The sequence below is a fragment of the Kitasatospora sp. NPDC017646 genome, from assembly GCF_044329365.1.
In the GTDB taxonomy this organism is placed as follows: domain Bacteria; phylum Actinomycetota; class Actinomycetes; order Streptomycetales; family Streptomycetaceae; genus Kitasatospora.
Window position 1 is genome coordinate 89095 of record NZ_JBIRJC010000015.1, and the last position, 107696, is coordinate 196790.

Annotated in this window: 104 protein-coding genes and 4 pseudogenes; 50 read left to right on the forward strand and 58 right to left on the reverse strand. The window is 73.5% G+C overall.

The window, feature by feature from the left end; genetic code table 11:
- Window positions 1-141: 141 nt before the first annotated feature.
- Both ACH4J0_RS23440 and ACH4J0_RS23445 read right to left on the reverse strand, forming a co-directional pair.
- A complete protein-coding gene (locus ACH4J0_RS23440; protein ID WP_396242466.1) occupies window positions 142-633 on the reverse strand; it encodes an SHOCT domain-containing protein in 492 nt (163 codons plus the stop codon).
- Window positions 634-676: 43 nt separating this feature from the next.
- The gene (locus ACH4J0_RS23445; RefSeq protein ID WP_396242467.1) at window positions 677-1300 is read right to left on the reverse strand and encodes an NUDIX domain-containing protein; all 624 of its coding nucleotides are present in this window, start codon (window positions 1298-1300) and stop codon (window positions 677-679) included.
- 40 nt (window positions 1301-1340) lie between these two features.
- On the opposite strand from ACH4J0_RS23445, the pseudogene ACH4J0_RS23450 reads away from it, so the two are divergent.
- A pseudogene (locus ACH4J0_RS23450) lies at window positions 1341-1884 on the forward strand (RNA-guided endonuclease InsQ/TnpB family protein); the annotation flags it as partial.
- Window positions 1885-2038: 154 nt separating this feature from the next.
- Here ACH4J0_RS23450 and ACH4J0_RS23455 read toward each other — a convergent pair.
- The 4 genes from ACH4J0_RS23455 to ACH4J0_RS23470 all read right to left on the reverse strand — a co-directional run bounded on the left by ACH4J0_RS23455 (window position 2039) and on the right by ACH4J0_RS23470 (window position 6197).
- A complete protein-coding gene (locus ACH4J0_RS23455) occupies window positions 2039-3196 on the reverse strand; it encodes a type III polyketide synthase (RefSeq protein WP_396242468.1) in 1158 nt (385 codons plus the stop codon).
- Window positions 3197-3243: 47 nt separating this feature from the next.
- Window positions 3244-4452 (reverse strand): cytochrome P450, encoded by a 1209-nt coding sequence (locus tag ACH4J0_RS23460; protein ID WP_396242469.1) that lies wholly within the window; start codon window positions 4450-4452, stop codon window positions 3244-3246.
- Between the two features lie 186 nt (window positions 4453-4638).
- Window positions 4639-5340, reverse strand: coding sequence for a response regulator (locus tag ACH4J0_RS23465; protein ID WP_396242576.1), 702 nt, complete (start codon window positions 5338-5340; stop codon window positions 4639-4641).
- Window positions 5341-5363: 23 nt separating this feature from the next.
- Entirely contained in the window at window positions 5364-6197 is an 834-nt protein-coding gene (locus ACH4J0_RS23470) for a sensor histidine kinase (RefSeq protein ID WP_396242470.1), read from the reverse strand.
- 139 nt (window positions 6198-6336) lie between these two features.
- On the opposite strand from ACH4J0_RS23470, the gene ACH4J0_RS23475 reads away from it, so the two are divergent.
- From ACH4J0_RS23475 to ACH4J0_RS23490, 4 genes are all read left to right on the forward strand, one after another.
- Window positions 6337-7062, forward strand: a complete 726-nt coding sequence (locus ACH4J0_RS23475; protein WP_396242471.1) for an ABC transporter ATP-binding protein — start codon at window positions 6337-6339, stop codon at window positions 7060-7062.
- Entirely contained in the window at window positions 7059-9368 is a 2310-nt protein-coding gene (locus ACH4J0_RS23480; RefSeq protein ID WP_396242472.1) for an ABC transporter permease, read from the forward strand. Before ACH4J0_RS23475 ends, ACH4J0_RS23480 begins: the two co-directional genes overlap by 4 nt.
- Window positions 9369-9474: 106 nt before the next feature.
- A complete protein-coding gene (hemC, locus tag ACH4J0_RS23485; RefSeq protein ID WP_396242473.1) occupies window positions 9475-10410 on the forward strand; it encodes a hydroxymethylbilane synthase in 936 nt (311 codons plus the stop codon).
- A 97-nt stretch (window positions 10411-10507) separates the two neighbouring features.
- Window positions 10508-11062 carry a hypothetical protein gene (locus tag ACH4J0_RS23490; protein ID WP_396242474.1) on the forward strand — a complete coding sequence of 185 codons (555 nt, stop codon included), beginning with the start codon at window positions 10508-10510 and terminating at the stop codon, window positions 11060-11062.
- A gap of 46 nt (window positions 11063-11108) precedes the next feature.
- On the opposite strand, the gene ACH4J0_RS23495 is transcribed toward ACH4J0_RS23490, so the two are convergent.
- Window positions 11109-11627, reverse strand: a complete 519-nt coding sequence (locus ACH4J0_RS23495; RefSeq protein WP_396242475.1) for an ArsR/SmtB family transcription factor — start codon at window positions 11625-11627, stop codon at window positions 11109-11111.
- Window positions 11628-11688: 61 nt separating this feature from the next.
- Between ACH4J0_RS23495 and def the strand changes: the two genes are divergently transcribed.
- The 3 genes from def (at window position 11689) to ACH4J0_RS23510 (ending at window position 13569) form a co-directional block, all read left to right on the forward strand.
- Window positions 11689-12273, forward strand: coding sequence for a peptide deformylase (gene def, locus ACH4J0_RS23500; protein WP_396242476.1), 585 nt, complete (start codon window positions 11689-11691; stop codon window positions 12271-12273).
- Between the two features lie 4 nt (window positions 12274-12277).
- Complete coding sequence (locus tag ACH4J0_RS23505) at window positions 12278-12973, forward strand: class I SAM-dependent DNA methyltransferase (protein ID WP_396242477.1); 696 nt, start codon at window positions 12278-12280, stop codon at window positions 12971-12973.
- A 74-nt stretch (window positions 12974-13047) separates the two neighbouring features.
- Complete coding sequence (locus ACH4J0_RS23510) at window positions 13048-13569, forward strand: hypothetical protein (RefSeq protein ID WP_396242478.1); 522 nt, start codon at window positions 13048-13050, stop codon at window positions 13567-13569.
- A 53-nt stretch (window positions 13570-13622) separates the two neighbouring features.
- On the opposite strand, the gene ACH4J0_RS23515 is transcribed toward ACH4J0_RS23510, so the two are convergent.
- The gene (locus ACH4J0_RS23515; RefSeq protein ID WP_396242479.1) at window positions 13623-14642 is read right to left on the reverse strand and encodes a hypothetical protein; all 1020 of its coding nucleotides are present in this window, start codon (window positions 14640-14642) and stop codon (window positions 13623-13625) included.
- A gap of 122 nt (window positions 14643-14764) precedes the next feature.
- Between ACH4J0_RS23515 and ACH4J0_RS23520 the strand changes: the two genes are divergently transcribed.
- Window positions 14765-15352: a TetR/AcrR family transcriptional regulator gene (locus ACH4J0_RS23520; protein WP_396242480.1), complete on the forward strand. Its 588-nt coding sequence runs from the start codon at window positions 14765-14767 to the stop codon at window positions 15350-15352.
- Here the strand turns inward: ACH4J0_RS23520 and ACH4J0_RS23525 are convergent.
- Window positions 15345-15965, reverse strand: a complete 621-nt coding sequence (locus tag ACH4J0_RS23525) for a TetR/AcrR family transcriptional regulator (RefSeq protein ID WP_396242481.1) — start codon at window positions 15963-15965, stop codon at window positions 15345-15347. The two genes, ACH4J0_RS23520 and ACH4J0_RS23525, sit on opposite strands and share 8 nt — an antisense overlap.
- 125 nt (window positions 15966-16090) lie before the next feature.
- Here ACH4J0_RS23525 and ACH4J0_RS23530 point away from each other — a divergent pair, with 125 nt between their 5' ends.
- Together ACH4J0_RS23530 and ACH4J0_RS23535 are read left to right on the forward strand one after the other, a co-directional pair.
- Window positions 16091-16840: an SDR family oxidoreductase gene (locus ACH4J0_RS23530; protein ID WP_396242483.1), complete on the forward strand. Its 750-nt coding sequence runs from the start codon at window positions 16091-16093 to the stop codon at window positions 16838-16840.
- Between the two features lie 234 nt (window positions 16841-17074).
- On the forward strand, window positions 17075-17329 hold the full coding sequence (locus ACH4J0_RS23535) for a hypothetical protein (RefSeq protein ID WP_396242484.1): 255 nt from the start codon (window positions 17075-17077) through the stop codon (window positions 17327-17329).
- A 32-nt stretch (window positions 17330-17361) separates the two neighbouring features.
- Here the strand turns inward: ACH4J0_RS23535 and ACH4J0_RS23540 are convergent, their stop codons facing one another.
- The 3 genes from ACH4J0_RS23540 to ACH4J0_RS23550 form a co-directional block, all read right to left on the reverse strand.
- Window positions 17362-18789 (reverse strand): SDR family oxidoreductase, encoded by a 1428-nt coding sequence (locus tag ACH4J0_RS23540; protein ID WP_396242485.1) that lies wholly within the window; start codon window positions 18787-18789, stop codon window positions 17362-17364.
- A 228-nt stretch (window positions 18790-19017) separates the two neighbouring features.
- The gene (locus ACH4J0_RS23545) at window positions 19018-19959 is read right to left on the reverse strand and encodes a carbohydrate binding domain-containing protein (RefSeq protein WP_396242486.1); all 942 of its coding nucleotides are present in this window, start codon (window positions 19957-19959) and stop codon (window positions 19018-19020) included.
- A 214-nt stretch (window positions 19960-20173) separates the two neighbouring features.
- Window positions 20174-20782 (reverse strand): choice-of-anchor C family protein, encoded by a 609-nt coding sequence (locus ACH4J0_RS23550; RefSeq protein WP_396242487.1) that lies wholly within the window; start codon window positions 20780-20782, stop codon window positions 20174-20176.
- Between the two features lie 439 nt (window positions 20783-21221).
- Here ACH4J0_RS23550 and ACH4J0_RS23555 point away from each other — a divergent pair, with 439 nt between their 5' ends.
- Complete coding sequence (locus ACH4J0_RS23555) at window positions 21222-22181, forward strand: aldo/keto reductase (RefSeq protein ID WP_396242488.1); 960 nt, start codon at window positions 21222-21224, stop codon at window positions 22179-22181.
- On the opposite strand, the gene ACH4J0_RS23560 is transcribed toward ACH4J0_RS23555, so the two are convergent.
- The 4 genes from ACH4J0_RS23560 to ACH4J0_RS23575 all read right to left on the reverse strand — a co-directional run bounded on the left by ACH4J0_RS23560 (window position 22175) and on the right by ACH4J0_RS23575 (window position 26608).
- Window positions 22175-22792, reverse strand: coding sequence for a GNAT family N-acetyltransferase (locus ACH4J0_RS23560; protein WP_396242489.1), 618 nt, complete (start codon window positions 22790-22792; stop codon window positions 22175-22177). The two genes, ACH4J0_RS23555 and ACH4J0_RS23560, sit on opposite strands and share 7 nt — an antisense overlap.
- A 96-nt stretch (window positions 22793-22888) precedes the next feature.
- Complete coding sequence (locus ACH4J0_RS23565) at window positions 22889-23563, reverse strand: nitroreductase family protein (protein WP_396242490.1); 675 nt, start codon at window positions 23561-23563, stop codon at window positions 22889-22891.
- Between the two features lie 84 nt (window positions 23564-23647).
- A complete protein-coding gene (locus ACH4J0_RS23570; RefSeq protein WP_396242492.1) occupies window positions 23648-25285 on the reverse strand; it encodes an ABC-F family ATP-binding cassette domain-containing protein in 1638 nt (545 codons plus the stop codon).
- Between the two features lie 129 nt (window positions 25286-25414).
- The gene (locus tag ACH4J0_RS23575) at window positions 25415-26608 is read right to left on the reverse strand and encodes a trypsin-like serine peptidase (RefSeq protein ID WP_396242494.1); all 1194 of its coding nucleotides are present in this window, start codon (window positions 26606-26608) and stop codon (window positions 25415-25417) included.
- 531 nt (window positions 26609-27139) lie between these two features.
- Here ACH4J0_RS23575 and ACH4J0_RS23580 point away from each other — a divergent pair.
- Window positions 27140-28747, forward strand: a complete 1608-nt coding sequence (locus ACH4J0_RS23580; protein ID WP_396242496.1) for an ABC-F family ATP-binding cassette domain-containing protein — start codon at window positions 27140-27142, stop codon at window positions 28745-28747.
- A gap of 3 nt (window positions 28748-28750) precedes the next feature.
- Here the strand turns inward: ACH4J0_RS23580 and ACH4J0_RS23585 are convergent, their stop codons facing one another.
- Complete coding sequence (locus ACH4J0_RS23585; protein ID WP_396242497.1) at window positions 28751-28876, reverse strand: hypothetical protein; 126 nt, start codon at window positions 28874-28876, stop codon at window positions 28751-28753.
- Window positions 28877-29299: 423 nt separating this feature from the next.
- On the opposite strand from ACH4J0_RS23585, the gene ACH4J0_RS23590 reads away from it, so the two are divergent.
- Window positions 29300-29512 carry a hypothetical protein gene (locus tag ACH4J0_RS23590; protein ID WP_396242499.1) on the forward strand — a complete coding sequence of 71 codons (213 nt, stop codon included), beginning with the start codon at window positions 29300-29302 and terminating at the stop codon, window positions 29510-29512.
- A 34-nt stretch (window positions 29513-29546) separates the two neighbouring features.
- Here the strand turns inward: ACH4J0_RS23590 and ACH4J0_RS23595 are convergent, their stop codons facing one another.
- From ACH4J0_RS23595 to ACH4J0_RS23610, 4 genes are all read right to left on the reverse strand, one after another.
- On the reverse strand, window positions 29547-30230 hold the full coding sequence (locus ACH4J0_RS23595) for a response regulator (protein WP_396242501.1): 684 nt from the start codon (window positions 30228-30230) through the stop codon (window positions 29547-29549).
- On the reverse strand, window positions 30227-31492 hold the full coding sequence (locus ACH4J0_RS23600) for a sensor histidine kinase (protein ID WP_396242502.1): 1266 nt from the start codon (window positions 31490-31492) through the stop codon (window positions 30227-30229). The genes ACH4J0_RS23595 and ACH4J0_RS23600 overlap by 4 nt, the downstream gene beginning before the upstream one ends.
- On the reverse strand, window positions 31411-32451 hold the full coding sequence (locus ACH4J0_RS23605) for a hypothetical protein (RefSeq protein ID WP_396242504.1): 1041 nt from the start codon (window positions 32449-32451) through the stop codon (window positions 31411-31413). The genes ACH4J0_RS23600 and ACH4J0_RS23605 overlap by 82 nt, the downstream gene beginning before the upstream one ends.
- Window positions 32452-32542: 91 nt before the next feature.
- Window positions 32543-33286, reverse strand: a complete 744-nt coding sequence (locus ACH4J0_RS23610; protein ID WP_396242505.1) for a GNAT family N-acetyltransferase — start codon at window positions 33284-33286, stop codon at window positions 32543-32545.
- A 269-nt stretch (window positions 33287-33555) separates the two neighbouring features.
- Between ACH4J0_RS23610 and ACH4J0_RS23615 the strand changes: the two genes are divergently transcribed.
- The 4 genes from ACH4J0_RS23615 to ACH4J0_RS23630 all read left to right on the forward strand — a co-directional run bounded on the left by ACH4J0_RS23615 (window position 33556) and on the right by ACH4J0_RS23630 (window position 39492).
- The gene (locus ACH4J0_RS23615) at window positions 33556-34755 is read left to right on the forward strand and encodes a CaiB/BaiF CoA transferase family protein (protein WP_396242507.1); all 1200 of its coding nucleotides are present in this window, start codon (window positions 33556-33558) and stop codon (window positions 34753-34755) included.
- Between the two features lie 2 nt (window positions 34756-34757).
- The gene (locus ACH4J0_RS23620) at window positions 34758-35900 is read left to right on the forward strand and encodes an acyl-CoA dehydrogenase family protein (protein ID WP_396242508.1); all 1143 of its coding nucleotides are present in this window, start codon (window positions 34758-34760) and stop codon (window positions 35898-35900) included.
- A 137-nt stretch (window positions 35901-36037) separates the two neighbouring features.
- Window positions 36038-37252, forward strand: a complete 1215-nt coding sequence (locus ACH4J0_RS23625; RefSeq protein WP_396242510.1) for an acetyl-CoA C-acetyltransferase — start codon at window positions 36038-36040, stop codon at window positions 37250-37252.
- A 38-nt stretch (window positions 37253-37290) separates the two neighbouring features.
- A complete protein-coding gene (locus ACH4J0_RS23630) occupies window positions 37291-39492 on the forward strand; it encodes a 3-hydroxyacyl-CoA dehydrogenase NAD-binding domain-containing protein (protein ID WP_396242511.1) in 2202 nt (733 codons plus the stop codon).
- Window positions 39493-39593: 101 nt separating this feature from the next.
- Here ACH4J0_RS23630 and ACH4J0_RS23635 read toward each other — a convergent pair whose 3' ends face one another.
- The 4 genes from ACH4J0_RS23635 to ACH4J0_RS23650 all read right to left on the reverse strand — a co-directional run bounded on the left by ACH4J0_RS23635 (window position 39594) and on the right by ACH4J0_RS23650 (window position 44096).
- Entirely contained in the window at window positions 39594-40337 is a 744-nt protein-coding gene (locus tag ACH4J0_RS23635; RefSeq protein ID WP_396242513.1) for a MerR family transcriptional regulator, read from the reverse strand.
- Between the two features lie 285 nt (window positions 40338-40622).
- On the reverse strand, window positions 40623-41669 hold the full coding sequence (locus ACH4J0_RS23640; RefSeq protein ID WP_396242514.1) for an isopenicillin N synthase family dioxygenase: 1047 nt from the start codon (window positions 41667-41669) through the stop codon (window positions 40623-40625).
- 373 nt (window positions 41670-42042) lie between these two features.
- The gene (locus ACH4J0_RS23645; protein ID WP_396242515.1) at window positions 42043-42690 is read right to left on the reverse strand and encodes a response regulator; all 648 of its coding nucleotides are present in this window, start codon (window positions 42688-42690) and stop codon (window positions 42043-42045) included.
- Window positions 42642-44096 (reverse strand): histidine kinase, encoded by a 1455-nt coding sequence (locus ACH4J0_RS23650; RefSeq protein WP_396242516.1) that lies wholly within the window; start codon window positions 44094-44096, stop codon window positions 42642-42644. Before ACH4J0_RS23650 ends, ACH4J0_RS23645 begins: the two co-directional genes overlap by 49 nt.
- Before the next feature lie 269 nt (window positions 44097-44365).
- Here ACH4J0_RS23650 and ACH4J0_RS23655 point away from each other — a divergent pair, with 269 nt between their 5' ends.
- Both ACH4J0_RS23655 and ACH4J0_RS23660 read left to right on the forward strand, forming a co-directional pair.
- Complete coding sequence (locus ACH4J0_RS23655; protein WP_396242517.1) at window positions 44366-45091, forward strand: ABC transporter ATP-binding protein; 726 nt, start codon at window positions 44366-44368, stop codon at window positions 45089-45091.
- Window positions 45088-47478, forward strand: a complete 2391-nt coding sequence (locus ACH4J0_RS23660; protein WP_396242518.1) for an FtsX-like permease family protein — start codon at window positions 45088-45090, stop codon at window positions 47476-47478. The genes ACH4J0_RS23655 and ACH4J0_RS23660 overlap by 4 nt, the downstream gene beginning before the upstream one ends.
- 188 nt (window positions 47479-47666) lie before the next feature.
- On the opposite strand, the gene ACH4J0_RS23665 is transcribed toward ACH4J0_RS23660, so the two are convergent.
- Window positions 47667-48428, reverse strand: a complete 762-nt coding sequence (locus ACH4J0_RS23665; protein ID WP_396242519.1) for a MerR family transcriptional regulator — start codon at window positions 48426-48428, stop codon at window positions 47667-47669.
- Between the two features lie 179 nt (window positions 48429-48607).
- Complete coding sequence (locus tag ACH4J0_RS23670) at window positions 48608-49531, reverse strand: LysR family transcriptional regulator (RefSeq protein ID WP_396242577.1); 924 nt, start codon at window positions 49529-49531, stop codon at window positions 48608-48610.
- Between the two features lie 221 nt (window positions 49532-49752).
- Here ACH4J0_RS23670 and ACH4J0_RS23675 point away from each other — a divergent pair.
- The 4 genes and pseudogenes from ACH4J0_RS23675 to ACH4J0_RS23690 form a co-directional block, all read left to right on the forward strand.
- Window positions 49753-50109, forward strand: a pseudogene (locus ACH4J0_RS23675) (EamA family transporter); the annotation flags it as partial.
- 427 nt (window positions 50110-50536) lie between these two features.
- Window positions 50537-50689 carry an EamA family transporter gene (locus ACH4J0_RS23680; protein WP_396242578.1) on the forward strand — a complete coding sequence of 51 codons (153 nt, stop codon included), beginning with the start codon at window positions 50537-50539 and terminating at the stop codon, window positions 50687-50689.
- Window positions 50690-50865: 176 nt separating this feature from the next.
- Window positions 50866-51441 carry an MFS transporter gene (locus tag ACH4J0_RS23685; RefSeq protein ID WP_396242579.1) on the forward strand — a complete coding sequence of 192 codons (576 nt, stop codon included), beginning with the start codon at window positions 50866-50868 and terminating at the stop codon, window positions 51439-51441.
- Window positions 51324-52025, forward strand: a complete 702-nt coding sequence (locus ACH4J0_RS23690) for an MFS transporter (protein ID WP_396242580.1) — start codon at window positions 51324-51326, stop codon at window positions 52023-52025. Before ACH4J0_RS23685 ends, ACH4J0_RS23690 begins: the two co-directional genes overlap by 118 nt.
- Here the strand turns inward: ACH4J0_RS23690 and ACH4J0_RS23695 are convergent.
- The 6 genes and pseudogenes from ACH4J0_RS23695 to ACH4J0_RS23720 all read right to left on the reverse strand — a co-directional run bounded on the left by ACH4J0_RS23695 (window position 51940) and on the right by ACH4J0_RS23720 (window position 56456).
- The gene (locus tag ACH4J0_RS23695) at window positions 51940-52320 is read right to left on the reverse strand and encodes a hypothetical protein (RefSeq protein WP_396242520.1); all 381 of its coding nucleotides are present in this window, start codon (window positions 52318-52320) and stop codon (window positions 51940-51942) included. The genes ACH4J0_RS23690 and ACH4J0_RS23695 overlap by 86 nt on opposite strands.
- A 167-nt stretch (window positions 52321-52487) precedes the next feature.
- Complete coding sequence (locus ACH4J0_RS23700; protein ID WP_396242521.1) at window positions 52488-53624, reverse strand: SUKH-4 family immunity protein; 1137 nt, start codon at window positions 53622-53624, stop codon at window positions 52488-52490.
- Between the two features lie 242 nt (window positions 53625-53866).
- Window positions 53867-54127: pseudogene (locus ACH4J0_RS23705) on the reverse strand (transposase); the annotation flags it as partial.
- 457 nt (window positions 54128-54584) lie between these two features.
- A complete protein-coding gene (locus tag ACH4J0_RS23710) occupies window positions 54585-55175 on the reverse strand; it encodes a DinB family protein (RefSeq protein ID WP_396242522.1) in 591 nt (196 codons plus the stop codon).
- A gap of 146 nt (window positions 55176-55321) precedes the next feature.
- On the reverse strand, window positions 55322-55894 hold the full coding sequence (locus ACH4J0_RS23715) for a dihydrofolate reductase family protein (protein ID WP_396242523.1): 573 nt from the start codon (window positions 55892-55894) through the stop codon (window positions 55322-55324).
- Window positions 55895-56042: 148 nt separating this feature from the next.
- A complete protein-coding gene (locus ACH4J0_RS23720; protein ID WP_396242524.1) occupies window positions 56043-56456 on the reverse strand; it encodes a hypothetical protein in 414 nt (137 codons plus the stop codon).
- Between the two features lie 340 nt (window positions 56457-56796).
- On the opposite strand from ACH4J0_RS23720, the gene ACH4J0_RS23725 reads away from it, so the two are divergent.
- From ACH4J0_RS23725 to ACH4J0_RS23735, 3 genes are all read left to right on the forward strand, one after another.
- A complete protein-coding gene (locus ACH4J0_RS23725; protein WP_396242525.1) occupies window positions 56797-57534 on the forward strand; it encodes a hypothetical protein in 738 nt (245 codons plus the stop codon).
- Between the two features lie 10 nt (window positions 57535-57544).
- Window positions 57545-59236 (forward strand): DNA polymerase Y family protein, encoded by a 1692-nt coding sequence (locus ACH4J0_RS23730; protein WP_396242526.1) that lies wholly within the window; start codon window positions 57545-57547, stop codon window positions 59234-59236.
- A 100-nt stretch (window positions 59237-59336) separates the two neighbouring features.
- Entirely contained in the window at window positions 59337-62648 is a 3312-nt protein-coding gene (locus ACH4J0_RS23735) for an error-prone DNA polymerase (RefSeq protein ID WP_396242527.1), read from the forward strand.
- A 158-nt stretch (window positions 62649-62806) separates the two neighbouring features.
- On the opposite strand, the gene ACH4J0_RS23740 is transcribed toward ACH4J0_RS23735, so the two are convergent.
- Window positions 62807-63631, reverse strand: coding sequence for a TIGR03084 family metal-binding protein (locus ACH4J0_RS23740; RefSeq protein WP_396242528.1), 825 nt, complete (start codon window positions 63629-63631; stop codon window positions 62807-62809).
- A gap of 148 nt (window positions 63632-63779) precedes the next feature.
- Between ACH4J0_RS23740 and ACH4J0_RS23745 the strand changes: the two genes are divergently transcribed.
- Entirely contained in the window at window positions 63780-64592 is an 813-nt protein-coding gene (locus ACH4J0_RS23745) for a LuxR C-terminal-related transcriptional regulator (RefSeq protein WP_396242529.1), read from the forward strand.
- Here the strand turns inward: ACH4J0_RS23745 and ACH4J0_RS23750 are convergent.
- From ACH4J0_RS23750 to ACH4J0_RS23760, 3 genes are read right to left on the reverse strand one after another with little or no spacing between them, the layout of a single operon-like run.
- Window positions 64585-66120 carry an AMP-binding protein gene (locus ACH4J0_RS23750; RefSeq protein WP_396242530.1) on the reverse strand — a complete coding sequence of 512 codons (1536 nt, stop codon included), beginning with the start codon at window positions 66118-66120 and terminating at the stop codon, window positions 64585-64587. The genes ACH4J0_RS23745 and ACH4J0_RS23750 overlap by 8 nt on opposite strands.
- A gap of 51 nt (window positions 66121-66171) precedes the next feature.
- Window positions 66172-66546: a MerR family transcriptional regulator gene (locus ACH4J0_RS23755; protein ID WP_396242531.1), complete on the reverse strand. Its 375-nt coding sequence runs from the start codon at window positions 66544-66546 to the stop codon at window positions 66172-66174.
- A 22-nt stretch (window positions 66547-66568) separates the two neighbouring features.
- Window positions 66569-67333, reverse strand: coding sequence for an SDR family NAD(P)-dependent oxidoreductase (locus ACH4J0_RS23760; protein WP_396242532.1), 765 nt, complete (start codon window positions 67331-67333; stop codon window positions 66569-66571).
- Between the two features lie 124 nt (window positions 67334-67457).
- Between ACH4J0_RS23760 and ACH4J0_RS23765 the strand changes: the two genes are divergently transcribed.
- From ACH4J0_RS23765 to ACH4J0_RS23775, 3 genes are all read left to right on the forward strand, one after another.
- Window positions 67458-68018 (forward strand): GNAT family N-acetyltransferase, encoded by a 561-nt coding sequence (locus ACH4J0_RS23765; protein WP_396242533.1) that lies wholly within the window; start codon window positions 67458-67460, stop codon window positions 68016-68018.
- 4 nt (window positions 68019-68022) lie between these two features.
- Window positions 68023-68409 (forward strand): VOC family protein, encoded by a 387-nt coding sequence (locus ACH4J0_RS23770; protein WP_396242534.1) that lies wholly within the window; start codon window positions 68023-68025, stop codon window positions 68407-68409.
- Window positions 68410-68620: 211 nt separating this feature from the next.
- A complete protein-coding gene (locus tag ACH4J0_RS23775; RefSeq protein ID WP_396242535.1) occupies window positions 68621-69268 on the forward strand; it encodes an NAD(P)-dependent oxidoreductase in 648 nt (215 codons plus the stop codon).
- Between the two features lie 5 nt (window positions 69269-69273).
- Here ACH4J0_RS23775 and ACH4J0_RS23780 read toward each other — a convergent pair whose 3' ends face one another.
- Window positions 69274-70056 carry a dioxygenase gene (locus ACH4J0_RS23780; RefSeq protein ID WP_396242536.1) on the reverse strand — a complete coding sequence of 261 codons (783 nt, stop codon included), beginning with the start codon at window positions 70054-70056 and terminating at the stop codon, window positions 69274-69276.
- A gap of 126 nt (window positions 70057-70182) precedes the next feature.
- Here ACH4J0_RS23780 and ACH4J0_RS23785 point away from each other — a divergent pair, with 126 nt between their 5' ends.
- Window positions 70183-70650, forward strand: a complete 468-nt coding sequence (locus ACH4J0_RS23785) for a MarR family winged helix-turn-helix transcriptional regulator (protein ID WP_396242581.1) — start codon at window positions 70183-70185, stop codon at window positions 70648-70650.
- 142 nt (window positions 70651-70792) lie between these two features.
- Here the strand turns inward: ACH4J0_RS23785 and ACH4J0_RS23790 are convergent, their stop codons facing one another.
- Window positions 70793-71236, reverse strand: a complete 444-nt coding sequence (locus ACH4J0_RS23790) for a PucR family transcriptional regulator (RefSeq protein ID WP_396242537.1) — start codon at window positions 71234-71236, stop codon at window positions 70793-70795.
- Between the two features lie 506 nt (window positions 71237-71742).
- Here ACH4J0_RS23790 and ACH4J0_RS23795 point away from each other — a divergent pair.
- Window positions 71743-72261, forward strand: a complete 519-nt coding sequence (locus ACH4J0_RS23795) for a GNAT family N-acetyltransferase (protein ID WP_396242538.1) — start codon at window positions 71743-71745, stop codon at window positions 72259-72261.
- Window positions 72262-72491: 230 nt separating this feature from the next.
- Window positions 72492-73529: an endonuclease/exonuclease/phosphatase family protein gene (locus ACH4J0_RS23800; protein WP_396242539.1), complete on the forward strand. Its 1038-nt coding sequence runs from the start codon at window positions 72492-72494 to the stop codon at window positions 73527-73529.
- 56 nt (window positions 73530-73585) lie between these two features.
- Here the strand turns inward: ACH4J0_RS23800 and ACH4J0_RS23805 are convergent, their stop codons facing one another.
- Entirely contained in the window at window positions 73586-74611 is a 1026-nt protein-coding gene (locus ACH4J0_RS23805; protein WP_396242540.1) for a LacI family DNA-binding transcriptional regulator, read from the reverse strand.
- A gap of 156 nt (window positions 74612-74767) precedes the next feature.
- Between ACH4J0_RS23805 and ACH4J0_RS23810 the strand changes: the two genes are divergently transcribed.
- Entirely contained in the window at window positions 74768-75553 is a 786-nt protein-coding gene (locus tag ACH4J0_RS23810; RefSeq protein ID WP_396242541.1) for a DUF4436 family protein, read from the forward strand.
- On the opposite strand, the gene ACH4J0_RS23815 is transcribed toward ACH4J0_RS23810, so the two are convergent.
- The 4 genes from ACH4J0_RS23815 to ACH4J0_RS23830 form a co-directional block, all read right to left on the reverse strand.
- Window positions 75550-76305: a GNAT family N-acetyltransferase gene (locus ACH4J0_RS23815; RefSeq protein ID WP_396242542.1), complete on the reverse strand. Its 756-nt coding sequence runs from the start codon at window positions 76303-76305 to the stop codon at window positions 75550-75552. The two genes, ACH4J0_RS23810 and ACH4J0_RS23815, sit on opposite strands and share 4 nt — an antisense overlap.
- 103 nt (window positions 76306-76408) lie before the next feature.
- Window positions 76409-77503, reverse strand: a complete 1095-nt coding sequence (locus ACH4J0_RS23820) for a WD40/YVTN/BNR-like repeat-containing protein (RefSeq protein ID WP_396242543.1) — start codon at window positions 77501-77503, stop codon at window positions 76409-76411.
- 154 nt (window positions 77504-77657) lie between these two features.
- On the reverse strand, window positions 77658-79121 hold the full coding sequence (locus ACH4J0_RS23825; RefSeq protein WP_396242544.1) for a dihydrolipoyl dehydrogenase family protein: 1464 nt from the start codon (window positions 79119-79121) through the stop codon (window positions 77658-77660).
- 139 nt (window positions 79122-79260) lie between these two features.
- Entirely contained in the window at window positions 79261-79995 is a 735-nt protein-coding gene (locus tag ACH4J0_RS23830) for an alpha/beta fold hydrolase (RefSeq protein WP_396242545.1), read from the reverse strand.
- A gap of 103 nt (window positions 79996-80098) precedes the next feature.
- Between ACH4J0_RS23830 and ACH4J0_RS23835 the strand changes: the two genes are divergently transcribed.
- The gene (locus ACH4J0_RS23835; protein ID WP_396242546.1) at window positions 80099-81061 is read left to right on the forward strand and encodes a helix-turn-helix transcriptional regulator; all 963 of its coding nucleotides are present in this window, start codon (window positions 80099-80101) and stop codon (window positions 81059-81061) included.
- A gap of 69 nt (window positions 81062-81130) precedes the next feature.
- Here the strand turns inward: ACH4J0_RS23835 and ACH4J0_RS23840 are convergent, their stop codons facing one another.
- Window positions 81131-81529, reverse strand: coding sequence for a thioredoxin family protein (locus tag ACH4J0_RS23840; protein ID WP_396242582.1), 399 nt, complete (start codon window positions 81527-81529; stop codon window positions 81131-81133).
- A gap of 154 nt (window positions 81530-81683) precedes the next feature.
- On the opposite strand from ACH4J0_RS23840, the gene ACH4J0_RS23845 reads away from it, so the two are divergent.
- The 3 genes from ACH4J0_RS23845 to ACH4J0_RS23855 all read left to right on the forward strand — a co-directional run bounded on the left by ACH4J0_RS23845 (window position 81684) and on the right by ACH4J0_RS23855 (window position 83508).
- A complete protein-coding gene (locus ACH4J0_RS23845; RefSeq protein WP_396242547.1) occupies window positions 81684-82142 on the forward strand; it encodes a hypothetical protein in 459 nt (152 codons plus the stop codon).
- Window positions 82143-82204: 62 nt separating this feature from the next.
- A complete protein-coding gene (locus ACH4J0_RS23850; protein WP_396242548.1) occupies window positions 82205-82771 on the forward strand; it encodes a sigma-70 family RNA polymerase sigma factor in 567 nt (188 codons plus the stop codon).
- A complete protein-coding gene (locus ACH4J0_RS23855; RefSeq protein WP_396242549.1) occupies window positions 82768-83508 on the forward strand; it encodes a zf-HC2 domain-containing protein in 741 nt (246 codons plus the stop codon). The genes ACH4J0_RS23850 and ACH4J0_RS23855 overlap by 4 nt, the downstream gene beginning before the upstream one ends.
- A gap of 149 nt (window positions 83509-83657) precedes the next feature.
- Here the strand turns inward: ACH4J0_RS23855 and ACH4J0_RS23860 are convergent, their stop codons facing one another.
- From ACH4J0_RS23860 to ACH4J0_RS23870, 3 genes are all read right to left on the reverse strand, one after another.
- On the reverse strand, window positions 83658-83858 hold the full coding sequence (locus tag ACH4J0_RS23860) for a hypothetical protein (protein WP_396242550.1): 201 nt from the start codon (window positions 83856-83858) through the stop codon (window positions 83658-83660).
- An 82-nt stretch (window positions 83859-83940) separates the two neighbouring features.
- A complete protein-coding gene (locus ACH4J0_RS23865) occupies window positions 83941-84531 on the reverse strand; it encodes a DUF1990 family protein (RefSeq protein WP_396242551.1) in 591 nt (196 codons plus the stop codon).
- Complete coding sequence (locus tag ACH4J0_RS23870; protein WP_396242552.1) at window positions 84528-85367, reverse strand: YndJ family protein; 840 nt, start codon at window positions 85365-85367, stop codon at window positions 84528-84530. The genes ACH4J0_RS23865 and ACH4J0_RS23870 overlap by 4 nt, the downstream gene beginning before the upstream one ends.
- 154 nt (window positions 85368-85521) lie before the next feature.
- Between ACH4J0_RS23870 and ACH4J0_RS23875 the strand changes: the two genes are divergently transcribed.
- A complete protein-coding gene (locus ACH4J0_RS23875) occupies window positions 85522-85791 on the forward strand; it encodes a DUF1876 domain-containing protein (protein WP_396242553.1) in 270 nt (89 codons plus the stop codon).
- Window positions 85788-85991: a hypothetical protein gene (locus tag ACH4J0_RS23880; protein WP_396242554.1), complete on the forward strand. Its 204-nt coding sequence runs from the start codon at window positions 85788-85790 to the stop codon at window positions 85989-85991. Before ACH4J0_RS23875 ends, ACH4J0_RS23880 begins: the two co-directional genes overlap by 4 nt.
- Window positions 85992-86194: 203 nt before the next feature.
- Here ACH4J0_RS23880 and ACH4J0_RS23885 read toward each other — a convergent pair whose 3' ends face one another.
- The 4 genes from ACH4J0_RS23885 to ACH4J0_RS23900 form a co-directional block, all read right to left on the reverse strand.
- A complete protein-coding gene (locus ACH4J0_RS23885) occupies window positions 86195-86635 on the reverse strand; it encodes a PPOX class F420-dependent oxidoreductase (RefSeq protein ID WP_396242555.1) in 441 nt (146 codons plus the stop codon).
- Window positions 86636-86662: 27 nt separating this feature from the next.
- Window positions 86663-88276, reverse strand: a complete 1614-nt coding sequence (locus ACH4J0_RS23890) for a cytochrome bc complex cytochrome b subunit (protein ID WP_396242556.1) — start codon at window positions 88274-88276, stop codon at window positions 86663-86665.
- A 274-nt stretch (window positions 88277-88550) separates the two neighbouring features.
- Complete coding sequence (locus ACH4J0_RS23895; RefSeq protein WP_396242557.1) at window positions 88551-90086, reverse strand: MFS transporter; 1536 nt, start codon at window positions 90084-90086, stop codon at window positions 88551-88553.
- A 146-nt stretch (window positions 90087-90232) separates the two neighbouring features.
- Entirely contained in the window at window positions 90233-90913 is a 681-nt protein-coding gene (locus ACH4J0_RS23900; protein WP_396242558.1) for a TetR/AcrR family transcriptional regulator, read from the reverse strand.
- Between the two features lie 185 nt (window positions 90914-91098).
- Between ACH4J0_RS23900 and ACH4J0_RS23905 the strand changes: the two are divergent.
- Together ACH4J0_RS23905 and ACH4J0_RS23910 are read left to right on the forward strand one after the other, a co-directional pair.
- A pseudogene (locus ACH4J0_RS23905) lies at window positions 91099-91512 on the forward strand (Uma2 family endonuclease); the annotation flags it as partial.
- 118 nt (window positions 91513-91630) lie between these two features.
- Window positions 91631-92419 (forward strand): VOC family protein, encoded by a 789-nt coding sequence (locus ACH4J0_RS23910; protein ID WP_396242559.1) that lies wholly within the window; start codon window positions 91631-91633, stop codon window positions 92417-92419.
- A gap of 115 nt (window positions 92420-92534) precedes the next feature.
- Here the strand turns inward: ACH4J0_RS23910 and ACH4J0_RS23915 are convergent, their stop codons facing one another.
- Window positions 92535-92996, reverse strand: a complete 462-nt coding sequence (locus ACH4J0_RS23915) for a hemerythrin domain-containing protein (protein WP_396242560.1) — start codon at window positions 92994-92996, stop codon at window positions 92535-92537.
- Between the two features lie 107 nt (window positions 92997-93103).
- Window positions 93104-93697, reverse strand: a complete 594-nt coding sequence (locus ACH4J0_RS23920) for a TIGR03086 family metal-binding protein (protein WP_396242561.1) — start codon at window positions 93695-93697, stop codon at window positions 93104-93106.
- Window positions 93698-93889: 192 nt separating this feature from the next.
- On the opposite strand from ACH4J0_RS23920, the gene ACH4J0_RS23925 reads away from it, so the two are divergent.
- The gene (locus ACH4J0_RS23925) at window positions 93890-94459 is read left to right on the forward strand and encodes a DoxX family protein (RefSeq protein ID WP_396242562.1); all 570 of its coding nucleotides are present in this window, start codon (window positions 93890-93892) and stop codon (window positions 94457-94459) included.
- 116 nt (window positions 94460-94575) lie between these two features.
- Here ACH4J0_RS23925 and ACH4J0_RS23930 read toward each other — a convergent pair whose 3' ends face one another.
- Complete coding sequence (locus ACH4J0_RS23930) at window positions 94576-95337, reverse strand: PP2C family protein-serine/threonine phosphatase (RefSeq protein ID WP_396242563.1); 762 nt, start codon at window positions 95335-95337, stop codon at window positions 94576-94578.
- A 214-nt stretch (window positions 95338-95551) separates the two neighbouring features.
- Here ACH4J0_RS23930 and ACH4J0_RS23935 point away from each other — a divergent pair, with 214 nt between their 5' ends.
- The 4 genes from ACH4J0_RS23935 (at window position 95552) to ACH4J0_RS23950 (ending at window position 99411) form a co-directional block, all read left to right on the forward strand.
- Window positions 95552-96697 carry an LLM class flavin-dependent oxidoreductase gene (locus ACH4J0_RS23935; RefSeq protein ID WP_396242564.1) on the forward strand — a complete coding sequence of 382 codons (1146 nt, stop codon included), beginning with the start codon at window positions 95552-95554 and terminating at the stop codon, window positions 96695-96697.
- The gene (locus tag ACH4J0_RS23940) at window positions 96694-97320 is read left to right on the forward strand and encodes an FMN reductase (protein ID WP_396242565.1); all 627 of its coding nucleotides are present in this window, start codon (window positions 96694-96696) and stop codon (window positions 97318-97320) included. The genes ACH4J0_RS23935 and ACH4J0_RS23940 overlap by 4 nt, the downstream gene beginning before the upstream one ends.
- 211 nt (window positions 97321-97531) lie before the next feature.
- Window positions 97532-98587, forward strand: coding sequence for a Dyp-type peroxidase (locus ACH4J0_RS23945; protein WP_396242566.1), 1056 nt, complete (start codon window positions 97532-97534; stop codon window positions 98585-98587).
- A 26-nt stretch (window positions 98588-98613) separates the two neighbouring features.
- Window positions 98614-99411, forward strand: coding sequence for a family 1 encapsulin nanocompartment shell protein (locus ACH4J0_RS23950; RefSeq protein WP_396242567.1), 798 nt, complete (start codon window positions 98614-98616; stop codon window positions 99409-99411).
- 174 nt (window positions 99412-99585) lie between these two features.
- Here ACH4J0_RS23950 and ACH4J0_RS23955 read toward each other — a convergent pair whose 3' ends face one another.
- Window positions 99586-102630, reverse strand: coding sequence for a BTAD domain-containing putative transcriptional regulator (locus ACH4J0_RS23955; RefSeq protein ID WP_396242568.1), 3045 nt, complete (start codon window positions 102628-102630; stop codon window positions 99586-99588).
- Between the two features lie 263 nt (window positions 102631-102893).
- Here ACH4J0_RS23955 and ACH4J0_RS23960 point away from each other — a divergent pair, with 263 nt between their 5' ends.
- Window positions 102894-105056 carry an ATP-binding protein gene (locus ACH4J0_RS23960; RefSeq protein ID WP_396242569.1) on the forward strand — a complete coding sequence of 721 codons (2163 nt, stop codon included), beginning with the start codon at window positions 102894-102896 and terminating at the stop codon, window positions 105054-105056.
- Here ACH4J0_RS23960 and ACH4J0_RS23965 read toward each other — a convergent pair.
- Together ACH4J0_RS23965 and ACH4J0_RS23970 are read right to left on the reverse strand one after the other, a co-directional pair.
- Window positions 105025-105657: a hypothetical protein gene (locus ACH4J0_RS23965; RefSeq protein WP_396242570.1), complete on the reverse strand. Its 633-nt coding sequence runs from the start codon at window positions 105655-105657 to the stop codon at window positions 105025-105027. The genes ACH4J0_RS23960 and ACH4J0_RS23965 overlap by 32 nt on opposite strands.
- Complete coding sequence (locus ACH4J0_RS23970; RefSeq protein ID WP_396242571.1) at window positions 105654-106964, reverse strand: hypothetical protein; 1311 nt, start codon at window positions 106962-106964, stop codon at window positions 105654-105656. Before ACH4J0_RS23970 ends, ACH4J0_RS23965 begins: the two co-directional genes overlap by 4 nt.
- Window positions 106965-107337: 373 nt before the next feature.
- Between ACH4J0_RS23970 and ACH4J0_RS23975 the strand changes: the two genes are divergently transcribed.
- Window positions 107338-107696 (forward strand): electron transfer flavoprotein subunit beta/FixA family protein (locus ACH4J0_RS23975; RefSeq protein WP_396242572.1); only part of this gene is annotated, 359 nt, incomplete at its 3' end.

A 107696-nucleotide genomic window follows, 5' to 3' on the forward strand; every position in this document is an offset into this window, starting at 1 on the left:
GTGGGTGGGGGGGGGTGGCTGGGGTGGGTTGGGGGGGGGGCCCGGGCGCTGTGGGGGGGCCGCGCGGGGGGGGGGGCCCCCCCGGGGGGGGGGGGGGGGGGGGGGGCCGCCCCCCCCCCCCCCCCCGGCCGTTCTGTCCGGTCACATCAGCAGCTTGTCCTTGGCCCTCCGGTACTCCTCGTCGGAGATGGCGCCCCGGTCCCGCAGGTCCGCCAGTCTCGCCAGGTCCTCGACGTGGCTGCGGCCGCCGCCTGCCGCGGGCGGGGCTGTGGCTGCGGCCGGCGTTCCGGCCTGTGTCCCGGCCGCGCCCGCGGCAGGCGTTACGGCCTGCGTCCCGGCCGCGTCCCGGATGTAGGCCCGGACCGCCGCGTCGGCCTGCTGGGCCTGTTCGATGTCCCGCATCCCCATGCTCTGGCCGCGAGCGATGAGGTAGACGAGGATGCCGATCAGCGGCAGGAAGATCACCAGGATCAGCCAGCCGGCCTTGCCCCAGCCGCTCAGGTCGTGACTACGGAAGATGTCCGAAATGATCTTGAACAGGAGGAAGAACCAGAGGATCCAGAGGAACAGCTCCAGCATCGTCCAGAAGATGTTGAGGACCGGGTAGTCCACGGCCAGTAGCTTGGTATCCATAATTACGTGTTACCACCATAAAACGGACACCGCTCTTCGGGGCTCAGCCGTTCAGGTGGCCTTCTGGCGGACTGGGAATGTTCCAGCCCCGCCCGGTCCGCCGCCGCAGCTCCACCGCCAGCCCGATCAGCTCGCCCCACCAGGCGTCATGCCCGGTGAGCAGCAGCCGCTGCGCCTCGGCGGCCGGGACGGCCCGGACCTCGACCACCTGCTCGCCGTCCGCCGGGTTGGTCGGCGTCGAGTCCAGCTCGACCTCGCCCCAGCCCCACAGCCAGGCCTTGTCCGGGTGCGGCTGCCACGGCCGGTACGGCACCGGGTCCTCGGTGTGGCAGCGGTGCGCGCCCAGCCAGCCGGGCTCGCCGAGCAGCCGGGCACCGGCCTCCTCGCGCAGCTCGCGTTCCAGGCAGTCCGCGACGGATTCGTCCCGCTCCCGGGTGCCGCCGGGCAGGAACCAGTGGTCCCGGTCGTCGCGGCACAGCACCACGTTGCCGTCCGCGAATCCGATCAGGTGGATGTTGGTGACCAGCTCGTCCGGTGGCAGTTCGGTGGAGAACTGGGCGTCGTAACGGCCCCAGGCCCAGTACTGCGGCGCGTGCAACGCCGGGAAGAGGGCGGTGAATTCGGCGGCTCTGGCGGAGGTGCCGGTGTGGTTCGTGGTGTCGGTCATGATGACTCCTTTCACGATCTGACGATGTGTCCCGTAAATCATGGCGAGCTCCGCTGTGAAGCGGGCCTACAAGTTCCGTTTTCATCCGACCAGTGAGCAGGCGGCTGAGCCGTCGCGCACGTTCGGGTGCGTGCGGAAGGTTTGCAACATGGCGTTGCAAGCGCGTACCGGGGCCCGGTCGCTCCGGGGTGAGCGGATCACCCGCAACGCCGCCTCGGTGATGCTGACGGCGTGGAAGGAGACCGGCGAATCGTCCTACCTGTCTGAGGCCTCGTCCGTGCCGTTGCAGCAGACGCTCGGCATCTCCAAGGGGCCCTCACGAACTTCTTCGCGCGACGGGCGGGACACCCGCGGTTCGAGTCGCCCGGCGGGGGCCTGCGCGCAAGGCCAGGGGTTCGGTCACCCGGGGGAAGGCCCGGCGCGGGGTTGCCCGCGTTCATGCGAGGACCGCCGACCGCCGCCGGGACTTCCTGCACAAGCTCACCGCTCGACTCGTCCGTGAGGACCGAACGGTCGTGAGCGAGGATTCGACGGCCCGCAACATGCTCAGGAGCGGCAAGTTGTCCCGGGCCGTCTCGGACGCCGGCGGTTGCGGCCTGTGGGGACGGTGTGAGACCTCAACGGAGCACTCCGTGCGGGCGGTCGTCGGTGAAGCAGGAAGTCCCGCCGCCGCGCTCACGCGCAGCGGCTCAGCCGCGAGGCTGAGGGGAATCCCCCGTCCTTCGGGAGGGGAGGGAGTCAATCGGTGATCGTAGTGCCGGCCGTGAAACGGCGGTGGACGCCCGGGTGGACGAGGGCGATGTCGGAGGTGGAGATGGCGCGCGGGCGGGAGTGCGCCGGTTCGGTCGTGGCGCCGACCCAACTGCCCAGGGACATCTCGGCGGTGATACCCGGTCCGAAGCCGGCGATCAGGCCCGGGGTGCCCTCGGGGGCGCCACCGTCGGCGAACAGCCGGGCGAGGGCGTCGAAGACGACGGCGCTGGCGATGTTGCCGCGCTCGGTCAGGGTGGCCCGGCTGTAGCGGAACTTCTCCGGCTCAAGGTTGAGGAAGCGGCAGAGGTCGTCCAGGATGCGCGGGCCGCCGGCGTGCACGATGTAGAAACCCAGGCCGGAGACGTCCCAGCCGTGCTGCCCGGCCATGGTGCGCAGCGCGGGGGCGAGCATCTCCATGGTGCCGGGCACCCGTTTGTCCAGCTGGAAGTGGAAGCCGGTGTCCTTGACCCCGTACGAGATCCAGTTCTCGGTGTCCGGGACGAGGTGGGAGCCGTTGCGCTCGATGTGCACCCCGCTGCCGCCGTGCCCGCGCATCACCACGGCGGCGACGGCGTCGCCGAAGAGGCCGTTGGAGAGCAGCGAGCCGACTTCGAGGTCGGTCGGCTGGTAGCAGAGGGAGCAGAACTCGCAGGCCACGATGAGCACGTTGGCGCCCGGGTAGGCGCGGCAGAAGTCGTGGGCGCGGTTGACGGCGGCGCCGCCGGCCGCGCAGCCGAGCTGGGCGATCGGCACCTGGCGGGTGTCGGAGCGGAAGCCCATGCTGTTGATCAGCCAGGCGGTCATCGACGGCATCATGAAGCCGGTGCAGGACACGTAGATGATCAGGTCGATGTCCTGGGAGCCCAGCTCGGCGTGACGGAGGGCGCGTTCGACCACCTCCGGGACGCGGCGCTTGGCCTCCCGCTCGTACACCTGGTTGCGGACGGTGAAGCCCGGGTGGGTGAGGGTCTGCTCGATCGGCTGGACGAGGTGTCGTGTCCGCACCCCGGTGTTCTCGATCAGCCGCAGGGCCAGGCCGAGTTGGGGGTGCCCGGCGTGCAGGGTGCGGGCCAGGTCCAGGGTCTCGTCGAGGGTGATGACGTGCTCGGGCACGGCGATGGCGGGGCGGCAGAGTGTGGCCATGGTGGGGTCTCCCCGGTGCGGGAACGTTGTGTCAAGGGGGAGGAGTGCTACCAGGCGACCGGGAGGGTGCGCGGGAAGCGCCAGATCGAGCCGGAGTTCCAGTCGAGTTCGGACGGGTCGACGGCCAGCCGCAGCCCGGGGAAGCGCCGCAGCAGGGTGCCGATGGCGACCTGGAGCTCCATCAGCGCGAGGTGCGAGCCGAGGCAGCGGTGCTGGCCGTGGCCGAAGGCCATGTTGACGGGCCCGGCGCCGCGGTCGAAGTCCAGCTCGTCGGGGCGCTCGTACACCGCTGGGTCCCGGTTGGCGGTCAGGTAGGAGACGTGCACGGCCTCGCCGGCCCGGATCAGCACCCCGCCCAGTTCGACGTCCTCGGTGGCGACCCGGGCGATGCCGGGGCCCTGGCGGAACGGGATGAAGCGCAGCAGCTCTTCCAGGGCGTGCGGCAGGGTGTCCGGCCGGGCGCGCAGCTCGGCGAGCTGGTCGGGGTGGGTGAGCAGGGTGTAGGTGATGTTGCTGAGCTGGTAGGTGCTGGTGTCGTGGCCGGTGACCAGCAGGACCATCGCCATCACGGCGAGCTCGTCCGCGGCCAGCAGGTCGTCGCCGTCGCGGGCGGCGGCGAGCGCGCTGATCAGGTCCTCGCCGGGGTGGGCGCGGCGCTCGGCGGTGAGCGTGGTGAAGTAGGCGCGCAGCCCGGCCTTGGCCTCCTCCTGGCCTTCGCGGCTGCCGGGGCCCATCCGCATCATCGCGACGGCCCAGCCGCGCAGCCGGTCGCGGTCCTGCGCGGGGATCTCCAGCACCTCGCAGATGGTGGTGAGCGGGAGCCGGGCGGAGAGGAAGTGCGCCAGGTCGGCCGGGGCGCCGTGCTCCTCCATCTCGTCGAAGTAGCCGTCGACGATCCGCTGGGTGGCCGGGCGCATCCGTTCGACCTGGCGGTGGGTGAAGCCCTGGGCGACCAGGCGGCGCAGCCGGTTGTGCTCCGGCGGGTCCATCAGGTTGATCGATTCGGCCTGGGCGATGGTGGCGGGCGTCATCCGGGGCAGGTCGCGGCCGATGCCGGCGGCGCGGCTGAACCGGCGGTCGGTGGTGACCACCTTGACGTCCTCGTAGCGGGTGGCCAGCCAGGCCTCGCCCTCGCCGTGCGGCAGTCGGATTCTGGCGATCGGGGCCTCCGTGAGCAACCGCTTGAGGAGGGGGTCGAACTCCAGGCCGTCGGTGTGGTGGAAGGGGCAGTCCCACACGGGGGCGGTGGTGGTCACGGGCCTGTCCAATGGTCTTCGTCATGCGGGGTGGCGCCGCCCGAATCGGTTCCGGGAGGTTCGGGCGCGGACATCCGGATGCTTCCCCATGAACTGGCAAAGATGTGATTCCCGAGAGTTGTTCCCCCTAACGAGTGAGATAGCCGATTGTCAGCTGAATTCTCGGCAGCGAACGGGAGTTGGGTGTCAGCCGGTCGAGCCAGGTGCGACCAGCCCGGTCTCATAGGCGAGCACCACGGCCTGGGCCCGGTCGCGCAGGTTCAACTTGGCGAAGATCCGGGCCACATGGGTCTTCACCGTCGACTCGCTGAGGGTCAGCTCGACCGCCAACTCGGCGTTGGACAGCCCGCGTCCGAGCAGTCCGAGCACCTCCACCTCGCGCGGGGTGAGCGGCGCGAGGTCGCGGTGCGGCCGCGGCGAGCCGGTGCCGCGGGCCGCCGGGTGCGGGGCGCCGGTCGCGAAGCGCTCGACCAGCCGACGGGTGATCGACGGGGCGAGCAGGGCGTCGCCGGTGTCCACCAACCGCACCGCGGCGGCGAGATGGGCCGAGGTGACGTCCTTGAGCAGGAAGCCGCTGGCCCCCGCGGACAGCGCCGCGTAGACGTAGTGGTCCAGGTCGAAGGTGGTCAGCATGATCACCCGGCAGCCGGGCACCTGGGCCAGGATCCGGCGGGCGGCCTCCAGGCCGTCCATGGTCGGCATCCGGATGTCCAGCAGGGCCACGTCGGGCCGGTGCCGGACGGCGGCGGCCACCGCCTCGGCGCCGTCCGGGGCCTCGGCGACCACGTCGATGCCGCGCGCCGTGAGGATCATCCGGAAGCCGGTGCGGACCAGCTCCTGGTCGTCGGCGATCATCACCCGGGGGCGGCGCGGCTCGTCCTGTTCCATCTGCTCCTCGTCCTCCACCACTGTCACGGCCGGTCCAGCGGGATGCGGGCGCGCACCCGGTAGCCGCCGCCGAGCCGGCGCCGGGCGTCGAAGTCCCCGCCGTACACGGCGACCCGCTCGCGCAGGCCGAGCAGCCCGCGCCCGGCGCCGTCCGCCTCCGGCCTGCCGGTGGGGACGGACCCCCCGGAGAGCACGCTCGGGCCGCTGTTCAGCACCTCCACCCGCAGGGAGTGGTCCGCGTACCGCACCGTCACCTCCGCCGTCACCCCGTCCCCGTGCTTGAGCGCGTTGGTCAGCGCCTCCTGGACGATCCGGTACGCCGTCACGTCGACGCCGCCGGGCAGCGGCCGCGGCTCGCCGGAGACCCGCACCTCCACCGGCAGCCCGGCGAAGGCGAAGCGGTCGACCAGCGAACCCAGCCGGCTCAGGCTCGGCTGGGGGGCGAAGCCCTCCGGCTCCGGCTCCTCGCCGCCGTCCGCCGCCGGGGCCAGCAGGCCCAGCAGGTGCCGCAGTTCGGTCATCGCGTCCCGCCCGGCCGCCTCTACCGCGCCCATCGCGGCCGCCGCCTCCTCCGGCATGGTGGCCAGCACCTCGCGCGCGGCCCCGGCCTGCACCACCATCAGGCTCACGTTGTGGCTCACGATGTCGTGCAACTCCGAGGCGATCCGCGCCCGTTCGGCGTCCACAGCGGCGCTCGCGGCGCTCTGCCGCTCCCGTTCCAGCAGCCAGCCGCGCTCGCCGATGGCCGTCCGGTACAGCCGGCGCGCCCGGACCAGCGCGACGCCCAGCCAGCCGGCGCCCGCGCAGGCCGTGCCCGCCACCGACGCCGCGATCCAGTCCGTCCCTGTTCCCCACACGGCGCCAGCTTCCCAGGTGAGGGCTTGATCGACATCATCCGGGGGTGCCGCCCCCGTACATCCCCGGTACTACGGCGACCTGCGGTTACACCCGGGGTGGGACGACCGGCCCCGGCCGCCGCGCCTACCGTCGTCGACCATGAGCAACGACCACGACGGGACCACCCGGCCCGACGACGCGCCCTTCGTCGTCGAGCTGTCCGGGGTGCACAAGGAGTTCGGCGACGCCAAGGCCCTCGACGGCGTCGACCTGCGGATCAGGGCGGGCGAGGCGGTCGCCGTGATGGGCCCCTCGGGGTGCGGCAAGTCCACCCTGCTGAACATGGTGGCCGGGTTGGACCGGCCCAGCTCCGGCACCGTCCGGGTGCAGGGGCAGGACCTCGGCGGGCTGAACGAGAACGGGCTGGCGCTCTTCCGCCGCCGCAACGTCGGCATGATCTTCCAGTTCTTCAACCTGATCGACGACCTCCCGGCCCTCGACAACGTCGCCCTGGCCGCCCAGCTGACCGGCACCACGGCCAGGCAGGCCCGGCGCCGGGCCCTGGAACTGCTGGACGAACTCGGCGTCGCGCACCGAAAGGACGTCTACCCGGCCGCGCTCAGCGGCGGCGAGCGCCAGCGCGTCGCGGTGGCCCGCGCCCTGATGAACCGCCCGGCGCTGCTGCTCGCCGACGAGCCGACCGGCGCGCTGGACAGCCGCTCGGGCGAGCAGGTGATGGACCTGCTGATCGACCTCAACCAGATCGGGCAGACCCTGCTGATCGTCACCCACGACCCCAACCTGGCCACCCGCTGCGCCAGTCGGCTGGTCGAGGTCGCGGACGGCAAGGTGGCGCGCGAGCGGATGCTGGAGACCACGAAGTGAGTGGAGCTGTCTGGCGGGCCTCGCGGGCGGCGGTGAAGCGCCGCCGGGTGCAGACCATCGTGATCGGCCTGGTGGTTTTCTGCGCCACCACTACCGTGCTGCTCGCCCTCGCGGTGATCAGCGCCGCCCGGGCCCCCTTCGACAAGGCCTTCGAGCAGCAGCACGGCGCCCACGTTGTGGCGGCCTTCGACCCGGCCAAGGCCTCGGCGGAGCAGTTGGCCGCCACCGCCCACCAGCCGGGCGTCGAGGCGGCCGCCGGGCCGTTCGACCAGGCCGTGGTGGAGATCCCCACCGAATGGGTCGGCCGCCCGCCCGGACCGCTGACCCTGGTCGGCCGCTCCGACCCGGCCGGGCCGGTGGACCGGCTGCCGCTGCTGGCGGGCCGCTGGGCCACCAAGCCCGGCGAGGTGGTGATCAACAATCCGTTCGGGGCTGCGTCGGAGCGTTTCCTGAATTCCCCGCTCCCCATCGGCGGCGGCCGGAGTCTCACCATCGTCGGCTTCGTCGACAGCATGAGCCAGACCGCCGGCGGCTGGGTCACCCCCGAGCAGGCGGCCGCCCTGCACCCCGCCGGCCGACAGATGCTCTACCGCTTCGACGACGCCTCCAGCGACCAGGAGCTCACCTCCGCGATGGGCACGGCCACCGAGGGCCTGCCCAAGGACGCGCTCGCCAGCGCCCAGTCGTACCTGACGCTCAAGCAGGCCTTCTCGGCGGGCGCGGACGCCTACACGCCGCTGATGACGGTCTTCGGTGCGCTCGGCCTGATCGTCTCCGCGCTGATCGTCGGCAACGTGGTGAGCGGCGCGGTGGTCTCCGGCTACCGGCACATCGGCGTGCTGAAGTCGATCGGCTTCACCCCGCGCCAGGTGGTCACGGTCTACCTGACCATGGTCTCGGTGCCCGCCGTCGTCGGCACGGTCCTCGGCACGGTGGCCGGCTGGTTCGCTTCCTACCCGATCCTGCTGGGTGCGTTCTCCGGCATCACGACCGGCACCGCGGTGATCGAGCCGGCCGGCTGGCTGCCCGTCGCCACCCTGCTCGGCGTCCCGCTGCTGGTCGCCCTCGCCGCGCTGGTCCCGGCGTCGCGCGCCCACCGGCTCTCCGCCGCACAGGCCATCTCGGCCGGCAGCGCGCCGCGCGACGGACGCGGGCTGCGGGTCCAGCGCTGGCTGAGCGGCACCCGGCTGCCGCGCGCCGTCAGCCTCGGCCTCGGCCAGCCCTTCGCCCGCCCGGGCCGCACCGCGCTGACCATGGCGGCGATCGTGCTCGGCGTGGTCACCGTGACGGTGACGACCGGTCTGAGCAGCACCCTGAGCAAGTCGATGGACCACCGTGACGGCCACACCCACATCGACGTCCTGACCGCCAGCTTCTCGGGCAGCAAGATCGAGCCCAAGCTCACCCCGGCCCAGACCGAGGCGATGCTGCGCGCCACCCCCGGCGCCGAGCGGGTCAGTACGCGCGGGCTGGTCCGGGTCGGGCTGGTCGGCTACACCCAGCCCGTGTTCGCCGACTTCTACGGCGGCGACGACATCGCCAACGTCAAGCGGCTCCAGGCGGTGGAGGGCCGGGTGGCGACCGGACCGAACGAGATCGAGGCCGGGCCGTCGTTCCTCAAGCAGCACGGGCTCAAGGTCGGCGACCGGCTCACCCTGGACCTGGACGGCCGGAAGCTGACCGTCACCATCGTCGGCAAGGAGGACGAGGGCAACGCCCAGGCGTTCGCCTCCAACGACGCCACCAGGGCCGCGCTCACCGACGACCCGCACGTGGTCGAGTACGACGTAAAGCTCGCCAAGGGTGCCGACGCCGCCGCGTACCAGAAGGCGGTCACGGATGCCGATCCGAGCCTCTCGCCCTCGGTGTTCGCGCCCGACACGCCCGGGTCGGTCGTCGCGATCGTCAGCTTCAGCACGACCTTCTCGGTGCTGCTGTCGGTGGTCGCTGCGCTGGGCGTCTTCAACACCCTGCTGCTCACCATCCGCGAGCGCCGCCGCGACCTTGGCATGCTGAAGTCGATCGGGATGACGCCCCGGCAGGTCGTCGCGATGACGGTCACCTCGGTGGCCTGGCAGGGCGTGGTCAGCGCGGTGATCGGCATCCCGGCCGGGGTCCTGGCGCACCGGCTGCTCATCGAGAACGTCGGGACCATCGAGTTCAGGGAGGACAGCATCAACATCTGGAGCGCCCCGCTGCTCACCGGCCTCGCCCTCGCGGGCGTCGTGATCGCCGTCCTCGGCGCGCTCGTCCCGGCCCGCTCGGCGGCCCGGCTGCCGATCGCGGAGGTGCTGCACAACGAGTGAGGTGCTTCGCCATCACGGACGGCCGGGCGGCCTCGCTGCCCGGCCGTCCGGCGCGTTGGGGTGATGCACCATCAACGGCACGTGTGAGAGCCCCTATCATCGCGCCATGGCCACCGCTGAGCTGATCCGAATCGTCTCCCGCTCCTCGCCCATGGCGCTCGCCCAGGTCGACCGGGTCCGCGCCGAACTCGCCGAGCTGCACCTGGGGTTGCGCACCGAGGTGGTGCCGGTCACCACCTCGGGCGACCGCTGGACCGGGGACCTCGCCCAGCTGGGCGGCAAGGGGGCGTTCACCAAGGAGGTCGACGCCGCGCTGCTCGCCGGGGAGGCCGACGTCGCCGTGCACTGCCTCAAGGACGTGCCCGCCGACCGCCCGCTGCCCGCCGGCACCGTCTTCGCCGCCTACCTGCGCCGCGACGACATCCGCGACGCGCTCGTCCACCCCGGCGGCCTGACCCTCGCCGAACTCCCGCCCGGCACCCGGATCGGCACCTCCTCCGTCCGCCGCATCGCCCAACTCGCCGCCTCCCACCCGCACCTGGAGTGCGTCCCGATCCGCGGCAACGCCAACAGCCGGCTCGCCAAGCTGGCAGCCGGGGACGTCGACGCGCTGCTGCTCGCCGTCTCCGGTCTGGAGCGGATCGGCGAGCAGGCCCGGATCACCGAGGTCCTCGGCGTCGAGGCGATGTGCCCGCCGATCGGCGCCGGCATCCTCGTCCTGCAGTGCCGCGAGGACGACGCCGCGACCATCGAGGCCGTCACCGGACTCGGCCACCACGACACCTGGCGCGAGGCGGCGGCCGAGCGGATGTTCCTGCACGTGCTGCAGGGCCACTGCAACAGCCCGATCTCCGGCTACGCCAAGGCCGAGGCGGACGGCCGGCTCTCGCTGCGCGGCCGGGTCTTCACCCCGGACGGCAAGCGGGTGCTGGACGCCCACGAGTGGGCGGGTGCGCTCAGCCCGGAGGACCTCGGCACCTCGGTCGCCCTGGCGCTCAAGCGGCAGGGGGCGCAGGAGCTGATCTCCTCGATCCCGCACTGAGGTCGGGGGCCGGGGTCGGGGGCCGGCCCGGCCTCGGCATCCGGACCGCCCGCACGCCCGCGAGAACCGACCGGGTGTTCGGGGCGTCCGTTGAGGCGTGATCAGTGCGGTGCTCGGCGGGATGCCGAACTTCTGGCCCGGGCTGCTGCTCTCGCTGGTGCCGGCGGCCCTGCTGAACCGGCCGGTGGGGCGGCTGCTGCGGGCCCACTGGGCGGTGGGCTTCCTGCTGCTGCTCGGGCTCGGCGGGGTGGTCGTGGCGACGCTGCTGCCGGAGGCGTTCCGGCCGTCGGTGATCCGGCACGCGGCGGAGGCCGCGCGGCACTGCGCGGTGGCGGGCGCCCGGCCGCGTTCGCCGTACGAGCTGCTGCACGTGCGGCACATCGAACTCAAGCTGGCGACCTACGCCCCGGTGGGCTTCGCGGCCGCGCTGGCCGGGACGCGGCGGCGGGCGGCGGTGGCGCTGCTGGGTACGGCGGTGCTGCCGTTCGCGGTGTCGGCGCTGCAGTACGCGCTGCCCGCGATCGGGCGGGCCTGCGACGTGCAGGACGTCTGGGACGGTGTGCAGGGGGTCGTGCTGGGGGCGGCGCTGGGACTGGTGGTGGGGCCGGTGGCCCGGGCGGTGGCCAGGGGGCGCCTCGTGGGTCCCGGCTGACCAGGTGGAGATCCACAGCACACGGCCTGAGGCCCCGGCGGCCTGACTACTGGTCGAGCAGGGGGAACAGGCGCGTCACGGCGGCGACCGGACGGGTCCCGGCGGGCCGCGCTCCCGGGTCGGTGTCCCGGTCGCGGTAGCGGGCGAGCAACTGCCGCACGGCGTCCGCGACGGCGGTCAGCTCCTCGGGGGTGAGGTGGACCACGGCGCTGAACGCCTCGTCCTGCTGCCACTCGGCCGGGGCATCGGCGCGCCGGGCGAGCCAGCGCCGGTGGCTCTCGTCCTCCAGGCCACGGGCCAGCTCGTCGAACCCGCCGTCGGCCGCGGGCGGCTGGTCCGGGGGCAGTCGCCACGGCCGGGCCCGGCCGTCGGTGGCCGGGGCCTCCTCGATCAGCCCGTACCGGGCGAGCTGCCGCAGGTGGAACGAGCACAGGCCCGAGCTGTACCCGAGCCGGGCGGCGGCCTCGGTGGAGGTGAGGGTGCCGCGTTCGGCGAGCAGCTCCAGCAGTGCGGTGCGGACGGCGTGCTCGGGGAGGGCTCCGGTCCTGACGATGTCTTCGGTCACTTTGCAAAGTCTGCTACTTTGCAAAGTCGACAGCAAGTCCATCGAGAACGAGGGGGCGACAGTGTCCGAGTCGCGCGTACGTCCGGCCGTCCTGCGGATCACCGAGGTGGGGGAGGAGATCCTCCGCCGCACCTGCCGTGCGGCGACCGAGGAGGACTTCGGCAGCGAGCGCCTGGCCCGGCTGATCGACGACATGTTCGCCACCATGTACGTCGCCGACGGCTGCGGACTCGCCGCCAACCAGGTGGACGTGGACCTGCGCCTGTTCGTCTACGACTGCCCCGACGACGACGGCGTCCGGCACGTCGGGCACGTGCTCAACCCGGTGGTCGAGGAGCAGGAGCCCGGCCGCCCCCTGATCGAGGACGTCGAGGGCTGCCTGTCCGTACCCGGCGCCAACACCCGACTCGCCCGCCCGGCGCGCGCAGTGGTGCGCGGTGTCGACCAGCACGGCGGGCCCGTGACGATCGAGGGCACCGGCTACTTCGCCCGCTGCCTCCAGCACGAGGCCGACCACCTGGACGGGGGCCTCTACATCGACCGGCTCTCCGCCCGCGACCGCAAGCGGATGATGAAGCAGACCGCCGACCGCCGCGAGAAGGTGTTCGCCGAGCGCGCCGCCAGGGCCGCGAAGACGGCCGGGTGAGGTGGTGACCGAACCGGCCCGCCCCGCAACAGCCGCCGGCCCTGCCGCCGCCCACCCTGCCGCCGCAGCCGCCCACCTCGCCGCCGTTCGCAGCTCCTACGACACCGTCGCCGCCGACTACGCCCGGCTGGTCGTCCCGCCCGACGGGATGGACCCGCTCTCGCGCGCCGTGCTCGCCGCCTTCGCCGAGCTGGTACGGGAGTCGGGAGGCGGTCCGGTAGCCGATCTCGGCTGTGGCCCGGGCAAGGTGACCGCCCACCTGGCGGCGCTCGGCCTGTCCGCCTTCGGGGTGGACGTGTCGGGGGAGATGGTCGCGCTCGCCCGCCGCGTCCACCCCGGACTCCGGTTCGAGCGCGGCGAGATGGCCGCGCTCGACCTCCCCGACGGCTCCCTCGGCGGCATCCTGGCCTGGTACTCGGTGCACCACACCCCGGCCGCCGAACTGCCCGCGCTGTTCGCCGAGTTCCGCCGGGTGCTCGCCCCGGGCGGACACCTGCTGCTCGGCGGGCACACCGGGGACGGGGAGTCGCGGCCGGGCTCGGCGTACGGGCATCCGGTGTCGTACACCTCGTACCTGGTCCCGGGCGACCGCCTGGTGGAACTGCTGGCCGGGGTCGGGTTCACCGTCACCACCCGGCTGGACCAGGCCCGGCCGGAGCGGCCGGAGCGGGGATACGTCAGCCTGCTGGCGCATGCCTGACTGGCTCTGCCGGGGGAGGCGGTTCGGCCCCGCGGTCGAGGTGGGGGCCGGGTGGCGGCGGCGAGGGTTTACGCATGCTGAAGAACATCACGGTGGGTGACACCGAACGCCCCGTCCCCCGTTGGGCCCTGCGCCTCGCCAGGGCCCTGCCGTTCATCCTCCTGCCGCACTGCCTGTGGCGGCTGCCGTTCGCCTTCGACTTCACGATGGGCACGGTGGAGCCGGGCCGCCCGCCCCTCGCCTGGTGGGCCACCCCGTACGTGTTCGGCCTGAGCCTGGTCACCGAGGGCCTGGCGCTGCTCACCCTCGGGCTGGTCAGCGGCTGGGGTGAGGTGTTCCCCCGCTGGGTGCCGTTCCTGCGGGGGCGCCGGGTGCCGCCGCTCGGGCCGCTCGTCGCGACGCTGCTGGGCGGGCTGGTGCTGTTCGGACTGTTCGGGCTCCAGCCGCTCTCCTGGCTCGGCGTGCTCGACGAGGTCGGGTTCAGCAACGGGTGGTGGGAGGCCCTCTACCGGGTCTGCGTCAGCCCGGCCGTGCTCTGGGGCCCGACCACCATCGCCCTCGGCATCGCGTACTACCGCCGCCGCACCGCCGCCTGAACCCGGCCGCTGCGCGGGAAGGCGGACCGGCCGACTTCCCGCGCCACCGCGCTTCAGTGCGTGCGGTAGTACTCGCCGACCGCGCCGAAGGCCTCCTTCGGGTCCCAGGGGAGGCCGGGGAAGGTGTTCCCCGGGCGGTCCTCGTGGACCTTGACGACGCCGTAGCTGGCCAGGTCGAGGTCCTCGCGCGGGTCGCCGTCCGGGCGGTGGACGAAGTCGTACAGCGCGAAGGTGAACACGAAGGCGGTGTCGATCCCGCCGGTGTCGAAGGCCGTCAGCAGCTCGCGCAGGTAGGCGGCCTGGCCGGGCTCGTCGCGCTCGTAGGCGCCGTCGAGGCGCACCGGGCCGTCGGGGCCGTACTCGACGACCGACAGGCCGAGTGCGCCCCGGTCGCCCGCGCCGCGGTAGGTGGCGGAGCCGAACTCGGTGATGGCGACCGGCTTGCCCTGGGCGGTCAGCTCGCGGACGCCGTCGGCGAAGCGGTCCGCGATCTCGGCGGAGCGGTAGAGGTCGAGGGAGACGATGTCGAAGGGCGTCCAGTCGACCCGCTCCAGCGGGACGGCGGCGTAGCTGAGCCTGCCGTGGAAGTGCTCGCGGACGGTGGCCACCACCTCGCCGAGGAAGGCGTTCACCTTGCCGCTGACCGCGCCGATGTGCTCCCGCACCGCCTCCGGCCGGGCGAGCAGCGCGATCCGATCGTCCGTGGTGTCCCCGGGCAGGAACCCCGGGTTCATCAGGCTGAGTTCGGCGCCGGCCACGAACACCACCTCGGCCCCGCCCAGCCGCAGCCGCTCCGCTCGCCCGGCGCAGTCGGCGAACAGCCGCAGCATCTCCTCGGCGGTCAGCTCCAGCGGGTACGGGGAGAACCAGACCTCCAGCCCCAGCGCGGCGGCGTACCCGGCGGCGAGCTCGATCCGGTCCGGATCGCCGCCCGTGATCCGTATGGCGGTGCAGTGCAGCTCGTCGCGGATGATCCGCAGCTCGCGCTCGACGACCTTGGGGTCGAACAGCTTGCGTGAGTACGAGCCGTTCCTGACGAATCCGGTGTCGTAACTCATTCCCTTGGCGCGCATGGTCTCCTGCCTTCGTGGAGGATCGGAAACTTACGGTACGGCGCGTACCGTACTTGCCGTGACCCAGGGGCGGCAAGTAAGCATGGTGGCGGTACGGGCGGCAGCGAGGGCGGAGCGGGAGCATGGCCGGGCAGACGCGGCGACGCGGAGCGGCGCTGGATGAGGCGATCCTGGCGGCCGCCGTCGCGGAAATCGCCGAATCCGGGTACGCCGGGCTGACCATGGACAAGGTCGCCGCCCGCGCGGGCACCAACAAGAACGCGCTCTACCGGCGCTGGCCGAACCGGCTCGCCCTCGGCATCGCCGCCTACAAGCAGCTCGCCAAGGCCGCCCCGCTCCCAGATACCGGTGAACTGCGCGGTGACGCCCTGGAGTTGCTCCGCCAGGCGAACCGGCACTGGAGTTCGCCGCTCGGCGGCGTGCTGCGTGAACTGCTGGCCGCGGCGGGCGGTGCGACGGAGTTCCTGGCGCAGTTGCAGGACCAGTCCGGCGACGCCGCGGCCGCCCCCTGGCTCACCGTGCTGGGCCGGGCCGTCGCCCGCGGCGAGTCGGCGCCGGAGGTGCTGCACCCGCGGGTGGCGACGGTGGCGGTGGTGCTGCTGCGCAACGAGTTCGTCGTCCGGGGCGTGCCGAGTGCGCCCGACGACGTGCTGGTGGAGATCGTGGACGAGGTGTACCTGCCGCTGGTCCGGCGCCGGGGCCCTAGCTGACCCCGTTCCCCGCGGTCAGGGTGGCGGCGAGGCGCTCGGCGGCGGCCGCGTCCAGCGGGGCGTGACCGAGCAGGAAGCGGTACCAGAACAGCCCGTAGACCTGGTCCACGATCAGGTCCAGGTCGGCGTCGCCGCCCAGTTCGCCGCGTTCCAGGCCCCGGGCGAGCAGTTCGTGCAGCGCGGCCCGTCGGGTGGCGGTGAAGGTCCGCATCAGTTCGGCCAGGTGCGGGTCGCGGGCGGCCTCGCGGACGACGGTGCGCAGCGCGGAGGCGGTGGTGCTGCGCTGGGCGGCGTCGAAGGTGGTCTCGATGAAGGCGCGCAGGTCGGTGCGCAGGGCACCGGTGTCCGGCTGGTCGGAGACGTCCTGGTCGGCGCGGTCGGTGAGGGCGTCCAGCAGGACGGCGCCCTTGGAGGGCCACCAGCGGTAGACGGTCTGCTTGCCGACGCCGGCCGTGCGGGCGATCGCGTCGATGGTGACGGGGGTGCCGTCGGAGTCCGCGAGCAGGTGCAGTGCCGCGTCCAGGATCGCCCGGTGGGCCGCCTCGTTGCGGCGGCGGCCGGTGTGCGGCCGGGTGGAGGGGGCCTGTTCGGCCCGCGGGTCGGTCTCGCTCATCGTGGTCCCTTTCGTCCTGCCCCCGCTTGACAAGACTATCAGTCTCGGCAACCATCATTGCCGGAACGGCCGGTCTCGACAAGCTGGCGGACCGGCCAGTGAACACGCGGGAAGGGCCAGAACCAATGAGCACTGCATCTGCACCGAACGTCTTCGCCGGGCAGCGTGTCGTCGTGATGGGCGGCAGCTCGGGCATCGGCGAGGCGACCGCCGCCGCCTTCGCGGCGGACGGCGCGGAGGTCGTGGTCACCGGCCGCGACCGTGAGAGGCTGGACGCCGCCGTCGCCCGGATCGGCGGCGGGTCCAGCGGCACGCGGCTGGACGCGACCGACCCGGCCGCCCTGGCCGACTTCTTCGCCGGGACCGGCACCGTCGACCACCTCGTCGTCGCGGTCAGCGGTGCGGCCGGCAGCGGCCCGTTCGCCGAACTCGACCTCGCCGACCTCGCGCGCGGCTTCGAGGCCAAGTTCTGGCCGCAGGTCCGCGTCCTCCGGGCGGCCCTGCCGCACCTGCGCGAGGACGGCTCGGTCACCCTGATCACCGCCGCCTCGGCCCGCGCCGCCATCCCCGGCACCGCCGGACTGGCCGCCATCAACGGCGCCCTGGAGGCGATGGTCCCGCCGCTGGCCGTCGAACTCGCCCCGCTGCGGGTCAACGCCGTCTCGCCCGGCGTCATCGACACCCCTTGGTGGGACCGCGTTCCGGCCGAGCAGCGCACCGCCCTCTTCGACGGCCTGGCCGCGACCACCCCGGTCGGCCGGGTCGGCCGCCCCGAGGACGTCGCCCGGGTGATCCACATGTTCGCCGCCAACACCTTCGTCACCGGCGTGGTGCTCGACTGCACCGGCGGGGCCAACCTCCCCACCGGCCGCTGAGGAACGGTACGGCCCGGCCCGGACCCCCTCCCGGGCCGGGCCGTCGTGGCGGCGGCACTGCTCCGCGCGTCAGGACGCCGGCGGTCGCGGCTCGCCACAACGGATATGACCGATCGTCAAAGACTGCCGCCTGCGGCATGGAGCCATCCGAATGAGGGAATGACTTCCTGGCCGAACCGGGCTCGTGGAGCGGCGAGAAGGAGCGGGCCCTCGGCGGCAGAGCGGGAGGCGCACGTGGGAATAGTGCACGCGATCCGGATGCAGAGACTCGTCGCGGATGCCAGGCGCGCGTACGCGCAGGGGGACGACACCTTCGAAGCGTCCATCGACATCGACCCCCGAGGCATGGCCCGGGTCAGGAACCCCATGAAGGCGATCCGCAAGGAAATCGACCTGGTCGTCCGGTCCGTCGAAGCGGTCGGCTGGGAGTGTGTGCACGTCGGCCAGTTCATGTACTCGATCAACATGGAGTTCGTCCGCGCGGGCTGACCGTCAGGAGGCCCGAACGTCCGTCCGAGCCGTCACCACTCCGCGACCCGGTAGTCCTTGAGGAACACCCCCGACACCGGGTGGCCCGCCTCGCCGCGCACGATGGGGTCGTACACCCGGGCGGCGCCGTCCACCACGTCCAGGGGCGTGCGGAAGCCCCGGGAGGCGATCCGGGTCTTCTTGGGCGCCGGGTTCTCGTTGGTGATCCAGCCGGTGCCGACGGCGCACATGTGGACGCCCTGTGGGGCGAGTTCGGCCGCGCTGGTGCGGGTGAGCATGTTGAGTGCGGCCTTGGCCATGTTGGTGTGGGGGTGGCGCGAGGTCTTGTTGCGGACGGCGAACCGGCCCTCCACCGCGGTGACGTTGACGATGTAGCGGGCGGGGTGCGGGGAGGCGAGCAGCAGTGGCAGCAGCCGGTCGCAGAGCAGGGCCGGGGCGAGGGCGTTGACCAGCTGGGTCTCCAGAAGCTCGGCCGGGTCGAGCGAACCGAGCGTGGCGGACCAGGAGTTGGCGGGCGCGAGGTCGGGCAGCAGCCCGGCCTCGTCGGCGAAGTCCAGCGAGCCGCCTGCCCCGGAGGCGAGTTGGGCCGTGTCTGCGAACGGCCGGAATCCGGGCGCCCGGGTGATGGCCCGGCGGTCGGCGGCCGGCAGGGCCGTGGCCTCGCCCGCCGCCAGCAGGGCGTAGGACTCGGGCGGGCGGCGCAGCGTCTGCGCGGCATTGTTGACCAGGATGTCCAGCGGACCGCCGTCGGCGTGCAACTGCTCGGTCAGACCCAGGACCTGGCGCGGGTCCCGGAGGTCGATGCCGACCACGGTCAGCCGCTCCCACCACTGCTCGCTGCCCTCGGCGGCGCGGAAGCGGCGTACGGTGTCCTGTGGGAAGCGGCTGGTGACGATCAGCTCGGCGCCGTCCCGCAGCAGCATCAGGGCGAGCTGGAAGCCGATCTTCACCCGCCCGCCGGTGAGCAGCGCCCGGCGGCCCCGCAGGTCGGTGGAGAGGCCACGACGGGCGGTGTTGTCGGCCGCGCAGTCCGGGCAGAGCATGTGGTAGAAGCCGTCGACCTGGCGGTACGGCTGCTTGCAGACGTAGCACCTGCGCGGCATCCGCAGCTCGCCGACCGGCCCGCGGGCGGGGGTGAGCGGTGCGTCCTCGCGGCGGTGCCGGGCGCCGGTCGCGGTGGCGGCGAGCAGCTCGGCGTCGGCCTGGCGGAGCGCCTCCCTGGCCTCCTGGCGGCGGCGTTTGCGGCTCTCCATCACGAAGGAGCTGAGCTGCCGCTCGGCGTGCAGCCGGGTGCGGTCGTGGGAGGGGAGTGCGCGCAGCCGGCCGAGGGTGCGGCTGAACGCGGCGAGTTCCTCCGGGCCGAGGTGGGCGCCCGGGGCGGCGCCGAGCTCGACCGCGCAGGCGGCGTCGCCATGGGTCGTGCTGGTGATGAGCTGGTCGTGGTCGTCCCGGGCCGTCATGTCCGCCCCCTCGTTCCGTGCAGGTGGGAGGGACTGTAGTTGACGGCCCGGGAGGATGAGATGCCAATTTCCGCCGGCCGCCGGCCCGGTTGCTCAGCCGCAGTCGGGCGTCAGCCAACCGACTCGGCGACCGTCGAGCCGGTGGCGCACGGGGGCTCCCAATCGTTCGGCACCGGGGGGGCGGGACGGGGGAGCGCCTACTGAACGCGTTGGCGCCGTCACCGCACGCTAGTTGATTTCCGGGCGAACGGACGGTGTCGCACGCGGTTTCCGGACAGTGGGGCCGGAGCGCGACGAGGTGCCGGCCGCCCTCCGCGGGCCGTCGGCACCGAAGGACAGCTTGACGTCGCCGCCGGCGGCGCGCAGCGCGTCGACCTGGTCCTTGGCCCAGCCGGTGCGCGGGTCGTAGGCGTTGAACCAGCTGGCCCTTGCAGCCGACGCCGGTGACGAAGCCCATGCTGTAGCCCTTGACGCCGCCCGCCTTGGCCATGTCGGGCATGGACGGGGTGGGCCAGGCGCCCATGTCGATGTAGGGGGCGACCGGGAGCGCGACGTTCGGCGGCGGGGTGGTCGGTCCGCCGGTGGGCGTGCCGGTCGGGGTGCCGGTGGGCGTTCCCGTCGGGCTGCCGCCGCCGGGGCCGGTGAGCGCCACGTCGTCGGCGAGGTAGGCGCCCTGCCCGTACCAGCCGTGCAGGTAGACGGTGACGCTGGTGGTGCTCGGGCCGGTGGTGAAACGCGCGGACAGCTGCTGCCAGTTGGAGCCGCCGGGGTCCACACGGCGGGGTCGGTGACGCCGCTGCCGGTGGCGCCGAGGTAGACGTACCGGCCCTGCACCCAGGCGCTGAGGCTGTACGTGGTGTTGGGCTGGACGCTCACGGTCTGGCCGCACTGTGCGGTGTCGCTCGCGCTCGCGGCCCCCTTGAGTGCGTAGGTCCCGCCGTGGGCGCCGGAGTTGACGACGGTGCCGGTGCCGGCGGAACAGCTCCACGGGTCGAGCAGGCCGCTCTCGAGGCCGCCGTTGGCGAGCAGGTCGGCGTCGGCGGCGCCGGCGTTCCCGGCGAGGGCGGCGAGCCCGCCCGCGGCGAGGACGGTGGCGGCGGCGAGGCTCAGCAGTTCGGTCCGGCCGGCGGGGCGGCGGTGGGTGGGGGCGTGCTGGAGCGCACTGGGCATGGGGGTGCCTCTCGGGACGTGGGCCGCCCGCGCCGCGAAGGGGGAGACGCGGGGCGGGCGGCAGCATGGGGCTGGTCCGGTGCGGGGAGGAGCGCGGTGCTGAGGATCAAACTGGACTAGACCAGCTGTGCACGTCAAGCACTTCCCGGCTTCCGGGAGCCGTCCGGGGGCAGGTTTCGGGGCGGGTTCGAGGACCGCCCTCCCGCGGGGCCTCTCAGCCGCAGCAGGGCTTGCACTCCTTCACCTGCACGTTGTCCAGCACCGGGCCGAACGCGCCGCCCACCGTGCTCTCGAAGGCCAGCGTGGTGCTGGAGTTCTGCGCGACGAAGCTGAACTGGCGTCCGACGTAACCCATCGCGGGCATGGTCCTGCCGGTGACGTCGAAGGAGAAGTCCTGGAAGTCCTGCCCGTCGACGAGCGCCTTGCCGGTCCGGACGGCGGGCCCGCCGCCGGGGTTGCCGGCCAGCGCGTACGTCACCGAGTAGGTGACGCCGGGGACGGTGGTGAAGGTCTGGGCGATGGTGCCGGCGGCGTCGCCGTTGAGGTCGAGCGACTGGTCGCCCTCGGCGGCCTGCCACATGCCCGCCCCGATCAGGTCGACGCTGCCGCTGGTGACCCGCCAGGGGCCGATGCTCTGCCCGGAGGCGAACTCGGTGAAGCCGCCCGCCGGGGCCTTGGGGGACTCGAAGCTGCCGTCGTCGAAGCGGCTGAAGGCGCGGTGGCCGGCCGCCTGGGCCGGGGCGGCGAGCGCCGTGGTGGTCAGGGCGGTGGTGGCGGTGACGGTCAGGGCGAGCGCGGCGGTGCGGGTGCGCGAGAACGACATGGGTTCCTCCCCGAGTCCGTGACTTTTCGGTCACTTCCGTGTGGCCGGGCCGAGTTGATCGGCCGCGAACAGAGCGTCGACCGTCCCGGTGAGCCGTGCCAAGGCCGGACGTGCGGCGCCCGGTGGTGCGGGCTGCCCGGGCGCGGGCTCCCGCGCGCCGGTTTGCCGGGGGTGGACAGTCGGAGCCCGGCGGACCGTGCGGGGACGAATGCCCGGTGCCGACGGCCGGGTGCGGGAGCCCGGTGGTGAAGCCGGAGCCGCGCGCCCCGTTCGCACCTCCACGGTGGGTTGATGACCATATGAACCGACCGGTGGTATCGGGAGGGCAGAGGCTGGAATCAGTCTAACCTCAGTGGCACTTGATCGAACGTCAGACATGATCGATCGTGGAGAGTCGATCAGTCGCAGGTCCAGCCGGAAACCAGACAGGAGCACCGTCATGCGCAACGCCCCGTTCGGCAACAACGGCCCGGAGGTCGGGGTCATCGGCCTCGGCTGCATGGGGATGACCTTCGCCTACGACGTGGGGAACCGGGACGACGACAAGTCCGTCGGGGTGATCCGCCAGGCGCTCGACCTCGGCGTCACGTTGATCGACACCGCCGACATCTACGGCCCGTTCACCAACGAGGAGGTGGTCGGCGCCGCTCTGGAGGGCCCCTACCGCGAGCGCGCCTTCCTGGCCACCAAGGTCGGCATGGTCCCGGGCTCGGTGGGCCAGAACGGTGAGCGCGACGGCAGCCCCGAGCACGTGCGCCGCTCGATCGACGACAGCCTGCGCCGACTGCGTACCGACCACCTCGACCTCTACCAGTTGCACCGGGTCGACCCGGCCGTCCCGATCGAGGAGACCTGGGGTGCGCTCGCCGAGACCGTGCAGGCGGGCAAGGTCCGGCTGATCGGGCTCTCCGAGGTGGGCGTCGAGGAGATCCACCGGGCGCAGGCGGTGCACCCGGTGGCCTCGGTGCAGTCCGAGCTGTCGCTGTGGACCCGGGACGCGCTGGCCGAGGTGCTGCCGTACACCGAGGAGCAGGGCATCGCCTTCATGCCGTACTCGCCGCTCGGCCGCGGGTTCCTGACCGGCGGCATCACCTCCCTCGACGAGCTGCCCGAGGACGACTTCCGCCGCCGGCTGCCGCGCTTCCAGCAGGACGCGCTGCAGGCCAACCTGGAGCTGGTCGGGCGGGTCAGGGCGGTCGCCGAGCGGATCGGCGCCACGCCCGCGCAGATCGCGCTGGCCTGGACGCTGGCGCAGGGCCGGTACGTCTTCCCGATCCCGGGGACCAAGACGCCGCGCTACCTGCTGGACAACGCCGGCGCGGCCGGGATCGAGCTCTCGGCGGCCGACCTGGCCGAGCTGGACGCGCTGCCGGCCGCGGAGGGCGGGCGCTACTACTGAGCCCCGGTCCAGCGCTCCATGACCCACACCAGCTGGCGTCCGGTCTCGCCCGGAGCCCGGGCGGCGGCCTCGGCGACCCGGTCGAGCCGGTAGCCGAGCTTGCGCGGTACGGCCGCGCTGGCGCCGTTCGCCTGGTCGCAGCGGATCTCCACCCGCGTGATGCCCGGCAGCGCCAGCGCGGCCTCGGTCAGCGCCCCGGCCGCGGCGGTGGCGATGCCGCGGCCGACGTACCGGGCGGCGACCCAGTAGCCGATCTCCAGCGCGCCCGGGCCGACCCGCCCGTGCAGCCCGAAGGCTCCGACCACCAGACCGGGTGCGGCGTCCAGACCGGCCAGGTACATGAAGTCCGTGCCGGCCTCCCAGGCGGCGGTGCCGGCCCGGGTCAGCTCGGCGGTCCGGGCCCGGCTGGGTGCCTCGGCCGCCCACTCCATCCAGGGCCGCAGGTGCTCCAGGTTGGCGCGGACGGCCCGGTTCAGCGCGGGGGCGTGGGCGCTGCGACGGCGGTGCAGCCGGAGGCCCCCGGGCAGCCGCAGCAGCTCGGGCGGCCGCCCGGTGGTCGCCTCCGGTGCCGCCCGGGAGGGCCGGCAGGACTGCGGCTGTGCTCGGCTCATGGCCGCGATTATGTCCTTGGCCCGGACCTGCCACATCCGGAAGGGGGGCGCGACCGGAAGCCCCGGCCGGGGTGCGGGCGGTGCGCCCCCGGCGCGTCAGAGCCGGACCAGCACCTCGTCGAGCTCCTTGCGCCGCAGGTCCGGTACGCGCGCCCCCTCTGCCGGGTAGCCGACCGGGATCACGTACGCCGCGCGCTCCTCCGCCGGGCGGTCGCAGACCTCGTTGAGGAAGCGCATCGGGCTCGGCGTGTGGGTCAGCGTCGCCAGCCCGGCCTGGTGCAGCGAGGCCAGCAGCAGCCCGACCGCGATCCCCACCGACTCCTTGGTGTAGTAGGGGCGCGGCGAGTCGGGCCCCTTGTGCACCTCGAAGACCACGATCAGGGCCGGCGCGTCCTCCAGGAAGGGCTTGTGCCAGTCGGTGCCGATCGGCGCCAGCGCGGCCAGCCACTCCTCGGACGCCCGGTGGTCGTAGAACTCGCGCTCCTCGGCCTCGGCCGCCTCGCGCAGCAGCCGCTTGCGCTCCGGGTCGGTGATCACCACGAACCGCCAGGGCTGCACGTGCGCGCCGCTGGGCGCGGTGCTCGCGGTGCGGACCGCCCACTCGATCACCCCGTCCGGGATGGGGCGGGTGTCGTAGTCGCGGACGGTCCGGCGCTGCGCCATCACGTCGTGGAAGGCCTTGCTGCGGGTCTCGGCCTGGTCGGCCGGCACCGTCATGGGGGTGAGCGGGACGGTCGGGTGGGACGTCCCTGCCGCTGCGCTGTCAACCATGGCCGACAGCACAGCACATGACGGCCGCTCCGGGAAGAGGTAGAGACCAATTCCCGGAGCGGCCGACGGTCGTGCCGGGTCCGGCTACAGCTCGTGCACCCGGCCGTCCCGGACCTCGATCCGCCGGTTCACCGCCACGGTGTCCAGCATCCGCCGGTCGTGGGTGACCAGCAGCAGGGTGCCGGTGTACGAGCCGAGCGCCGACTCCAGCTGCTCGATCGCGGGCAGGTCCAGGTGGTTGGTGGGCTCGTCCAGCACCAGCAGGTTGACCCCGCGCGCCTGCAGCAGCGCCAGCGCGGCCCGGGTGCGCTCACCGGGCGAGAGGGTGCCTGCCGGGCGCAGCACGTGCGCCGCCTTGAGGCCGAACTTGGCCAGCACGGTGCGCACCTCCTCCTCGGTGAACTCCGGTACGGCGGCCGCGAAGGCGTCCGCCAGCGGCTCCCCGCCCAGGAACAGGCCGCGCGCCTGGTCCACCTCGCCGACCACCACGCCGGAGCCCAACACTGCGCTGCCGCCGTCGAGTTCGAGCCGGCCGAGCAGGGCCGCCAGCAGGGTGGACTTGCCCGCGCCGTTGGCGCCCGTGATGGCGACCCGGTCGGCCCAGTCGATCTGCAGGTCCACCGGGCCGAAGGCGAAGTCGCCGCGCCGGGCGACGGCCGCGCGCAGGGTGGCGACCACCGAGCCGGAGCGCGGCGCGGTGGCGATCTCCATCCGCAGCTCCCACTCCTTGCGCGGCTCCTCGACCACGTCCAGCCGCTCGATCATCCGCTGGGTCTGCCGGGCCTTGGAGGCCTGCTTCTCGGTGGACTCGGCGCGGGTGGCGCGGGCCTTCTTGTCGTTGTCGCCGCCCTTGCGGCGGGCGTTGCGGACGCCGTGCTCCATCCAGTTGCGCTGCATCTGCCCCCGGGCCTCCAGCGAGGCCTTGGTGTCGGCGTACTCCTCGTACTCCTCGCGGGCGTGCCGGCGGGCCACCGCCCGCTCCTCCAGGTACGCCTCGTAGCCGCCGCCGTACAGGTTGACCTGCTGCTGGTGCAGGTCCAGCTCCAGCACCTTGGTCACCGTGCGGGCCAGGAACTCGCGGTCGTGGCTGATCAGCACGGTGCCGGCGCGCAGGCCCTTGACGAAGGCCTCCAGCCGCTCCAGGCCGTCCAGGTCGAGGTCGTTGGTGGGCTCGTCGAGCAGGAACACGTCGTAGCGGGAGAGCAGCAGCGAGGCCAGGCCCGCCCGGGCGGCCTGGCCGCCGGACAGGGCCGTCATCGGCAGGTCGAGGGAGACCTTCAGGCCGAGCGAGTCGGCCACCTCCTCGGCCCGCTCCTCCAGGTCGGCGCCGCCGAGGTCCAGCCAGCGGTCCAGGCTCACCGCGTACGCGTCGTCGGCGCCCGGACGGCCCTCGACCAGGCCCTCGGTGGCCTCGTCCAACGCGGCCTGGGCGGCCGCGACGCCCGTGCGCCGGGCCAGGAAGTCGCGCACCGACTCGCCCTCCCGCCGCTCCGGCTCCTGCGGGAGGTGGCCGACGTTGGCGCTCGCCGGGCTCAGCCGCAGCGACCCGCCCTCGGGAGCGTCCAGCCCGGCCAGCAGCCGCAGCAGGGTCGACTTGCCGGCGCCGTTCACGCCGACCAGGCCGATCACGTCGCCGGGGGCGACGACCAGGTCCAGGCCGGAGAAGAGGGTGCGTTCGCCGTGGCCGGCGCTGAGGTCCTTGACTACGAGTGTGGCGCTCATGATGGGGCCGATTGTAGGAGGAGCGGGCCCCGAGCCGGAAAAGCCCGGACCGCGGAACGGTCCGGGCCCGGGGGAGCGCCGGGGGCCGCGGCCGTGACGGCCGCGGCCCCCGGACCGGCCCCTAGCGGGTCACTTGGCCTTCTTGGAGAAGTAGTCGAACATGTGCGCCGCGACGTCCTCCAGGTAGGGGCCGGCCTCGTAGGTGTTGGCTCCGTTGCCGACGGAGGTGTCGCTGACCAGGGCCGGCTTGCCGTCCTTGGCGGCGTACCAGCCGCCGCCGCTGCTGCCGCCGGTCATGTTGCAGCCGATCATCAGCATCGCCGGGCGGTCCGGGACGCCGGGCTTCGCGGCCGGCTTGCCGCCGTCGCAGTGCTCCAGCTCGACGCCGTCGAAGGGCTTGCCCTCCGGGAAGCCGTAGTTGGAGACGGAGGCGAGCTGGTCACGCGGGGCGTTGAACCACAGCGGCACCGAGCCGCCGACGGTCTCCTCCAGCGACTTGCCGTTCGGGTCGGGGTTGGCGACCTTGATGATGCCGAAGTCGTACTGGCTCCAGGGACCGCCCTTCTCCGGGTCGGCCTCCTGCGTCCACTGCGGGGAGACCATGCCAGCGGTCGCGCCCCACTCGCCGTACGGCTCGGCGTCCTCCAGCTTGGACTTCTGCTTGTTGCCGTTGCTCAGCACGCCGTTGCTGTTGAAGGCGGGGGCGAAGGTGATGTCGGTGTAGTACTTGTTGCCCTTGCCGCCGTGCAGGCAGTGGCTCGCGGTCCACACCAGGTTGCTCTTGCCCGGGTTGGCCGGGTCGGAGACGACGGTGCCGGAGCACACGTAGTCCTCGTTGCCGTCCTTGAAGAAGATCTTGCCGTTGACGTGCATGTTCTTCGGGAACGGGTGCGCCACCGGCTTCGCCGCGACGACCGCGGGCAGCTGGTCCGGCCCGGTCGGCGGCTGCGCGGCGGTGGGCTGGGCCGGGGCCGCGCTGGTCGGCTGGGCGGTCGGCTGGGCCGGGTCCTGGGGCAGCGGCTTCGGCTTGGCGTCCAGCAGCTTCTGCAGGGTCCAGTAGCCCTTGACCGCCGGGGTGATCACGTTGGCCTGGGCCCACTTGTCCCAGTCCTCCAGCTTCCAGGTCTTCAGCTCCTGGACCGTCGGCAGCTTGAGCGGCGCGGCGCCCGGCTTCCCGGAGGTGGAGGCGGCGACCGTCGGAGCCGTGCTCTGGGCGACGGCCGGGTCACTGTTGTCCGGACCGCAACCGGTGGCGACCACCATGGTCAGCGCGGCGACGGAGGCGCCGAGGACGGCACGGCTCGGCCGGGATATCGGTGACATGAGTTCAAATCCCCCTGTTGACTACCGCCATACGCCCCGTTCCTCGGGTACGGCCCGGGGGCCGCAGGTATGGCAGGTGAGGAGTCTGCCATGCGGATAAGGAAGTCCTTACATCCGGCCCCGGCCGGGAGGGAGCTGTCACGGGATCGGCACGGGATCGGCACCGGGCCTTTGCCGGGGTGGACGAACCGGACCATTGCCGGGGCTGATGGGCCGGGCCTTCGCTCCGGCGGCCGGGCCGGGCCGGGCCTCCGCCGGAGCGGATAAACCGGTTGCACCCGTTCCCCGGCGTGCCTAGCGTGGTTCACGTCATCCGCCAGACAAGGAGAAGGCCGTTGCTCTACTGAGGTCCCGGGACACCGCCCCCGCCACGCAGGCCCGCTGCCGCGTGGTGTGCGAAGGTGCGACCTCAGTCACGGCCCCGCGGCGCCTCCTGGGCGCCGCCCTGTCCTCCGGCCGTTCCGGTTCCGCACCCGCGGTGTCTCCCCGTGTTGCTCATCACCCCTTCAGCAACCACCCGGGAGGCCTTGCATGGCACAACCCACCACCGCCGTCCTCTGCACCGACCTCGCGTTCGAGTGGCCCGACGGCAAGCCCGTCCTGGACGGCTTCCACCTGGCCATCGGCCCCGGCCGCACCGGACTGATCGGCCTCAACGGCGCCGGAAAGTCCACCCTGTTGCGGCTGATCGCCGGCGAACTCACCCCCACCGGCGGCACCGTCCGGATCGCGGGCGACCTCGGCTACCTGCCCCAGGGCCTGACGCTCGACACCGGCCTGCGGGTCGACGAGGTGCTCGGCATCCGAGCTGCCCGCGAGGCCGTGCGCGCCATCGAGTCCGGCGACACCGACCAGCGGCACTTCGACGCCGTCGGTGACGACTGGGACGTCGAGGAGCGCGCCCGCGCCACCCTCGACCGGCTCGGCCTGCACCGCCTCGGCCTCGACCGCACCACCGGCGAACTCTCCGGCGGCGAGGCGGTGCTGTTGCGACTGGCCGCCCTGCTGCTGCGCCGCCCTGACGTACTGCTGCTCGACGAGCCCACCAACAACCTCGACCGGGTCGCCCGCGAGCGGCTCTACGAGACGGTGGCCGGCTGGCACGGCGTCATGGTGATCGTCAGCCACGACCGCGAGCTGCTGCGTCACGTCGACCAGATCGCCGACCTGCGGGACGGCGAAGTCACCTGGTACGGAGGCGACTTCGATGATTACGAGCGCACCCTCGCGGCCCAGCAGGAGACGGCCGAGCGGCAGCTGCGCAACGCCGAGGCCGATGTCCAGCGCCAGAAGCGGGACTTGGTCGAGGCCCGCAGCAGGCTGGAGCGCAGCGCCAGCTACGGCCGGAAGCGCTCCGTCACCCGCAACGATCCACACATCTTCGCCGGGATGCTCAAACGCAAGGGCCAGGAGACGGCGGGCCGGCTCACCGGCATGCACACCGAGCGCCTCGAGGAGGCCAAGGCGCGGCTCACCGCCGCCGAGGAGGCGGTGCGCGACGACGCCGAGATCCGGATCGACCTCCCGCGGACCGCCGTGCCGGCCGGGCGCGGGGTGCTCACCCTGCAGAAGGTCCGGCTGCCCGACGGCGCCACCGTCGACCTCGACCTGCGCGGTCCCGAGCGGATCGCCCTGGTCGGGCGCAACGGCTCCGGCAAGACCACGCTGCTGCGCACCATCGCGGGCGAACTCGCCCCGCTGGACGGCATGGTCACCACCCAGGTGCCGCTGCGCCACCTGCCGCAGCGGCTCGACCTGCTGGACGACGAGCTGACGGTCGCGGAGAACGTCAAGCTGTTCGCCCCCGGCGCCGGGGACAACGCCGTCCGCGCCCGGCTGGCCCGCTTCCTGTTCCGCGGCGGCCGGGCCGACCAGCCGGCCCGCACCCTGTCCGGCGGCGAGCGGTTCCGGGCGACGCTGGCCGCCCTGCTGCTGGCCGACCCGCCACCGCAGCTGCTGCTGCTCGACGAGCCGACCAACAACCTGGACCTCGCCAGCGTCCACCAGCTCACCCAGGCGCTGGCCGCCTACCGGGGTGCGCTGATCGTGGTCAGCCACGACCTGCCGTTCCTGCGCGGCCTGGGGCTGACCAGGTGGCTGGAGCTGGACGGCGGCCTGAGGGCGGTGGATCCGATGTAGCGGCTACTGTCGCCGATCCTGGTCGCCCCGGGCGTTCTGGCCGCCTTGGTCGCCGTGGGCGTCCTGTCCGCTCCGCCCGCCCTGTTCGCCCTCGTCGTGGTGGGCGCCCTCGGCGTTCTCGTCGAGCACCCGGCGGGCCGTGCTTCGGGGCGGAGTCCTTGAGCACGGCCAACTCGTCGGGGGTGAACACCGGAGTGCGGACGTCCGGCGGGATGCCCCGGCCGCCGAAGGTGCTGCCGTCCCGGGTGAGGTACTTCTCGTTCGGCAGGGCGACCAGGAAGTCCGGCGAGAGCATCCTGATCGGCACGTCGGAGAAGACGCCCTGGGTGTTCGCCGCGCTCCCGACGCTACGGGCGCCCACCCCGCCCGGTCGTCGTCCCACGCGCCGCGGCCGTGCCCTCCTGGGGCCCATCCGCGCGCCCGCTCGGTCCGACCCGGGAGGGATGGACGGCGAACCGTTTCGACGGCGGGTGGAAGGAGGGGGTGGAAGGCGGCGGGTGGATATCCGCGGCTCCGCTCCCAACTGCCGTGCGCTGCAGTACCATCGGCGGCATGCCTGCGCTCAACATCGAGTACACGGAGCACGAACTCGCCGCGATCCGCGAGGCCGCCGCCGCGGACGGCAAGAGCGTCAAGGCGTACGTCCACGACCTCAGCGTGCGGGAGCAGCGGCGGCGGGTGTTCGTGGACCACGCGGTGGCGCTCTGGAAGGACCACCGGGCGGAGTTCGACGCCGCGTTCCCCGGGGACGCGCCCGCCGCGTAGCCGGGCGGCGCGGGCGCGTCCACGACGCGTGGGTTCAGCCGGGGAGCACGAACCCCGACTCGTACGCCGCGATCACCGCCTGGGTGCGGTCCCGGGCGCCCAGTTTGGCCAGCACGCTGCCGACGTGCGTCTTCACCGTCTCCTGGCTCACCACCAGCTGCCGCGCGATCTCACCGTTGTTCAGCCCGGTGGCCATCAGCCGCAGCACCTGCCCCTCCCGCTCGGTCAGCCGCCGGATCGGCCCCCGGTCGGCGGCGACCTCCCGTCGGCCGTCCGCGCCGTGCCGCAGGGCGAGTTCGCGCACGGCCGCCGGGAACAGCAGCGAGTCCCCGCGCGCCACCAGGCGCACCGCCTGGACCATCTCCTCCGCCCGCGCCCGCTTCAGCAGGAACCCGGCCGCGCCCGCGCGCAGAGCGTCGTACACGTGGTCGTCGTGCTCGAACGTGGTGACCACGAGGATCCTCGGCGGCTCGGCCATCCCGCCGACCAGCTGCTCGGTGGCCCGGATGCCGTCGATGCCAGGCATCCGGACGTCCATCAGCACCACGTCCGGGCGCAGCTCGCGCACCAGCGGGACGACCTCGGCCCCGTCGGAGGCCTCGCCGACCACGGAGAGGTCGGGCTCGGCGTCGATCACCACCCGCAGACCCATCCGGACCAGCCGCTCGTCGTCCGCGATCACCACGCGGATGCCGGTCCGCCCGTTCTCGGTGTTCATGCCGCAGTCCCTCCCACCGGCAGCCACACGGCCAGCCGCCACGTCGTTCCGTCCTCGCTCGGCCCCACGCTGCTGCCGCCGCGCAGGGCCGTCGCGCGTTCCCCGATCCCGCGCAGCCCGCGTCCGCCGCCGGGGCGGCTCGGGCGGGCCGGACCCAGCGGGTTGGTCAGTTCGATCTCCAGCCGGCCGGCGTCGACCGCGACCCGCAGTCCGGCCGGGGCGGGTCCGGCGTGCCGCAGCACGTTGGTCAGGCCCTCCTGAACGATCCGGTACGCCTCGCGGGAGACCTCGGCCGGCAGCGCGCCCAGCCCGGGTGCCAGCTCGGCGTCCACGGTCACGCCGGTGCGGGCGAGTTGGCGCAGCAGGTCGTCCAGCCCGGCCAGGGTGGGCCCGGCCCGTCCGGCGGCGGCGTCCTCCTCGCGCAACAGTCCGAGCACGGTGTCCAGTTCGGCGACGGCCCCGCGGGCGGTCTCCTCGATCGCCCGCAGTGCCCCGGCGGCGAAGTCCGGGTCGGTGCGCAGCACCCGGGCGGCGGCCGAGGCCTGGATGCCGACCGCGCTGAGCGCGTGCCCGACCGAGTCGTGCAGCTCGCGGGCCAGCCGGTTGCGCTGGGCGAGCACGGTGGCCCGCCGCTCGGCGGCGGCCAGCCGCTCCTCCGGGGTGGGGCCGAGCAGGACGGGCGCCCAGCGGGCCAGCAGTGCGCCGCAGGCGGCGCTGGTCCCCACGACCAGCAGCAGTACGGCCAGGCCCAGCGCCGGGCCGGTGACCATCCAGCCGGGGAAGCGGTCCGTCCAGTACCGGGCGAGTTCCTCGCTCCCGGCGAAGCCGAACAGCAGCACCACCGCGAACGGCACCCCGGCCAGCGTCATCCCGGCGACCACCCCGCCGGAGAACAGGTGCAGCACGAACCAGAGCGCGGTGCGCCGGCGGGCCGCCCAGGACCGGGCTGGCCCGGTGGCCAGCTCCTCCGGCCGGGCCGCCGCGCACAGTGCCCGGGCGGCCGCCCCCTCCAGCCCGCGGACGGTCGGCACCAGGGCGGTGACCGCGGCCATCGGCAGCGAGGTGAACAGCGCGAGGAACTGCAACAGCATTTGGCGCGCGTGCCCCTGATCGGGGTTCAGCGCTCCGAGCGCGACCACCGACAACAGGTAGTACGGCATGAGCAGCGCGCCGCCCAGCACTAGATGCACCCAGCGCAGTCGGGCCCGCCGCCCGAACAGCACCTCTCCCGTCCGCCGCACCCGGCCACCCCCCGTGTCCACCCGGGTGACTCTACGACAGTGCCGCGCGCCGCGGCCGCCCGCTCGGCCAGCGCCACCGCGCCGACGGCCAGCACCAGCACCGCGGTCACCACCTGGGTGGCCTGCACCAGTGCCAGCGGTCCGGTCGTCCCGGCCGCGGTGGCGCCGAAGGCCACCAACTGCCAGGAGCCCCAGCCGAACAGTGACCCGGTGGCCGTCCAGGCCATCAGCAGCGGCGTGCGCAGCGGTCGCCGGGGCCGGACCCGGAACACCAGCACCAGCAGTCCCGCCGAGGCGGCCACCGCCATCACCGCCGTCACCGCGTCCATCACCGCCACGCCCCGGGACCGGTCCTGTGCCAGCGCGACCGGCAGTCCGGCCGTGCCGCCCGCGGCCCAGTACGCCCGGGCCGCCGCGGTACCGAGCCCGAGCAGCGCGGCGGCGCAGGCCAGGCTTCGCTGCACGGTCAGGGTGGGGGAGTGCGGCAGCTCGCCGGTCCTCGCCCGCAGCAGTGCGGTCCAGCGCTGCCGGGCGTACAGGACGAAGGCGGTGATCAGTGCCAACCCCTGGACGGTGAAGCCGCCGTACACCACGGGGAAGACCCAGCCGCCGAGGCCGTCGCCGTTCTCGTGCCCCGTGCTCCGCTCCGGTCCCAGCAGCAGGATGCTCAGCAGGTACAGCGGCAGCGCCACCAGGATGGTGCCGAGCAGCCCGGTCGCCACCCACATCGGGAACAGCACGAGCCCGGCCGGTGTCCGCCGTCCCCACGGCCGGACGAAGGCCAGCGCCAGGGCCACGGCGACGGCGTCCATGCCGACGGTCAGCAGGTTCACCAGCCACAGCTTGTCCATCTGCCCGGGATCGTCCGACCCCACGGGATGTCCGGTCAGCCACAGCGCCTTGAGCGTCAGGTACGGACCCGTCGCCGCCACGGCGGTCCACGCGGCCCAGGCCCGTAGCCGCCCCTCGTCGATCCTCATGCCCCCAACGGTGCCGCCCCGCCCCGGCCCACGGCCTCCGCCATGGGCGCGATCCCCCTCCCCCCGGAGGGGGATCCCGGACTGGTGGCGTTCACGCCATCCGGTGGATCAAGCGGTCCTCGTGGTCCACCCGCCCGTCCGGGTCCGCCACCAGGCCGAGCCGGCCGGCGAGCCGGCGCGAGGGCAGGTTGTCCTCCCGGATCAGTGCCGTCACCGGAATCCCCGGGAACCGCGGCAGCGCCTCCGCCATCGCCGCCCGGCACGCCTCCGCCGCGTACCCCTTGCCCCAGGCGGACGGCCGGAACCGGTAGTACAGGTTGAACACCGGCTCCCCGTCCAGGCTGTGCAGGAACAGCCCGGCGACCCCGATGATCACCTCCGGCTCCTCCCGGGTGGACACCGCGCAGTACCCCACCCCGTCCCGGGGCCAGTCCGCCACGAACCCCGCCAACTGCTCCCGCGCCTGCGCGATGTCCCGCTGCGGTCCGTACGGGTTGTACCGGTTGGTCTCCGGGTCCCCGTGGATCGCGAACATCGCCTCCGCGTCATCCTCCTGCGGCCGCGTCAACACCAGCCGCTCGGAAACGGCGACGATCGTGCGCCCGGTGATGACGGCCTGCTCAGCGGTGGTCATGCTGCTTCCCCCGATGTCGATGTGTAATGGACTGCATGCACGATAGGCCATTACGCCGACAGTCGCCGGGCCCGCCTCGGCGTTGGCGCCGTCGAGGTCGGTGGCGATCTGCCGGGCCGGTGCGGCGGAGGCGGTGAGCTCGTACGGGGTGTCCGGCTGGGTGGTGGGTCTGCCCGGCGGCATCAGGGGGAGGGGCGGCACGGTGTTGCCGTTGTCGGCCGTTCCTCCCGGCCTCGGCAAAGGGTTTGGTGCACCCTCTGCGGCATGGCGACCGTACGGGTCCCCTCCGTCGGGGCACGGACGCGCCCTCCGTCATGCCGTTCGCACCGACTGTGGCCGGGTCGGTCGAGGGTGGGCCGGAGGGGAACGGCGGCGCGGTGCCGGGACCGAGGTCTTGTTACCGGCGGGTCGCTTCCCTATCATCGCGAGTGTTACAGCTTTACTGTCAAACCCCGAAGGGTTCGCGGCCAGTGGGTGACACGAGCAGTCCGGTGGGCGGGGCGGGTGGCCCGGGGCCGTTGGCGGGTGTGCGGGTGGTCGAGCTCGCGGGGATCGGGCCGGGACCGTTCGCGGCGATGCTGCTGGGCGATCTCGGGGCGGACGTGGTGCGGGTGGACCGGCCCGAGCCGTCGCCGCTCGGGACGGATCCCGCGTACGACCTCAGCAACCGGAACAAGCGGTCGGTTCTGGTCGACCTCAAGTCGCCCGAGGGGCCCGGGCTGGTGCTGGACCTGGTCGAGCGGGCCGACCTGCTGATCGAGGGCTACCGGCCGGGCGTGGCGGAGCGGCTCGGGGTGGGGCCCGAGGCGTGTCTGGCGCGCAATCCGGCGCTGGTGTACGGGCGGATGACCGGTTGGGGGCAGCAGGGGCCGCGGTCCGCCACCGCCGGGCACGACCTCGGCTACGCGGCGGTGGCCGGGGTGCTGGGGCTGGTCGCCTCGCCCGGAGGCGCCGACGCGCCGCCGGGGATCCCGGCGAACCTGCTCGGAGACTACGCGGGCGGCTCGCTCTACCTGGTCGTCGGCCTGCTGGCCGGGCTGCACCACGCCCGGGCCACCGGCTCCGGCCAGGTGGTCGACGCGGCGATCGTGGACGGTGCGGCGCACCTCGGCAGCATGCTGTGGGGGCTGCTCGCGGCCGGCCACTGGCAGGACCGCCGCGGCGTCAACCTGCTGGACGGCGGTGCGCCGTTCTACGCGATCTACCGGGCGGCCGACGGCGGACACCTCGCGGTGGGCGCCCTGGAGCGCCGGTTCTACGCGGAGTTCGCCCGTCTGCTGGAGCTGGGCCCGGACGCTCCCGGCCAGTACGAGCTCGCCCGCTGGCCCGAACTGCGCGCCCTGATCGCCGCCCGCTTCGCCACCCGGACCAGGGCCGAGTGGGAGGCCGTCTTCGCCGGCTCGGACGCCTGCGTGGAACCGGTGCTGACGATGCGGCAGGCCGCCGGCGAGTCGCACCTGCTGGCCCGCGGGACGTACGTCGAGGTGGACGGCGTGACCCAACCGGCCCCCGCGCCGCGCTTCTCCGCCACCCCGGGTGCACTGCGCCGCCCGCCGGCCCGGCCGGGCGCCGACACCGCGGAGGTGGCCCGGGACTGGGCCGTTCCGTCCCTCGGCTCCGCGGCGCCCGACGCAGAGCCTTCCGACTCCGCAGCAGAGCAAGGAGAGTAGCGTTGCAGCGCGAGATCTTCACCGAGCAGCACGAGGACTTCCGAGCCACCGTGAAGGCCTTCCTCGCCAAGGAGGTGGTGCCGCACTACGACCGGTGGGAGAAGGCCGGCATCGTCGACCGCTCCGTCTGGCTGGCGGCCGGCCGGCAGGGCCTGCTCGGCATCGCCGTGCCCGAGGAGTACGGCGGTGGCGGCGCGACGGACTTCCGCTACGCCGCCGTGCTGGCCGAGGAATTCGCCCGGGCCGGTGCCTCCGGGCTGGCGATCGGGCTGCACAACGACATCATCGGCCCGTACCTCACCTCGCTCGCCACCGAGGAGCAGAAGCGCCGCTGGCTGCCCGGCTTCTGCAGCGGTGAGCTGGTCACCGCGATCGCGATGACCGAGCCCGGCACCGGCTCCGACCTCCAGGGCATCCGCACCCAGGCGGTCGACCGGGGCGACCACTACCTGCTCAACGGCGCCAAGACCTTCATCTCCAACGGCATCCTGGCTGACCTGGTCATCGTGGTCGCCCGCACCACCCCCGGGGGTGGTGCGCGCGGGCTGAGCCTGCTGGCCGTCGAGCGCGGCGCGCCCGGTTTCGAGCGCGGCCGCAACCTCGACAAGATCGGCCAGAAGGCGCAGGACACCGCGGAGTTGTTCTTCGAGGACGTCCGGGTGCCCAAGGAGAACCTGCTCGGCGAGCTCAACGGCGGCTTCGTTCATCTGATGCAGAACCTCGCCCAGGAGCGGCTCACCATCGCCGCCGCGGCGATCGCCGGTGCCGAGTACCTGGTCGAGATCACCACCGACTACGTCAAGCAGCGCGAGGCCTTCGGCCGTCCGCTGGCCAAGCTCCAGCACGTCCGCTTCGAGATCGCCGAACTGGCCACCGAGTGCGCGATCACCCGGACCTTCGTCGACCGCTGCATCACCGAGCACAACCGCTACGCGCTCACACCGGCCGACGCCTCGATGGCCAAGTGGTGGGCCACCGAACTGCAGAAGCGCACGGCCGACCGTTGCCTCCAACTCCACGGGGGCTACGGGTACATGAGCGAGTTCCCGGTCGCCCGGGCGTTCACCGACGGCCGCATCCAGACGATCTACGGCGGGACCACCGAGATCATGAAGGAGATCGTCGGGCGCTCGATCCTCGACTGAGCCTCCGACCCGACGGCCCTGGCGGCCCTGACGGCCCCAACAGTCCCGACGGTCCCGACGGTTCCGACAGCCCCCTCCGATCCTTCCGGTCTCCCCGGCACCCCTCAGGACCCCCTGCCCCGAAAGGCATTCCCATCGTGACCACCGAAGCGTACGTCTACGACGCGATCCGCACCCCGCGCGGCCGCGGCAAGGCCAACGGCTCGCTGCACGGCACCAAGCCGATCGACCTGGTCGTCGGCCTGATCCACGAAGTCCGCCGCCGCTTCCCGGAGTTGGACCCGGCCGCGATCGACGACATCGTGCTCGGCGTGGTCTCCCCGGTCGGCGACCAGGGGTCCGACATCGCCCGGATCGCCGCCATCGCGGCCGGTCTGCCCGACACGGTGGCCGGCGTCCAGGAGAACCGCTTCTGCGCCTCCGGCCTGGAAGCCGTCAACCTGGCCGCCGCCAAGGTCCGTTCCGGTTGGGAGGACCTCATCCTGGCCGGCGGCGTGGAGTCGATGTCCCGGGTCAAGATGGCCTCCGACGGCGGCGCCTGGTTCGCCGACCCGATGACCGCGTACGAGACCGACTTCGTCCCGCAGGGCATCGGCGCCGACCTCATCGCCACCATCGAGGGCCTCTCCCGCACCGACGTGGACGCCTTCGCCGCCGAGTCCCAGGCCCGCGCCGCCAAGGCCCAGGCGGACGGCCTGTTCGACCGCTCGGTGGTCCCGGTGCGCGACCGCAACGGCCTGGTCGTGCTGGAGCGCGACGAGTTCATCCGCCCCGGCACCACCGTCGACACCCTGGCCGGCCTCAAGCCGTCCTTCGCCGCGATCGGCGAGGCCGGCGGCTTCGACGCCGTCGCCCTGCAGAAGTACCACTGGGTCGAGGCCATCGACCACGTCCACCACGCGGGCAACTCCTCCGGCATCGTGGACGGCGCCGCCCTCGTCGCGATCGGCAACCGCGAGGTCGGCGAGCGGTACGGGCTGCGCCCGCGCGCCCGGATCGTCTCCGCCGCCGTCTCCGGCTCCGAGCCGACCATCATGCTCACCGGCCCCGCCCCGGCCACCCACAAGGCGCTCGCCAAGGCCGGTCTCACCGCCGCCGACATCGACCTGGTCGAGATCAACGAGGCCTTCGCGGCGGTCGCGCTCCGTTTCATCCGTGAACTCGGCTTCCGGCACGACCAGGTGAACGTCAACGGCGGCGCGATCGCCCTCGGCCACCCGCTGGGCGCCACCGGCGCGATGCTGCTCGGCACCGTCGTCGACGAGCTGGAGCGGCGCGACCTGCGCTACGGCCTGATCACCCTGTGCGTGGGCGGCGGCATGGGCGTCGCCACCATCGTCGAGCGCGTCTGACTCCCTCCCTCCCCGGTAGACCTGGAGACCTTGAACTCATGAGCGACACCACCACCATCCGCTGGGAGCAGGACCAGGACGGCGTGGTCACCCTCGTCCTCGACGACCCCACCCAGTCCGTCAACACCATGAACGAGGCGTTCACGGCCGACTTCGAGGGCGCGGTCGAGCGTCTCGCCGGCCTCGGCGACGCGTTGCGCGGCGTGGTGGTCACCTCCGGCAAGAAGACCTTCTTCGCCGGGGGAGACCTGCGGATGCTCTCCGCCGCCCGGCCCGAGGACGCCGAGGCCGTCTTCGAGAAGTCCATGCGGATCAAGCGCTCGCTGCGCAAGCTGGAGACCCTCGGCAAGCCGGTCGTCGCCGCCGTCAACGGCAGCGCGCTCGGCGGCGGCCTGGAGATCGCCCTCGCCTGCCACCACCGGATCGCGCTGGACACCCCCGCCAGCCGGATCGGCCTGCCCGAGGTCACCCTCGGTCTGCTGCCGGGCGGCGGCGGTGTGGTCCGGACGGTCCGGCTGTTCGGCATCACCGACGCCCTGCTGAAGTACCTGCTGCAGGGCCGTCAGTACCGCCCGGCGCAGGCCCTGGAACACGGGCTGGTCCACGAACTGGTCGACACCTCCGAGGAGTTGACCGCCCGGGCGAAGGCCTGGATCGAGGCCAACCCGACCGCCGTCCAGCCCTGGGACGTCAAGGGGTACAAGATCCCCGGCGGCACCCCCGCCACCCCCGCGTTCGCCGCCAACCTGCCCGCCTTCCCGGCGAACCTGCGCAAGCAGCTGAACGGCGCCCCCTACCCGGCGCCGCGCAACGTGCTCGCCGCCGCGGTGGAGAGCGCCCAGGTCGACGTCGACACCGCCATGGTGATCGAGGCCCGCTACTTCACCGAGCTGGCCTGCGGGCAGACCAGCAAGAACATGATCCAGGCGCTGTTCTTCGACATGCAGGCGGTCAACTCCGGCGCCGGGCGCCCCAAGGGCGTCGAGAAGCGGCTGGTCCGCAAGGTCGCGGTGCTCGGCGCCGGGATGATGGGCGCCGGGATCGCCTACGCCTGCGCCAAGGCCGGCATCGACGTCGTGCTCAAGGACGTCAGCGTCGAAGCGGCCGAGCGCGGAAAGGCCTACTCCGAGGGGCTGTTGAACAAGGCCATCGCCCGCGGCCGCTCCACCGAGGCCAAGCGTGACGCCCTGCTCGCCCGGATCACCCCCACCGCCGAGGCCGCCGACCTGGCCGACTGCGACGCGGTGATCGAGGCCGTCTTCGAGAACACCGAGCTCAAGCACAAGGTGTTCCAGGAGATCGAGGGCGTGGTCGCCCCCGACGCTCTGCTCTGCTCCAACACCTCCACCCTGCCGATCGGGGTGCTCGCCGAAGGCGTCCGGCGCACCGGCGACTTCATCGGCCTGCACTTCTTCTCACCGGTCGACAAGATGCGCCTGGTCGAGATCATCCGTGGGCCGCAGACCGGCGACGAGGCGCTCGCCCGCGCCTTCGACCTGGTCCGGCAGATCGACAAGACGCCGATCGTGGTCAACGACTCGCGCGGCTTCTTCACCTCGCGGGTTATCGGGCAGTTCCTCAACGAGGGCGTCGCCATGGTCGGCGAGGGCATCCACCCGTCCTCCGTCGAGCAGGCCGCCGCCCAGGCCGGCTACCCCGCCAAGGTGCTCTCCCTGATGGACGAGCTCACCCTCACCCTGCCGCGCAAGATCCGCGACGAGTACCGGCTCGCGGTCGAGGCCGCCGGCGGCACCTGGACGCCGCACCCGGCGGACGCGGTGGTGGACCGGATGGTCGACGAGTTCGGCCGCCCCGGACGCAGCGGCGGCGCGGGCTTCTACGAGTACGGCGAGGACGGCAAGCGTGGCCGGCTCTGGCCGGGGCTGCTGGAGCACTTCTCCGGGAACGGCGGTGCTGCCGGTGCCGGGAGCGGGGCGGGGGCCGAGGTGCCGTTCGAGGACCTCAAGGAGCGGATGCTGTTCAGCGAGGCGCTCGACTCGGTGCGCTGCCTGGAGGAGGGCGTGCTGACCTCGGTCGCCGACGCCAACGTGGGCTCGATCCTGGGCATCGGCTTCCCGGCCTGGACGGGTGGCGTCCTCCAGTACATCAACGGCTACCAGGGCGGCCCGGCCGGCTTCGCGGCGCGCGCCCGCGAGCTCGCCGCCGCGTACGGCGAGCGGTTCGCGCCGCCGGCGCTGCTGCAGCGGATCGCGGCGGAGGGGCGGACCTTCACCGACTGACCCGGGGGAGCGGGTGAGGCCGTGCCCCGCGCGGCCTCACCCCGTCCGGTTCTTCGTCGTCCGGTTCCGCGTCGTCCGGTTCTTCGTCGTCCGGCTTCTCGTCACCCGCTTCCCCGGCCGAGTTCCTCGCCCAACTCCTCGCGCAACGACCGCTGGTACGCGGTGACCAGTGCCTGCGCGACCATCGGCTGGATGTGGTCGGTCAGCTCCTTCATCCGGGCCAGCTCCGCCGGGTCCGGCTCGCTCTCCCGGTACGGCTTCCACACCGTCTCGCGGAACAGCCGCTGCAACTCCCGCGCCGTCGCCCGGCTGTGCTCCAGGACCACCGCCCGGGCCGTCAGCAGAGTCTCCAACGGGATCGGCACGTCCAGGATCCGTACGCCCAGCGGCAGCAGGCCCGGGTCCGCCCGGAACACCTCCGGGTCGGCCGTCCGCTCCAGCGCGCCCATCGCGACCAGGCGTTCCACCTGCTCCTCCGACAGTCCCCGACCGGCCCGCCGTTCCAGCTGCGCCCGGCCCACCTCTTCGGGCGCCTCCGGCGTCCAGGACGCCACCAGGGCCCGGTGGATCGCCAGGCCCAGCGGTGTGCTGTCCTCCGGCAGCCGCGCCAGGTACCGCTCGATCGCGGCCAGCGTCAGCCCCTGCCGCTGCAACTCCTCGATCAGCCCCAGGCGGTCCAGGTGTGCGGCTCCGTACAGGCCCACCCGCCGTGGCCCCAGCTCCGGTGGTGGCAGCAGGCCCTTCGTCCCGTAGAACCGTACGGTCCGCACCGTCACTCCGGCCCGCGCCGCCAACTCGTCCACCGTCAGCCGCACCTCGCCCACCCCGGCGCCGTGCTCCCCCATCTGCTGCCTCCCGCGCTGGCACACTCCTGCTGTGACAGCAGCAGTGTGACAGTGCGGTGCGGTCAGGTCCATCGGAGGAGGGGCGGTCTGACGGACCCGGCTGGGGGCTGGAACGAACGAACCGGCACGCGATCCCCGGTGGACGGGGGCGTGCCGGTTCGGGCGGCGCGCTACCAGTGGCCGGCAGGCGGCAGGCGGCAGGCGGCAGGCGGCAGGCGGTGGGAGGCGGGCAGCACCCAGGAGTCCGTAGCCGGCGGCTGGCGGCCGCCGGCTACGGGAGGCGGACTACGCGAGGGCGGCGTGGTGGCGGCGGGTGACCTCGGGGTGGGCTCGGGTGTAGCCCTTCCACTCGTTGAAGCCGAAATCGGCGAAGAGCGGGTTGGCCGGGTCCTCGGTGGCACCGGGGGCGTGGTGGGCGAGGGGGAAGTCGAGCGGCTCGATGTGGGCGTCGAGGCGCGGGTTGTAGAAGAACGGGACGGAGTAGCGCTCGCGGGCTCCGGAGGGGCTGACCACGCGGTGGCTGGTGGCCTTGAGGTAGCCGTCGGTGGCCACTTCCAGCAGCTCGCCGAGGTTGACCACGAAGGCGCCGTCGAGCGGGGGGACGTCCAGGAAGGTGCCGTCCGGGCGCTCGACCTGGAGGCCGCCGACGGTGTCCTGGAGGAGCAGGGTGATGAAGCCGTAGTCCTTGTGGGCGCCGACGCCCTGACCCGCGCCGTCCGGGGCGGTGCCGGGGTAGCGGACCAGCTTGAGACGCAGGTGCGGGTGGCCCGCGAAGGCGTCGTCGTAGAAGTCGGGGCGGGCGCCGATCGCGGTGAGGAGTTCGTGCAGCAGGCGGCGGGCGACCGTGCCGAGGTGCTCGATCCAGCCGAGCGCGGCGGTGCGCAGCTCGGGGAGCGCGGTCGGCCACTGGTTGGGGCCCTCCAGCCACCAGTACGGGGGCTCGCCGCTGCCGGGGGCGTGCGGGGGCAGCTCGGCACCGATGTCCAGCTGGTCGCGCCAGTCCTGGCTGCCGCCGGTGCGCTCGTCGCCGGTACGGGTGTAGCCGCGGTAGTGGGGGGAGTTGAGGTTGCTCACGGCGAGCCGGTCGGCCTCGGGGAGGGCGAAGAAGGCGCGCATGGCTCCGGTGAGCGCGGCCGTTTCCTCCGGGGTGACGCCGTGGCCGACGAGCTGGAAGAAGCCGACGCCGGTGGCAGCGGCGCGGAGCTCGTCGTGCAGTCGGCGGCGGTCCTCCGGGGTGCCGTCGGCGAGCGAGAGGTCGATCACCGGGAGGGCCTCGGGGTGTGCCTCCGGCGTGGAGTCGGTTCCGGATATGGGCGTGTGCTGCTGCGTCATGTGTGACATCCGCTGGTCTCGTCCCGGCTGGTCCCGGTGGTCGACCAGGGGTGGCCGGAGCCGCGCCTGATGCGGCGGGTGCTCCGGTAGCCGGGAGGTGGTGGCGGCCGTCCGGGGCCGCCGTGAGGGTGGGCGCGAGGTTCAGCCAGAGCGTCGACAGGACATGCTCGTCACGCGGAGCAGGTCCACGTGGCGGCGGCGAACGAGGATGAGCACCCCCCCAGCCTAAATGACCCGTTCGGCGGCGGGCGAGCCCCCTGCCCCGAGGACCATCCCCCACTGGTCCGGGGACCATCAGCTGTGCAGCATGGGCAGGTGTGGCGTGATCGGCGGCTCCCTTTCATGGGGGTCCAGTTCATCGGGGTCGAGGCGTTCAGGAGTTGTTGAGGTAGGCGAGGACGGCCAGGACGCGTCGGTTGTCGTCATCGGAGGGCTGGAGGTCGAGTCGGACGAAGATCGACGCGGTGTGCTTGGCGACCGCCCGTTCGGTGATCACCAGCTGCTGGGCGATCGCCGCGTTCGAGCGGCCCTCGGCCATCAGCCCCAGCACCTGCCGCTCTCGCGGGGACAGGGTGGAAACCGGACCGGCCGAGGAGTTGTGGGTGAGCAGTCGTGTGATCACCTCCGGATCCATCGCGGTACCGCCCTGGGCGACCCGCCGGACGGCGTCGAGGAACTGCGCGCCGTCCAGGACGCGGTCCTTCAGCAGGTAGCCGATGCCGCCGGAGCTGCCGGCCAACAGCTCGCGGGCGTACAGCTGCTCCACGAACTGCGACAGCACCAGCACCGGCAGGCCCGGGTTGGCCTGCCGGGCCGCCAGCGCCGCGCGCAGCCCCTCGTCCGTGAAGCTCGGCGGCAGCCGCACGTCGACCACGGCGATGTCGGGCCGGTCGGCAGCCACCGCGGCGAGCAGCTGCTCGCCGTTCTCGACCGCCGCGGTGACCTTCATGCCGTTGGCCTCCAGCAACCGGGTCAGCCCGTCCCGGAGGAGGAAGAGGTCTTCGGCGATGACAACGCGCACGGGATCTCCAGGTTCACGATGGTCGGGCCACCGGGCGGGCTGCTGATCGCGAGCACCCCGTCGAAGGCGGCCAGTCGGCGTTCGGTTCCGCTGAGGCCGGTTCCCCGGGACGGTTCGGCGCCTCCGCGCCCGTCGTCGGTGACCGATATCCGCAGCAGCCCGTCACTGTGCCCTATCTCGATCCACACGTGCGAGGCCCCGGAGTGTTTCACCACGTTGGCCAGCAGTTCGCTCACCGCGAAGTAGGCGGCCGACTCCACCGGAGCCGGGGCCCGGCCGGGCAGGCCGCCCGTGAAGGTGACCGGTAGCGGCAGGTCCAGCGCGGTCGCCTCGATCGCGTCGGCCAGGCCGCGGTCGGCCAGCACCGGGGGGTGGATGCCCCGGACCAGGTCCCGCAGTTCGCCCAGCGCCTTCACCGAGGACGTCCGGGCCTCCGCCAGCAACGGCCCGAGGGCGTCCGGGTCGTGCTTCACCTGCTCGGCGACGGTCAGCAGCATGCCCAGCGCCACCAGCCGGGCCTGGGCCCCGTCGTGGAGGTCCCGTTCGATCCGGCGCAGTTCGGCCGCCCCGGCGTCGATGGTGTCCGCCCTGGTCCGCGCCAGGTGGCTGACCTGACGGGCCAGTTCGGCCCGTCGGGAGGGCCCGAGCAGGGACCGGGCGGCCTTCTCGTGAATCCGCAGGACGGGTGGGGCGGCCCACAGCAGGGCGAACGGGGCCGCCCAGAGGCCCATGCCGTAGACGATGACCAGCGGGAAGAGCAGTCCGTTCCGGCCGAAGATCTCCATGGCGATCGGGGTCAACAGCACGATAGCGGCGGTGAACAGCACGGCGAGGCCGGTCAGGAGCGCCCAGGCGAGGTCCCGCCAGGTCGCCGGATCGGTCAGCCAGCCGCCGGAGCGGAGCCGCTGCCAGGGGCTGGAATCGCCGTCCGGACGGCGGTACGGCACCGGCACCGGCCGCCCGCTCCAGCGGTCGACGACCCGCCGGCTCTCGGTCGCGATCCAGCGCGCTCCGAACAGTCCGAGCACCAGCAGCGAGGGCGCCGTCCAGAGCGAGACGGACCGGTCGCCGGGCGCGGCGCCGCCGTACAGGTGGGCCGCCGTCACCGCGAGCGCGCCCGGGGCGAACAGCGCGGCCCCGACCGCCCGGCCACCGCCGCCGGTGGCCCAGCAGAGCGCCCAGAGGGCGACCGGCGCCAACGGCACGAGCAGGATCAGCGGCCCGCCGGGAGAGGAGAACGAGCGGGACTCGTCGGGGCCGAACAGCGCGGAGGCCAGCAGGATCGGCCCGGCCAGCAGCGAGACCAGTCCCGTCACCGCCAGCGTCGCCACGTACCAGGCGCGCACGCCGTCCACACAGGCCCGGCCGACCCGCCGGGCCACCCTGCCGATCGTTCCGGCCCTCATGTCCCACTCCTCCGTCCTGAGCCCCGGCCAGGGGCTCGAAGCCTTGCTCCCGGAGCCCCGCGGCCCCCGGTTCCGATCTTTCGCTTGGTCAGTCTGCCCCGCCCGAAAGCCCGATGCTCTAGGCCTGAACACCCAGTTCGGGGTGTATCTGGATACACCCCCGGGACGCCGCTTAGACGGCTGTCTGCACTCGGTCGCGGATTCGTAGCGTGATGTCCCGTCAGCCGGCCCGGCTCCCCCGGCGCCGGACCCCGAACCATGGAGGGCCCGTGAACGCGCCGATCATCAGGATCCGCGGCGTCAGCAAGACGTACGACCGATCCGACACCGCCCGTCCTGCCCTGGCCGGGCTCGACCTGGAGGTGCGGGCCGGCGAGGCGCTGGCCGTGCTCGGCCGCTCGGGCAGCGGCAAGTCCACCCTGCTGAACCTGATCGCCGGCCTCGACCACCCGAGCGAGGGCGGCGTCGAGGTGGACGGCGTGGCCGTCCACGAGCTCGGCGAGGCCGCGCTGGCCGAGTACCGGCGGACCCGGATCGGCATGGTGTTCCAGTTCTTCAACCTGCTGGACGACCTGAACGTGGAGGACAACGTGCTGCTCCCGGCCCAACTGGCCGGGATGCGGCGGGACCAGGCCGGGGCCCGGGCCGGGGAGCTGCTGGAGCGGCTCGGGGTGGCCCGGCACGCCAAGGCCTTCCCCGGCCGGCTCTCCGGCGGCGAGCGCCAGCGTGTCGCGGTGGCCCGGGCGCTGATGAACCGTCCGCCGCTGCTGCTGGCCGACGAGCCGACCGGGGCGCTGGACACCGCCTCCGCCGCCGATGTCCGCGACCTGCTCCGCGGGCTCAACGCGGAGGGCCAGACGATCCTGTTGGTCACCCACGACACGGCGCTCGCCGAGGCCTGCGCCGACCGGACGATCGAACTGCTCGACGGCAGGCTGGTCCGGGACACGGCGGCCGTGTCGGCGGGCGGGGGCCGGAGCGGGGTGGGCGCATGAGCGCCATGAGCAAGGTGGTTCGGGCCGGAGTCGGCCGCAAGCGGGTGCAGACCCTGGTCATGGTGCTCACCACGATGATGTCGGTGACGGCGTGCATCCTCGCCCTCGGGCTGCTGGTGGCCGCCCGGGGCCCGTACGAGCGCTCCTTCGCCGACCAGCACGGCGCGCATCTCAACGTGGTGTACGACCAGACCAAGGTGAGCCCCGCCCAGCTCGCCGCGGCCGCGCACGCGCCCGGTGTGACGGCCTCGGCCGGCCCCCTTCCGGCCGTGACCGTCCAGCCGCGCTCCGGCCCGGGCACCGAGATCCCGCCGACAGGCAGCCTGCTGCCGCCGATGACGCTGGTCGGCCGTGCCCAGAACGGCCCGATGGACGACCTGCGGATCACCAACGGCCGCTGGATCGCGGGCCCCGGCGAGGTGGTGTTCCTGGACGGGCACTCCCCGCTGGCGGTCGGCGACAGCATGGAGTTCCGCGACCTGCCCGGGCACCCGACGCTCAAGGTCGTCGGCCTGGCCGCCTCGGTCTCCTGGAGCGCGGACGGGTGGGTCTCCCCCGAGCAGGTGGCCGGGCTGACAGCGCCGGGCACGCCGCCCGCCGCCCAGTACCTCTACCGCTTCGCCCACGCCGGCAGCGACGCCGAGATGCAGGCCGACCACGCGGCGATCACCGCCGCGGTGCCGAACGGCGCGATCACCAAGGCGACCACCTACCGGCCCGCCCGGGAGGAGGCCAACCGGACGGCTTCGACCTTCGTCCCGTTCGTCACGGCGTTCGGATTGCTCGGCCTGGCCATGTCGGTGCTGATCGTCGGCGTCGTGGTCAGCGGCGCGGTGAGCGCCGCCACCCGGCGGATCGGCATCCTCAAGTCGCTGGGCTTCACCCCGGCCCAGGTGGCACGCGCCTACGTCGGCCAGGCGCTGATCCCCGCCGGGCTCGGCACCGCACTGGGCGTGTTCGGAGGGAACCTGCTGTCCGTGCCCGTGCTCGGGATGGCTCACAAGGCCCTGCGCGGCGGTCTGCTCGGCATTCCGATCTGGGTGGACGTGGTGGTCGCGGTGGCAGCCCTGGGCGCGGTGGTCGGCACGGCGCTGGTGCCGGCGCTGCGGGCCGGACGGCTGCGCACGGTGGAGGCGCTCGCGGTCGGCCGGACGGCGCCCGGCGCCAAGCGGGCGGCCGCCGGGGGAGTGGCGGGCCGGGGCGGAGCAGCGGGCCTGCTGTCCCGGGTGCAGAACCTGATCAGCCGGCTGCCGGTGCCGCGTGCGCTCAGTCTCGGGCTGGCGTCCCCGCTGAACCGACCGGGCCGCTCGGCCACCACGGCCGCCGCGGTGGTGCTCGGTACGGTCGGGGTCACCCTGTGCGTTGGTCTGACGCTCTCACTGGGCTCCCTCCAGGACGGGCTGACGGCCGACCGCGCGGGCAAGGTCGTGGTCCAGGCGCCGTTCGACGGCTCCAAGCCCGTCGACCACGTCGACGAGGCGGCCGTGGTGAAGGCGATCGAGTCCCGCCCCGGCACCAAGGCCTGGTACAGCAGCGTGCCGGTCCCGGCCACCGTGGCCGGGAACACCGGACGCTCCGAGATGGTCGCATTCGCCGGCGACACCTCCTGGAGCGGCTTCCAACTGGTCTCGGGTCGCTGGTTCCACGGCCCCGGTGAGGTGACGGTCAGCGCGGCCTTCCTGCGCGCCAACCAGAAGGAGGTCGGTGACACCGTCACCCTCACCGACCACGGTCGCGACACTGCGGCGAAGATCATCGGCGAGGTCCTCACCACCGAGGACGTGGTGTTCCTGGACCGGTCCACGCTGGAGCCGCTCGGCGGCGCGATCCATCCCGAGGCGATCTCGTTCCACATCGACCTCACCTCGGGCACCGACGTGAAGGCCTACGCGGACGGGCTGGACGCGGCCGTCTCGCCGATGGGGCTGAGCGCAGACCCGGGCGAGGAGCACATCAACATCGTGGTGCTGGCGATGAACACCCTGGCGGGCACTCTCACGCTGCTGCTCTCCGTGGTGGCAGGGCTCGGGGTGCTCAACACGGTGCTGCTGGACACCAGGGAACGGGTGCACGACCTCGGGGTGCTCAAGGCGCTCGGGATGTCGCCCCGGCAGACCATCGGCATGGTGCTCACCTCGGTCTGCGGAAGCGGACTGGTGGCCGGACTGGTCGGGGTCCCGATCGGGATCGCCGTGCACCACCTGGTGATGCCCGCAATGGCCAGCGCCGCCGGGATCGGAGTGCCGGACGTGGACCTCACGGTGTTCGCCCCGTCGGTGGTGGGGCCGCTGATACTCGGTGGCCTGGTGCTGGCCCTGCTCGGGGCCCTGCTGCCCGCCACCTGGGCCGCCCGCACGCGGACGGTCACGGCGCTACGGACCGAGTGACGGCAGAGACGGCGGGAACAGCAGGGACGGCAGGGAAGAGGCTCCGGTCACCCGGTCGACTGACCACCGGGTGACCGGGTGACCGGGCGGAGGGTGGGTTGCTACCGCGCTACTGCCGGGCCCCTCGCCCCAGCGGAAGCGCCCCCGGGTTCACCCGTTTCCGCGCGCCCCGTCCCCTCCTGCCCGGCTCAGGAGAGCCGCGCATCCGCGTACGCCTCCATGGCGGCGCGCTGGTAGGCGGCCAGCCCCGAGGCAATGGCCTCGTACGCGGCGTTCCACTGCTCGTTCTCCGTGCACGAGCGCGCGATCGCGCGGTACTCCTCCACCGGGACCGCCCGGAGTCCGCTGAGCAGCTGGTACTCCTCGTCGATCATGCGCTGAGTGGGCTCGGCGTCGGCCGGGTGGCCGGCCGCCATCAGCTCAGCCAGGCGGACCATCCGTGCGGTCCGCTCGCGCTGGCCGGCCTCGATCTCGGCCGGGGTCATCGCGGCGGTCACGCGCCGGGCCGCCTCAGCGTGCTCGGGGAAGTCGCGCAGGCTGGCGTCGACGTCGGCGGGCTGGATTCCCTCGAAAAGGTTCTCGGGCCGGTTGATGCTGGTCATGGGCGTGCCATCCTTCCGGGAGCGTTCCAGGTCGGCGATCGTGCGCGAGACGGTGGTGGCCAGGGCGTCGAGCCGATCGCGCTCGGCGACCAGTCGGCGGTGGTGGCCCCGCAGGGACTCCAGTTCGTCCACCTGGTCGCCGATGATCCGGGCGATCTCGGCCAGCCCCACGCCCAGTGCCCGCAGGACGAGGATCTGCTGCAGCTGCAGCAACTGCCGTTCCTCGTAGTAGCGGTGGCCGTTGGAGCCGGTCCAGGCCGGTGACAGCAGCCCGATCTCGTCGTAGTGCCGCAGGGTCCGGGCGGTCACGCCCGACATCCGGGCAACCGCCGCGATCGGCCAGGCCATCGCCGTCTCCTCCCTCGAATCCTTCGCTTCCCGGCGCTCGGTTCCACGTCCATCGGCGTGCACGTTCGTCGGACCGGGGCCGGTTCCTCCGGCCCCTGGTCACGACCGTAGGAGCTGCCGCTGCGGCAGTTTCAAGTCCACCGCAATGCCAAGCCGGTTACGGCACCCCTGGCGTGCCCCTACTCCGCCGCGTCCGCCGCCTCTGCAGCTACCGTTGCCGCGTCCGCTGCCTCCGCCGGCTTCGCCGCCGAGCGCAGCGCCGCAACCATGGCCCCGAGCACTGGTTGCCCCCAGGCCCCCTCCCGCACGGCGGCGTGCAGGGTGCGCACCGGTTCCGGGCCGCGCACCCGGTGCACCGTGACGCCGGGGTGTCGCTGGGCCAGGCCCAGTTCCGGCAGGAGCGACACCCCCAGCCCCGCCGCGACGAAGCCCTGCGCGGTCAGATAGTCCGCGCCGTCCACCGCGACCGTCGGACGGAACCCGGCCGCGTCGCAGGCGTCGTGCACGAGGCTCCGGCAGGGCCCGGGCGGTTCGGCGCCCACCCAGGGCTCGTCGGCCAGCTCGGCCAGGTCCAGGACGCGACGAGCGGCCAGCCGGTGCCCCCGGGGCAGTACGGCGCGGTACGGATCGTCGTGCAGGTGCACCAGCCGCAGGCCGGCCGGGGCCTCGTCGGACCAGAACACCACGGCCAGGTCGGCCCGGCCGTCCCGCACCTCGGTGAGCTGGTCCGTCGGTTCCGTCAGGCCCAGGTCGAGGCGCACGCCCGGGTGCTCCCGGCGGAAGGCGGCGACGGCCGGGGCCACCAGGGTGGCGCCTGCCGTGGCGAAGTAGCGGACGGTCAGGCTGCCGCTGCGCCCGGCTCGCAGGTCGGCCAGCGCCGCACCCGCCTCCGCGACCTGCCGGTCGATGGTCGCCGCGTGCCCGGCGAGCAGCAGCCCGGCGGCGGTCGGCCGCACGCCCCGCCCGATCCGCTCCAGCAAGGCCGTCCCCGTCTCCCGCTCCAACGTCGTCACCTGCTGGCTGACGGCCGACGGGGTGTAGCCGAGCGCGGCGGCGGCCGCGCTCACCGAGCCGTGGTCGACCACAGCTCGCAGCACCTGCATCCGGCGGACGTCGAGCGAGACATTCATACAGCCCAGCTTAAACATCATGAAGGACTCTTCGCTTGTGCTACGTGATCCCTCCACGCGATCGTCGACCGACAACTCGTCCACGACCGGGCCTGTCCACCACCGGGCCTGTCCACCACCGGGCCTGTCCACGACCGGCCCTGTCCACCACCGGACCTCATCCACCATCGACGGAAGGACACCCCGTGCTGCGGATGGCCGTCCTCGCCCTGTTCTGGGGCTCGGGCTTCCTCTGGATAAGGATCGCGCTGCAACACGGGCTCACCCCGGTGCAGATCACCGTGCTGCGCGCCGCCCTCGGCGCCGCCGTCCTGCTGTTGCTCGCCCGCTCCGCCCGGCAACGCCTCCCGCGCGACGGCGCACTCTGGCGGCGGCTCGCCGTGGCCGCGTTCTTCTGCAACGCCCTGCCGTTCCTGCTCACCGCGTACGGCGAGCGCAGCGTCGGCTCCGGCACGGCCGGGGTGCTGCACGCGACCACTCCGCTCTGGTCGTTGCTGATCGGCCTCACCCTCGGCACCGACCGAGCCCCCGGCACCGAACCCGGTGCCACGTACAACCCGCTGCGCCTCGCCGGCCTGCTGCTCGGCTTCGCCGGAGTGCTGCTGATCCTCGCCCCCTGGCGCGAGGGCGGCGGGATCAGCGTCCCCGGGGCGCTCGCCCTGCTCGGCGCGGCCGCGAGCTATGCCGTCGCCTTCGCCTACATGGCCCGGGCGTTCACCGGCACGGGCACCGCCCCGCTCGCCCTCTCCGCCGCCCAGCTCACCGCCGCCGCCGGGCTGAGCACGGTCGCCCTGCCGACGGTCGGCCCGCTGGACCCGTTCAGCGGCGCCGATGCGCTCGGCCTGGCCGCCGTCACCGTCCTCGGCGTCGCCTGCACCGGGCTCACCTTCCACCTCAACTACCGCCTGATCGTTCCACCTCAACTACCGCCTGATCGCCACCGAGGGCCCCACCAGCGCCGCCACCGTCGGCTACCTGCTGCCCGTCGTCTCCACCGCGCTCGGCGCCCTGGTCCTCGGCGAGCAGCTGACCGTACGGGCGGTCGTCGGGGCGGCCGTCGTCCTCGCCGGAGTGTTCCTGGTGAAGCACCGGCCGAAGCCCCGCACCGCCGTTCCGCTACTCACCGACTGAAACGGACCATGCGCCCCCACTCCCTCTGGCGGATCCCCGACTTCCGGGTCCTCTTCGCGGCGACCGCCCTCACCCAACTCGCCACCAACGTCGGCTACGTCGCCGTCCTTGACGCGTGACCCGGACAGGCCGGCCTGCTGGCCACCCTGAGCACCCTCGCCTTCCTGCTCATCGGTCTGCCCGCCGGTGCCTGGGTCGACCGGATGCACCACCGCCGCGTCCTGATCGTCGCCGACCTGGTGAAGGCCGTGCTCTACGCCTCCGTCCCGCTCGCCTGGTGGTTGGGCGGGCTCAGCCTCGGGCAGCTGTACGCGGTCGCGCTGCTCACCGGCGGGGCAACGGTCTTCTTCGACGTCGGCGCGCAGAGCGTGCTGCCCGGGCTGGTCGGCCGTGAGCACCTGGTGGACGCGAACGCCGCCGTGGTCGGCCCGATGGCGTTCGGCAACGTCGCCGGACGCGGCGCGGGCGGGATGCTGGTCCAACTGCTCACCGCGCCGTTGGCGATCGCCGTGACCGCGCTCGGCCACCTCGGCTCAGCGCTCCGGCTGACCGCGCTGCGCCGCACCCCCATCCCGGCGACGACCGTGGGTCCCACCCCCACCCCCCCGGCCTCGGCGCACAGATCGCCGAGGGCCTGCGGCACGTCCTCGGCGCTCCGGAACTGCGCGCACTGGCCGTCACCGCCGCCCTCAACAACCTCGGATCGCAGCTGGTCAACACCCTCCTCCCGGTCCTGTTCGTGCGGGAACTGAACCTGCCCGCAGGGGCGTTGGGCCTGTTCTGGGCGGTCGGTGGGATCGGCGTCCTGCTCGGCTCGCGCTGCGCCCGCCCGATCGCCGCCCGGCTCGGCGACGGCCGCACCCTCGCACTGGCGGGCCCGTGCCTGGCGCCCGCCGGACTGCTGGTGCCGTTGATCGGTGGCGGGCCGTGGCTGCTCCTGGCCGGGGCGGGCTGGCTGCTGGTGTCGCTGAAGACCGGCATGGACAACGTGCTCGGGGTGAGCCTGCGTCAGCGGATGACCCCGGACGCGCTGCTCGGCCGGATGAACGCCACCTTCCGGTTCCTGCTCTTCGGCGCGCTCGCGGTCGGCTCCGCGCTGTCCGGGCTGCTCGGCGAACTCCTCGGCCTGCGCACCACGCTCTGGCTCGGCGGGGCGGTGCTCGCGACGGCCTTCCTGCCGGTCTACTTCTCCCCGGTGCGCACCCGCCGCCGACCGCCCGAGGCGCCGCCGGGGGCGGGGGTGGGGACGGCTACCAGCCCGGACCGGTGCCGTGCCCCGGTTGCCAGTCCAGTCCCGGGTTCGGGCGTGGACGATGGGTGCGCACCAGTGAGGTGACCGACCAGACCACCACGGTCAGCAGCGCGTAGAACAGCAGCAGCGCCCAGAACGGGGTGGCGGACATGCTCTGGTCCTCGAACCGGCACCAGGCGTCCGGCGGCAGCCAGGACGCACCCGTCTCCAGCAGCCGCCCACCGCCCGAGACCAGGCCGCGCTCGCAGCGCTCCCCGTAGTCCAGTGACCGCACGTACAGCAGGACGTACAGCGCGCCCGCCGAAGCGAGGGAGAGCGCGGCGCTGATGCCGAGGAGCATCGTCCGTCTTCGCCCGGTCGCCGTACGGTTGTTCGTCACCGAGGCAGCGTACCGGCGCGGCGGCCCCGGCCGGGCCGGATCACGACGCCGCAGATCAGCGGCTCAGCAGGACAGCGAAGTCAGCAGGTCCACGAGGCCCACGAGGTCCACGAGGTCCACGAGGTCCACGAGGCTCGCAGAGTCAACAAGGTCGACAGCTCAGCACCTCACCCGAGCAACCCGCCCAGATGCCCGTCCTCGGCGAGCAGCCGCCAGGAGCGGCCCGGCGAGGCGAAGGCCTCCGGGTCGACGCCCTCGACCAGCCGGTCCACCACGGTGCTCAGCAGTGACTGCGGATCGAACACCGCCCAGGTGTCCCGACCCCGGCCGTGCTCCCAGCGCTCCCATTCCACGCGCAGCCGTTCGTACGTCCACAGTGCGTAGAGCAGGGCGGACAGGTCGCGGTTGAGGTAGGCCTCGGGCTGTCCGTCGTCGTACCAGTCCGGCAGCTCGAGCCGGCCGGTGGCGCCGTCCAGGGCGATCGTGAGGTCGGTCGGCCAGTCCCCGAGCACGAGGAAGTCCCGCTGGTACGGGCGCTCCTCCTCGCCGTCGAAGTACTCCGGGTACGCCTCCGCCATGGTGACCAGCGGCTCCTGGCACACGCCGAACATCGCTCCGCCGAGCGGCAGCCCGACCTCGGTGAGCAGTCGCCGGGTCGGCTCGTGCACCAGGGCGGCGGGCAGCGCCTCCGGCCGGAACCGGTGCACCAGGCCCGCGCCGCCGTCCTCGTCGGTGAGCGCCGCCAGCTCGGCCACCAGCTCCGCGCCGACCTCGTACGCGGGCCCGTCCGGCGCGCCGGGCAGTGCACCCCAGGCCAGCGCCCGCACCAGCAGCGCCGTCCCCCAGTGCGCGGGCGGGGCGTCACGCTCGAACAGCCGGGGGTCGATCTGCCGCATCCGCCGCTCGGCCCCGGCCATCACCTCGGCCACCACCGTGGGCCCGCGCCGCCCGTCCAGCGACTCCGGTCGTCGGGCCGCCTCGCCCACCGCCTCGACCTCCCGCACCAGTGCGGTCAGCGCGGCCAGGTCGGAGGCCAGCGGGTCCCGCCGGGGGCCACCGTTGCCCAGGTACACCTCACCGGTGGTCCCGTCCAACAGCACGAGGTCGCCGACGGGGGCGAAGGGCGTGCAGTAGTCCGTCTCCCCCAGGACGAAGAGCCGCTCCGCCCCGGCGGTCGGGAAGGCCCTCAGCGGCCCGCCGCCGAGCGCCCCGAAGTCCAGGAACGCCCCGGCCGCGGGCAGTCCCTCCCGCACCAGGAACTCCCGGCTCCCCTCGTGCACCACCCCGCCCGGCACCTCGGACACCCGCACACACCCCACGTGCCCCACCCTTCACCGTTCCGCCCCCCTGACCCACCTGACCCTAGCGGGCCGACCCGACAACGCCACGGGGGTTTCGTCGGCAGGTGGCAGGTGGCAGGTGGCAGGTGGCAGGTGGCGGTCGGCGGTCGGCGGTCGGCGGTCGGCGGTCGGCGGTCGGCGGTCCGTTGGCCGAGGGCGCCTCCATGTCCTTCATCAAGGTTGCGAGGCGGAGGAGGGCCTGAGTGTGGTCTTGCCGCAGTCTCGCAGCCGGCGTCACGGGCCACGGCGAGCGGCGAGGCGCCGATCGACGCCGGCTGGTCGACGATGACCATGACGCGGCCGAACTTGGCGGTGTACTTGTCGAAGACGGCCCGCAGTTTCGGCTTGCTGTTGGGCAGTCGCTTGTCGAAGACGGTCTTCCCGGCGGCGGTGAGGCCGTGGCCGTGGTGGTCGCCCTTGCCGACGTCCAGGGCGAGGAAGACCGCGATGCCACTCGTGCCGAACACCGAACCCGCCGGGAGTCGTTCATCGTCCCGGCCTCACCCGTCGGCACCGTTCGCGCGCGCATTCACGTTACGCAGCCCCGGCACCCGTCAGCGGCCGGGCGTTGCGCTCGGCCGGGTGCCGGTCAGGCCTCTCATCAGCGGTCACACGGTGCTCCGGGCCCGGTGACACCAGCTCCCAGGTCATGCGATCGACAGGGGGCAACAGTCATGCCGGGCCCGGAGGCCAGGAGCCCCGTTCCAGGATCACGAAGAAGGTAACCGTGATAGTTGAGCTGCGGCCCGGGTTGGGCTGCTGCCGGGATCGACGCCGACGTTCCGGCCTGACCCGCAGGGTAACTGGCGGCTCATCAGGGCCTGCTGCCCCCGAGATGTCTGCCGAACGTCGGCGTCGCCCTGGCCCCCTGCCCCACACTCGTCATGCCCGCCACCCCAGGACTCTCCGCACGGCGTCCGGATGTCAGGCGAGCCCGCCGGCCTGCCGGGCGGCCTGTTCCACGCGGTCGTGGTGAGCCTGCCACCAGGCCTTGTCGCCGGGGGCCGTGTTGGCGCCGTCGGAGCGCTGGCCGGTGGCGCCGTCGATGAGTTCGCGGACGAGGTCGGCGTGGCCGACGTGCCGGTGGGTCTCGGCGATCACATGGACGAGTACCCGGTGCAGGGTCTGCTTCGGGCGGTTGCCGAAGGGGAGTTGGCCGATCGCGTCCAGCGGCAACGCCGCGATGGTGGCGTCCGAGTGGGCCCAGACCCGGCGGTAGCGTCCGAGGATCTCCTCGGTGCTCTCGTCCGCCCGGGCCCACAGGTCGGCGTTCGGTTCGGCGGTGCCGATGATCCACAGCGGGGTGGCTTCGGGGAAGGGGCGCCCGAAGGTCTCGCCGAGGTACAGCGCCTCGGCCCCGGTGACGTGCTTGACCAGCCCCAGCAGGTTGGTCCCGGTGGGGGTGAGTGGTCGCCGGAGGTCGTACTCGGAGAGGCCGTCCAGCTTCCACATCAGGGCGTCGCGGGCGTCCTGGACGTAGATCCGCAGGTCGTTCTTGTCGTCGTTCGCCGTCATGGGAACAGCCTGTTGAACTCCGGGAACCTGTCCACCGAGTTTCAAGGCCTGACGTCACGTCAAGGTGTGGGAGTGCCGGCCCGCACTCGTGCCCGGGCCCCGCCCCCGCCCGGCCCCAGCCGCCCCGCCCCGGCAGGAGCGCCCGGTCAGCGGACGACGTCGGAGACCTGCTTCTGCAGGCCGTTGCCGTAGACCTCGTGCTCGACCGGCTTCAGCTTCTGGGCGTCCTTGTCCGTGGCGCTGAACAGGCGCTTGCCGGCGCCGAGCATCAGGGGGTGGACGAGCAGGTGGTAGTGGTCGAGCAGACCGGCGTCCGAGAGGCTGTGGTTCAGGGCGGCGCTGCCGTGGAGGATGATCGGGCCGCCCTCGGTCTCCTTCGGGGCGCCGACCTGGTCGATCGAGCGCAGGGTGGTGGTCTCGCCCCAGTTCCGGACCGGGTCGTCCTCGGTGAGGGTGGTGGAGACGACGTACTCGGGCATCGTCCTGTAGCGGGCGAACTCGGCCATGTCCGGCCGCACCGGGCTGAACGCCTGGTAGCTGACCCGGCCCATCAGCATGGCGGCGGCCTCCTCCTGCTCCCGCCCCTTGATCTCGTACGCCTGGGGGAGGAACTCGACGTCCTTGACGGTCCATCCGGAGTTCCGGTAGCCGGGTTCGCCGCCGGAGGCCTCGACGACGCCGTCGAGCGAGACGAAGGCGGTGCTGATCAGGATGCGCATGGGTGGTTCCTCGGTTCTCGTTGGGGCCGTGAAGTGAGGGGCGCGGGGCGGGGGCGGGGGCGGGTCAGACGGCGAGGGCCCCGGCCAGCCACTGCTGCCAGGCGTTCTCGACCCTCGTCCGGCACCGGCCCGAAGAGGTGATGGGACATCAGCACCGGTGCGCCACCGTGGTGGAAGGTGTGGAGTCCGTCGGCGGTGCGGAGTTCGAAGCGCTCGTTGTCCGCCCGGACCGCCTCGCCGTCCAGCGGCGGCAGCCCGGCCGGTTCGGCGCGCGGGCCCGGGTGCCCGGGGCGACCGGGAGCGGCGGGGACGGGGCGTGGGCGAGGGCGCTCCGGACCTCCGGGTCCGTGCGTCCGGCGGCCGGGGCGGCGGCGAAGACGGGGACGGCGGTGCGCCCGGGGAAGTGCGCGAGGTACTCGCGGAGGGTGTGCAGGTGGAACGGCCGGCCGCGGCGCAGCGCGTCGTACTCGTCCTGCCAGTCGTCGCCGAGCAGGCCGCTGTGGACGACGCGGATCGCGGTGTTGCCACCGCCCCGTCCCTCGATCAGGTACTCGAAGGCCATGAACCGGCCGTCCTCGGCGGGGGCCGTGCGGGTGGCCAGGCGCCGACCGGGCTCCCCCGGGGGCGGACTCGTCGTGGTACCGGCTGACGAGGATGGCCACGCTCCGGGCGAGCTCCTCGGCGGGGGGCCGTCCGGTCGGTCGCCGAGGCGAACCGGGCCTGGGCGTCGATGCCGAAGGTGGCGACCAGCCGCTTGGCCCGGGAGGCGCCGGTCAGCAGGGCGTCGGTAACTCGACCGGCCGAACGCCGTCGGGCGTTCGGGGCGTCCGGCACGGAGCGTGACGGCCCGGGGCGATGTGGCGGACTTGAATCTTTGCGAACGGATGTTCGATCCTGGGGCTGTGCCCGTTTTCGAATCTGTTTTCGAATCTGCCGCTGAGCAGCCCGAACGCCCCGCGCTGCGGTCGGTGGCGCTGACGGCTGCCGTGCCCCAGGACGGGCGGGCGGCGACGGGGCGCGGGCTGGTACCGGTGGCACCCGCGCTGCGGGAGGTGCTGCCGGACGGCGGACTGCGCCGGGGGACGGCGGTGTCGGTGGCGGGCGGGGACGCCGGACTGCTGCTGGCACTGGCCGCCGGGGTGCGGGAGACCGAGGGCGGCTGGGCGGCGGCGATCGGACTGCCGGACCTGGGGCTAGCCGCCGCCGAGGGGTACGGGCTGGACCTGCGCCGCCTGCTGGTCGCGGACGACCCCGGGGCGCACTGGCCCGAGGTGGTGTCGGTGCTGGCCGGCGCGGTCGAACTGATCATGCTGCGCCCGGACGGGCCGGTGCCGCCGAAGCTGGCCACCCGCCTGGCCGCCGTGCTGCGGCGCAGCGGCTGCGTGCTGCTGGTGGCCGGGCCGTGGCCGGGAGCGGCGCTGCGACTGGGGGTGCGGTCCGGGCGCTGGTTCGGTCTGGGGGACGGCTACGGGCAGCTCGCCGGTCGGCAGGTGGAGGTCGTGGCCGAGGGGCGCGGGTCGGCGGTGCGCGGCCGGACGGCCCGGCTCTGGCTGCCGGACGAGCACGGCGCGGTGCGCCCGGTCCGGGAGCAGCCCGAGCCGATGGCGGAGCCGGCGGAACCACTCGTGGCGGTGGTGTGACATGTCGACGATGCCCGGCAGTGAAAGAACCCCCCGGGTGCTGGTGGTCTGGTGCCCGGACTGGCCGGTGGTGGCCGTCACCGGCGACGACCCGGTGGCGGTCACCGAGGGCGGCCGGATCCTCGCCTGCTCGGCGGGCGCCCGGGCGGCCGGGGTGCGGCAGGGGCAGCGGCTCAAGCTGGCCCAGCGGCTCTGCCCGGAACTGGAGCTGCGCGACCGTGACCCGGAGGCGGAGGCCCGCCGCTTCGAGCCGGTGGCCGCGGCGGTGGAGGCGTTCACGCCCCGGGTGGAGGTGATCCGCCCGGGCCTGTGCGCCATCCCGGTGAAGGGCCCGGGCCGTTACTTCGGCGGCGAGGAGGCGCTGGCGGCCCTGGTCGGCACGGCGGTGACGGATGCCCTCGAACGGCCGCCCGTCCCGGACGCCGTCCCCGGTGCGGTGACGGTGCCCCCTGGGCCCCCTGCCGAAGCGGCCGAAACCAAAGCCGACCCCGACCCCGACTCCGATCCCGACCTCGAAGCCGAACCCGAAGCAGCCCCCCGAACCACCCCCTACGCCCAGATCGGCGTGGCCGACGGCCTGTTCGCCGCCGTCCTCGCCGCCCGCGCCGGGGTGCTGGTCCCCGCCGGCCGCACGGCGGAGTTCCTCGCCCCGTACCCGGTGGGCGCACTGGGCGACGAGGCGCTGGCCGAACTTCTCGGGCGGCTCGGCCTGCCCACCGTCGGGGCCTTCGCCGCGCTGCCGCCCGAGGCCGTCGCGGACCGCTTCGGCCCGGCCGGGACGGTCGCGCACCGGCTGGCCCGGGGCCTTCAGCCGCGCCCGCTGGTGCCGCGCGACGAGGAGCCGGACCTCTCCGTCGAGCAGCGCTTCGACCCGCCGGAGCCGCTGGCCGAACCGCTGGTGTTCGTGGCCCGCACGCTGGCCGAGCAGCTGCACCAGCGGCTGGCCGGGGCCGGGCTGACCTGCCGCCGGGTGGCCGTCGAGGTGGCCTGCGCGGACGGGCGGACGGCCTCGAGGCTGTGGCGGCACGAGGGCCGGTTGTCCGCGACGGCGCTGGCCGAGCGGGTCCGCTGGCAGCTCCAGGCCTGGCAGGGCATGGGCACCTTCCCCAGCGACCACGGCGACCAGGCGGGCTTCACCCTGCTCCGCCTCGCCCCCGACGGCCTCTCCCCGGACCAGGGCCGCCAGCTCGCGCTGTGGGGCCAGGCCGTCGCGGACGACCGGGTGGAGCGCGCGGTGGCCCGGGTGCAGGCGGTGCTCGGGCACGCCGGACTGCGCCGGATCGAGCCGGCCGGCGGGCGCGGCCCGGGAGAACAGCAGGTCAAGGTGCCGTGGGGCGAGCCGTACGAGGCGGCGGCTCCGGCCGACGCGCCCTGGCCGGGGCGGTTGGCGGAGCGGTCGGCGGACCTCTGGCCGGCCGTGGTGCTGCGCGAGCCGGCGCCGGTGCGGGTGCTGGACGCGTACGGGCGGCCGGTCACGGTGGACGGCCGGGCGGGGGTGTCGGCCCGGCCGGCCCTGGTCGTGGTCCGGGGCCGGGAGGAGAGGGTGGCGGGCTGGACCGGGCCCTGGCCGGCGGTCGAGTACTGGTGGGACCAGTCGCTCGCCCGCCGCCGGGCGCGGTTCCAGATGGTGGTGGACGGCGGCCGGGCGCTGCTGCTCACCGTGGAGGGGGGCGTGTGGTACCTGGAAGCCGGCTACGACTAGCGGCCCGAGAACCCGCAGCAGCGGAAGCAACAGCTGAAGCAGCTGCCGGAAGCAGCAGGGGGGAGCAGGACGAGCACGAGAACGACGAAGGCAACCCCCGATGGGCTTCACCAGCCACCCCAGCCTCCCCTGGAGCGAACTGCACCGCCGGATGACCGGCGCCGCACCGGACCGCACGGTCGTCCCGCTGCGCCGCCCCGTCGAGGAACCCCCTGCCGCAAGGCCCGGAGAGCCCCATGGACCCCAAGGCCCCCAAGGCCCCCAAGGCCCCGGAGGCAGCCGAAGCCCCGGAGGCCCCCAAGTCCCCGGCGAACCCGCAAACCCCGGCCCCGCCGAACCCTGGGCCGAACTGCACGTCCACTCCGCCTTCAGCTTCCTGGACGGCGCCAGCGACCCGGAGGACCTGGTCGCCGAGGCGGCCCGGCTGGGCGTGGAGACCCTGGCGATCACCGACCACGACGGCCTGTACGCCGCCGTCCGGCTCGCCGGGGCAGCCCGGGGGACGGGCGTGGCCACCGTGTTCGGCGCCGAACTGACGATCAGCGGCGAAGGCGGCACCGAACACCTGCTGGTCCTCGCCCGCGACCCGGCAGGCTACCGCCGCCTCTCCGCCGCGATCGCCGCCGCCCAACTGGCCGGCGGCGCCAAGGGCCGCCCGGCGTACGACCTCGCCACGCTGGCGGGGGCGCACGACGGCCACTGGGCGGTGCTCACCGGCTGCCGCCTCGGCAGGGTCCCGGCCGCGCTGCCCGACCGGGACGAGGCTCAGCGTCAACTGCTCGCCCTCACCCAGGCGTTCGGTCGCGAGAACGTCCACGTCGAGCTGATCGACCAGTGGCTGCCCGGCGACGACCGGCGCAACGACGCCCTCGCCGCGCTCGCCGCCGACCTGCGGCTCCCCGTCGTCGCCTCCACCAACGCCCACCACGCCGGCCCCGCCCAGGGCCGCCTCGCGCAGAGCCTGGCAGCCCTGAACGAACGCCGCACCCTCCAGGAGGCGGTGGGCTGGACGCGGGCGGCCGGCACCGCGCACCTGCGCTCGGGCCGCGAGATGGCCGCCCGACTGGCCCGCTTCCCCGGAGTGCAGCGGGCCACCGCCGAACTCGGCCGCGCCTGCGCCTTCGACTTCGCCAAGCTGGACCCGGAACTGCCCGGCTACCCCGTCCCCGAGGGCGAGACCGAGATCAGTCACCTGCGCGCCCTGGTCGCGGCCGGCGGCCCGGCCCGCTTCGGGCCCGGCAACGCCGCCGCCCGCCGCCAGCTCGCCAGGGAACTGGACGTGATCGAGGACCTCGACCTGGCCGGCTACTTCCTGATCGTGCACGACATCGTGGACTTCTGCCGGAGCCAGGACATCTGGTGCCAGGGCCGGGGCTCGGCCGCCAACTCGGCGGTCTGCTACGCCCTCGGGATCACCGCCGTCGACCCGATCCACTACAAGCTGCTGTTCGAGCGCTTCCTCTCCACCGCCCGGGACGGCCCGCCCGACATCGACCTGGACATCGAGAACCGCCGCCGCGAGGAGGTCATCCAGTACGTCTACCGCCGCTACGGGCGCGAGCACGCCGCCCAGGTCGCCAACGTGATCACCTACCGGCCCCGGCTGGCGATCCGCGACGCCGCCCGGGTGCTCGGCTACCCGCAGGGCCAGGTGGACGCCTTCAGCCGGCAGACCGACTTCCGCTCCGCCCCCGGCGCGGACGCCGTCATCCCCGCCGACGTGCTCTCGCTCGCCGCCCAACTCCACGGCCTGCCGCGCCACCTGGGCATCCACTCGGGCGGCATGGTGCTCACCCGGGAGCCGATCGGGGAGATCTGCCCGACCGAGTGGGCCCGGATGCCCGGGCGTTCCGTGCTGCAGTGGGACAAGGAGTCCACCGCCGGCGCCGGACTGGTGAAGATCGACCTGCTCGGCCTCGGCATGCTCGCCGCGCTGCACGACGCCTGCGACCTGGTCGCCGAACACCACGGCCTGCGCTACGACCTGGCCACCATCCCGGACGACGACGAGGGCGTGTACGGGATGCTGCGCCGGGCCGACACCGTCGGGGTGTTCCAGGTGGAGTCCCGGGCGCAGATGGCCACCCTGCCCCGGCTCAAGCCCGACCACTTCTACGACCTGGTGGTCGAGGTCGCGCTGATCAGGCCCGGCCCGATCCAGGGCGGGTCCGTCCACCCGTACCTGCGCCGCCGCGCCGGGGTGGAGCCGCCCGGCTGCCCCCACCCGCTGATGGAGAACGCCCTCGGCAAGACCCTCGGGGTGCCGCTGTTCCAGGAGCAGATGATGCAACTCGCCATCGACTGCGCCGGGTTCACCCCGTCCGAGGCCGACCGGCTGCGCCAGGCGATGGGCGCCAAGCGCTCGCACGAGCGGGTCGCCCGGCTGCGCGAGCGGCTGCTCGGCGGGATGACCGAGCGCGGCATCCCGCCCGAGGTGGCCGAGGACGTCTACGGCAAGATCGAGGCCTTCTCCAACTACGGTTTCCCGGAGAGCCACGCGATCAGCTTCGCCTATCTGGTGTACGCCAGCGCCTGGCTCAAGTACCACTTCCCGGCGGCCTTCACCTGCGCCCTGCTGGCCAACCAGCCGATGGGCTTCTACTCCCCGCTCAGCCTGGTCGCGGACGCGCGGCGGCACGGTGTCCGGGTGCGCGGGGTGGACGTCAACGCCAGCGGTCCGCGTCCCACCCTGGAACCGTACCGGGGGCCGACGCCCAAGCCGCCGTTGACCGCCGGGCGCCCGCAACCCGCCATCCGGCTCGGCCTGGAGACGGTGCGCGGCATCGGCACCCCGCAGGCCGAGGCGATCGCGGCCGGACAGCCGTACGCCGGCCTGGAGGACTTCGCCCGCCGCACCGGCCTGCCCGCCCCCGTCCTGGAGGCGCTGGCGACGGCCGGAGCCTTCGACTGCTTCGGACTGACGAGACGTCAGGCACTCTGGGCGGCAGGGGCGTTCGCCGGGATCACGGCCGAACTTCTCCCCGGCACCACCCCCGGCACCGAGGCGCCCGAACTGCCCGGCATGAGCCCGGTCGAGGAGACCATCGCCGACCTGTGGGCCACCGGCACCTCCGCCACCAGCCACCCGCTCCAGCACCTGCGTGCCCACCTGGACCGCGGCGGCGCGCTCCGCGCCGACCAGCTCCCGGACGTGCCACCGGGAACGGCGGTGGTGGTCGGTGGCCTGGTCACCCACCGGCAGCGGCCGCCGACGGCCGGCGGGGTGCTCTTCCTCAGCCTGGAGGACGAGACCGGCCTGATCAACGTGATCTGCAACCGCCCGGTCTGGGAGTCCCAGCGCCGCACCGCCCTGGACCGGGCGGGCCTGCTGGTGCACGGCCACGTCGAACGCGACCGGGGCGCCACCAACCTGGTCGCCACCCGCCTCACCCCGCTGCGGATCGGCCTGTGAGCCCTCCCGCGACTCAGTCGGGGTGGCGCACGAGCCCGCTCAGGTCCGGGTCGAAGTCGAACGGATCGGGAACGCGCATGCGGTCGCCGAACTTCCGGTCGTGCCGCACGTGGTAGCGGTCGCGGTCCGGTTCGGAGCACGGACCCGGCCGGGGCCGTTCAGGCGCCGGAGGCCGCCGCCCGGCCCTTGCCGGGGGGCCCGGCGAAGGCCTGGGCGATCGGCAGCCAGGCGGTGGCGACCGGGCCGGTGGCGGTGAGGGCCAGGTCGTCGCGGTGGCGGCGCTGGGTGACCAGCAGGCAGAAGTCCAGTGCCGGGCCGGTCACCAGATCCGTCGCGCCGGCCGGGCCGAAGGCCCAGGTGCCGCCGTCGGGGGCGGTCAGTTCGAGCCGCACCGGGTGCTCCGGCGCGGGCAGTCCGTGGGCCGCGAAGGCGAAGCCCAGGGTGCGCAGGCCCAGGTGGGCGACGTGCCGCAGCCGGGCGGTGGGTTCCCGGGTGGTGCCGAGCGCGTCCGCGACGTCCTGGCCGTGCGCCCAGGTCTCCATCAGCCGGGCGGTCGCCATCGAGGCGGGCTTCATCGGCGGCCCGAACCAGGGCAGCCGGACGTCGGCGGGGGCGGCGGCCAGGGCGGTCTGCACCTCGGCCCGGCCGGCCCGCCAGCGGGCGAGCAGGGCGGCGGGCTCGGCGGCCGCGCCCTCCCGGGCGCCTTCCCCGACCGGGTCGGCCCCGGCGGCGAGCAGGGCGGTGAAGCTGCCGCCGAGTGCCGCGGTGAAGCCCTCCGGGTCGCGGGCGGCCAGCGCCGTCCAGTCGTCGGTCCAGGCCAGGTGGGCGATCTGGTGCGCGACGGTCCAGCCCTCGGCCGGGGTGGGCCCGGCCCAGCCGTCGGCCGGCAGCTCGGCCACCAGCGCGTCCAGGACGGCGCTCTCGGCCCGCAGGTCGGCCAGCAGGCCCTGGAGGACGTCGCCCGCGGCGGTCGGGTCGGTCATCGGCTTCCCTTCCGGTCGAAGGCGGTTGCTACCCGTCGGTAGTCCGCGGCCGCACCTTACGCCCAGCCCGGCGCCGATGCTCGCCACTCCACCGAACACGCACGTCAGGACTCTCGCCACCGGCCCCGGAGCGTGTGACAATTCCGCGATGACCAGGGCTGCGGACCCCCTCACCGCTGCGCGACCCGTCGACGGTGCCGCGCAGCCGGACCCCCTCGCCGCCGCGCGGGCCGACGACCACGGACTCGCCGTGCGCGCCGCCGAGCTGGTCCGGGACGCCGTGCTGGGCGACCTCGCCCGCCGGGTGGTGGCCGAGTGCGGTGCCGACGTCGGCCTGGTCGGCGTGCCCGAGCCGCTGCCCGGCGGCGCGGCCCGTGGCAGGAAGGACGGCGGCATGGTGCTGCGCCACTGGGCGGGCACCCGGGCCGACCTGCTGCACGACGTCGCCGTCCCGGCCGGCCTGGGCCTCGGCGGCCGGGCGCTGGCCGAGCGCGCCCCCGCCTGGGTGCCCGACTACCGTGCGGCGACGACCATTTCGCACCACTACGACGCCGCGGTCACCGCCGAGGACCTGTACGCGATGCTCACCGTCCCGCTGCTGCACGGCGGCACGGTGCACGGCGTGGTGTACGCCTCGCTGCGCGCCGTCGTGCCGTTCGGCGACGTCCGGATCTCCGCCGTCGGCAAGCTGGCGGCGGCGGCCACCCGGGCGCTCGCCGGAGCCGCCGCCTGGAGCGGCGAGAAGGGCCGACCGACCGCCCCCGCGGGGAAGTTGACCCCGCGCGAGCACGAGGTGCTGCGCTGGGCGGCGACCGGCCGCACCAACCCGGAGATCGCCGCCCACCTGGGCCTCACCTGCAACACCGTGACCGGCTACCTCAAGTCCGCGATGCACAAGCTCGGCGTCCGCAACCGCACCGAACTCGCCCTCGCGGCAAGGGAATCCGGCCTGGTCAGTTGACCTGGCGCGGCCGTCCGCTCCAGTACGGCTCGCGCAGCCGGAACTTCTGCAGCTTCCCGGTGGCCGTACGCGGCAGCGCGTCCCGGAACTCCACCGAGGTCGGCGACTTGTAGCCGGCCAGCCGCTGTTTGCAGTGCGCGATCAACTCCGCCTCGGTGACGGCCGCCTGGCCGTCCCGGAGCACCACCAGCGCCTTGACCGTCTCGCCCCACTTCTCGTGCGGCACCCCGATCACCGCCACCTCGGCCACCGCCGGGTGGCCGTACAGGCAGTCCTCCACCTCGATCGAGGAGACGTTCTCCCCACCGCTGATGATGACGTCCTTCTTCCGGTCCGAGATGGTGAGTCGGCCGTCGGTGAGGGTGCCGCCGTCGCCGGTGTGGAACCACTCGTCCCGCAGCGCCTCGGCGGTGGCCTCCGGCTGCCGCCAGTAGCCGTCCAGCACGGTGTTGGAACGCACCAGCACCTCGCCGGACGCGTCGACCCGCAGCTGGGTGCCCAGCGCCGGGGCGCCGGCCTGCACCAGCTTCTCGGCCCGCTCGGCGGCCGGCAGGGCGTCCCACTCGGCCCGCGAGCGGTTGACCGTGACGATCGGGGCGGTCTCGGTCAGGCCGTAGAGCTGCATGAACTCCCAGCCCAGCTGCTCCTCGACCTCCTGCACCACCGAGGTGGGCGGCGGCGCGCCGGCCACGATCATCCGCACCCGGTCCCGGCCGGGCACCGGGCCGTCCCAGTCGGCGGCCGCGTCCAGCACCATCTGCACCACGGCGGGCGCGCCGGACAGGAAGGTCACCCCGTGCCGCTCGACCCGGCGCAGGATCTCCGCGCCGTCCACCTTGCGCAGCACGATGTGCCGGCCGCCGAGTCCGGTGATCGTGAACGGCAGGCCCCAGCCGTTGGCGTGGAACATCGGCAGGGTGTGGAGGTACACGTCCCGGTCGCTCGCGCCGTAGTGCAGACCCATCAGCGTCGCGTTCAGCCAGGCGTTGCGGTGGGTGATCTGAACGCCCTTGGGACGGGCGGTGGTTCCGCTGGTGTAGTTGATCGTGGCGGTGTCGTTCTCGGAGACCGCGTACCGGCGGGGCTCGGTGTCGAAGTCGTACAGCAGGGCGTCGCTGTCCGTGCCGAGCACGAACTTGTGCTCGGCCGCCACCCCGTCGAGCGCGTCGGCGATCTCGGGGTCGACCAGCAGGACGGAGGCGCCGCTCTGCTCGACGATGTACGCGACCTCCTCGGCCCGCAGCCGGAAGTTGACCGGCACCAGCACCCGGCCGTGGCCGCTCACCCCGAAGAAGGAGGTGAGCAGCCGGGCCGAGTTGTGCGAGACGACCGCGACCCGCTCGCCCGGCCCGACTCCGAGCCGGTCCAGCCCGGCCGCCTGGGCCCGGGCGAGTTCGGCGACCCGCCGGTAGCTCAGCTCGCCCCAGGATTCGGCCGGCTGCACCGGCTCGTCGACGATGCCGACCCGGTCGCCGTAGACCAGCTCGGCCCGGTCGAGGAAGTCCATCACGGAGAGTGGAATCTGCATGCGCCCACTGTCCTCCCTGGTCGGCCCCCTGCACACCCCCGATCGGGGGTGTCACCCGTCCACGGGTTCTCCTGAGCGTCCTTCGGCCGCCGCCAGCGCCGCGACCAGCCGGTCCCGGGCGTCGCTCTGGGCGGCGATCCGGCGCTCCAGCACCGCCAGCCGTTCCCGGACGATCCCCAGCACCCGCTCGGACGGCGGCCGGGAGAGCACGTCCCCGTCCAGGCAGCCCAGCAGCGGCCGGAGGTCCTCCAGGGTGAGCCCGGCGCCCACCAGGGCGCGGATGTTGCGCACCCGCATGACGGCCGACTCCCCGTACTCCCGGTAGCCGTTGGCCGCCCGCTCGGAGTCGATCAGCCCGGCCTGTTCGTAGTGCCGCAGCGCCCGGGCCGTGCTGCCCGTCCGCCGTGCCAGTTCGCCGATCAGCACCCCTGCCGTGTCCCCGTCCGTGTCAGCCCACCAGTGCGCCCCCGTCCACCGACAACACTACGCCGGTCACGAACGAGGCCTGCGGCGAGGCGAGTTGGGTGATCGCCCAGGCGACCTCGGCGGGCCGCCCGATCCGGCCGAGCGGGGTGTGCCGGAGCTGCCAGGCGCGGATCGCCGCCGACTGCTCGGGGCCGTACCCGGTGTGCTCGCCGATCGGGGTGTCGATCGCCCCTGGCGCCACCGCCACCACCCGGATGCCGCGCGGGGCCAGCTCCACCGCCCAGCTGCGGGTGATCGTCTCCAGCGCAGCCTTGCCCGCCGCGTACACCGCGTTGCCGGGCCAGCCGCGCTGTCCGACGGCCGTGCTGACGTTGACCACCACCCCACGGCTCTCGCCGAGGGCCGGCAGCGCGGCCTGTCCGAGCAGCACCGGGGCGACCAGGTTGGTGGCCAGCAGCGCCTCGATGCCCGCCCGCCGGTAGCCGCCGACGGCCTGCCCGCTCTGCACGATGCCGGCGTTGTTGACCAGCACGTCGAGCCGCCCGTACCGCTCCAGGGCCGTTCCGACGATCGTCTCCGGAGCGTCCGGTCCGGTGACGTCCGCGACCAGCGGCTCGATCAGCCCCGGGTGCGCGGCCGCCGTCTCCGCCAGCGGCTCCGGCCGCCGGCCGACCGCCACCACCCGGGCCCCCTCGGCCGCGAAGGCGCGCGCGCTCTCCCGCCCGATCCCCGTCCCGGCTCCCGTGACCACCACGACCCGCTGCTCCACCACGTCCTCGTCGCTCATGCCGAGAACCCTCCGACCCTGCCGTCAGCGTCAGGGTCAAGCCGGGCCCGCAACCGAGCGGTACCGCCGACCGTCCATCAGGGAGATCACCGTGCACGGTTCCGAACCCAGGGGGAGACCACCGATGGCCATCACCGTGAGCACCCACCCGACGGCCGAGGGCCTGCTGCTGCGCCCCTTCGAGGACGCCGACGCACCGGCCCTGATCGAGGCCTACCGGGACGACGCGCTGCGCCGCTTCACCCGCGTCCCGTCGACCGACGCCGAGCAGGCCGCGCGCTGGCTGAGCACGCAGTACGAGGGCTGGGCGGCGGGCACCCGCTACTCCTTCGCCGTCCTGGAAGCCGGTGAGCTGGTCGCCAACGTGGTGCTCAAGCGGGGCACCCCGGGCGGGGAGCGTGCGGAGGTGGGCTACTGGACGGCGGCCCCGGCGCGCGGCCGGGGCGTGGCCCCGCGCGCGGTGGGGGCGCTCACCGTGTGGGCCTGCGCCACCTTCGCCGAGGGCGGCCTGCGCCGGATCGACCTGCTGCACCAGGTGGACAACCCCGCCTCCTGCCGGGTGGCGGAGAAGAGCGGTTACGTCTTCCGGGAACTGCTGACCGCCCTCCCGCCGGAGTTCCCGATGGACGGCCACCGGCACTCCCGGAAAGTCCTGGACGCGGCCGAACGACGGAGGTCAGAGTAGGCGCATGGCTTCTGTGGTACGACACGTGACGATCGACTGCGCCGACCCGCACGCGCTGGCGGGCTTCTGGGCGCAGGTGCTGGACGGCACCCTGGGCGAGGACGACAACCCGGGGGACGACGAGGCGGTGGTGAACTCCGACGGTGCCTCGCTGCTCTTCATCCGGGTGCCCGAGGGCAAGTCGGTGAAGAACCGGGTCCACCTGGACCTCCAGCCGCAGGACCGCGGCCGGGACGAGGAGGTCGAGCGCCTGCTCGCCCTGGGTGCCACGGTGGTGGCGGACCAGCGCCGCCCGGACGGCACGGGCTGGGTCACCATGGCCGACCCGGAGGGCAACGAGCTGTGCGTCGAGCGCAGCCACGCCGAGCGGATCGCCACCGGCGGCGCCTGAGCCACCGGCGCCGCCTGAGCCACCGGGGAGCGGACGGCCGCCCGCCGCGTCCACGAGGGCGGCGGCGGACGGCCGTTCCGAGTCGCGGTGAACCGGGGGAGGGCCGTCACACGGGAGGGCGAGGCCCCGGGCCGTCGCCGAGGAACCGTCCGATAATCGACCTTGTCTGACGTCGTCCCGTCCACCCCGGCAACCAGGGCAGGTACCCCCCATGGCCAGAATCGCCGTGATCGGCGCCAACGGCACCATCGGCAGCGCGGTCGTCACGGAGGCCGCGGCGCGCGGGCACGAGGTCACCGCGGTGGTCCGCGACCCGGACCGCTACCGGGGCGGGGCCGCCTCCGTGGAGCGCGGCGACGTGCTGGATCCGGCCGACGTGGCCCGGGTGGCGGCCGGCCGGGACGTCCTGGTGAGCGCGGTCGGCGGCGGCGACGGCCCGGGTCACCTGGCACTGATCGAACCCGCCGCCCGCTCGCTGGTCGAGGGCCTGCGCTCGCTCGCCGACGGCGCGCCCCGGCTGGTCGCGGTCGGCGGCGCGGGGAGTCTGGAGACCGCGCCGGGGGTGCGGGTCTGGGACGCCCCCGGCCTGCCGGAGCCGATCCTCCAGGTCATGCACGCCCACGGCGAGGCGCTGGACTACTACCGGACCGTCGCCGACGTCCGCTGGACGGTGCTCAGCCCGGCCGCCGAGATCGGCCCGGGGGAGCGGACCGGCCGCTACCGGACCGGCCTGGAGCAACTGCTCACCGACGCCGCCGGACGCAGCTTCGTTTCGGTGCCGGACTACGCGGTCGCCCTGGTGGACGAGATCGAGCAGCCCGAGCACATCGGCGAGCGCTTCACCTGCTGTTCGCTCTGACCCGTTCAGCCCAGCTGGATCGACCGCTTGGCCAGCCCCATCCAGAACCCGTCGATCACGCTGCGCTGGCTGCCGAGATCGGCCTCGCCGGCACCGAGGGTGACGAACAGCGGGGCGAAGTGCTCGGTGCGCGGGTGGGCCAGCCGCCCGGCCGGGGCCTTGCGCTCGAAGTCGAGCAACGCGTCCAGGTCATGGGCGTCCAGCGCGCGTCTGCCCCAGTCGTCGAACTCGGCCATCACCGAGCTGATCCGGCCGTCGCTGCTGAGCGCCCGCAGGTTGTGGGTGAAGAAGCCGCTGCCGATGATCAGCACGCCCTCGTCCCGCAGCGGCGCGAGCCGGCGGCCGATCTCCAGCAGCCGCTGGGGGTCCAGGGTGGGCATGGAGATCTGCAGCACCGGGATGTCGGCCTCCGGGAACATCTCCACCAGCGGCACGTACGCGCCGTGGTCGAGCCCGCGGTCGGGGATGTCCTGGACGGGCGTGCCGGGGGCGCGCAGCAGCTTGCGCACGCGCTCGGCCAGCTCCGGTGCGCCCGGGGCGGCGTACCGGACCGCGTAGTAGTGCTCGGGGAAGCCCCAGAAGTCGTACACCAGCGGGACGGTGGTGACGGCACCGACGGCCAGCGGGGCCTCCTCCCAGTGGGCGGAGACCATCAGGACGGCCTCGGGGCGCGGCAGTCCGGCGGACCAGGCGGCCAGCTCGCCCGGCCAGACCGGGTCGTCGGCGAGCGGCGGCGCGCCGTGCGACAGGTACAGGGCGGGCATGCGCTCGGGGGCCGCGGCGCTCATGGCGTCCTCCTCGGGGTGCGGTCGGGGCCTCGGGACCAAGTAGTTCAAATTTGAATCTCTATTTGTCCGACGGTACACCTTCGTTCGAATTTGAACAACAGGAGTAGGCTTCCCTCCATGTCCTCACTGAACGAACCCCGCTGGCTCGACCCGGACGAGATGGCCGCCTGGCGGGGCTTCGTCGTCGCGAGCAACCTGCTGAACCGGCGGCTGGAACGCCAGCTCAAGGAGGACTCCGGCCTGTCCCACCAGCAGTACGAGATCCTGGTGCACCTGTCCGCGGCCCCGGGCGACTCGCTGCGGATGACCGAACTCGCCGACAAGCTGGTCACCTCCAAGAGCGGACTTACCTACCAGGTCACCCAGCTGGAGCGGATGGGCCTGGTCGGCCGCCGCTCCTGCCCCAGCGACGTGCGCGGCGTCATCGCCGAACTCACCGAGCAGGGACGGGAGATGATCCGCCAGGCCGCACCCGGACACGTCGCCCTGGTGCGCGAGCTGCTGATCGACGTGCTCACCCGCGAGCAGCTCGCCGTGCTCGCCGAGGGCCTCGGCGCGGTCAGCGCCCGGCTGCGCCAGGACGAGACTCCCTAGGGGTCCACCGACTCCAGTGCGGCGGCCGGCCCAGGGCCGTCGGGACGGCCGCCGCATGGTCCGGCGCCACCACCGGGGAGGGCGGCGGGGCGAGCAAGCGTTCGTACGACGTGGGGATCGTCGCCCGGTTGCGCCGGGCGCTTCAGCTCGACGAGGTCTGACGCGCCGCCCCCGGCGCGCACAGCAGCGCCGCCCGCAGGTTCAGCCGGTCCCGCAGTCGGGCCAGGTTGCGGCCGGTCAAGTCCTCGATCCGGCGGATTCGGTAGTGGACGGTGTCGACGTGGATGTGCAGCGACTCCGCCGTCCGCGCCCAGGAGCCGTCGTGGTCCAGGAACACCGCCGGCGTGCCCAGTAGCGAGACGGCGTTGTCGGCGTCGTGGGCGGTCAGCGGGGCCGGCAGCCGGGCGTGGAAGGCGGCCGTCACCTCGGGCGGGATGCCGCGCAACAGCCCGTCCGGCGAGTCCAGTTCGGCCGCGCTTCCGGCCGGGCCGGCCGCGCCCGCCAGTACGTACCGGGCCTGCACCAGCGGGGCCCGCAGTGCGCCGGAGTCGTCGGCGGGCTGCCGCCAGACCGGGCCGGTGAGCACGAGTTCGCCGGCCCGGTCTGGAGGTAGCGCGCGGGTCCTGGAGGTCGGTGGAGCTGACGCCGGTGACCGGGCGGTCGAGCAGGTCCGGGGTGCCCCAGGCCAGTCGGATGGACAGGTCGTCGAGCGGCAGCAGATCGCCGACGATCATCTCTCGCTCGCTCTCGCCCGGGTGTCGCCTTGGTGCGTCGCCTCCCGACCCCACTCGCAGTTGAGATGGCTGGTGGCGCAGTCGCATCGTAGATGCCAGTGGAGCAAGCGTGAATCTTCCTGTCGGATCATGCAGCGGAGGGCCCTGCGGCTGGTGTTCGGAACCAGTCGTCCACCCGATTGGCGGGTTGCTTCGATCGGTGTGCGGGGCGCGCCGGGCCCTCTCCTCCGCGCGCCCCGTGGCGGAGGTGCATGTGCGAGCCAGTCGGAGGCCAACTCATCGTGGCGCCCGGGCGCAGCCGCCCCGGGCGCGTGAAAACCGCTCGCCCGGGGCGGCTTTCCGTGCCAACATGCCCCATATGGGGACGATTCTGCACGGCACCCTGGTCACCCTCCGCCCGGCCACCGCCGACGACATCCCGGCGCTGGTGGCGATCCGCAGCACGCCCGAGGTGTTCGCCCGCTGGCGCGGCGGCGACGACCTGGTCGACGAGGTCGCCGGGGACCTCGAATCGCCCGACACCGAGACCTTCGCGATCGACCTGGGCGGCCGGGTGGTCGGCGCCGTCCAGTGGTACGCCAACAACGACGACGAGTACCGGCACGCCGGGATGGACCTCTACCTGGACCCGTCGGTGCACGGCCTGGGCCTGGGGACCGACGCCGTGCGCACCATGGCCCGGCACCTGGTGTACGACCACCACTACCACCGGCTGGTGATCGACCCGGCCGCGGACAACCTCGCCGCGATCCGCTGCTACACCAAGGTGGGCTTCCGTCCGGTCGGCACCATGCGCCAGTACGAGCGCGGCCCGGACGGCAGTTGGCACGACAACCTGCTGATGGATCTACTCGCGGACGAACTGTCGGACGGCTGACGGGAGTTCACCGCGACTTCGGCGCCCGGTGCAAGGGTGTACAGACATCTTGTCAGTCAGCCGCCCTGACCTGTACAGACACCTCGTCGCCACAGGACCGATCGAAACTGATCGCCTGCCGTTCTTCCCGAAGTACCGAGCAGTAGCTAGCGTTCCCCCGCCAATCCCCGGCGGCCGGACACCCCGGCCCGCCCGGGCCCCACCGGATTGACGGACCCAGGAGAACGCCCATGCTCTCGCGTCGCACGGCCACCGCCCTCACCTCGGCGGCCGCCGCCGCACTGCTGTTCGGCGGCACCGCGCCGACGGCCTCCGCCACCACCCCGGCGGGCCCCACCACGCTGTCCGTCTTCGCGTTCAACGTCGACCTCGGCACCGCGGTCGTCGACAGCACCCAGAACGAGCAGGCCGCCCGCCGCACGCCGGTGATCGAGCAGATCGTCCGCCGGCACAACGCCGACGTGGTCGTCCTGGACGAGCAGTTCAACAACAGCTCGACCGCCGACATCAACGCCAAGCTCGCCGACCTCTACCCGTACCGCACCCCGGTGGTCGGCGGGGTCTGCTCCGGCGGCGGCTGGACGGGCGTCAGCGGCAACTGCTCCAACTCGCTGTTCGTCATCAACGGCGGCACGATGATCCTCTCCAAGTACCCGATCACCGCCCAGTACGCCCACGTCTTCAGCAACTCCACCTACGGCACCTGGGACTACCACGCCAACAAGGGCGCGGCGCTGGTGCGGGTGAACAAGAACGGCAGCACCGCCTGGGTGGTCGGCACCCACCTCCAGGCCGACGAGTCCGACACCTCCACCGACACCACCCAGTCCACCCGGCTCGGCCAGCTCGCCGAGATCCGCGCCTGGGTCGACGGCATCGTCGGCAGCAGCGCGCCGGTCCTGATCGGCGGCGACCTCAACGTCGAGTACTTCCACGGCCAGAGCCGCGGTGACTACGCCAACGCCCAGAACGCGGTCAACGGCGTGCTCGGCACCCCGGCCACCGACCCGAGCCAGGCCCGCACCACCATGGACTGCCCGGTCTCCTCCTGGTGCCAGTACATGGCAGGCGTGGAGACCTTCCCGACCGACTACCGGGACGACCTCGACTACATCGGCTACCTGAACGCCCCGGGCCGTCCGGTGCCCACGTCGATGTCCAACGTGAAGATCGACTTCGACCCGCAGGCCGGCTGGACGCCGGACCAGCTGGACACCGACGCGCCGAGCGACCACTACCCGGTCGAGGCTGCCTTCCAGCTGAACTGACCGGTCGTTCACGGCAGTTACCGCGTCGAGCTGTTGCCGCGCCGCTGTCGCCGCCGTCAGCGCACGGCCGCGGGCGGGCAGCCGCAGGAGCGCCGCACCACCAGCCGGGCCGGGAAGGTCCGGGCCCCGGCGGCGCGGCGCTCGGGACCGCCGAGCACCAGGTCCAGCGCGGCCCGGGCCATCTCGTCCTGCGCGGTGGTGACGGTGGTCAGCGCCGGTCCGGCGATCACCGCCTCGGCGATGTCGTCGAACCCGGCCACGGCGAGGTCCTCCGGCACCCGGATGCCCAGGTCGTCGGCGGCCCGCAGCAGCCCGATCGCCTGGTCGTCCGTCGCGCAGAACACGGCGGACGGCCGGTCGGGCCGGCTGAGCAGGGTGAGCGCCTCGGCGTGCGCCCGGACCCGGTCGAAGGGGGCCGGGGTGAGCCGCCCTTCGGTGGACAGCCCGGCCCCGGCCAGCGCCTGGGCCCAGCCGGCCGTCCGTCCGGTGACCGGGTCGAGCGGGCTGAGTGCGAGGGTGCCGCCGAAGCAGTGCACCTCGCTGTGGCCGTGGTCGAGCAGGTGGCGGACCACCTCGCGGGCGCCGCCCTCGTCGTCCGCCACCACGGCCACGCCGTCGGCGCTCTCCGCCCGGTGGTGCAGCAGGACGACCGGGGTGCCGTCGGCCGAGTCGAAGCCGGTCAGCCCGGGGGTGGCCGGGTCCTGGGTGACCAGGATCAGGCCGTCCACCTGCATCCCGAGGAAGGCCCGGATGTAGTGCGCCTCACGCTCGTCGGCGTAGTCGGAGTTGCCGATCAGCAGCAGCCGGCCGTGCTCGGTGGCAGCCTGCTCCACGGCGTGCGCCAGTCCGGCGAAGAAGGGTTGGCGAGCGTCCGGCACGACCATCCCGAGCAGGTTGGTCCGCCGCCGCGCCATCGCCTGGGCGACCCGGTTGGGCCGGTAGCCGAGCTCCTCCACCGCCGCGAGGACCCGGGCCCGGGTGGCCGCCGCCACCGGCCGCGGCCCGTCGTTGATCACATAACTCACGACCGCTGTGGACGTCCCCGCCACCCGCGCCACATCGTCCCGTGTCACCCTCGCCATGACCAGTGAGCCTACACAGCACCTGCGACCAGCGCGTTTGCCGCGTCCGGGGGAAGCCCCCGAACGGCCTGCACCGGTTGCGGGGCGGGTGGCACCGTCCCGACGCTGGCGGGACGGGCGGCAGCGGGTGCCGCCGCCGACCGTGGGAGCAGGTCGATGAGCACGCCCCCGCAGCGCCGGACGCCGCAGCGCCGGAGGGCGGCCCGGCCAGGGCGACCGACGGCCTGCTCCCGGGTCCGGATCCACGTCCGGGCGCGCGCCACCGCGGTGGACGCCGGCCGGCCGAGGGGCCGGCCCTGGAGGGCGTACGCCGTGACGGTGGCGATCGTGCTGTCGGTGGCCGCCGGGCTGCCGCTCTACGTCGACGAGCGCTCCAGCCGCAGCCACGCCCAGGTGGTGGGCGCCACCGAGCCCGGCCAGGGCACGGTGACCTTCAACCTGTTCGACGGCCGGGTCTCGGACTACCCCTTCGACCACTACAACGCGATCATCGGCTTCCGGGCCAGCGTCGGCGGCCGGTCCGTTCCGCTGGTGATCGGCCTGGAGGAGGGCGACCCCTTCTTCTCCTTCCGGCAGGCCGGGAAGCTGAGCGAGGGCGACGGCGTGGCGGTGAACGAGCGGACCAGCCGCTCCCGCAGCACCTTCATCCTGGCCTGGTTCATGATGGCGGCGATGTGGGCGCTGGCCCTGGCCGTGCTGCTGGCGGCCCGGCTGATCGTGCGTCAGCGCCGCGGGATCATCTGGCCCGCGCTGAGCTGGATGGCCGCCACCCTGTTCGCCCTGGTCGGCATGCGCAACGCCGCGCCCGGCAACCCGCCGGTCGGCTCGCTGCTCGACTCCGCGGCGTTCTTCTGGGCGGAGCTGCTGGTCGCGGTCGGCCTGACCACGGTCGCGGTGCGCGGCGCCCGGATCGAGGGCGGGCACGGCTCCCGTCCTGGCTAGAGCCTGCCCGGCACGATCACCGTCAGCGAGGTCTCCTGGTGCAGGAAGCCCAGTGCCTCGTAGACCCGGCGGGCCGGGTTGCCCTCGGTGACCACGAGGTGGACGTCGGCCAGCCCGCGGTCGGCGGCGTCCGCGACCGCGCGGCGCAGCAGGTCGGCGCCGAGGCCGCGGTAGCCGCGCTCGGGGTGGCGGAAGACCTCGGCGACCCAGGGCAGACCGTCGCGGTCGGTCAGCACGGCGGCGGCGACCACCCGGTCCTCGGCGTCCACCGCGAGCAGGCTGGAGGGCAGCACCGGGCCGATGGCCCGCCCGGCCAGCAGCGGGCCGATCCGGTCGGCGACGGCCCGGGCGTCGTCGCCGGGGAAGTGGTCCACGTGGGCCGGGTCGAAGGCGGCCCGCCAGGACTCCAGCATCTCCTCGGGGGAACGGTCGCAGGGCACCGCCCGCAGCCCCTCGCGCAGCGGCGTCCGGGCCCAGTCGGCGGGCGGGGGATCGGCCCGCAGGTCGCGCCGGAGGTTGTGGGCGTGCCGCAGGGCGGTCGCACCCCGCGCCAGCAGCCGCCGCCCCAGCTCGGGCGGTCCGGAGACGACCCAGCCGGGCAGCTCGGCGCGGATGTACTCCGCCGCGTCCGCCGAGTCGTCCAGCACCTCCACCTGGTCGGCCCAGGGCCGACCCTCCCGCTCGCCCGGCTGGTACCGCAGCACCGGTACGCCGTCGCCGTTGCACCTGACCACCCGGTCCGCGTCGGCCATGGCCCCACCCCGTTCACGAGATCGTTCGTCGGCGGCCCATGTTCACCAGAACCGGGCGGCCGGTGCAACGGGTTTTCGACCGGCGGGTTTCGAGGGCGGGCCGTCAGCTCACCACCGCGGCCCGGAGGCAGAGCACGTCCGGCAGGTGGGAGACCAGGAGCGACCAGTTCTCGCCCTCGTCGCGGCTGCCGTACACGTCGCCGGTCCGGTTGCCGAAGTAGATCCCGGCGGGGTCGGCGTCGTCGGTGCGCAGGGCGTCGCGCAGCACGATCCCGTAGTGGTCCTCGCCCGGCAGGCCGCTGGCCAGCTGCTCCCAGCTGGTGCCGGCGTCCGTGGTGCGGAAGACCCGGCAGCGGTGGCCGGGCGGGATCCGGTCGTCCGAGCCGCCGAGCGGGAAGAGGTAGGCGGTGTCGGCCCGGCGCGGGTGGGCGGCGATGGCGAAGCCGAACTCGGCGGGCAGCCCGTCCACGACGGAGCGCCAGCTCGCGCCCCAGTCGTCGCTGCGGTAGACGCCGCCGTGGTTCTGCAGGTAGAGCCGGTCGGGGTGGACCGGGTCCGGGGCGATCTTGTGGACGCACTGACCGAACTCGGGGTACTGGCGCTCCTCGGGGAAGAACTCGGCGCGCAGGCCGGTGTTGGAGGGGGCCCAGCTGTCGCCGCCGTCCTTGCTGCGGTAGACACCGCCGCTGGAGACGGCGACCAGCAGCCTCTGGGGGTCGCGCGGGTCGGTGAGGATGGTGTGCAGTCCCTGGCCGCCGTAGCCCGCGCCCCACTCGGGCCGCTGGGGGTGGTTCCAGAGCGACTCGACCAGCGCGAAGGTCTCGCCGCCGTCGGTGGAACGGAACAGCGCGGCGGGTTCGGTGCCCGCGTACACCACCCCGGGGGCCTCCGGCCCGGCGGGCTGGAGCTGCCAGACCCGGGTGAGCGAGGCGCCGGTGGACTCGGGGAAGCGGATCGCCGGGCGCGTCGGCTCGTGCCAGGTGGCGCCGAGGTCGTCGGAGCGCCACACCGAGGGGCCCCAGTGACTGCTGTCGGCGCCGACCAGCAGTCTGGTCCGGCCCTCGCGGCGGTCGATCGAGACGGAGTAGATCGCGTTCATCCGGAAGTGCGGCCCGCTGAACTCCCAGTCCAGCCGGTCGCGGCTGCGGCCGAGAAAGAGGCCCTTCTCGGTTCCGACGGCCAACAGCACCTCGGTCATGCCTCACACCACCTGATCACGAGCTCGGCCCCCCGGGACGGCCCCCCGGGGCGCGTCGGCACGGCCCCCTCGCCAGTGTCCCGCCGTCCGGCGGTGGTCACATCTCGCCGCGCCGCGCACCCCGGCCGGGCCGCGTACCGGAAGGGGCCGGGTCCTACCCCCGGCACCCCTCCAGCAGCCGCAGCCACACCTCGCTGATCGTCGGGTAGGCGGGGACGGCGTGCCAGAGGCGGTCGATCGGCACCTCGCCGACCACCGCGACGGTCGCCGAGTGCAGCAGTTCGGCGACGGCCGGGCCGACCAGGCAGGCACCGACGATGACCTCCCGGTCCAGGTCGAAGACCACCCGGGCCCGGCCGCGGTAGCCGTCGGCGTAGAGCGAGGCCCCGGCGACGTCGCCGGTCTCCTGGTCGACGGCCTTGACCCGCAGCCCGAGCCGCTCGGCCGCCGCCAGGGTCAGGCCGACGGCCGCGACCTCCGGTTGTGTGAACACCACCTGCGGCGCGCCGGCGAGGTCGGCGGACGCGGAGTGCGCGCCCCAGCGCGAGGTGTCCAGCGCGCGCCCCTGGGCGCGGGCGGCGATCACCGCACCGGTGATCCGGGCCTGGTACTTGCCCTGGTGGGTGAGCAGCGCCCGGTGGTTGACGTCCCCGGCGGCGTACAGCCATTCGCCGTCCACGCCCAGCACCGTGCAGCTGTCGTCCACGTCCAGCCAGTCGCCCGGCCGCAGCCCGACCTGCTCCAGCCCGACGTCGGCGGTGCGCGGGGCCCGTCCGGTCGCGTACAGCACCTCGTCGACGGTCAGGCGCTCGCCCTCGTGCGGTCGCTCGCCGTCGTTGAGGGAGAGCACCACCGGCCCGGTGGCCCCGTCCCGCTCCAGCGCGGTCACCTCCGTGCCGAAGCGGAGGTCCACCCCCGCCTCGCGCAGGCCCTCCGCGACCAGCTCGCCCGCGAAGGGCTCCATCCGCGGCAGCAGCGCGTCGCCGCGCACCAGCAGCACCACCTCGGAGCCCAGCGCCCGCCAGGCGCGGGCCATCTCCACCCCGACCACCCCGCCGCCGACCACCGCGAGGCGCCCGGGGACGGTCGGCGAGCCGGTCGCCTCCCGGTTGGTCCACGGGTGGGCTTCCGCCAGTCCGGGCACGTCGGACGGCAGCACCGGGCGGCTGCCGGTGCACACCGCGACGGCGTGCCGGGCGGTGAGCACCCGCTCGGTGCCGTCCTCGGCCTCCACGGTGACGGTTCGCACGCCCGCCAGCCGGCCGTGGCCGCGGACCAGCTCGATGCCGGTGTCCCGCAGCCACTGCACCTGGCCGTCGTCCTTCCAGTGCGAGGTGAAGGAGTCCCGCCGCGCCAGCACCGCCGCCGCGTCCAGCCGTCCGCCGCCGACCGCCTCCCGGGCGCCGCCCACCGCGCGGGCGTCGTCCAGGGCGGCCGCCGGGCGCAGCAGCGCCTTGCTCGGCATGCAGGCCCAGTACGAGCACTCGCCGCCGACCAGTTCGGCCTCCACGATCACCGTGCGCAGGCCCGCGGCGACCGTCCGGTCGGCCACGTTCTCACCGGTCGGGCCGGCGCCCAGCACGATGACGTCGTACTCCTCGGCGGTGCTGCTGGTCATGTCGCGTCCTCCGTGCTCTCGCGGGCCCCGCGCGGCCCTGCCTGGTGCGGGCCGCTCCCGACGGCCGCCGGCGTGGGCTCCATCCTGCGACATCCTGCGACGCGGACGGGCCCGCGCGCGGGCGAACACGCGGACGGGCTCAGATTGCCGCGAGCTCCGCCAGCAGTGCGGCCGTGTCGGCGGGGCGGGAGAACATCGGCCAGTGCCCGGTGGGCAGTTCGCGCAGTTCCCAGTTCGGCCGGTCCATCCCGACGAACCACGGGTGCCCGGCCGCGATCAGCGCCCGCACCTGTTCGAGCGGGAGGGAGCAGGAGATCAGCGCCTGCGGCAGCGCCGCTCCGGCGCCGGTCAGCCGCAGCGCGTCCCGGTAGGCCCCGACCGGGTGCGGGGTCAGCCGGGTGCGGACCTGCGCGAGGGTGCCCTCGCCCAGCCCCTCGATGCTGGACCCGTGGGCGGCCATGTACTCCCAGGAGGGCATCGGGAACCGGCCGTCGACCACCGTGGCGTCGGCCTCCGCCCGGAAGTCGGGCTGCCAGAGGTCGTACACCGAGGCGCCGTCGGGCATCGGGCCGCTGTCCAGGTAGACCACCCGCCGGATCCGCTCCGGCATCCGGTCCGCGACTCCGCCCACCGGCGCGCAGGCGCCGCTGTGCGCGACCGGCACCACGTCCCACAGGTCCTCGCGCACCAGCAGCTCGGCCAGGTCCGCGATGTGCTCCTCCAGCCCGAAGTCACCCTGCTCGCCCGCCCGTTCGGCGAGCCCCGGCAGGCTCACCGGGTGGACCCGGTGCCCGGCCGCGCGCAGCGGCGCGGCCACCTCCTCCCAGGCCCAGGCGCCGAGCCAGAACCCGGGAACCAGTACGAACGTGCTCATGGTGGATCGCTCCTTCCGCGGTGGGACCCCCGTCACCGGCGACTCTAGGATCGAATCAGGACGGATCGCGCCCGGATTTCCGGGCCCGGAAGGAGTGCCCCCGGTGGAACACCCGGTCAGCCGTGCGCTCGCGCTGCTGGAACTGCTCCAGGACCGCCCCGGCCTGACCGGGGCCGAACTGGCCGCCCGGCTCGACGTGGACGAGCGAACCGTCCGCCGCTACACCGCCCGCCTCGCCGAACTCGGCATCCCCGTCCAGGCGGAGCGCGGCCGCCACGGCGGCTACCGGCTGCTGCCCGGCTACCGGCTGCCGCCGCTGATGCTCAACCCCGAAGAGGCCGCCTCGGTGCTCCTCGGGTTGCTGGCCGGGCGCAGTTCGGGCCTGTCGGTGGGGGAGGGGGCCGCCGAGACCGCGCTCGCCAAGATCCAGCGGGTGCTGCCGCCGCCGCTGCGCGAGCGGATCGCTGCCGTCGAGCAGACCCTCGGCCTGACGGCCGCGCCCGCGGCGGGCCCCGGTCCGGCTTCCGCCGCGCTGTTCACCCTGGCCGAGGCGGCCCGTCGCCGGCGCCGGGTCCGGCTCGCCTACCGGGACCGCGAGGACAGACCCAGCGAACGCGAGTTCGACCCCTACGGCCTGGTCTTCCACTCCGGCCGTTGGTACACCACAGGGCTGGACCACCGCAGCGGCGAGTCCCGCACCTTCCGGTTGGACCGGATCGAGCGGGTCGCGCTGGGCGAGACCGGGTTCGAGCCGCCCGAGGACGTCGATCCGGTCCAGCGGGTGGTGGAGTCGCTGGCCGGGGTGCCCTGGCGGCACCGGGTGGAGGTGGAGCTGGAGACCACCCTCGCCGAGGCCCGCCGCCGACTGCCGCCGGTCGTCGGCACCCTCACCGAACTCGCCGGGGACCGGGTGCTGCTGCGGGCCCGGGCGCAGCACCTGGACGGCGTGGCGGTGATGCTGGCCGGGCTGGGGTGGCCGTTCACCGTCCGCGAGCCCGCCGAGCTGCGCGCCGAGGTCCGGGCGCTCGCGGGCCGGCTCGGCGGCTGGGGCCGGGAGCCGACCTGACACGGGCCCGGGAGCCGCGGCTCCCGGGCCGAGCACGGCCCAGGACGGCCCGGGACGGCCCGGGACGGCTCAGGCCTGGCCCTCGGCCGCCTGCTCCTCCGCCACCTTGCGCTTGACCTCGGCCATGTCCAGGTTGCGGGCCTGGCCGATCAGGTCCTCGAAGACCGGCTCCGGCAGGGCGCCGGCCTGGGAGAAGACGAGCACGCCCTCGCGGATGATCGCCAGCGTCGGGATCGACTGGATGCCGAACGCGGCGGCCAGCTCCTGCTGGGCCTCGGTGTCGACCTTGGCGAAGACCAGGTCCGGGTGGCGTTCCGCGGCCTTCTCGTACACCGGGGCGAACTGGCGGCACGGCCCGCACCACCCGGCCCAGAAGTCGATGAAGACGAAGTCCTGGCCCGCCGGGCCCGGGACGATGTCGTCGAAGTTCTCCTTGGTCAGCTCGACCGTGTTGCTCATCTCGCGGATCCTTCCCTTCCGAAGGTGGCGGTACGGACCATCTGCCCCCGGAGAACGGTGATGCCCGCCGGGGTATTCCGGACGCCCGACCGGATTGAGCACGCGGCGGCCAGGACCCGTACAGAAGGGTGTCCAGTCCGTCCGCCGAGGTGGGAGGCGCCCGATGCGCAGCACACCCCGCAGCCGCCGCCGGGCCGGCGGGCTCGCCGCCACCGGCACCGCCGCGGCAGCCCTGGACGCCTGTCGCGGCTCGTCCGGGTCGTCCGGGTCGTCCGGCTCGGGTATGTCGAGCACGTCGAGCGGTTCCGGTACCACCCTGCGGACCGCGCGGGACCCGGAACCCGGCACGATCGTCACCGACAGCGCGGGCTTCACGCTCTACCGCTCCGACCAGGACGAGACCAACCCGCCGGAGTCCTACTGCAACGGTAACTGCGCCACGGTCCGGCCGCCCGAGCAGGCCCACGGCAACGTCACCGCCCAGGACATCGACGGCAAGCCGGCCGGCACCTGGTTCGCGGTGACCCCGACCGACGGCAGGGCGGTGCCGAGCGGCGGCCCGGCGCCCGGCTCGCCGGGGCCCGCCAACCCCCCGCCGATGCCCGGCGCCCCGGGCCACTGACCGGAGGATCGACCGATGGCCACCGACAGCTGCCGATCACCGCCCTCGCCCGGGAGGCCGGGGTGCGCAAGGATGAAGTGGTGACCGATGAGCACCCCGCCGGCGGTTCCGCCGCACACGGGGCCGCCGACGAGGAACTGGTGCGGGCCCTGTACCGCGAGCACGCCGGTCCACTCTTCACCTTCGTACTCCACCTGGTCGCGGGCGACCGGCAGCGTGCCGAGGACGTCGTCCAGGAGACCCTGGTCCGGGCCTGGCGCAACATCCACCGGCTCGACCCGCAGGCCGACTCGCTGCGGCCCTGGCTGGTCACCGTCGCCCGCCGGATCGTCATCGACGACCACCGCAGCGCGCGTGTCCGCCCCCACGAGGTGAACACCGAGGCCCTGGAGCACCTGCCCGCCGAGGACGAGATCGAACGGGCCCTGCGGATGATGACCGTCGGGGACGCGCTCGCCGAACTCTCGCCCGCCCACCGGGAGGTCATCGTCGAGACCTACCTCAAGGGCCGCACCGCGAAGGAGGCCGCCGCCGAACTCGGCATCCCGGCCGGGACCGTCCGGTCGCGGGTGTACTACGCACTGCGCTCGCTCAGGCTCGCGCTGGAGGAAAGGGGAGTGACATCGTGACCACGTGGCCCGCCCCCGACCCCGGTCCGCCCGCCGGAGCCGAGCACCTGGACGTCGGGGCGTACGTCCTCGGCGTGCTGGAGCCCGCCGAGGACGCCGCGTTCGAGGGGCACCTGGCGGGCTGCCCGCAGTGCGCCGAAGAGGTGCGGCAACTCGAGTCCATCGGGCGGATGTTGGCCGAGTACTCCGCCTCGGCCGTGGCCGCCGGACTGGACCCGGCCGGGCCCCTGCCGACACCGGACGGCCGGCTCCTGGACCGGCTGGTCGCCGAGATCAGGACCGTTCGGCGGCGGGGCCGGATACGGCGGCTGGCCCTCGCCCTGGCCGCGACCGCGATGGTCACGGCGGGCCCGGCCGTCACGGCCGCGGTGATCACCGCCGAGACCACGCCCGCCGTGGTGGCCGTCGCCGAACAGTTCAGCGCCACCGACGCGACCACCGGCGCCAAGGCCACCGTCGGCGTCGACGGCAAGGCCTGGGGCAGCCAGGTCAGCCTCCGACTCTCCGGCGTGCAGGGGCCGTTGACGTGCCGCCTGCTCGCCGTCTCGCACAACGGCGAGCACCAGACGGTCACCACCTGGAGCGTCCCGGCCGACGGCTACGGCGAACCCGACGAGCGCGGGACGCTGTACACCACCGGCGGCGCCGCCCTCCAGCCGCGGGACATCGACCACTTCGAGGTGCGGGTCCAGGGCACCGACGCCCTGCTGGTCGCGATCCCGGCGCACAAGACCTGACCGGTGCGGGACCGGACCCGCGCCGGGACCGCCGGTGCCGGGCGCGGCTCAGAACGGCCCGTGCGGCGACTCGTACGCGCGGACGAAGTCGCGCAGGTCCTGCCCGGCCCCGGCGAGCGGTCGGCGCAGCCCGTCGGCCGGCAGCTCGATCACCGGAGTGCCCTCGGCCCGGAGGCCGGCGTCAACCGCACCGCGCCGCCGAGGCGTTCGGCCGCGGCGTCGGGGCCGTGGCCGAACCAGCCCTCGCCGGAGCCGTCCGTCACCTCCGGCCACTCGCGCCACTCCTCCGGCCAGGGTGCGGGGTCCTCGTCGGGGGCGTCCATCTCCAGGACCGGCTGCATCGGGATCACCCGCTGATGATGCCGGAGGCCCGCACCGCCCGACCAGCGGATTCACGCCACGGACCTGCGCCGCGGGCCTACCGGCGCGGGCCTACGGCGCGTCGGCCGCGATCGCGGCCAGCACCCGTCCGCAGCGCCGGGCGAAGGCGAGCGGGAGGAGCGGGAGGAGCGGGAGGAGCGGGAGCAGCGGGCCGGCCAGCACCCGTCCGCAGCGCCGGGCGAAGGCGAGCGGGAGGAGCGGGAGCAGCGGGCCGGTCAGCCGGGCCCACCAGGCGACCGGGCGGCTGAACGCGGTGACGTCGAACCAGACCGCCCCGTCGGGGTCCAGTTCGACCAGGAAGGTCTCCTCGCCCCGGCCCAGGTGGCCGTGCCTGGTCCCGTACGTGAAGCCGTACCGGTCCGGGCCGTTGACGGCGGCCAGCACCCGGTTGGGCGCGCCCGCCCGCAGCGGGCCGAAGCCGATGGTGCAGCGCACAGCGACGCCGGGGGCGGCCTCCTCGGCCTCCGCGTCGATCCACACGCCCGCCAGGCGGTGCATCCGCCAGCCGAGCAGGGCGGCCCCGGCGACGTCGAGAGCGGCGCGGCCGTGGCCGATCCGGGCCCGGTGGTGCAGGTGGCGGTAGCCGGCGGGCAGGTCGCCGGTGCGGCTGGCGCCCTGCTCGGAGTAGCTGTAGTCGTTCATCGGAGGGACTCCGTGGTCTTGATCCGGCGCCAGGCGAGGAGCGCGCAGAGGGCGAAGCCGAGCGCGTTGCCCAGGCCGTGGGTGGCGGCCATCCAGGCCAGGGTGGGGTGGGGGAGCCCGGCGGCCCGGCCGAGCGCCCACCACAGGGCGAGCAGCATGGTGAGCGCCAGGACGGCGGAGGAGGCGGCGAGCAGTCGGGCGGTGGCCCGGTCCGCCGCCCGGCGACGCAGTTCGCGCCGGCTGACCAGGGCGACCAGCCACATGCCGGCGCTCAGTACGACGGCTCCGGCGAACTGCCACCAGTCGCCGAGGAAGTACCCGGCCAGTACCAGCAGGGTGCCCGCCGGGACGCTGAGCGCCGCGCAGCGGGCCGGCCGGGAGCCGTGGTCGGCGCGGCAGACCAGTCCGGCGACCAGTGCGGCGGTGAATCCGGCGTAGTGGAAGTGCGGGACGGTCAGTGCCAGGACGTGCGGCTCGAAGCCGAAGAGCGGATAGCCGGAGCGCTCGGCGACCAGTGCGACGCCGGCCACCGAGGGGGCGGCGAGCGCGGTGAGCACGGCGACTTCGGCGGGAGCGAGCGAGCGGGTCCGGGCCAGCCGCAGCGGTGAGTGCAGGGCCACGAGCAGCGTGCCGAGCGCGTAGAGGGCGGCGCTGCCGGTGGCGAGCCCGCCGCGCGGCAGCCAGAGCGAGAGCGCTCCGGGGACGGCCGCGAGCGGCCAGAGCCGGCGGACCCGGGCGAGCCCGGGTTCGTCGATCAGGGCCAGCCCGAGCGGCAGGACGGCGCCCATGCCGAGCAGGACCAGCAGGTCCACCAGTTCGGTCGTGCCTCGGCCCACGGCGGCCGCCCCTCTTGAACGCGTTCAAATAGGCTTCGTCGACGACTGTACGTCGCTGTATTGAACGTGTTCAACTCTGCCCCGGAACGCCTGGCCTGGTGTTCGCGCTGGGTGCGGCGCACTCTGGAGGGGTAACCGATGGAGGTGATCCGCCATGCAGACTCTGGTCGGTTGGCACATCGAGATGGAGTTCCGCGAGGTCGGCCCGCGGACGACCGCGGCCGCCCTGCTCCGGCTCGGCGACGGGAGCGAGCTGCGCGCCCACGGCTACAGCAGCCGCCACCCCTCGGACCCGGAACAGCTGCGGGTCGGCGAGGAGATCGCGGGAGCCCGCGCGCTCAACGACCTCGCGTCGCAGCTGCTCTCCAAGGCGCACGGGGAGATCCAGGAGGTCAGCCCGGTCCCGACCCATCCGCTCTCGTGACCGCCCCGCAACCCGCCGGCGACCAGGCCGGACGGGACCCGGAGCGCCGGCGCATCCCGCTGATCTGCCCGCGCTGCGGGCACGAGCAGCAGGTCGTCCCCGGTGGGCCCGAGCGGGCGGTCAAGGTGGTGCACGTGGGGACCGGTCGTGAGGCGTGCGAGCCCGGGGACCTGGCCCGGGCGCCGGATGAGGTGTCCTGAAACCGCCGATCGCCCGCACCACCGAGCCCGGGGAACCGCCGGGGGGCGGGGCCCCGCCCCGGCCCCGCCACCCGGCGGGCCGGGAACGCCCTACGGGAGCGGGCGGGTGACGCCTTGCTGCGCCGACCGCCCAGCGGCAGCGGTCAGTTGAGGGCCGCCCAGCGGCAGCGAGCGGTCAGTTGACGGCCGCCCGGTGGCAGAGGTCAGTTGACGCAGTAGGTCGCCGGCGGCCGCCACTCCGGCCCGACCAGCCGCTGCTCCAGCTCGTTCAGGGTGATCCGAATCCCGACCGTCCCCGCCAGCCCCACCCGGAACCGGCTGCGGGCCAGCGCGATCAGCGCGGTCAGGCCGTACTTGTTGATCAGCGAGGTGCGGTAGCGCGCGGTCGCGTCGGGGTCGCAGAGCCGTGCCCGGGCCGGGAGTTGCCGACCGGTGGGGCGTCCGTGGGCGTCGCAGGGGCCGATCAGCACCCGGGGGTGGCGGCGGATCCGTTCGGCCTCGCCGGAGTGGGCGGGGGTCCAGACGCCGAGCGCCGTGCCGTCGGGCACGACCCACAGTTGCGAGTCCTGTCGGCTGCCGTCGTCGCCGAAGGTGGTCAGCAGGAGGTACTTGCTGTCGGCGAGCTGGTCGGTTCGGTCGTGCATGATCTCCTCCCTCTCGCAGGGGGCGGGTCAGTGGTGACCGTGGCCCTCGGTGATCTCGCGGTACTCCTCGACGGTGGGCCTGGCGACCTGGGCGTGTTCGCCGTGGAATCCGCGGGACAGCAGCACCCGGGTGCGGGTGAGCACACCCGTCGGTCGGGCCACTCCATTCTCGTCCACCGCGGGCGGCAGTACGAGGGGGCGGGGCTGTTCGTGGGCGGTGAGCCGGTGCAGTTCGGCGGGCGTGAGCCCGGCGTGGACCTCGGTGAACTCGCCGTGCGGCAGCCGCCGGACGATGCCGGTCTCCCGTCCGTGCAGCACCTTGTCGCGGTCCCGGTGTTGCAGGCCCAGGCACCACCGCTTGGTCACCACGAAGACGGCCACCGGGACGACGAAGAAGCCGATCCGCACCGCGTAGGTGATCGCGTTGAGCGACAGGTGCAGGTGGGTGGCGATGAGGTCGTTGCCGCCGCCCGCGAGCATCACCAGGTAGACGCTGATCCAGGCCGCGCCGAGGGCGGTGCGGACGGGCGCGTTGCGCGGCCGGTCGAGCAGGTGGTGCTCACGCCCGTCGTTCGTCACCCAGCTCTCGATGAACGGGTAGACCGCGATCGCGCCGAGGATCACCGGGAACAGGGCGAAGGGGATCAGCACCCCGAGGTTGAGGGTGTGCCCCCACAGGCTGATCTCCCAGCCGGGCATCACCCGGATCAGACCTTCGGCGAAGCCCATGTACCAGTCCGGCTGGGCGTCGGTGGAGACCTGGTCGGGACGGTACGGGCCGTACGCCCAGATCGGGTTGACGGTGGCGATCGCCGCCATCAGGGACACGATCCCGAAGACCAGGAAGAAGAACCCGCCGGCCTTGGCCATGTAGACCGGCATCAGCGGCATGCCGACCACGTTCTTCTCGGTCCTGCCGGGCCCGGCCCACTGGGTGTGCTTGTGGTAGAAGACGAGGATCAGGTGGGCGACCAGCAGTCCGAGCATGATGCCGGGGACCAGCAGCACGTGGATGGTGAAGAACCTCGGGATGATGTCGTGCCCGGGGAACTCCCCGCCGAACAGGAACATCTGGACGTACGTGCCGACCAGTGGCACGGCCAGCACCACGCCCTCGATGAACCGGATGCCGGTGCCGGAGAGCAGGTCGTCCGGGAGCGAGTAGCCGAAGAAGCCGTCCAGCATGCCGAGGAACAGCAGCAGGAAGCCGAAGACCCAGTTGATCTCGCGCGGCTTGCGGAAGGCGCCGGTGAAGAACACCCGCATCATGTGCACGAACATCGCCGCGACGAAGACGATCGCCGCCCAGTGGTGGATCTGCCGGATCAGCAGGCCGCCGCGGACCTCGAAGCTGATGTCCACGGTGGAGGCGTAGGCCTCGGACATCGAGATGCCCTTGAGCGGGACGTACGAGCCGCTGTAGACGACCTCGCCCATGCTGGGCTTGAAGAAGAGGGTCAGCCAGACGCCGGTCAGGATGATGATCAGGAAGGTGTAGAGGCAGATCTCGCCCAGCATGAAGGACCAGTGGTCCGGGAAGATCTTCCGCAGGTTGGCCCTGGCCAGGGTGTGGATCCCCAGCCGGCCGTCCGCCCAGTCGGCGGCCCGCCGCCCCCGCCCTGGGTTCTGATTCCGGGTCATGTGCACGCACCTCAGTCCGAAGGAAGCGGGGATAGGTCCCCGATTCGCGCTGAGGACACCATATTCGGGGAGTGTTCCCCACTTCTACCCGGGGTTCCGTTGGCGGGCGGACACGGGCCGCGTCGCCCGGGCCTGGTCGGGCCCGGGCCGCGCCGGGCAGGGCCGGCTCCGGGTCGGAAACGGCGAGCGGCCCGCCCGGTGTCGGGAAGACACCGGACGGGCCGCGTACGCACCCACGTGATCGAGACGGGCAGTGCCCCGAGGGGCGGCGAGGTCAGTGCACCAGCACCGGCACCTCGTCGGCCTTCGCCGTGCCCGAGTCGGAGCCCGCACCCGTGGCGCCGGGGTGGCCGGCGTTGATGAAGGTGAAGGCGACCGTGGCGGCCGCCACCAGGATCCCGAAGGAGATCCAGATCGCGGTGGTGAAGCCGTGCACCATGCCCTGGAACTGCAGGGCCTTGGCGGCCGCGGGTGTGGCGGCGGTGTGCAGGGCGGCGGCGTGCGAGGTCAGCCAGGTGGTGTTGGCGCTGGCCGCGATGGTGTTCAGCAGCGCGGTGCCGATGGCGCCGCCGACCTGCTGCGAGGTGTTGACCATGGCCGACGCCACGCCCGCGTCCCGCGGCTGGACGCCGTGGGTGGCGAGGCTCATGGCCGGCATGAAGGCGGTGCCCATGCCGAGGCCCATCAGGATCAGGCCGGGCAGGATCAGCGCCGGGTACGAGGTGTCCAGGCCGATGTGGGTCAGCAGGAACATGCCGACCGAAGCGGTCAGGAAGCCGGGCGCCATCAGGAAGCGCGCCGGGACGCGGGTCATCAGCCGGGCGCCGATCTGGGTCGAGCCGGTGATCATGCCCGCCACCATCGGCAGGAAGGCCACGCCGGTCAGCACGGGGCTGTAGCCGCGCACGACCTGGAGGTAGTAGGTCAGGAAGAGGAACAGACCGAACATGCCGATCACGGCCATGCCCAGCGACAGGTACACCCCGCCGCGGTTGCGGTTCAGCACCACGCGCAGCGGCAGCAGCGGGGCCTTGACCCGGCGCTCCACCAGGGCGAAGGCGGTCAGCAGCACGACGGCCGCGGCGAACAGCCCCAGGGTGCTGCCGGCCGTCCAGCCGCTGGACTCGGCGCGGGTGAAGCCGTAGACCAGGGAGACCAGACCGGTGGTCACCAGCACCACGCCGGGGATGTCCAGCTTGTTGCGGTTGCGGCCCTCGGCGGGCTCGCGGATCACCAGGACGGCGCCGGTGGCGGCCACGACGGCGAACGGGATGTTGACGAAGAAGGTCCAGCGCCAGTTCATGTACTCGGTCAGGAAACCGCCGAGGATCAGACCGATGGCGCCGCCGCCACCGGCGATCGCGCCGTAGATGCCGAACGCCTTGGCGCGCTCCTTGGCCTCGGTGAAGGTCACCGCGAGCAGCGACAGCGCGGCCGGCGCCAGCAGCGCGCCGAAGACGCCCTGGAGCGCGCGGGAACCGAGCAGCATCGCGGTGTTGACCGCGGCGCCGCCGAGCGCGGAGGCGAGGGCGAAGCCGGTCAGGCCGACGATGAAGGTCCGCTTGCGGCCCCAGAGGTCCGCGATCCGGCCGCCGAACAGCAGCAGACCGCCGAAGGCCAGCGCGTAGGCGGTGATCACCCACTGGCGGTTGCCGTCGGATATGCCCAGGTCCCGCTGGGCGGACGGCAGGGCGATGTTCACGATGGTGGCGTCGAGGACGACCATCAGCTGGGCGAGGCCGATGAAGATCAGCGCCTTCCAGCGCCTCGGATCGGGAAGCGTCGCCGGGCGGGCGTCGGTTTGAGACATGGGGATACCCATTTCACGGTGCGTGGGCGTGCGAGAACGGTCAACTGCCGTACGGGAACAGCAGGTTGCCGTACGGGTGCAAAGGGCGCGCGAAGGCGTCCGGAGGAGGCGCGCCGGTCAGCGGCGCGGTCGGTGCTGGTGGTCGGTCAGTTCTTGGTCTGGAAGTCCTCGAAGGTCGCGGCCCGGCCGGGCAGGACCGAACGGACGGGCGTGCGCAGACCGTCAAGGAAGATCTGCAGGTGCCGGTGGACGAACTCGTCGAGCAGTCGGCAGGAGGTGTTCGGCAGCGGTCGGGTCAGCTGGCTCATCGCGATGAACAGGTCGCCGTGGTCGACGTCCGGCCGCATCTCGCCCGCTTCCCGGGCGCGCTCCATCAGCCCGCCCACGGCGGACCGCAGGCGCTCCCGGACCTCGGTCAGGTCCGGGTCGCACGGGTCGATGTGGCTACTGAACAAGGTGCAGAGGCCGCCGATCTTCTCTGCGACGTTCGCGTGCACGAACCGTTGCAGGGCTTCGAACGGCCCCTCGCCGTCAGGGTCCTCAGCCTCCGCCGTCGCCGTCTCGGCGAGCGCCAGGGTGCGGCTCTTGACGAGCAGTGCCACCTCGCGGATCAACGCCACGCGGTCCGGGAAGTTCCGGTACAGCGTGGCATTGCCGACCCCCGCCCGCTTCGCGATCTCGTCCAGCGGCACGTCCGCACCGTGCTCGACGAACGCGTCCCGGGCCGCCAGTACGATCCGCTCCCGGTTCCGGCTCGCGTCCGCACGCAGCTTCGGCGTACGCACCCTCCCCGCGGAACGGGCCGACTCGGCGGCGACGGTGGTCATGGCGACTGCTCCTCCAGGATACCGGGGAAGTTCTCCCCGCTTCTACCAACGTACTCGGAAACGGGGAAACTGTCCCCGTAATTTCCACCCACGATGTGACCCGCATCTCATTCGGGCGATCGTCGGACGTGGTCGGTATCGTCAGAAGCCAGACGCCCCGTAGCCCCTCGCCGGTGTGCTCGTTGCGGATCCGCATCCAGCTGCGTCCTGAGCTGTGGCTGTGCGACCAAGGGCTGAAAGTCCAGACTTATCGTGGTGGCCGAGCACGCCCCGATGGCACGCTCGCGCCCAGTGGCACCTTCGGCAGCCAGGGCGAGTGGGCGGACGCCGACGGAGTGCTGATGGTTGTCGAAGTCACCTCTTACGATTCCGACACGGACCGCCGCGACCGCGTCGAGAAGCCCCGGGCCTACGCCGAGACCGGAATCCCCGTCCACCTGCTGATCGACCGGGACTCCGCCGAGGTCATCGTGCACAGCCAGCCCGACGGCGTCCGCTACGAGACCGTCCAGACCCTTCCCTTCGGCAGGACCGTCCGCCTTCCCGACCCGGTCGGCATCTCCCTCGACACCGAGCCGCTCAAGAACTGGGTGCGCTGAGCCCGGCCATGTCTTCCCGGGCGGGTAGAGCCGTCGGCCTAGGCTGGGCGTCCCGGGCGGCCGGTGGGTCGCGGGAGTCGGGAGGGGCCCGGCGGCCGGGTGGGCGAGGAGGTTCGCGATGGGCAGCGAGGAGACGACCGCCAAGGTGCGCTGCGTGGCGGCCGTTCCGTGCTGGGTGAGCCTGATGGCCCGGGACCTGGAGGGTGCAAAGGAGTTCTACGGCCCGCTGCTCGGTTGGGACTTCGAGCCCGGGCCGGAGCGCTTCGGCCCTTACGTGCACGCGGTGACCGGTGGGGAGGCGGTGGCCGGGCTGGGGGTCGCGGGAACCGGGGCGGTGCCGCTCGCCTGGACCAGCTACTTCGGGACGGAGAACGCCGACGCCGTCGCCGACGCGGTGCGCGAGCGCGGCGCGACCCTGGCGGTCGGCCCGCTGGCCTTCGACGCCGGGCGGGTGGCCTTCGCGGCGGATCCGGTCGGGGCGGTGTTCGGCATCTGGGAGGGCCCGCTGGGCCGGGCCCGGAGGCTGGACCTGCCGGGCGCGCCGGTCTGGATCGAGCTGCGCACCCCGGACCCGTTCGCGGCGGCGCTGTTCTACGGCGAGGTGTTCCGCTGGGACGGCCGGGACCCGGAGCGCTTCGAGGTCCGCTGGGAGCACGACCGGGTGGTGCTGCGGGCGGAGGGGCACAGTGTCGCGGCACTGGCCAAGGAGCAGGCGGGCGGACCGGCGGGCATGCCGCCGCACTGGGAGATCTCCTTCGCCGTCCAGGACGCCGACCGGGCGCTGGCCCGGGCCCTGGAGCTGGGCGGTTCGGTGACCGGCCCGGCCTTCGACACCCCGTACGGGCGGGTGGCCCGGCTGCGGGACCGCGAGGGTGCCCGGTTCGCGGTGATCAGCCCCAAGGGCTGAACCGTCCGAGGGCTGAGCAGTCCCGAGGGCTGGGCAGCCCCGAGGGCTGAACCGCCCCGAGGTCGACCGACGAGTCGACCGCCGGGACGTCCGAAGTGCCGTCCGGGGACCTGGGTCACTCCGGGCCGCCGCCGAGTTCCTCCCGCTCCCCCCGGAGCCGGTCGCCGAGCGCCGCACGGGCCGCCGCGGGCAGGGCCTTGCGGGCGGCCGGGAAGAGCGCCTTCTCCTCGCCCTCCAGGTGCTGCCGGAGGGTGTCGGCGAGGCCGCGCAGCAGGGTGTCGAAGGCCGGGTCGGCCGGGTCGAGTCCCTGCATGTCGGAGAGGTACTGCCCGATCGCCAGGTGGTCGTGGATGCTGCGGAAGACCAGGGCCCCGCCCTCGGGGACGTCGTGCTGGACGACCGGGAAGAGGTGCTCCTCCTCGGCGGCGCAGTGGGTGAACAGCAGGTCGGTCAGCCGGGACACCAGCTCGGCGCGCTCGGCGGATCCGGCCGGTGCCGTCTCGGCCCGGTCGAGCAGTTCGGTGACCGCCTTGTGGTCGGCGGTGAACTCGCCGAGGATGTCCGGCCTGCGGCTCATGGCGTGACCGCCTCTCGTCCGGGATCAGGACTGCCCCCGTACTGTCCAGTATCCGGCGCCGCCGAGTGGAACCCGCGACCCGCCCGGGCCGGGGCCTGTCCTGGCCGCTAGCCGTCCCGTCGCCCGGTGAGGGCCAGCAGCCGGGTCTGCGGGCCCGCGTCCTCGGGCACCGGTAGCGGCGGGTCGAACAGCCCGCTGCCCGAGAGGTCGCCGTAGCCGGCGAACTCGCCCAGGGCGAAGTCCACCAGGTCGTCCGGGAGCCGGGTGTGCTTCCCGATGCCCTGGGCGAGATCCCAGGTGTGGATGACCAGGTCGGTGGTGAGCTGGTCCAGGTAGTACTGCCCGGAGACGTCGCCGAAGGAGAGGTGGACGGTGAGCTCGGTGGCGCCGGGCACCTCCCAGGCCTGGCGGGCGGCCTCGGCGGCCGCCGTCCAGGCGGCGACCGGGTCGTCGCCGAGCACGTCGCCGTCGAAACGGCTGCCGACCTCGGCGATGGTGGCGCCCATCAGCAGCTCGGGCACCCAGAGCTGCTCGCCGGTGAGGTGGTTGACCAGGTCGCGGACGGACCAGTCGGCGCACGGGGTGGGGGAGTCCCACCGCCCGGGCGTGACCAGGCGGACCCGCTCGTCGAAGGCGGCGAGGGCCTCGGGGAACGGCGTGCCGGGCCGGGTGGCCCGCTGGTGTTGCCTGCGTTGAGCCATGTCTCCACCCTGCCCCGGTTCCGGCGGGGTGCGCGAGTCGCTCACGGGCCGTCAGTTGTTCAAATTCGAACTCCAAGGTACGGTCAAGGAGCGGCCGGTTCAAATTTGAACAACAGTCGCGGCGCACCACATGCCGCCCGGCCGCACCGCCACACGCACCCCTACGGCCGACCCCGATCGATGGAGACGCGCATGCCGAGCAGCAGCCCGAGCACGACCGCCGCCACCAGTCCCACCAGCCCCGCCCGGAACGGCTCCGGACCCGCGACCACCTCCCCGCACGCCTATGACGCCGGACTCCTGCTCCTGCGCCTGGTGCTCGGCCTGACCATGGCCGCACACGGCAGCCAGAAGCTGTTCGGCTGGTTCGGGGGTGGCGGGATCGACGGCACCGGCCAGTTCTTCACCATGAGCGGCTACCCGGCGGGCAACGCCATGGCCGTGGTCGCCGGCCTCACCGAGATCCTGGGTGGACTCGGCCTCGCCGTCGGCCTGTTGACCCCGCTGGCCGGTGCCGCGATCGTCGGCACGATGGTCAACGCGATCGCCGTCACCTGGGGCGGCGGTTTCTTCGCCCCCAAGGGCAACGAGTACGAGCTGCTGCTCACGGCGGGCGCCGCCGCCCTCGCGCTGACCGGCCCCGGCCGCTACGCGGTGGACCGCTTCCTGCCGGTGCTGAAGGCGCACCGCCTGGCGTACGGCGCGGCCGCGGTGCTGGTCGGCCTGGCGACGGCCGGGGTGATCCTGCTGCTGCGCAAGTAGTCGAACGCCGTGGGCGATTGGCTCAACCATCCTGCTGGGAGGCCGTGGTGACGGTTGGTCACCACGGCCTCCGTGCGTCTTTCCGCGACGATCCGCGTACGGCGGGCCGTGGCGCGTCACTCGCCGATCCGGACCAGCGCCAGGGTGATGTTGTCCGGCCCGCCCGCCTCGATCGCCGCCTTCCACAGCTCGAAGGCGGTCTTCCCGTCGGCCCGCTCGGACGTGTCGTACGAGCGGGCGAGCAGTCCGCAAAGCTCCTCCTCGGGCACCGGGTCGGTGAGGCCGTCGCTGCACACCAGGTAGCGGTCGCCGGCGGCCAGTGGCGCGACCCGTACGTGCGGCTCGACGAAGGTGAGGCCGAGCGAGCCGCCGAGGGTCTGGGTGACGACCGAGGTGGTGCGGCGGCCGGGTGGGAGCGGCGGGCTGTCGTCCACGCTCACCCGCTGCAGCCCGTCCGCGGCGACCCGGTAGACCCGGCTGTCGCCGACGTTGAAGACCACCGCCTGCTCGGGCAGCAGCACCAGCCCGGCGACCGTGGTGCCCATCGCGGCCAGCTCCGGTTCCCCGGCGGCAGCCGCGTAGACCGCTCGGTTGCACCCCTGCAACTCCTCCCGGAGGGCCTCCTCGTCGCCCAGGCCGCCCCCGGCGGCGGCGAGCCGGCGGGCGACCAGGGCGCTGGCCACCTCGCCGCCGGGGTGGCCGCCGAGGCCGTCGGCGACCGCGACCACGCAGGGCGGGCCGAGCGGGAAGAGCAGGGTCTGCGGGTTGGTGGTCACGGTGGCGCAGAGGGTCCAGGGGCCGACCGTGAGGCTGTCCTCGTTGTGCTCCCGCACCAGGCCTTCGTGGCTCAGCGCGCTCACCGCGATGTACGGCGCCATCGGTTCGCCGTCCTTCCGGAGGGCCCTGCCGTCGTCGGGGGCCGCCCACGGGCCGCCTTCCGCGGGCACGCTTCCGTGCGCCCGCCTCGTGGTGGGCCTTCCGTCGGCCCGCCTTCCATTGTCGGCGGGAACCGGCGGAATAACGATCCGCACCGGGGTGCTAAGGTAGTTGAAAGTTGGACTACCTGGGAACTCCTGGAGTGTGGTGAGCAGCATGCAGTTCGGAATCTTCAGCGTCGGCGACGTCACCCCCGACCCGACCACCGGCCGCACCCCGACCGAGCACGAGCGGATCAAGGCGATGGTGGCCATCGCCCGCAAGGCCGAGGAGGTCGGCCTGGACGTCTTCGCGACCGGCGAGCACCACAACCCGCCGTTCGTCCCGTCCTCCCCGACGACCATGCTCGGCTACATAGCCGCGCAGACCGACCGCCTCATCCTCTCCACCTCGACCACGCTGATCACCACCAACGACCCGGTGAAGATCGCCGAGGACTTCGCGATGCTCCAGCACCTCGCCGACGGCCGGGTGGACCTCATGATGGGCCGCGGCAACACCGGCCCGGTCTACCCGTGGTTCGGCAAGGACATCCGCCAGGGCATCCCGCTCGCGATCGAGAACTACGCGCTGCTGCACCAGCTGTGGCGCGAGGAGGTGGTGGACTGGAAGGGCCGCTTCCGCACCCCGCTGCAGTCCTTCACCTCCACCCCGCGTCCGCTGGACGACGTCCCGCCGTTCGTCTGGCACGGCTCGATCCGTAGCCCCGAGATCGCCGAGCAGGCCGCCTACTACGGCGACGGCTTCTTCGCGAACAACATCTTCTGGCCCAAGGAGCACTTCCAGAAGCTGATCGACCTGTACCGCGAGCGGTACGCCCACTACGGCCACGGCACGCCCGAGCAGGCGATCGTCGGCCTCGGCGGGCAGGTGTTCATGCGGAAGAACTCCCAGGACGCGGTGCGCGAGTTCCGTCCGTACTTCGACAACGCGCCGGTGTACGGACACGGGCCCTCGCTGGAGGAGTTCACCGACCAGACCCCGCTGACCGTGGGCAGCCCGCAGGAGGTCATCGAGAAGACCCTGGGCTTCCGCGAGACCTTCGGCGACTACCAGCGCCAGCTGTTCCTGATGGACCACGCCGGCCTGCCGCTGAAGACCGTGCTGGAGCAGCTGGACCTGCTCGGCGAGGAGGTCGTGCCGGTGCTGCGCGAGGAGTTCGCCAAGGGCCGCCCGGCCGAGGTGCCGGAGGGGCCGACCCACGCCGCGCTGGTCGCGGCCCGCGACGCCGGTGACACCCGCGACGCGGGTGTCACCGGTGGCACCCGTGACCTGCGTGAGACGGAGGAGGTCTCCAAGTGACCGTGTTCAAGCTGGCGGTGGTGAGCGCCGGGCTCAGCAAGCCGTCCTCGACGCGCCTGCTGGCCGACCGGCTCGCCGAGGCGACCGTTCGCCGGCTCGGTGAGGACGGGCGGGAGGCCGAGGTCACGGTGATCGAACTGCGTGACCTCGCGGTGGACATCGCCAACAACTTCGTCACCGGTTTCCCGGCCACCGCGCTGCGCGAGGCGATCGGGACCGTGACGGAGGCGGACGCGGTGATCGCGGTGACGCCGATCTTCACCGCCTCCTACAGCGGCCTGTTCAAGTCCTTCTTCGACGTGATCGACCACGACGCGCTCACCGGCAAGCCGGTGCTGATCGCCGCCACCGGTGGTACGCCCCGGCACTCGCTCGCCCTGGAGCACGCCGTACGGCCGCTGTTCAGCTACCTGCGCGCGGTGGTGCTGCCGACGGCGGTCTACGCCGCCACCGACGACTGGGGCGCGGCCGGGGACGCGCTGACCGACGGCCTGCCGGGCCGGATCGACCGGGCGGCGGGCGAGCTGGCGGCCCTGCTGGCCGGGCGCGGCCCGGTGGCGAAGCCTGCGCTGCCGGAGCAGGTGGTCCCGTTCGCCGAGCAGCTGGCGGCGCTGCGGGTCTGAGGCCCGACGTCCGAGGGGCGGGTGCGCGAGCGCTGGGAACCGCCGCGAACGCACCCGCCCCTTCCGCATGCGCTCGGGCAGCGCGGCCCGGCCCGGTCACCCGAACGGCTCCCTGACAGCGCCCCCGGTGGTGCCGCCGACCCCGTCGGCGGGGCCGTTCGGCCGCATGCCGGCCGTGCCGATGCGTCCGTTGTGCGATGTCATCGTTGGCATGCAGCCCGAACCGCAAGCCGTGCTCTCCCCGCTGACGGGCGCGGCCGTCTTCCTGGTCCTCACCGTCGAACCCGGCGGCGAGGACACCGTCCGCGACCTGCTGCCCGACCTCGCCGGACTGCGCCGCTCCGTCGGCTTCCGGGCCCCCGACGGCGGCCTCACCTGCGTCACCGGCATCGGCTCCGCGCTCTGGGACCGCCTCTTCGACGGCCCCCGGCCCGCCGACCTCCACCCCTTCCAGGAACTGGCCGGCCCCCGCCACCGCGCCCCGGCCACCCCCGGCGACCTGCTGCTGCACCTGCGGGCCGAGCGGATGGACCTCTGCTTCGAACTGGCCGGCCAGCTCACCACCCGCCTCGCCGGGGCGGCCACCGTGGTCGACTCCGTGCACGGCTTCCGCTACTTCGACGACCGGGACCTGCTCGGCTTCGTCGACGGCACCGAGAACCCCGAGGGCCGAGCCGCCGCGGACGCCACCCTGGTCGGGGCGGAGGACCCGGACTTCGCCGGCGGCAGCTACGTCATCGTCCAGAAGTACCTCCACGACCTGGACAAGTGGAACGGGCTGAGCGTCGAACAGCAGGAGGGGGCGGTCGGCCGCACCAAGCTCACCGACATCGAACTGGACGACGACGCCAAACCCGCCGACTCGCACGTGGCCCTCACCGTGATCACCGGTCCGGACGGCGAGGAGCAGAAGATCGTCCGCTACAACATGGCCTTCGGCTCCTTCGAGGGCGGCGGCGAGTTCGGCACCTACTTCATCGGCTACGCGCGCGACCCCGGGGTGACCGAGGAGATGCTGCGCAACATGTTCATCGGCAACCCGCCCGGCACCACCGACCGGCTGCTCGACTTCTCCACCGCCGTCACCGGCTCGCTGTTCTACGTCCCGACCGCCGACTTCCTCGACTCGCCGCCGCCCGCCGCCCCGGCTGCCGCCGCCACTGCCGCCGCCGTGCCCGCCGTTGCCGCCCTCCCTGCCGGGCCCGCCGTCGCCGAGGCGCGTTCGGACGGCTCGCTCGGCATCGGCAGCCTCAAGCCGACCTCCTGAAGCCGACCTCGAACAGGATGCGCGCCATGAACAACCTGCACCGCGAACTCGCCCCCGTCTCCGCCGCCGCCTGGGAGGAGATCGAGGAGGAGGCCCGCCAGACCTTCAAACTCCACATCGCCGGCCGCCGGGTGGTCGACCTCAGCGGTCCCGAGGGCACCACCCTCGCCGCCGTCGGCACCGGCCACCTCCACGGCATCGAACCGCCCCTCGACGGCGTCCAGGCCCGCGCCCGCGCCAGCCGCCCGGTGGTCGAACTGCGCATCCCCTTCACCGTCAGCCGGGAGGCCGTCGACGACGTCGAGCGCGGCTCCCGCGACTCCGACTGGCAACCGGTCAAGGACGCCGCCCGCACCCTCGCCCGCGCCGAGGACCGCGCGGTCTTCGAGGGCTACCGGGCTGCCGCGATCGAGGGCATCCGGGCCGGCTCCAGCAACCCGCCGGTCCAGCTCCCGGCCGACGTGCGGGAGTATCCGGAGGCCGTGAGCCGCGCCCTCACCGCCCTCCGCCTCGCGGGCGTCGGCGGACCGTACTCACTCCTGCTGGGCGCCGAGGCCTTCACCGCCGTCAACGAGACCAGCGACCACGGCTACCCCGTCCACAACCACCTGGCCCGGCTGCTGGACGGCGACATCATCTGGGCCCCCGCGATCGAGGGGGCGTTCCTGCTCTCCGCCCGGGGAGGGGACTTCGAACTCTTCCTCGGCCAGGACGTCTCGGTGGGCTACCTCTCCCACGATGCGGAATCCGTGCGGCTCTACCTCCAGGAGTCGCTCACCTTCAGCATTTACACGGGAGAGGCCGCCGTCGTTCTGGACTCCTAGCACCACATCGAGCTGGAGTCGGCGAGCATCATGAATATGGACATGATCATGTTCATCGCGCTTCGAGGCTTTCTGCTGAAGTTCCGATCGGCATGATCGCCGAGTTGGGCAGATACTAAGCAGACGCCATCGCCCGCGTCGAGCTGGTGCCCGGCGGTAAACGCGACTCGGAGTTCAGTGCTTGAATGGAGGCTTTGACTCGAGATCGGCAAGGGCCGAGCGGGCCCGCGCAGCCTCTTCCGCATTGTCGACCTGCTCGGCCAGATGAATGGCCGCGCGCAGGTGCGCCGTGGCGGACGCCGGGTCTCCGAGCGCCGCTTCGCACCGGCCGAGCCCGCACAGGGCGGCCGCCTCCTCGCGGGCTGCGCCGATGGAGCGCGCCAGCTGCAAGGCAGCGGCATGCTGGTCCCGTGCCTCCTCGTGGCGGCCGACGGTAGAGAGGGTCGCGCCGAGGTCGTTCAGACTGTCCGCCTCGTAACGGACACTGCCGACCTCGCGAAACGTCGCCAAGGCCGATCGGAAGAGCGAGAGGGCGTATTCGAGCTCGTCGGGGATCGTCAGGGTGGCTGCCAGGTTCGTCCGTGCCACGGAAAGCTCCAGTTGTGGCATGAGACCGTCCCCGATTTTCAGAAGGCGTTCGAAAACCTCGCGCGCCGCCGCATTCCTCCCGGCGCTCAGATGGAGATCTCCGAGATTGTTCAGTATCCGGAATTCAAGGACCCGGTCACTGAATTTCCGGGCGATGGGAAGGGCTTCGTCGTAGGACGCGAGTGCCGCCTCCGTGTCACCCGTCGAGCGGTGCAGGATGCCGATGTTGGCGAGGCAGCGGGCGACATTCAGTTGGTCACCCTGCTCCACCCGAATGGCGAGCACCTCTTTCTGGATCGCCAGCGACTCGGGGATCCGGCTCTGGTCCCACCGGAGCCGCCCGAGCAGGCTGAGTGCGTCGGCCGTCGCGTCCGGATCGCCCATGCCGCGCGCGAGCGCCAGTGCGCGGTCGAGGGCCTCCGAGGCCGACTCGTAGCGGGAGGCGTTCGCCAATGTCGCCCCCAGGTCGATCAGCGCCCGCGCCTCCTGCCGATCGTTCGCCCGCGACCGCCAGTGCGTCGCCGCCGCCCGATGCATGTCCTGCGCCTCGCTCCAGTACGCCTCGGCGTCCAGGTGTCCGGCCAGGACGTGCGCGAGCCAGGCGCCGGTCTCGGCGAGTCCGACCCGGTGGGCGTGGGTGGTCAGCGCGATCAGCCCGGCGTGCTCGGTCTCCAGCCAGGTTCTCGACGTCTCAGGAGAGTTGATCTCGATATCTCCCAACAAATCGTCCAAATAATCGAATTGGTGATCTGTCGGAAGCTGAGTTCTCGATCTACGTGGATACAGCAGGCGGTCGGCGCGGTCGGCGGCGCGCAGGGAGAAGTGGAGTAGCCGGCCGACCGCCGATTCCCGTTGCTTCGCCTCCACCCCCAGCGCTGCCGCGAACTCTCGCAGAAGATCATGGAGTTGGTACCGCTCCGGGGCGATCTCCTGAATCAGGTGGCAGTTGAGCAATGCCTCCAGCACCCGGTCCGTTTCGTCGATCGCCAGCCCCAGCAGGGCCGCCGCCGCGTGCACGCCGAAATCGGGGCCGGGGTAGAGGCCGAGCAACCGGAATGCCGAGCGCTGGCCGGACGGGAGGTACTGGTAGGAGACCTCGAAGGCCCGGGCGATGCTCTCCGAGCCGCTGCGGATCTCGGCGAGCCGCCCCTTGCGGGAGAGGCGTCGGGCGAGGTGGTCGAGGGTCCAGGAGGGGCGGGCCTTGAGGCGGCTGGCGGCGAGTTGGATGGCGAGCGGGAGGAGGCCGCAGCGGTCGACGATCTCGACGACGCGGTCCCGGTCGGCCGAACGGTCGGGGCCCACCACGGTGGTGAACAGGGCGACGGCGTCGTCCACCGGCAGGACGTCCAGGAACACCGGTCGGGCACAGGGGAGTTCGGCGAGCCGCTGGCGCGAGGTGACGATGATCAGGGCCGACGGCGCGGGCGGCAGCAGGGGGCGGATCTGGGCGGTGTTGGAGGCGTCGTCGAGGACGATGACGGCGCGCCGGGTGGAGAGGGCCTCCTCGCAGAGCGCGAACACCTCGTCGGCGTCGAGCGGGATGGTCGTGGCGGGCACGCCGAGGCGTCTCAGCAGCAGGGCGCCGGCGGCTTCGGGGGTCAGCGGCGGCTGGTTGCCGACGTGGGCGCGCAGGTTGAGGTAGACGTAGCCGTCGGGGAAGTGCTCGCGCATCAGGTCGGCGGCGTGCAGGGCGAGCGTGGTCTTGCCGACTCCGGGCATGCCGAGGATCGCCGAGACGGTGACGACGCCTCCCCGGGCGTCGGACGGGCCGCGTCCGCTGTCGGGCAGCACGCGCCTGAGGTCGTCCCGTCGGCCGATCAGCCGGTGTCGGCCGGGCGTGCCGGAGGGTGCCGGGCCGTCGGCCTCTGCGGGGACGGCGGCCGGGGCGAGTTCGACCCGACCGCGCGTGCCGGGCAGGGGTTCGCCGTTGAGCATGCGCCGGTGCAGCCGGGTGAGGGCTTCGCCGGGTTCGGCGGCGAGGCGGGCGCGGAGTAGCCGGACGACGGCGGGATAGACAGCCAGGGCGTCGGCCTGGCGGCCGGCCGCGTGGAGCGCGGTCATCAGGTGGCCGGCGAGGCGTTCGTCGGTGGGGCGGTCCTCGCGCAGGGCGGTGAGCTCGGGGATGAGTTCGTGGTGGCGGCCGATCCGCAGGTCGATCTCGATGCGCTGCAGCGTGGTGGCGAAACGCTGGTCGGCCATGGTGGCGCGGGTGTTGCGGGCCCAGGTGCCGGGCAGGCCGGCCAGGGGTTCGCCGCCCCACAGTTCCTCGGCGCGGCCGAGGACCGTTCTGGCCTGGTGGTCCTGCCCGTTCTCGGCGAGCAGGCCGGCCTGTTGGACCAGGTCCAGATATCGCCACCAGTCGATGAGTTGGGGGTCGGCCCGCAGGGTGTACGTGTGCGATCGGGTGTCGATCGTCGGCGCTTCCCCGGGGTTTTGCGTCCCGCCGGTCCGAGCGGCCCGTCTCAGCAGTGCCCGTAGGTGGGAAACGTGGCTGTACAGGCTGGTCAGTGCGCTCGGTGGTGGTTCCTCGTCCCACAGTCGGTACGCGAGCGAGGTGTGGGAGAGCGGCCTTCCGACCTCCAGGGCCAGCGCGGCCAGCAGCTGCCGCCGTTTGTCCGAGTGGAGCGCCAACGGCTCTCCGTTCACCGACAGTTCAACTGAACCCAGGAGATGGAACTTCATTGACGTCCCCCGCCGGTCGGCTACCAGCTTGCCGTGTCGCGGGTGAGCATGGCACGCGTTCGGGGCGGTCGGCTATACCACGACGGGGTTCGGGCAAGGCTCCTTTGGGAATGTCCTCGACTTGACGACAAGTCATCTGCTAACAGCACGCGGACAATTCGTCGACGGCAGGGGGAGCCAGTGGCAGGATCGGCCGTGGTCGGTGGTTGCCGGTGACGGACGCCGACCCGCCCTTCGGCGTGGTGCACAACTCGCTGACCGGCGGCGGAGGCGTCGGCGGTTCGGTGGTGCAGGCCGGCACGATCAACGGTGGGCTGCACCTGCACGCCCGTCCGCTGCCTGTGCCTCGCCAACTCCCGCCGTCACCACGGAGATTGGTCGGTCGGGAAGCCGATCTGGCCGCGCTGGACCGGTCGTTGGACGAGGAGACCGGAGCACCGGAGGCCACCGTCGTGGTGACCGGCCCGGCCGGGGTGGGCAAGACCGCGCTCGCCGCCCAGTGGTTGCGCGGGCTGGCCGAGCGCTTCCCGGACGGCCAGCTGTACGCGGACCTGCGCGGCTACGCCCCGGGCGGGCCCGCCGATCCGGCCGAGGCGCTCGGCGCGTTCCTGCGGGCCTTCGGGATCTCGCCGGTGCCCCGCAGCCTGGCGGAGGGCGTCGCGCTGTGGCGCTCGCTGGCGGCGGAACGGCGGATCGCGGTGCTGCTGGACAACGCCTCGACGGCCGCGCAGGTCCGGCCGCTGCTGCCGGGCGCGGAAGGCACGGTGGTGGTGGTGACCAGTCGGCGCCGACTCACCGGGCTGGGGATGGACGGGGCGGTGTTCCGCCCGCTGGCCCCGCTCGCCGCGGAGGCGTCGACCGAGATCCTCGCCGCGCGGGTCGGCGGGCGCAGGGTGGCGGACGAGAGCGATGCCGCGGCCGAGGTGGTGGACGCCTGCGCCGGCCTGCCGTTGGCGATCTGTCTGGCGGCGGCGCGGATCGCCGCGCGGCCGGCCCAGTCGCTCGCGGCCACCGCCGAGATCCTGGGGCGCTCCACCGACCGCCTGACGGCACTGAACGCGGAGGGCGAGACCGTGCAGGACCTGCTGGACGCCTCCTACGGCGTGCTGGAGCGCGGCGCCGCCCGGCTCTACGGGCTGCTGGGCCTGCTGCCCTTCGGCGAGTTCACGCTGGAGAACGCCGCCGTCCTGATGGACGTGGACCTGCCCGCGGCGGACCGGCTGCTGGACGGTCTGATCGACGTCCACCTGCTGGAGGAACGGGGACCGGAGCGCTTCCGCTTCCACGACCTGGTGCGCCTGCACGCCCGGGCGCGGGGCCGGGAGCTCCGGGGCACCGGGGCCGGCCGGGCCGCGCTGGACCGGGTCGTCGACTGGTACCTGGCCTCGGCCACGGCCGCCGAGGCGGTCGTCACGCCGAGCCACCGCACCCTCGCCCGCGACCACCTCACCCTGCCCAGCCACCCGGCCCGGGAGTTCGCCGACCAGGTGCGGGCCCTGCGGTGGCTCGACCAGGAGCGTGACCGCCTCGCCGACGTGCTGCGCTGGTGCGAGGAACTGGACCGGCCGGCCGCCGCCTGGCAACTGGCCGACGCCATGTGGCCGTTGTTCCTGCGGCTGCGCCCGGCGCGGTTGTGGGGCGAGGCCCACCGGATAGGTCTGCGGGCCGCCCGGACGGCCGGTGACCGCAGCGGCGAACTGCGGATGCTCACCTCCGGCGGGAACGGCCTGCGCAACGCGGGCGAGGGGGAGGAGGCGGCCCGCTGGTTCACCGAGGCCCTGGAGCTCGCCCGGGAGCTGGACCACCCGCTGGCCCAGGCGAACGCGCTGTACGGGCTCAGCCAGACCCACCGGATGGCCGGCCGGCTGGCCGAGGCGGCCGAGTGCCTGCACCGGGTGGTGGGGCTCCGGGAGGCCCAGGACTACCTGCGCGGTTCGGCGCTGGCCCGGCTGGCGTACGGCGAGGTGCTGCTGCTGGCGGACCGGGCGGCCGAGGCGGTGGAGCCCGTCGAGCGGGCCGGCCGGGAGCTGTCCTCGATCGGGGAGGACTACGAGGCGGCCCGCGCGACGGCCTTCCTCGGGCTGGCGCACGGCCTGCTGGGCGCGTACGACCTCGCCGACGGCTGCCTGGCGTCGGCCCTCGCGGGCTTCCGGGCCGGGCTGTCGGTGCACTGGGAGGCGCGGACACTGGAGTTCGCCGGCCAGGTCGAGGAGCGGCGCGGCCGACCGGAGGAGGCGCGGGCCCGGTTCGAGCAGTCCCTGGCCCGGTACCGGGACGTGGGTGCCGCGGCCGAGGCGGCCAGACTGGCCGACCGCCTCGCCGCGTACGGGGTCGGTCCCGGGGTCACCCCCCGTACCGGCGGCCCGGACGTCTGAGTCGGCCGACCGCCACCCCGCCGGCACGGCAGGCGGCCGCGCCGAACCGGTCGAACCCGTCGAACGGGCCGAACCCGTCGAACGGGCCGAACCAGCTGAACCGGTCGAGTTCGGTCAGCGCCCGCCCGGCGGCCAGCCAGGCGTGCGCCAGCGAACCGAGGGCCAGCGGCAGCGCGGGCGGGCCGGGGTGGTGCAGCCCGCGGGCCGGCCGTAGGAGGAGCCGGGCCCCGGTCCGGGCGAGCAGCAGCACCGCTCCGCTGCGGTGTTCGGCGGTGGCGACCGCGCAGCCCGGGTGCGCGGACAGCGCCCCGGCGAGCCGGACCCCGGAGTCCGCCGCCGGGAGCAGCCCGAGGTGCAGCACGTCGGCCTGCCGCCGCCGGCGCCGGCCGGTCGGTTCGGTGAGGTCGAGCACCAGGTGCTCGTCCACGAAGCCGGGGCCGGGCCGGTCGCGGCGGGGCGTGGTGGGCGGCCCCGCGGCCAGTAGCCCGTGGCGGGCACCGGTCGGGGAGTCCACCCGGGCGGCGAACAGGGCGGCCGACGGCGCCCCGGACGGCGGCTCGGCGAGCGGGGCGAGCCGCACGGTGTGCAGGACGGCGGTCATCCGGCCCGCCGTGAGCCGGGCGCCAGCGGCGCGTCCAGCGGATCGGGCAGCGGCAGCGGCGCCGGCTCCGGGCTGTGCGCGGGCTGGCCGAGCCCGAGCACCCGGTAGAGCAGCCGGCGGGCGTTGCGGTCGAAGCGGCCGGGTTCGGAGCTGATCCGGGCGGCGATCGCCGCGTAGTCCTCCGGGCGGTACTGCTCGTCGGCGTAGGCGAGTTGCTCGGTGAGCGGGTGCCCGGGGGTGAGCGCGGGCGCCGTCCGGGCGAGCTGGGCGGACGGCGAACGCGGGTTGACGTTGTGGTGTGGGTACTCCGCCAGCAGTACGGGGGCACCGGTCATCGCGCCGTACAGGGTGACGGAGCCGTGGTCGCCGATGACGTAGTCCGCGGCGACCAGCAGCGGGCGCCAGTCCGCCTCCGGCGGGACGACCGAGACGGCCCCGCGCGCGGTGGCCGTGGCCCAGGCCCGAACCTGCCAGGGGCTGTGTGCGGCGGCGATGTTCGGGTGGGCGAGCAGCGCGGCGCGGTAGCCCTGCCGGGGCAGCTCCGAGGTCAGTCGGGGCAGCACGGTGTCCAGCCGCGTGAACAGCGAGCCGGCCCCCCAGGTGGAGGACACCAGGACGAGCTTCTCCTCCGGGCCGAGCCCCAGCGCCGCCCGGTAGCGCTCCCGGTGCGGCAGCGCGGCGGCGATCCGGTCGTAGCACGGGTCCCCGACCACCTCGGCGATCGGCAGGGCCTCCGGGCAGCTGCGGCTCAGTTCGTCCAGCTCCTCCGCGTGGGCCAGCGCGAAGGAGGTCGGGACGAGCCTGCCCTCCCAGTACAGGTAGTCCGGGCGCAGCCCGATGGCCGTCCGTTCGCCGTCCGGCCCGCCGCGCCGGGACAGCTTGATGTTGCCGGCCCCGTGCGGGAGCCGGACGACCGGCCCGCGCAGCTGCTCCATGCCCTGCGAGCCGGCCGCCAGGACGAGGTCGAACTCGCGCCGGACGGCCTGCTCCCAGGGCAGTACGGTGGCGCCGAGGGCGAGCAGGCCCTCCGCCGCGCCGCGGTTGAACATGTGCGGAGCCACCGTGAACTGCACGTGGATCCGCAGGTCGGAGGCGAGCAGCGAGTAGAAGTCGTGCAGCCGCTGGGCGTACACCACGGTCTGGGCGACGACCAGCACCCGCTTGCGGTCCCGCAGCGTCTCCCACGGCCCGTTGTTGCTCCAGGCGGTGCCGCCGTGCGTGCTGTCGTCCGTCCCGGTCGTCCCCTCGGTGTTGCCGTGCGTCCCGTGGGTGGCCGTGATGTCCTGTTCCCCGTGCACCAAGGTCATTCCCTTCCCCCTCCTTGACCGCAGGTCGGGGCCGTCGACGAGGCCCGTCGCCGATGTTCCCCGGGCGTGCTGGCGGATTCATTGACGGGACCTGGCGGGGGCTTGCGGAAACCTTGTGTCCGCTTGCGGCCGCCGCGCCCGGCGGCCGGACACCGGGTAGGGTACTGAGTGCCTTTACGAGGGGTACTGAGTGCCGTATTCTCTCGGTGGAACCTCTGACGCCAGTCGGAGAGAGCCGACACGGCATGCCGGTCCAGGCGGCGCTTGCGGCGCGCGGGCCGCGGCCGGGCCGGACTTGGCACTCAGTACCCTCGGCCTGACCTGAGGCCATGGATCCAGTGCATCCGTGCACCCGTGACAGGAGAAACCGCTCATGAGCTTGAGGATCGTCGTCTGTGTGAAGTACGTGCCGGACGCGACGGGTGACCGTCGTTTCGCGGACGACCACACCACCGACCGGGAGGGTGTGGACGGCCTCCTGTCGGAGCTGGACGAGTACGGCGTCGAGCAGGCGCTGCGGATCGCCGAGGCGAACGACGGTGCCGAGGTGACGGTGCTGACGGTGGGTCCGGACGACGCGAAGGACGCGCTGCGCAAGGCGCTGTCGATGGGTGCGGACAAGGCCGTCCACGTGAACGACGACGACATCCACGGTTCGGACGTGATCGGCACGTCGGCGATCCTGGCTAAGGCGCTGGAGAAGACCGGGTTCGACCTGGTGATCGGTGGCAT

Excerpts from the sequence above, each read along its gene's own strand:
- ACH4J0_RS23440 (WP_396242466.1), bottom strand. The coding sequence starts at position 633 with ATGGATACCAAGCTACTGGCCGTGGACTACCCGGTCCTCAACATCTTC.
- ACH4J0_RS23445 (WP_396242467.1), bottom strand. The coding sequence starts at position 1,300 with ATGACCGACACCACGAACCACACCGGCACCTCCGCCAGAGCCGCCGAA.
- ACH4J0_RS23455 (WP_396242468.1), bottom strand. The coding sequence starts at position 3,196 with ATGGCCACACTCTGCCGCCCCGCCATCGCCGTGCCCGAGCACGTCATC.
- ACH4J0_RS23465 (WP_396242576.1), bottom strand. The coding sequence starts at position 5,340 with ATGGAACAGGACGAGCCGCGCCGCCCCCGGGTGATGATCGCCGACGAC.
- ACH4J0_RS23475 (WP_396242471.1), top strand. The coding sequence starts at position 6,337 with ATGAGCAACGACCACGACGGGACCACCCGGCCCGACGACGCGCCCTTC.
- hemC (WP_396242473.1), top strand. The coding sequence starts at position 9,475 with ATGGCCACCGCTGAGCTGATCCGAATCGTCTCCCGCTCCTCGCCCATG.
- ACH4J0_RS23510 (WP_396242478.1), top strand. The coding sequence starts at position 13,048 with ATGCTGAAGAACATCACGGTGGGTGACACCGAACGCCCCGTCCCCCGT.
- ACH4J0_RS23515 (WP_396242479.1), bottom strand. The coding sequence starts at position 14,642 with ATGCGCGCCAAGGGAATGAGTTACGACACCGGATTCGTCAGGAACGGC.
- ACH4J0_RS23520 (WP_396242480.1), top strand. The coding sequence starts at position 14,765 with ATGGCCGGGCAGACGCGGCGACGCGGAGCGGCGCTGGATGAGGCGATC.
- ACH4J0_RS23525 (WP_396242481.1), bottom strand. The coding sequence starts at position 15,965 with ATGAGCGAGACCGACCCGCGGGCCGAACAGGCCCCCTCCACCCGGCCG.
- ACH4J0_RS23530 (WP_396242483.1), top strand. The coding sequence starts at position 16,091 with ATGAGCACTGCATCTGCACCGAACGTCTTCGCCGGGCAGCGTGTCGTC.
- ACH4J0_RS23540 (WP_396242485.1), bottom strand. The coding sequence starts at position 18,789 with ATGACGGCCCGGGACGACCACGACCAGCTCATCACCAGCACGACCCAT.
- ACH4J0_RS23545 (WP_396242486.1), bottom strand. The coding sequence starts at position 19,959 with ATGCCCAGTGCGCTCCAGCACGCCCCCACCCACCGCCGCCCCGCCGGC.
- ACH4J0_RS23550 (WP_396242487.1), bottom strand. The coding sequence starts at position 20,782 with ATGTCGTTCTCGCGCACCCGCACCGCCGCGCTCGCCCTGACCGTCACC.
- ACH4J0_RS23555 (WP_396242488.1), top strand. The coding sequence starts at position 21,222 with ATGCGCAACGCCCCGTTCGGCAACAACGGCCCGGAGGTCGGGGTCATC.
- ACH4J0_RS23560 (WP_396242489.1), bottom strand. The coding sequence starts at position 22,792 with ATGAGCCGAGCACAGCCGCAGTCCTGCCGGCCCTCCCGGGCGGCACCG.
- ACH4J0_RS23565 (WP_396242490.1), bottom strand. The coding sequence starts at position 23,563 with ATGGTTGACAGCGCAGCGGCAGGGACGTCCCACCCGACCGTCCCGCTC.
- ACH4J0_RS23570 (WP_396242492.1), bottom strand. The coding sequence starts at position 25,285 with ATGAGCGCCACACTCGTAGTCAAGGACCTCAGCGCCGGCCACGGCGAA.
- ACH4J0_RS23575 (WP_396242494.1), bottom strand. The coding sequence starts at position 26,608 with ATGTCACCGATATCCCGGCCGAGCCGTGCCGTCCTCGGCGCCTCCGTC.
- ACH4J0_RS23580 (WP_396242496.1), top strand. The coding sequence starts at position 27,140 with ATGGCACAACCCACCACCGCCGTCCTCTGCACCGACCTCGCGTTCGAG.
- ACH4J0_RS23590 (WP_396242499.1), top strand. The coding sequence starts at position 29,300 with ATGCCTGCGCTCAACATCGAGTACACGGAGCACGAACTCGCCGCGATC.
- ACH4J0_RS23595 (WP_396242501.1), bottom strand. The coding sequence starts at position 30,230 with ATGAACACCGAGAACGGGCGGACCGGCATCCGCGTGGTGATCGCGGAC.
- ACH4J0_RS23605 (WP_396242504.1), bottom strand. The coding sequence starts at position 32,451 with ATGAGGATCGACGAGGGGCGGCTACGGGCCTGGGCCGCGTGGACCGCC.
- ACH4J0_RS23630 (WP_396242511.1), top strand. The coding sequence starts at position 37,291 with ATGAGCGACACCACCACCATCCGCTGGGAGCAGGACCAGGACGGCGTG.
- ACH4J0_RS23635 (WP_396242513.1), bottom strand. The coding sequence starts at position 40,337 with ATGGGGGAGCACGGCGCCGGGGTGGGCGAGGTGCGGCTGACGGTGGAC.
- ACH4J0_RS23640 (WP_396242514.1), bottom strand. The coding sequence starts at position 41,669 with ATGACGCAGCAGCACACGCCCATATCCGGAACCGACTCCACGCCGGAG.
- ACH4J0_RS23650 (WP_396242516.1), bottom strand. The coding sequence starts at position 44,096 with ATGAGGGCCGGAACGATCGGCAGGGTGGCCCGGCGGGTCGGCCGGGCC.
- ACH4J0_RS23660 (WP_396242518.1), top strand. The coding sequence starts at position 45,088 with ATGAGCGCCATGAGCAAGGTGGTTCGGGCCGGAGTCGGCCGCAAGCGG.
- ACH4J0_RS23665 (WP_396242519.1), bottom strand. The coding sequence starts at position 48,428 with ATGGCCTGGCCGATCGCGGCGGTTGCCCGGATGTCGGGCGTGACCGCC.
- ACH4J0_RS23670 (WP_396242577.1), bottom strand. The coding sequence starts at position 49,531 with ATGCAGGTGCTGCGAGCTGTGGTCGACCACGGCTCGGTGAGCGCGGCC.
- ACH4J0_RS23710 (WP_396242522.1), bottom strand. The coding sequence starts at position 55,175 with ATGACGGCGAACGACGACAAGAACGACCTGCGGATCTACGTCCAGGAC.
- ACH4J0_RS23715 (WP_396242523.1), bottom strand. The coding sequence starts at position 55,894 with ATGCGCATCCTGATCAGCACCGCCTTCGTCTCGCTCGACGGCGTCGTC.
- ACH4J0_RS23720 (WP_396242524.1), bottom strand. The coding sequence starts at position 56,456 with ATGGCCTTCGAGTACCTGATCGAGGGACGGGGCGGTGGCAACACCGCG.
- ACH4J0_RS23730 (WP_396242526.1), top strand. The coding sequence starts at position 57,545 with ATGCCCGGCAGTGAAAGAACCCCCCGGGTGCTGGTGGTCTGGTGCCCG.
- ACH4J0_RS23735 (WP_396242527.1), top strand. The coding sequence starts at position 59,337 with ATGGGCTTCACCAGCCACCCCAGCCTCCCCTGGAGCGAACTGCACCGC.
- ACH4J0_RS23740 (WP_396242528.1), bottom strand. The coding sequence starts at position 63,631 with ATGACCGACCCGACCGCCGCGGGCGACGTCCTCCAGGGCCTGCTGGCC.
- ACH4J0_RS23745 (WP_396242529.1), top strand. The coding sequence starts at position 63,780 with ATGACCAGGGCTGCGGACCCCCTCACCGCTGCGCGACCCGTCGACGGT.
- ACH4J0_RS23750 (WP_396242530.1), bottom strand. The coding sequence starts at position 66,120 with ATGCAGATTCCACTCTCCGTGATGGACTTCCTCGACCGGGCCGAGCTG.
- ACH4J0_RS23760 (WP_396242532.1), bottom strand. The coding sequence starts at position 67,333 with ATGAGCGACGAGGACGTGGTGGAGCAGCGGGTCGTGGTGGTCACGGGA.
- ACH4J0_RS23765 (WP_396242533.1), top strand. The coding sequence starts at position 67,458 with ATGGCCATCACCGTGAGCACCCACCCGACGGCCGAGGGCCTGCTGCTG.
- ACH4J0_RS23770 (WP_396242534.1), top strand. The coding sequence starts at position 68,023 with ATGGCTTCTGTGGTACGACACGTGACGATCGACTGCGCCGACCCGCAC.
- ACH4J0_RS23775 (WP_396242535.1), top strand. The coding sequence starts at position 68,621 with ATGGCCAGAATCGCCGTGATCGGCGCCAACGGCACCATCGGCAGCGCG.
- ACH4J0_RS23780 (WP_396242536.1), bottom strand. The coding sequence starts at position 70,056 with ATGAGCGCCGCGGCCCCCGAGCGCATGCCCGCCCTGTACCTGTCGCAC.
- ACH4J0_RS23795 (WP_396242538.1), top strand. The coding sequence starts at position 71,743 with ATGGGGACGATTCTGCACGGCACCCTGGTCACCCTCCGCCCGGCCACC.
- ACH4J0_RS23800 (WP_396242539.1), top strand. The coding sequence starts at position 72,492 with ATGCTCTCGCGTCGCACGGCCACCGCCCTCACCTCGGCGGCCGCCGCC.
- ACH4J0_RS23805 (WP_396242540.1), bottom strand. The coding sequence starts at position 74,611 with ATGGCGAGGGTGACACGGGACGATGTGGCGCGGGTGGCGGGGACGTCC.
- ACH4J0_RS23810 (WP_396242541.1), top strand. The coding sequence starts at position 74,768 with ATGAGCACGCCCCCGCAGCGCCGGACGCCGCAGCGCCGGAGGGCGGCC.
- ACH4J0_RS23815 (WP_396242542.1), bottom strand. The coding sequence starts at position 76,305 with ATGGCCGACGCGGACCGGGTGGTCAGGTGCAACGGCGACGGCGTACCG.
- ACH4J0_RS23820 (WP_396242543.1), bottom strand. The coding sequence starts at position 77,503 with ATGACCGAGGTGCTGTTGGCCGTCGGAACCGAGAAGGGCCTCTTTCTC.
- ACH4J0_RS23825 (WP_396242544.1), bottom strand. The coding sequence starts at position 79,121 with ATGACCAGCAGCACCGCCGAGGAGTACGACGTCATCGTGCTGGGCGCC.
- ACH4J0_RS23830 (WP_396242545.1), bottom strand. The coding sequence starts at position 79,995 with ATGAGCACGTTCGTACTGGTTCCCGGGTTCTGGCTCGGCGCCTGGGCC.
- ACH4J0_RS23845 (WP_396242547.1), top strand. The coding sequence starts at position 81,684 with ATGCGCAGCACACCCCGCAGCCGCCGCCGGGCCGGCGGGCTCGCCGCC.
- ACH4J0_RS23865 (WP_396242551.1), bottom strand. The coding sequence starts at position 84,531 with ATGAACGACTACAGCTACTCCGAGCAGGGCGCCAGCCGCACCGGCGAC.
- ACH4J0_RS23875 (WP_396242553.1), top strand. The coding sequence starts at position 85,522 with ATGCAGACTCTGGTCGGTTGGCACATCGAGATGGAGTTCCGCGAGGTC.
- ACH4J0_RS23885 (WP_396242555.1), bottom strand. The coding sequence starts at position 86,635 with ATGCACGACCGAACCGACCAGCTCGCCGACAGCAAGTACCTCCTGCTG.
- ACH4J0_RS23890 (WP_396242556.1), bottom strand. The coding sequence starts at position 88,276 with ATGACCCGGAATCAGAACCCAGGGCGGGGGCGGCGGGCCGCCGACTGG.
- ACH4J0_RS23895 (WP_396242557.1), bottom strand. The coding sequence starts at position 90,086 with ATGTCTCAAACCGACGCCCGCCCGGCGACGCTTCCCGATCCGAGGCGC.
- ACH4J0_RS23900 (WP_396242558.1), bottom strand. The coding sequence starts at position 90,913 with ATGACCACCGTCGCCGCCGAGTCGGCCCGTTCCGCGGGGAGGGTGCGT.
- ACH4J0_RS23910 (WP_396242559.1), top strand. The coding sequence starts at position 91,631 with ATGGGCAGCGAGGAGACGACCGCCAAGGTGCGCTGCGTGGCGGCCGTT.
- ACH4J0_RS23915 (WP_396242560.1), bottom strand. The coding sequence starts at position 92,996 with ATGAGCCGCAGGCCGGACATCCTCGGCGAGTTCACCGCCGACCACAAG.
- ACH4J0_RS23920 (WP_396242561.1), bottom strand. The coding sequence starts at position 93,697 with ATGGCTCAACGCAGGCAACACCAGCGGGCCACCCGGCCCGGCACGCCG.
- ACH4J0_RS23925 (WP_396242562.1), top strand. The coding sequence starts at position 93,890 with ATGCCGAGCAGCAGCCCGAGCACGACCGCCGCCACCAGTCCCACCAGC.
- ACH4J0_RS23930 (WP_396242563.1), bottom strand. The coding sequence starts at position 95,337 with ATGGCGCCGTACATCGCGGTGAGCGCGCTGAGCCACGAAGGCCTGGTG.
- ACH4J0_RS23935 (WP_396242564.1), top strand. The coding sequence starts at position 95,552 with ATGCAGTTCGGAATCTTCAGCGTCGGCGACGTCACCCCCGACCCGACC.
- ACH4J0_RS23945 (WP_396242566.1), top strand. The coding sequence starts at position 97,532 with ATGCAGCCCGAACCGCAAGCCGTGCTCTCCCCGCTGACGGGCGCGGCC.
- ACH4J0_RS23950 (WP_396242567.1), top strand. The coding sequence starts at position 98,614 with ATGAACAACCTGCACCGCGAACTCGCCCCCGTCTCCGCCGCCGCCTGG.
- ACH4J0_RS23965 (WP_396242570.1), bottom strand. The coding sequence starts at position 105,657 with ATGACCGCCGTCCTGCACACCGTGCGGCTCGCCCCGCTCGCCGAGCCG.
- ACH4J0_RS23970 (WP_396242571.1), bottom strand. The coding sequence starts at position 106,964 with ATGACCTTGGTGCACGGGGAACAGGACATCACGGCCACCCACGGGACG.